At 64.7% G+C, this 115,343-nt stretch carries 92 protein-coding genes (2 of these 92 running past the window's edge); 54 read left to right on the forward strand and 38 right to left on the reverse strand.

What is annotated here, in order from left to right; translation table 11 throughout:
• A protein-coding gene (locus J3454_RS05265) for an SDR family oxidoreductase (RefSeq protein ID WP_349512693.1) crosses the window boundary here: on the forward strand, nucleotides 1-263 show its 3' end. 544 nt of this gene lie to the left of the window's left edge; 263 of the gene's 807 nt are visible here — the last part of the coding sequence; the start codon falls outside the window, past its left edge; its stop codon occupies nucleotides 261-263.
• A gap of 114 nt (nucleotides 264-377) precedes the next feature.
• On the opposite strand, the gene J3454_RS05270 is transcribed toward J3454_RS05265, so the two are convergent.
• Nucleotides 378-677: a 4a-hydroxytetrahydrobiopterin dehydratase gene (locus J3454_RS05270; protein WP_349512694.1), complete on the reverse strand. Its 300-nt coding sequence runs from the start codon at nucleotides 675-677 to the stop codon at nucleotides 378-380.
• A gap of 64 nt (nucleotides 678-741) precedes the next feature.
• Here J3454_RS05270 and ccmA point away from each other — a divergent pair, with 64 nt between their 5' ends.
• The 3 genes from ccmA to J3454_RS05285 are packed head-to-tail and all read left to right on the forward strand — an operon-like array spanning nucleotide 742 to nucleotide 2,656.
• Nucleotides 742-1,347 (forward strand): heme ABC exporter ATP-binding protein CcmA, encoded by a 606-nt coding sequence (ccmA, locus tag J3454_RS05275; protein ID WP_349512695.1) that lies wholly within the window; start codon nucleotides 742-744, stop codon nucleotides 1,345-1,347.
• Entirely contained in the window at nucleotides 1,344-1,994 is a 651-nt protein-coding gene (locus J3454_RS05280) for a heme exporter protein CcmB (protein ID WP_349512696.1), read from the forward strand. Before ccmA ends, J3454_RS05280 begins: the two co-directional genes overlap by 4 nt.
• A complete protein-coding gene (locus J3454_RS05285) occupies nucleotides 1,994-2,656 on the forward strand; it encodes a hypothetical protein (protein ID WP_349512697.1) in 663 nt (220 codons plus the stop codon). Before J3454_RS05280 ends, J3454_RS05285 begins: the two co-directional genes overlap by 1 nt.
• Nucleotides 2,657-2,669: 13 nt before the next feature.
• On the opposite strand, the gene J3454_RS05290 is transcribed toward J3454_RS05285, so the two are convergent.
• Nucleotides 2,670-2,966 carry a hypothetical protein gene (locus J3454_RS05290; protein ID WP_349512698.1) on the reverse strand — a complete coding sequence of 99 codons (297 nt, stop codon included), beginning with the start codon at nucleotides 2,964-2,966 and terminating at the stop codon, nucleotides 2,670-2,672.
• A 170-nt stretch (nucleotides 2,967-3,136) separates the two neighbouring features.
• Nucleotides 3,137-3,964 carry a type I methionyl aminopeptidase gene (gene map, locus J3454_RS05295; RefSeq protein ID WP_349513142.1) on the reverse strand — a complete coding sequence of 276 codons (828 nt, stop codon included), beginning with the start codon at nucleotides 3,962-3,964 and terminating at the stop codon, nucleotides 3,137-3,139.
• A 112-nt stretch (nucleotides 3,965-4,076) separates the two neighbouring features.
• On the opposite strand from map, the gene J3454_RS05300 reads away from it, so the two are divergent.
• The 7 genes from J3454_RS05300 to J3454_RS05330 all read left to right on the forward strand — a co-directional run bounded on the left by J3454_RS05300 (nucleotide 4,077) and on the right by J3454_RS05330 (nucleotide 13,540).
• Nucleotides 4,077-5,462, forward strand: coding sequence for a leucyl aminopeptidase family protein (locus J3454_RS05300; RefSeq protein ID WP_349512699.1), 1,386 nt, complete (start codon nucleotides 4,077-4,079; stop codon nucleotides 5,460-5,462).
• A gap of 112 nt (nucleotides 5,463-5,574) precedes the next feature.
• Nucleotides 5,575-5,937, forward strand: coding sequence for a hypothetical protein (locus J3454_RS05305; RefSeq protein WP_349512700.1), 363 nt, complete (start codon nucleotides 5,575-5,577; stop codon nucleotides 5,935-5,937).
• Nucleotides 5,938-5,940: 3 nt separating this feature from the next.
• The gene (argC, locus tag J3454_RS05310; protein WP_349512701.1) at nucleotides 5,941-6,867 is read left to right on the forward strand and encodes an N-acetyl-gamma-glutamyl-phosphate reductase; all 927 of its coding nucleotides are present in this window, start codon (nucleotides 5,941-5,943) and stop codon (nucleotides 6,865-6,867) included.
• A 231-nt stretch (nucleotides 6,868-7,098) separates the two neighbouring features.
• Complete coding sequence (locus tag J3454_RS05315; RefSeq protein WP_349512702.1) at nucleotides 7,099-7,437, forward strand: P-II family nitrogen regulator; 339 nt, start codon at nucleotides 7,099-7,101, stop codon at nucleotides 7,435-7,437.
• 82 nt (nucleotides 7,438-7,519) lie between these two features.
• A complete protein-coding gene (gene glnA, locus J3454_RS05320; protein ID WP_349512703.1) occupies nucleotides 7,520-8,929 on the forward strand; it encodes a type I glutamate--ammonia ligase in 1,410 nt (469 codons plus the stop codon).
• Between the two features lie 154 nt (nucleotides 8,930-9,083).
• Nucleotides 9,084-10,043, forward strand: coding sequence for a calcium/sodium antiporter (locus J3454_RS05325; RefSeq protein ID WP_349512704.1), 960 nt, complete (start codon nucleotides 9,084-9,086; stop codon nucleotides 10,041-10,043).
• 128 nt (nucleotides 10,044-10,171) lie between these two features.
• Nucleotides 10,172-13,540, forward strand: a complete 3,369-nt coding sequence (locus J3454_RS05330) for an autotransporter domain-containing protein (protein ID WP_349512705.1) — start codon at nucleotides 10,172-10,174, stop codon at nucleotides 13,538-13,540.
• A 75-nt stretch (nucleotides 13,541-13,615) separates the two neighbouring features.
• Here the strand turns inward: J3454_RS05330 and J3454_RS05335 are convergent, their stop codons facing one another.
• Nucleotides 13,616-14,272: a hypothetical protein gene (locus tag J3454_RS05335; protein ID WP_349512706.1), complete on the reverse strand. Its 657-nt coding sequence runs from the start codon at nucleotides 14,270-14,272 to the stop codon at nucleotides 13,616-13,618.
• Nucleotides 14,269-14,475 carry a helix-turn-helix transcriptional regulator gene (locus J3454_RS05340; RefSeq protein WP_349512707.1) on the reverse strand — a complete coding sequence of 69 codons (207 nt, stop codon included), beginning with the start codon at nucleotides 14,473-14,475 and terminating at the stop codon, nucleotides 14,269-14,271. Before J3454_RS05340 ends, J3454_RS05335 begins: the two co-directional genes overlap by 4 nt.
• Nucleotides 14,476-14,713: 238 nt before the next feature.
• Between J3454_RS05340 and J3454_RS05345 the strand changes: the two genes are divergently transcribed.
• Nucleotides 14,714-15,388, forward strand: a complete 675-nt coding sequence (locus tag J3454_RS05345) for a lysozyme (protein ID WP_349512708.1) — start codon at nucleotides 14,714-14,716, stop codon at nucleotides 15,386-15,388.
• A gap of 102 nt (nucleotides 15,389-15,490) precedes the next feature.
• On the opposite strand, the gene J3454_RS05350 is transcribed toward J3454_RS05345, so the two are convergent.
• The 4 genes from J3454_RS05350 to J3454_RS05365 all read right to left on the reverse strand — a co-directional run bounded on the left by J3454_RS05350 (nucleotide 15,491) and on the right by J3454_RS05365 (nucleotide 24,385).
• The gene (locus J3454_RS05350; protein ID WP_349512709.1) at nucleotides 15,491-19,747 is read right to left on the reverse strand and encodes a translocation/assembly module TamB domain-containing protein; all 4,257 of its coding nucleotides are present in this window, start codon (nucleotides 19,745-19,747) and stop codon (nucleotides 15,491-15,493) included.
• Nucleotides 19,747-22,125 (reverse strand): autotransporter assembly complex protein TamA, encoded by a 2,379-nt coding sequence (locus J3454_RS05355; protein ID WP_349512710.1) that lies wholly within the window; start codon nucleotides 22,123-22,125, stop codon nucleotides 19,747-19,749. Before J3454_RS05355 ends, J3454_RS05350 begins: the two co-directional genes overlap by 1 nt.
• The gene (locus J3454_RS05360) at nucleotides 22,094-22,939 is read right to left on the reverse strand and encodes an arginyltransferase (protein WP_349512711.1); all 846 of its coding nucleotides are present in this window, start codon (nucleotides 22,937-22,939) and stop codon (nucleotides 22,094-22,096) included. Before J3454_RS05360 ends, J3454_RS05355 begins: the two co-directional genes overlap by 32 nt.
• 183 nt (nucleotides 22,940-23,122) lie before the next feature.
• Nucleotides 23,123-24,385: a threonine ammonia-lyase gene (locus tag J3454_RS05365; RefSeq protein ID WP_349512712.1), complete on the reverse strand. Its 1,263-nt coding sequence runs from the start codon at nucleotides 24,383-24,385 to the stop codon at nucleotides 23,123-23,125.
• A 109-nt stretch (nucleotides 24,386-24,494) separates the two neighbouring features.
• Here J3454_RS05365 and J3454_RS05370 point away from each other — a divergent pair, with 109 nt between their 5' ends.
• Nucleotides 24,495-25,403, forward strand: a complete 909-nt coding sequence (locus tag J3454_RS05370) for an NAD(P)-dependent oxidoreductase (protein ID WP_349512713.1) — start codon at nucleotides 24,495-24,497, stop codon at nucleotides 25,401-25,403.
• On the forward strand, nucleotides 25,403-27,058 hold the full coding sequence (locus J3454_RS05375) for an amidohydrolase (protein ID WP_502878563.1): 1,656 nt from the start codon (nucleotides 25,403-25,405) through the stop codon (nucleotides 27,056-27,058). Before J3454_RS05370 ends, J3454_RS05375 begins: the two co-directional genes overlap by 1 nt.
• Here J3454_RS05375 and tatC read toward each other — a convergent pair whose 3' ends face one another.
• From tatC to J3454_RS05420, 9 genes are all read right to left on the reverse strand, one after another.
• Nucleotides 27,059-27,868 carry a twin-arginine translocase subunit TatC gene (gene tatC / locus J3454_RS05380; protein WP_349512715.1) on the reverse strand — a complete coding sequence of 270 codons (810 nt, stop codon included), beginning with the start codon at nucleotides 27,866-27,868 and terminating at the stop codon, nucleotides 27,059-27,061.
• Nucleotides 27,855-28,229: a Sec-independent protein translocase protein TatB gene (gene tatB, locus J3454_RS05385; protein WP_349512716.1), complete on the reverse strand. Its 375-nt coding sequence runs from the start codon at nucleotides 28,227-28,229 to the stop codon at nucleotides 27,855-27,857. The genes tatC and tatB overlap by 14 nt, the downstream gene beginning before the upstream one ends.
• A 35-nt stretch (nucleotides 28,230-28,264) precedes the next feature.
• Nucleotides 28,265-28,501 (reverse strand): twin-arginine translocase TatA/TatE family subunit, encoded by a 237-nt coding sequence (tatA, locus tag J3454_RS05390; protein ID WP_349512717.1) that lies wholly within the window; start codon nucleotides 28,499-28,501, stop codon nucleotides 28,265-28,267.
• A 96-nt stretch (nucleotides 28,502-28,597) separates the two neighbouring features.
• Entirely contained in the window at nucleotides 28,598-29,257 is a 660-nt protein-coding gene (gene scpB, locus J3454_RS05395; RefSeq protein WP_349512718.1) for an SMC-Scp complex subunit ScpB, read from the reverse strand.
• Complete coding sequence (locus J3454_RS05400) at nucleotides 29,254-30,057, reverse strand: segregation and condensation protein A (RefSeq protein WP_502878564.1); 804 nt, start codon at nucleotides 30,055-30,057, stop codon at nucleotides 29,254-29,256. The genes scpB and J3454_RS05400 overlap by 4 nt, the downstream gene beginning before the upstream one ends.
• A complete protein-coding gene (gene nagZ, locus J3454_RS05405) occupies nucleotides 30,054-31,076 on the reverse strand; it encodes a beta-N-acetylhexosaminidase (RefSeq protein WP_349512719.1) in 1,023 nt (340 codons plus the stop codon). Before nagZ ends, J3454_RS05400 begins: the two co-directional genes overlap by 4 nt.
• 80 nt (nucleotides 31,077-31,156) lie before the next feature.
• Nucleotides 31,157-31,828: an SPOR domain-containing protein gene (locus tag J3454_RS05410; RefSeq protein WP_349512720.1), complete on the reverse strand. Its 672-nt coding sequence runs from the start codon at nucleotides 31,826-31,828 to the stop codon at nucleotides 31,157-31,159.
• A gap of 30 nt (nucleotides 31,829-31,858) precedes the next feature.
• Nucleotides 31,859-33,607 (reverse strand): arginine--tRNA ligase, encoded by a 1,749-nt coding sequence (gene argS, locus J3454_RS05415; RefSeq protein WP_349512721.1) that lies wholly within the window; start codon nucleotides 33,605-33,607, stop codon nucleotides 31,859-31,861.
• 204 nt (nucleotides 33,608-33,811) lie between these two features.
• The gene (locus tag J3454_RS05420) at nucleotides 33,812-34,462 is read right to left on the reverse strand and encodes a hypothetical protein (RefSeq protein WP_349512722.1); all 651 of its coding nucleotides are present in this window, start codon (nucleotides 34,460-34,462) and stop codon (nucleotides 33,812-33,814) included.
• Nucleotides 34,463-34,552: 90 nt separating this feature from the next.
• Between J3454_RS05420 and ispH the strand changes: the two genes are divergently transcribed.
• Genes ispH through rnhA form a run of 3 tightly spaced genes read left to right on the forward strand, consistent with a single transcriptional unit; the run spans nucleotide 34,553 to nucleotide 37,022 of the window.
• Complete coding sequence (ispH, locus tag J3454_RS05425; RefSeq protein WP_349512723.1) at nucleotides 34,553-35,545, forward strand: 4-hydroxy-3-methylbut-2-enyl diphosphate reductase; 993 nt, start codon at nucleotides 34,553-34,555, stop codon at nucleotides 35,543-35,545.
• A 27-nt stretch (nucleotides 35,546-35,572) separates the two neighbouring features.
• Complete coding sequence (locus J3454_RS05430) at nucleotides 35,573-36,553, forward strand: homoserine kinase (protein WP_349512724.1); 981 nt, start codon at nucleotides 35,573-35,575, stop codon at nucleotides 36,551-36,553.
• Between the two features lie 28 nt (nucleotides 36,554-36,581).
• Entirely contained in the window at nucleotides 36,582-37,022 is a 441-nt protein-coding gene (gene rnhA / locus J3454_RS05435) for a ribonuclease HI (protein WP_349512725.1), read from the forward strand.
• A 73-nt stretch (nucleotides 37,023-37,095) separates the two neighbouring features.
• Here rnhA and J3454_RS05440 read toward each other — a convergent pair whose 3' ends face one another.
• Genes J3454_RS05440 through J3454_RS05450 form a run of 3 tightly spaced genes read right to left on the reverse strand, consistent with a single transcriptional unit; the run spans nucleotide 37,096 to nucleotide 39,431 of the window.
• Nucleotides 37,096-37,272 carry a YegP family protein gene (locus tag J3454_RS05440; RefSeq protein WP_349512726.1) on the reverse strand — a complete coding sequence of 59 codons (177 nt, stop codon included), beginning with the start codon at nucleotides 37,270-37,272 and terminating at the stop codon, nucleotides 37,096-37,098.
• Between the two features lie 60 nt (nucleotides 37,273-37,332).
• Nucleotides 37,333-38,457, reverse strand: a complete 1,125-nt coding sequence (locus J3454_RS05445) for an NAD(P)/FAD-dependent oxidoreductase (RefSeq protein WP_349512727.1) — start codon at nucleotides 38,455-38,457, stop codon at nucleotides 37,333-37,335.
• On the reverse strand, nucleotides 38,454-39,431 hold the full coding sequence (locus J3454_RS05450; protein ID WP_349513144.1) for an alpha/beta fold hydrolase: 978 nt from the start codon (nucleotides 39,429-39,431) through the stop codon (nucleotides 38,454-38,456). Before J3454_RS05450 ends, J3454_RS05445 begins: the two co-directional genes overlap by 4 nt.
• 103 nt (nucleotides 39,432-39,534) lie before the next feature.
• Here J3454_RS05450 and J3454_RS05455 point away from each other — a divergent pair, with 103 nt between their 5' ends.
• The 7 genes from J3454_RS05455 (at nucleotide 39,535) to J3454_RS05485 (ending at nucleotide 47,021) form a co-directional block, all read left to right on the forward strand.
• Nucleotides 39,535-40,026, forward strand: coding sequence for an A24 family peptidase (locus J3454_RS05455; RefSeq protein ID WP_349512728.1), 492 nt, complete (start codon nucleotides 39,535-39,537; stop codon nucleotides 40,024-40,026).
• 89 nt (nucleotides 40,027-40,115) lie between these two features.
• On the forward strand, nucleotides 40,116-41,216 hold the full coding sequence (gene cpaB / locus J3454_RS05460; protein WP_349512729.1) for a Flp pilus assembly protein CpaB: 1,101 nt from the start codon (nucleotides 40,116-40,118) through the stop codon (nucleotides 41,214-41,216).
• Between the two features lie 83 nt (nucleotides 41,217-41,299).
• Entirely contained in the window at nucleotides 41,300-42,886 is a 1,587-nt protein-coding gene (locus J3454_RS05465; RefSeq protein ID WP_349512730.1) for a type II and III secretion system protein family protein, read from the forward strand.
• 43 nt (nucleotides 42,887-42,929) lie between these two features.
• Nucleotides 42,930-43,610: a CpaD family pilus assembly protein gene (locus J3454_RS05470; RefSeq protein WP_349512731.1), complete on the forward strand. Its 681-nt coding sequence runs from the start codon at nucleotides 42,930-42,932 to the stop codon at nucleotides 43,608-43,610.
• 3 nt (nucleotides 43,611-43,613) lie between these two features.
• Nucleotides 43,614-44,894, forward strand: coding sequence for a pilus assembly protein CpaE (locus J3454_RS05475; protein ID WP_349512732.1), 1,281 nt, complete (start codon nucleotides 43,614-43,616; stop codon nucleotides 44,892-44,894).
• 113 nt (nucleotides 44,895-45,007) lie between these two features.
• Nucleotides 45,008-45,979: a type II secretion system F family protein gene (locus J3454_RS05480; protein WP_349512733.1), complete on the forward strand. Its 972-nt coding sequence runs from the start codon at nucleotides 45,008-45,010 to the stop codon at nucleotides 45,977-45,979.
• 16 nt (nucleotides 45,980-45,995) lie between these two features.
• The gene (locus tag J3454_RS05485; protein ID WP_349512734.1) at nucleotides 45,996-47,021 is read left to right on the forward strand and encodes a type II secretion system F family protein; all 1,026 of its coding nucleotides are present in this window, start codon (nucleotides 45,996-45,998) and stop codon (nucleotides 47,019-47,021) included.
• Between the two features lie 54 nt (nucleotides 47,022-47,075).
• Here J3454_RS05485 and J3454_RS05490 read toward each other — a convergent pair whose 3' ends face one another.
• Nucleotides 47,076-47,576, reverse strand: coding sequence for a MarR family winged helix-turn-helix transcriptional regulator (locus J3454_RS05490; RefSeq protein WP_349512735.1), 501 nt, complete (start codon nucleotides 47,574-47,576; stop codon nucleotides 47,076-47,078).
• Nucleotides 47,569-48,441 carry a crotonase/enoyl-CoA hydratase family protein gene (locus J3454_RS05495; RefSeq protein ID WP_349512736.1) on the reverse strand — a complete coding sequence of 291 codons (873 nt, stop codon included), beginning with the start codon at nucleotides 48,439-48,441 and terminating at the stop codon, nucleotides 47,569-47,571. The genes J3454_RS05490 and J3454_RS05495 overlap by 8 nt, the downstream gene beginning before the upstream one ends.
• Nucleotides 48,442-48,807: 366 nt before the next feature.
• Between J3454_RS05495 and J3454_RS05500 the strand changes: the two genes are divergently transcribed.
• On the forward strand, nucleotides 48,808-49,056 hold the full coding sequence (locus J3454_RS05500) for a hypothetical protein (RefSeq protein WP_349512737.1): 249 nt from the start codon (nucleotides 48,808-48,810) through the stop codon (nucleotides 49,054-49,056).
• Nucleotides 49,057-49,207: 151 nt separating this feature from the next.
• Here the strand turns inward: J3454_RS05500 and J3454_RS05505 are convergent, their stop codons facing one another.
• The gene (locus J3454_RS05505; RefSeq protein ID WP_349512738.1) at nucleotides 49,208-49,993 is read right to left on the reverse strand and encodes an SDR family NAD(P)-dependent oxidoreductase; all 786 of its coding nucleotides are present in this window, start codon (nucleotides 49,991-49,993) and stop codon (nucleotides 49,208-49,210) included.
• Between the two features lie 94 nt (nucleotides 49,994-50,087).
• A complete protein-coding gene (locus tag J3454_RS05510) occupies nucleotides 50,088-51,260 on the reverse strand; it encodes an acetyl-CoA C-acetyltransferase (RefSeq protein WP_349512739.1) in 1,173 nt (390 codons plus the stop codon).
• 170 nt (nucleotides 51,261-51,430) lie between these two features.
• Between J3454_RS05510 and J3454_RS05515 the strand changes: the two genes are divergently transcribed.
• Nucleotides 51,431-52,720, forward strand: a complete 1,290-nt coding sequence (locus tag J3454_RS05515; protein WP_349512740.1) for a 2OG-Fe(II) oxygenase family protein — start codon at nucleotides 51,431-51,433, stop codon at nucleotides 52,718-52,720.
• 246 nt (nucleotides 52,721-52,966) lie between these two features.
• Nucleotides 52,967-56,005, forward strand: coding sequence for a TonB-dependent receptor domain-containing protein (locus tag J3454_RS05520; RefSeq protein WP_349512741.1), 3,039 nt, complete (start codon nucleotides 52,967-52,969; stop codon nucleotides 56,003-56,005).
• 93 nt (nucleotides 56,006-56,098) lie between these two features.
• On the opposite strand, the gene clpB is transcribed toward J3454_RS05520, so the two are convergent.
• Nucleotides 56,099-58,675: an ATP-dependent chaperone ClpB gene (gene clpB, locus J3454_RS05525; protein ID WP_349512742.1), complete on the reverse strand. Its 2,577-nt coding sequence runs from the start codon at nucleotides 58,673-58,675 to the stop codon at nucleotides 56,099-56,101.
• A gap of 222 nt (nucleotides 58,676-58,897) precedes the next feature.
• Between clpB and J3454_RS05530 the strand changes: the two genes are divergently transcribed.
• From J3454_RS05530 to J3454_RS05565, 8 genes are all read left to right on the forward strand, one after another.
• A complete protein-coding gene (locus J3454_RS05530; protein WP_349512743.1) occupies nucleotides 58,898-61,108 on the forward strand; it encodes an acylase in 2,211 nt (736 codons plus the stop codon).
• A gap of 45 nt (nucleotides 61,109-61,153) precedes the next feature.
• Nucleotides 61,154-64,021 (forward strand): M16 family metallopeptidase, encoded by a 2,868-nt coding sequence (locus J3454_RS05535; protein ID WP_349512744.1) that lies wholly within the window; start codon nucleotides 61,154-61,156, stop codon nucleotides 64,019-64,021.
• A gap of 112 nt (nucleotides 64,022-64,133) precedes the next feature.
• A complete protein-coding gene (locus J3454_RS05540; RefSeq protein ID WP_349512745.1) occupies nucleotides 64,134-64,436 on the forward strand; it encodes a hypothetical protein in 303 nt (100 codons plus the stop codon).
• A 142-nt stretch (nucleotides 64,437-64,578) separates the two neighbouring features.
• The gene (locus J3454_RS05545) at nucleotides 64,579-64,986 is read left to right on the forward strand and encodes a hypothetical protein (protein WP_349512746.1); all 408 of its coding nucleotides are present in this window, start codon (nucleotides 64,579-64,581) and stop codon (nucleotides 64,984-64,986) included.
• A gap of 3 nt (nucleotides 64,987-64,989) precedes the next feature.
• Nucleotides 64,990-65,424: an META domain-containing protein gene (locus J3454_RS05550; RefSeq protein WP_349512747.1), complete on the forward strand. Its 435-nt coding sequence runs from the start codon at nucleotides 64,990-64,992 to the stop codon at nucleotides 65,422-65,424.
• 129 nt (nucleotides 65,425-65,553) lie between these two features.
• On the forward strand, nucleotides 65,554-65,895 hold the full coding sequence (locus J3454_RS05555) for a DUF4212 domain-containing protein (RefSeq protein WP_349512748.1): 342 nt from the start codon (nucleotides 65,554-65,556) through the stop codon (nucleotides 65,893-65,895).
• Between the two features lie 13 nt (nucleotides 65,896-65,908).
• Nucleotides 65,909-67,687 (forward strand): sodium:solute symporter family protein, encoded by a 1,779-nt coding sequence (locus tag J3454_RS05560; RefSeq protein ID WP_349512749.1) that lies wholly within the window; start codon nucleotides 65,909-65,911, stop codon nucleotides 67,685-67,687.
• 149 nt (nucleotides 67,688-67,836) lie between these two features.
• Entirely contained in the window at nucleotides 67,837-71,208 is a 3,372-nt protein-coding gene (locus tag J3454_RS05565; RefSeq protein WP_349512750.1) for a hybrid sensor histidine kinase/response regulator, read from the forward strand.
• Here the strand turns inward: J3454_RS05565 and J3454_RS05570 are convergent.
• Nucleotides 71,178-71,816, reverse strand: a complete 639-nt coding sequence (locus tag J3454_RS05570; protein WP_349512751.1) for a LuxR family transcriptional regulator — start codon at nucleotides 71,814-71,816, stop codon at nucleotides 71,178-71,180. The two genes, J3454_RS05565 and J3454_RS05570, sit on opposite strands and share 31 nt — an antisense overlap.
• A gap of 18 nt (nucleotides 71,817-71,834) precedes the next feature.
• Complete coding sequence (gene acs / locus J3454_RS05575) at nucleotides 71,835-73,766, reverse strand: acetate--CoA ligase (RefSeq protein ID WP_349512752.1); 1,932 nt, start codon at nucleotides 73,764-73,766, stop codon at nucleotides 71,835-71,837.
• 148 nt (nucleotides 73,767-73,914) lie between these two features.
• On the opposite strand from acs, the gene J3454_RS05580 reads away from it, so the two are divergent.
• Nucleotides 73,915-75,321 carry a DcaP family trimeric outer membrane transporter gene (locus J3454_RS05580; RefSeq protein WP_349512753.1) on the forward strand — a complete coding sequence of 469 codons (1,407 nt, stop codon included), beginning with the start codon at nucleotides 73,915-73,917 and terminating at the stop codon, nucleotides 75,319-75,321.
• 68 nt (nucleotides 75,322-75,389) lie between these two features.
• Here the strand turns inward: J3454_RS05580 and J3454_RS05585 are convergent, their stop codons facing one another.
• Nucleotides 75,390-76,070, reverse strand: a complete 681-nt coding sequence (locus J3454_RS05585; protein ID WP_349512754.1) for an OmpW/AlkL family protein — start codon at nucleotides 76,068-76,070, stop codon at nucleotides 75,390-75,392.
• A 99-nt stretch (nucleotides 76,071-76,169) separates the two neighbouring features.
• Here J3454_RS05585 and J3454_RS05590 point away from each other — a divergent pair, with 99 nt between their 5' ends.
• The 14 genes from J3454_RS05590 (at nucleotide 76,170) to J3454_RS05655 (ending at nucleotide 89,265) form a co-directional block, all read left to right on the forward strand.
• Complete coding sequence (locus tag J3454_RS05590) at nucleotides 76,170-76,973, forward strand: Crp/Fnr family transcriptional regulator (protein WP_349512755.1); 804 nt, start codon at nucleotides 76,170-76,172, stop codon at nucleotides 76,971-76,973.
• A gap of 74 nt (nucleotides 76,974-77,047) precedes the next feature.
• Nucleotides 77,048-78,715: a cytochrome-c oxidase, cbb3-type subunit I gene (gene ccoN / locus J3454_RS05595; protein WP_349512756.1), complete on the forward strand. Its 1,668-nt coding sequence runs from the start codon at nucleotides 77,048-77,050 to the stop codon at nucleotides 78,713-78,715.
• Between the two features lie 24 nt (nucleotides 78,716-78,739).
• Complete coding sequence (gene ccoO, locus J3454_RS05600; protein ID WP_349512757.1) at nucleotides 78,740-79,504, forward strand: cytochrome-c oxidase, cbb3-type subunit II; 765 nt, start codon at nucleotides 78,740-78,742, stop codon at nucleotides 79,502-79,504.
• Nucleotides 79,501-79,665 carry a cbb3-type cytochrome oxidase subunit 3 gene (locus tag J3454_RS05605; protein WP_349512758.1) on the forward strand — a complete coding sequence of 55 codons (165 nt, stop codon included), beginning with the start codon at nucleotides 79,501-79,503 and terminating at the stop codon, nucleotides 79,663-79,665. The genes ccoO and J3454_RS05605 overlap by 4 nt, the downstream gene beginning before the upstream one ends.
• Complete coding sequence (gene ccoP, locus J3454_RS05610; RefSeq protein WP_349512759.1) at nucleotides 79,655-80,584, forward strand: cytochrome-c oxidase, cbb3-type subunit III; 930 nt, start codon at nucleotides 79,655-79,657, stop codon at nucleotides 80,582-80,584. The genes J3454_RS05605 and ccoP overlap by 11 nt, the downstream gene beginning before the upstream one ends.
• Nucleotides 80,577-82,124, forward strand: coding sequence for a cytochrome c oxidase accessory protein CcoG (gene ccoG / locus J3454_RS05615; RefSeq protein WP_349512760.1), 1,548 nt, complete (start codon nucleotides 80,577-80,579; stop codon nucleotides 82,122-82,124). The genes ccoP and ccoG overlap by 8 nt, the downstream gene beginning before the upstream one ends.
• Nucleotides 82,124-82,579, forward strand: a complete 456-nt coding sequence (locus tag J3454_RS05620; protein WP_349512761.1) for a FixH family protein — start codon at nucleotides 82,124-82,126, stop codon at nucleotides 82,577-82,579. Before ccoG ends, J3454_RS05620 begins: the two co-directional genes overlap by 1 nt.
• Nucleotides 82,576-84,714, forward strand: a complete 2,139-nt coding sequence (locus tag J3454_RS05625; RefSeq protein WP_349512762.1) for a heavy metal translocating P-type ATPase — start codon at nucleotides 82,576-82,578, stop codon at nucleotides 84,712-84,714. Before J3454_RS05620 ends, J3454_RS05625 begins: the two co-directional genes overlap by 4 nt.
• A complete protein-coding gene (ccoS, locus tag J3454_RS05630) occupies nucleotides 84,711-84,872 on the forward strand; it encodes a cbb3-type cytochrome oxidase assembly protein CcoS (protein WP_349512763.1) in 162 nt (53 codons plus the stop codon). Before J3454_RS05625 ends, ccoS begins: the two co-directional genes overlap by 4 nt.
• Nucleotides 84,869-85,099, forward strand: a complete 231-nt coding sequence (locus J3454_RS05635; protein WP_349512764.1) for a hypothetical protein — start codon at nucleotides 84,869-84,871, stop codon at nucleotides 85,097-85,099. Before ccoS ends, J3454_RS05635 begins: the two co-directional genes overlap by 4 nt.
• A 101-nt stretch (nucleotides 85,100-85,200) precedes the next feature.
• Nucleotides 85,201-86,511 (forward strand): oxygen-independent coproporphyrinogen III oxidase, encoded by a 1,311-nt coding sequence (gene hemN / locus J3454_RS05640; RefSeq protein ID WP_349512765.1) that lies wholly within the window; start codon nucleotides 85,201-85,203, stop codon nucleotides 86,509-86,511.
• A gap of 123 nt (nucleotides 86,512-86,634) precedes the next feature.
• Entirely contained in the window at nucleotides 86,635-88,002 is a 1,368-nt protein-coding gene (gene gdhA / locus J3454_RS05645; protein WP_349512766.1) for an NADP-specific glutamate dehydrogenase, read from the forward strand.
• A 19-nt stretch (nucleotides 88,003-88,021) separates the two neighbouring features.
• Nucleotides 88,022-88,240 (forward strand): chitobiase/beta-hexosaminidase C-terminal domain-containing protein, encoded by a 219-nt coding sequence (locus J3454_RS05650; protein ID WP_349512767.1) that lies wholly within the window; start codon nucleotides 88,022-88,024, stop codon nucleotides 88,238-88,240.
• Nucleotides 88,240-89,265: a formylglycine-generating enzyme family protein gene (locus J3454_RS05655; RefSeq protein WP_349512768.1), complete on the forward strand. Its 1,026-nt coding sequence runs from the start codon at nucleotides 88,240-88,242 to the stop codon at nucleotides 89,263-89,265. The genes J3454_RS05650 and J3454_RS05655 overlap by 1 nt, the downstream gene beginning before the upstream one ends.
• A gap of 140 nt (nucleotides 89,266-89,405) precedes the next feature.
• Here the strand turns inward: J3454_RS05655 and J3454_RS05660 are convergent, their stop codons facing one another.
• Nucleotides 89,406-90,365, reverse strand: a complete 960-nt coding sequence (locus J3454_RS05660; protein WP_349512769.1) for a tetratricopeptide repeat protein — start codon at nucleotides 90,363-90,365, stop codon at nucleotides 89,406-89,408.
• 106 nt (nucleotides 90,366-90,471) lie between these two features.
• On the opposite strand from J3454_RS05660, the gene J3454_RS05665 reads away from it, so the two are divergent.
• From J3454_RS05665 to J3454_RS05680, 4 genes are read left to right on the forward strand one after another with little or no spacing between them, the layout of a single operon-like run.
• Nucleotides 90,472-92,925: a cyclic nucleotide-binding domain-containing protein gene (locus J3454_RS05665; RefSeq protein ID WP_349512770.1), complete on the forward strand. Its 2,454-nt coding sequence runs from the start codon at nucleotides 90,472-90,474 to the stop codon at nucleotides 92,923-92,925.
• A complete protein-coding gene (locus tag J3454_RS05670) occupies nucleotides 92,925-93,797 on the forward strand; it encodes a hypothetical protein (RefSeq protein ID WP_502878565.1) in 873 nt (290 codons plus the stop codon). Before J3454_RS05665 ends, J3454_RS05670 begins: the two co-directional genes overlap by 1 nt.
• 10 nt (nucleotides 93,798-93,807) lie before the next feature.
• Complete coding sequence (locus J3454_RS05675; protein WP_349512771.1) at nucleotides 93,808-95,604, forward strand: cytochrome c3 family protein; 1,797 nt, start codon at nucleotides 93,808-93,810, stop codon at nucleotides 95,602-95,604.
• A gap of 2 nt (nucleotides 95,605-95,606) precedes the next feature.
• Entirely contained in the window at nucleotides 95,607-96,488 is an 882-nt protein-coding gene (locus J3454_RS05680) for a metallophosphoesterase (RefSeq protein ID WP_349512772.1), read from the forward strand.
• Nucleotides 96,489-96,491: 3 nt separating this feature from the next.
• Here the strand turns inward: J3454_RS05680 and J3454_RS05685 are convergent, their stop codons facing one another.
• The 8 genes from J3454_RS05685 to J3454_RS05720 all read right to left on the reverse strand — a co-directional run.
• Nucleotides 96,492-100,592 carry an LVIVD repeat-containing protein gene (locus J3454_RS05685; protein WP_349512773.1) on the reverse strand — a complete coding sequence of 1,367 codons (4,101 nt, stop codon included), beginning with the start codon at nucleotides 100,590-100,592 and terminating at the stop codon, nucleotides 96,492-96,494.
• Nucleotides 100,592-102,436 carry a hypothetical protein gene (locus J3454_RS05690; RefSeq protein ID WP_502878566.1) on the reverse strand — a complete coding sequence of 615 codons (1,845 nt, stop codon included), beginning with the start codon at nucleotides 102,434-102,436 and terminating at the stop codon, nucleotides 100,592-100,594. Before J3454_RS05690 ends, J3454_RS05685 begins: the two co-directional genes overlap by 1 nt.
• Nucleotides 102,436-104,388 (reverse strand): heme-binding protein, encoded by a 1,953-nt coding sequence (locus tag J3454_RS05695; protein WP_349512774.1) that lies wholly within the window; start codon nucleotides 104,386-104,388, stop codon nucleotides 102,436-102,438. The genes J3454_RS05690 and J3454_RS05695 overlap by 1 nt, the downstream gene beginning before the upstream one ends.
• Before the next feature lie 2 nt (nucleotides 104,389-104,390).
• Complete coding sequence (locus J3454_RS05700; RefSeq protein WP_349512775.1) at nucleotides 104,391-105,776, reverse strand: multiheme c-type cytochrome; 1,386 nt, start codon at nucleotides 105,774-105,776, stop codon at nucleotides 104,391-104,393.
• Nucleotides 105,777-105,990: 214 nt separating this feature from the next.
• Nucleotides 105,991-106,737: a hypothetical protein gene (locus tag J3454_RS05705; protein WP_349512776.1), complete on the reverse strand. Its 747-nt coding sequence runs from the start codon at nucleotides 106,735-106,737 to the stop codon at nucleotides 105,991-105,993.
• A complete protein-coding gene (locus J3454_RS05710; RefSeq protein ID WP_349512777.1) occupies nucleotides 106,724-108,781 on the reverse strand; it encodes a CHASE2 domain-containing protein in 2,058 nt (685 codons plus the stop codon). Before J3454_RS05710 ends, J3454_RS05705 begins: the two co-directional genes overlap by 14 nt.
• Before the next feature lie 20 nt (nucleotides 108,782-108,801).
• Nucleotides 108,802-111,852, reverse strand: a complete 3,051-nt coding sequence (locus J3454_RS05715; protein WP_349512778.1) for a CHAT domain-containing protein — start codon at nucleotides 111,850-111,852, stop codon at nucleotides 108,802-108,804.
• A 1-nt stretch (nucleotide 111,853) separates the two neighbouring features.
• Nucleotides 111,854-115,343: the 3' portion of a beta strand repeat-containing protein gene (locus tag J3454_RS05720; protein ID WP_349512779.1), read on the reverse strand. 2,834 nt of this gene lie beyond the right edge of the window; 3,490 of the gene's 6,324 nt are visible here — the last part of the coding sequence; its start codon lies off the right edge, out of view; its stop codon occupies nucleotides 111,854-111,856.

The following is a 115,343-nucleotide window of genomic DNA, read 5'->3' on the forward strand; positions in this document are numbered from 1 at the left end:
GCCCCTCCTTCATCGAGACGCCGCTGCTGGACGGCACCGGCAACCGCAAATCGAACGAACAGATCCGCGACCGGGTGCGCGCTGCAGGGCTGGAGATCACCCCGGTGGAAGAAGTCGCCAAGGCGGTGTGGGACGCGGTGCACGGCGACAAGCTGGATTATTTCGTGGGCAAGACCTCGAAATCGATGGCCTTCGCCAAGCGCTGGATGCCCGGCAAAGTACGCAAGCAATTGCGGGGCAGCCAAGGGCCGTTGGGGAGGTAGTGAACTCCTCTTTCCGTTCGGGCTGAGTTTGTCGAAGCCCTGCACTTCTTCTTCAGCCAAAGCATTGGAAGAAAAGCAGCCCTTCGACAGACTCAGGGCGAACGGGAGGTAGCCTTACACAATCCCATCGATCGCACGCGCCAGTTTCGCATCGCGGTGCGACAGTCCGCCGCTTGCGCCGGCATCATGCGTGGTCAGCGTCACTTCGACCTTGGCAAAGACGTTGAACCACTCGGGGTGGTGATCCTGCGCCTCCGCCTGCAAGGCGACCCGGCTCATGAAGCCCCAGGCTTCGGAGAAATCGGCAAACTGGAACGTGCGGGTAATCGCCTTACCTTCGCGCGCCAATTCCCACGCCGGGTGATCGGCGAGCAACTGGTCGATTTCTTTCACACCGAGTTCGGGGACGGACATGACGGGTGCTCCTTGATCGTGGTCGCTTGTTTGCGCTGACCCTTTTCCCTAACGCTGCAGCCCAATGCAAGCCTTGTCCCCCGCCCTGTCCGCGCATGATCTGGCCTGCCGCCGGGGCGAGCGGCTGCTGTTCCGGCGGCTGACGTTCGCACTGGAATCGGGCGCGGCCTGCCATGTTACGGGCGCGAACGGCGCGGGAAAGACCACGCTGATCCGGGCGCTCGCGGGCTTCATTACTCCCTACGCGGGCGAAGTGCGGCGTGAGGGCGCTGTCGCCCTGCTCGACGAGCGTACCGGGCTCGATCCCGACCTGCCGCTCCGCAAGGCGCTGGCATTCTGGGTCGGGCTGGATTGTTGCGGTGATCTGCAAGCGATCATGACGCGGCTGCGGCTGGACGCACTGACCGAGGTGCCGGTGCGGTACCTTTCGACCGGCCAGAAAAAGCGCGCCGCCCTCGCCCGGCTGCTGGGGCAAAGGGCGCCGATCTGGCTGCTGGACGAGCCATTGTCCGGCCTCGACACCGCATCACAGGCGCTGGTCAGCACACTGGTGCGCGAACATTGTGCCGGCGGCGGGATCGCACTGATCGCCTCGCACCAGCCGCTCGATGTGTCGGGGATGATGAGTTTCGCGATCGAGGACTTCGCGCCAGCAGGAGAGGACGCATGATCGCCGCCCTGCTCCGCCGCGATCTGGCGCAGTTCTTCCCCTTCACCGGCAGCGGCGCGGCCCTGCCGGTGGTGTTCTTTGTGGCGGTCGCCATGCTGTTCCCCTTCGCAGTTGGGCCGGATGCCAACCTGATGGCCCGGACCGGCGGCGGAGTGGTGTGGATCGCGGCGCTGCTGGCGGCGATCCTGCCGCTGGAAAAGCTGGTGGCGCGCGACATCGAACTGGGCTTTTTCGACCAGTTGAAGCTGCGCGGCATGGCGGAAGAGGCGATGATGGCGGTGCGCCTGATCGCCCACTGGCTAAGCTTCGGCCCGCCGCTGGTGCTCGCCACCTTCCCCGCCGCCGCGCTGCTCAAGATCGAGGGCGAGACGTTCCAGATCCTGCTGCTGGGCCTGCTGGTGGGCACGCCAGGCCTTGCCGCTATCGGCCTGATGATCGCCGCGCTTACCGCCTCCCTGCGGGCAGGTGCCGCGCTTTCGGGCCTGCTGCTGATCCCCCTCGCCCTGCCGATCCTGATTTTTGGTGCAGGTGCGCTCGCCCGTCAGGATCAAGTCAGCCTCGGCTTCGTTGCAGCCATAAGCCTCGCGCTGGTGGCACTCGCTCCGTTTGCCGCCGGGGCCGCGATCCGGGCGGCAAGGGAGAATTAGTGCGCGCACCTGAAAGTCACGTCCGAGCCAACACATTGATGGGCAATATCGCGCTGGGGCTGCTGGGCTTCACGCTGTTTGCCTTCGCGCTGAAGGCGGTCGTGCACCCCGAAGTGCAGGCGCGCTACACGCCGCTGGTGGTGTTCCACGCGGTGAGCATGATCGCTTGGCTGACCCTGCTAGCCACCCAGGCCTTCGCCGCCGCGCGCTTCAAGCTGGCTGCCCACCAGGCGACGGGTCGCGCGTCCATCGCGCTGGTGGGCGCAATGCTGGTGAGCGGCGCGGTGATTGCGTGGCGCATCGGGCAGGAGCTTGGCCGTCCGGAAGTGACAATGGTGAATATCGCCGCTCTCGTGACCTTCATCCCGCTCTATTTCGCCGCCCTGCACTTCGCCCGCCGCCGCGACATCGCCGCGCATCGCCAAGCGATGCTGATCGCAACGCTGGCGTTGATGACCCCCGCCTATGCCCGCGTGGTGCAGGTGCTGGGCCTGCCCGATCCGGTTGCGATTGGGGTGCAGCCGCCGATCACGATTGCGATTGCGGTGGGGTATGATTGGGTGCTGCACGGGCGCGTGACGCGGCCGGTGGTGGTGATGCTGGGCTTTTCGGTGGCGGTTGTGCTGGTGATGGTTGGAGTGTTGGCGGTGTGGTTCCTTTAACCGCCCCGCCCCGTCACCCCGGACTTGATCCGGGGTTTGGCTTCTTCAGGATCGCCGTGGGTTGCTTGAGGAGCGAGGGGGCGAGCTTCCCGGAATGCTCCACAATTCCGTCAATTGTCCAACCGTCGATCTCATGACCCTGCACGAGCGTGAGAGCATGACCGGCGAGGTAGTGAATGCGGTTATTGATGCCCGCCCGCTGATCGTCGTTCCAGTCGGGATCGCGCGCCATGATCGTGTAGCCGTGGATCACGGCCAGCATGAATTCCACTAGGGTTTCGCGGCTCGCATTCTCGATCAGATCGCGCATTGGCACTGGCCCAAGATCAAAAGGAAGCTGGATCCCGGATCAAGTCCTGGATGACGAAAGGTGTGATTCGGCCCGTAGAGCCGCAAGGGCGACTGCTGCCCGCCCGCAGCGGGGGCAGCTTTGCTGCCCGTCTAGCGAGGATCGCGCGCCCGGAGGGGCGTGCGAAAAACCTAAACGTAAGGCGGGCAATCCCGCCCCGTGGGGCTTTTGGTGAATATCTCATTCCCCGTTTCGGTAATCGCAATCGAATGTTCGAACTGCGCGCTCAGCGACTTGTCGCGCGTCACCGCCGTCCAGCCGTCGCCCAGCACCTTGGCCCACGGCTTGCCGAGATTGATCATCGGTTCGATGGTGAAGAACATCCCCGGCTTCAGCTCCGGACCAGTGCCAGCCTTGGCGGCGTGGACCACTTCAGGCGCGTCGTGGAACAGGCGGCCCAAGCCGTGGCCGCAAAACTCGCGCACCACGCCGTAACGGAATTGGTTGGCGTGCGCCTCAATCGCCGCGCCGATATCGCCCAGCCGTGCGCCCGGTTGCGCCGCCTGAATGCCGAGCATCAGGCATTCATAGGTCACTTCGACCAGCTTGCGCGCCTTCAACGGCGGCTCGCCCGCGAAGAACATGCGGCTGGTATCGCCGTGCCAGCCATCGACCAGCGGCGTGACGTCGATGTTGAGGATGTCGCCATCCTTCAACGCCTTGTCGCCCGGAATGCCGTGACAGATCACATGGTTAATCGAGATGCAGGACGAATGCGCATAGCCGCGATAGCCAAGCGTCGCGGGCACCGCGCCAGCATCCAGCATCATCCCGCGGATCGCGTCGTCGAGCGCGCCGGTGGTCACCCCCGGCTTCACCATGTCGGCGCAGGCATCGAGGATTTCGGCCGCCAGCCGCCCCGCCTTTCGCATCGCTTCAAAGCCTTCGGGACCATGCAGCTTGATGGTGCCGTCGCGGTAGACGGTCTCAGCGCCGTCAACGAGTTGGTATTCGTGCATTGACGCCACATAGCGACGATGCGCGCTCATTGCTACTTTTCGCGGGCCATCAGGCGCTCGGGTTACCGAATCTTTGTGGTGACAAGCCTGCCTTGGCGATTATGGAACGCGCATGACCAAGCCCAATGCCCTGATCCAGCCCGACCGCGGCGCTGACGCGATTGCCATCCACCTCGTCAACAAGGACGGCTTTCCCGACTTCGCCAAAACCCTTTCCGCAGGCCAGCGCGCAGCCCTTGCCGCGCAGAAATTCGAAGGTGGCGGCTATCAGGTCGGGATCGTGCCCGATGGAGATGCATGGTTCGCGGTGGGCGGAGTCGCCGATCCCGAAAGCCTGTCGAGTTGGTGTCTTGCCAAGCTGGCGGAAGACCTGCCCGAAGGCAGCTATCGGATCGCCAATGCAGATCCCGGCCCCGCGATGTTCGGGTGGATCACCGGGCAATACCGCTTCAATCGCTACCGCAGCGAGGACAAGGCGCAAGGCCCGCGCATCCTGCTGACCACGCAGGTCGGCCCGATCGACGCCGCCATCGCCGAGGCCGAAGCCGAGTGCTTCTTGCGCGATCTTGTCAACACCCCCGCCGAAGACATGGGGCCAGCCGCACTGGAGGCAGAGTGCGAACGCCTTGCCAAGGCGCATAAGGCCGAACTCACCGTGGTGCGCGGCGATGCGCTGGAACAGGGCTATCCGATGGTGCACGCCGTGGGCCGCGCCGCAGCGCGCCACAATGCGCCGCGCCTGATGCACCTGACATGGGGCGACCCGGCGCACCCCGTCCTCGCCATCGTCGGCAAGGGCGTGTGCTTCGACAGCGGCGGGCTGGACATGAAGCCGTCCTCCGGCATGCGGCTGATGAAGAAGGACATGGGCGGCGCGGCACACGCATTGGCGCTGGCGGGCCTGATCATGGGCGCGCGGCTGAAGGTGCGGCTGCACCTGCTGATCCCGGCCGTCGAGAATGCAATTTCGGGCGCGTCTTTCCGTCCCGGCGATGTACTGTCCAGCCGCAAGGGGCTGACGATCGAGATTCACAACACCGATGCCGAAGGGCGGCTGATCCTGGGCGATGCGCTGACCCGCGCGAGCGAGGAGGAGCCCGATCTGATCGTCGATTTCGCCACGCTTACCGGCGCGGCGCGGGTGGCGCTCGGTCCCGATCTGCCCGCGATGATGGCGCGGTCCAACGACACCGCCGAGGCGTTTCTGGCAGCGGGCAAGGCGCATGACGATGCGCCGTGGCGTCTGCCCCTGCCCGAGGCCTACCGCGAATACCTGTCATCCGACATCGCCGACATGGTGAACGCATCGTCCAATCCCTACGCCGGGGCGAGCGTGGCCGGGCTGTTCCTCGACCGGTTCGTGGGCGAGGAGATCGACTGGGTGCACTTTGATACCTTCGCCTGGAACCCGTCGCCGCGCCCCGGCCGGTCGCGCGGCGGACGCGGGCTGGGCCTGCGCGCGTCGTGGCACGCGATCCGTGCCCGCTATGCAGGGTGATAGGGCGCGTGATGGCGGCCTGCTTGCTCCGCTGGCCACTTGCCGCTAACGGGCCTCCCACGCCGATGCAGGGGACAGCGCGGCACCACAGGCACGGATTGGCGGAACGCAGATGAGCGGCGCGGCGCGCAACAATATCGAATACGCAGTGCCTGAGGGCGTGCTGGGTCTTAAAGGCCCGGTCGAAAAGCCTGCGCCCGGCACGCTGCCGCTGCGCGGTGATCTGGCGCATATCGCGCTCGCCGGAACGCATCTCGCTGCGCATTACGTGATTCCGCATGTGCGCGTGGTAGGGACAGGCGGCGCAGGGCTGCGGCTGACCCCGCATGGCGATAGCGAAGTGTTCGTGCAGCTTGCTCCCGGCAGCCGGTTCGAACTGCTCGATCTGGCGGGCGACTGGGTGTGGGGCAGCCCCGGCCCGGCTGGCCCCGCTGGCTGGTGCCAGGCCGCCGAACTTGCCCCGGCAAGCGACTAGACCGTGGCGACCCGCCTGTTCATCGACGGTGCGGCAGGCACCACCGGCCTCGAAATCCGCGAGCGCTTGGCTGGGCGTAGCGAGTTCGATCTGATCGTGCTCGACGATGCGCAGCGCAAGGACGAAGCCGCCCGCCGCGATGCGCTCCATGCCGCCGACATTGCGATCCTGTGCCTGCCGGACGACGCGGCGAAGGACGCAGTGAAGCTGGCCGAAGGCTCCGGCACCCGCATCATCGACGCGTCATCCGCGCACCGTGTGGCCGAGGGTTGGACCTATGGTTTTCCCGAACTGATCGGGCACGCGGCCATCGCCAATGCCCGTTTCGTGAGCAATCCGGGATGTTACCCCACCGGGTTTCTGGCGCTGGTCGCGCCGCTGGTGCGCGCAGGGTTGTTGCCCGCCGACTGGCCTTATACCGTCAACGCGGTGAGCGGCTATTCGGGCGGCGGCAATGCGCTGATCGCGCGGTTCGAAGCGGAGGGCGCGCCTGCATTCCGCGCCTATGGCTATGACATGGCGCACAAGCACCGGCCCGAGATGAGGGCCTACGCAGGGCTCGAACATGGGGTCATCTTCGCGCCCGCCGTCGTCCCGGCCTATCGTGGAATGATCGTCGAAGTTCCGCTCCATCTCGGCGCGATGACGGGAGACCCGACCGCCGACAGGTTGCGCGATGCGCTCAGCGAATACTATCGCGAATCCGAGGTTGTTTCAGTCTGCACCGACAGCAGCGTTCCAGAAATTCTGCTGGAATCCAGCGCCCCGCCCTCCGATTCGATGACCTTGCAGGTGTTCGGCAATTCGGGCGGTTGGCACGCGCGCCTCGTTGCGGTGCTCGACAACCTCGGCAAGGGGGCATCGGGCGCGGCGATCCAGAACCTCAACATCATGTGCGGGTTGCCGGAAACCACCGGGCTACGCCTGTAGCCCACCACTGTAACGCGGCATCGCTGCTTAAAATTTAGGCAATGCCCGTCCATACGCTGTGCACCATTGCGCAGTGCACCATAATCTTGCTACCCGCTTCGCCAAGGCGAAAGACATGGCTTGTCCGGATTCCTTCCGCGGCAATGAATGTTCAACCCGGTAACGGCTGCGCTTGGCACGATTCTTGTTAGGTTTCTGTCAGGAATCCGGCCAGGTACGGATGGGGACGACGTGAAAAAGATCGAAGCGATCATCAAACCCTTCAAGCTCGACGAGGTGAAGGAGGCACTGCACGAAATTGGCGTGTCCGGTATCACCGTGACCGAAGCCAAGGGATTCGGCCGCCAGAAGGGCCATACCGAACTGTATCGCGGCGCCGAATATGTCGTCGACTTCCTTCCCAAGGTGAAGCTGGAGGTGGTCGTCACCGACGATCAGACCGCCCGCGTGGTCGAGGCGATCGCCGCTGCCGCGCAAACTGGCCGTATCGGCGACGGCAAGATCTTCGTCACCGCGATCGAAAGCGCGCTGCGCATCCGCACCGGCGAAACCAACGACGACGCGATCTGAATTTTCCACCCTCTCCTGCCTGCCCAAAGTTGAGCATCATCGGGCGGGCTGGCCGAAAATCATACCCGGAGGCAATACACAAATGTCGAAAGCAAAAGACGTCCTGAAGCTGATCAAGGACGAGGAAATCGAGTGGGTCGACCTGCGCTTCACCGATCCCAAGGGCAAGTGGCAGCACCTTACCATGGTCGCCAGCGTGATGGGCGAAGATGAGCTGGAAGACGGCCTGATGTTCGACGGATCGTCGATCGCCGGCTGGAAGGTCATCAACGAATCCGACATGATCCTGAAGCCCGATCTCACCGAAACCTGGATCGATCCGTTCAGCGCCTCGCCGATGCTGATCATCAATTGCGACATCGTCGAGCCTTCGACCGGCGACTGGTATTCGCGCGACCCGCGCACAACCGCCAAGCGCGCCGAAGCCTACCTCAAATCGACCGGCCTCGGTGACACCGTCTATGTCGGTCCCGAAGCTGAATTCTTCATGTTCGACGACGTGCGCTTCGAAGACGGCTATGCCGGGTCGGGCTTCGCGATCGATGATATCGAACTGCCGGGCAATACCAGCAAGGAATACGAAGGCGGCAACATGGGCCACCGTCCGCGTGCCAAAGGCGGTTACTTTCCCGTCGCGCCGGTCGACAGCGCAGTGGATATCCGCGGCGAGATGGTCACTACCATGCTCGAAATGGGCCTGCCCTGTGACAAGCACCACCACGAAGTCGCCGCCGCGCAGCATGAGCTTGGCCTGACCTTCGGCACGCTGGTGCAGACCGCCGACCGGATGCAGATCTACAAGTATGTCGTCCACCAGGTCGCCCATGCTTATGGCAAGACGGCAACCTTCATGCCCAAGCCGATCAAGGACGATAACGGGTCGGGAATGCACACCCACATCTCGATCTGGAAAGAAGGCAAGCCGATGTTTGCCGGCAACGAATATGCCGGTCTGTCGGAAATGTGCCTGTATTTCATTGGCGGTGTGATCAAGCATGCCAAGGCATTGAACGCCTTCACCAACCCGACCACCAACAGCTACAAGCGGCTGGTGCCGGGCTTCGAAGCGCCGGTGCTGCTCGCCTATTCGGCGCGCAACCGTTCGGCATCGTGCCGCATTCCTTACGGCGCGGGCGACAAGGCCAAGCGGGTGGAGTTCCGGTTCCCCGATGCGATGGCCAACCCCTATCTGTGCTATTCGGCGCTGCTGATGGCGGGTCTCGACGGGATCGAGAACAAGATCCATCCGGGCGAGGCGATGGACAAGAACCTGTACGATCTTCCCCCGGCCGAACTGGCAGAGGTGCCGACCGTGTGCGGTTCCTTGCGCGAAGCACTCGAATCGCTCACCGCGGATTACGAGTTCCTGATCAAGGGTGACGTCTTCACCAAGGATCAGATCGAAGCCTATGCCGAGCTGAAGTGGGAAGAGGTGATGCGCACCGAAACGACCCCGTGCCCGGTCGAATTCGACATGTATTACAGCATGTGATCATTCGCCGTCCGGCTCTGCCGGAAAAAGGCGATCCGATAAGAAGGGGCCGCTCGGGAAACCGGGCGGCCTTTTTCCTAACCTCGATCCTTCAATTGGGAAGGCCGTGTCGCTAGGCTGGTTGCTACATCGCTGTTGCGGGGAAATGATGACGATGACCGATGCAATCCTGCTGGTGGCCGGAGGGCTGGTACTGCTGGCGCTGGGCGGTGAATTCCTGGTGCGCGGCGCTGTCGGGATGGCGGCGCGGCTGGGCATTTCGCCGCTGCTGGCGGGGCTCACCATAGTCGGTTTCGGCACGTCCATGCCCGAACTCGCCACCAGCGTGCAGGCCGCGCTGGGCGGGTCGCCGGGCATTGCGCTGGGCAATGTGGTCGGGTCGAACATCGCCAACAGCCTGCTGATCCTCGGCGTATCCGCGATCATCATGCCGATCGTGGTCAACCCGGCCTCGTTCAAGCGTGATTCGATCGCCATGGCCGTCGCAACCCTGCTGGCGACCGGCGCGGTGATGCTCGGCATCATCGGGCTGGCGCCGGGGATCGTGCTGGTAGCTGCGCTGGCGGGCTATATCTGGTGGGCCTACAAGTCCGAAAGCGCCGCGCACGATGCCGAAGCGCAGCGCCACGAGGCCGAGGCCGAAGACCGCCCGGTTCCGCCCGATACCGGCCCGTTGGTGCTGGGCGGAATGGTCCTCGCCGGACTGGCGGCGGCGATCTTCGGCGCGGGGCTGCTGGTCGACGGGGCGACCGTGCTGGCGAGCGCGGCCGGGGTTTCGGAAAGCGTGATCGGCCTCACCGTAGTCGCGATCGGCACATCCTTGCCCGAACTGATCGCCTGCGTCATCGCGGTAATCCGCAAGCATGGCGACGTGGCGCTGGGCAACGTGGTCGGGTCGAACATCTACAATCTGTGCGGCATTTTGGGCCTGACCGCTGTGATCCAGCCGATCGAAGTGCCAGCCGAAATCGCCCGCTTCGATATCTGGGTGCTCCTGGGCATCACCGCCTTGCTGATCGTGCAACTGCGCAGCGGTTGGCGGTTATCGCGCATCGAAGGGGCGTTGCTGGTGGCGCTTTACGCCGGCTATACAATGTTACTCGCGCTGCGCTGAGGCATTCAGGTAACGGTCAAGCACCACTCCCGGCCAATCGTCTTTTTTGGAATTGTAACGCGCGAATAACCCGTTAGTCTTCAACTCCTGACCGGAATGCGACCGGCATACACATCATAGGGGTGCACATGAAGATTTCGAACACTCGTCGCCGCGGCCTTCTGGCCGGTTCGGCCACTTTGGCCTTGGCGATCGCCGCCACCGCCGCGCCGGCACTGGCCGTCGTTCCCAACGAAACGACCGATTCGGAAGCGATCGTCGATAATGACGATGTGTTTCGCGGCGTCGGCCAGTTCTTCCGCGCTGACGGGTTCGTTTGCACCGGCACGCTTATCAACCCGCGCACCGTGTTGTTTGCTGCCCACTGCGTGAACGACCGCCCGGACACCGATTACAACACCGATAACGTGCCGGCCGTGTTCTCGTTCGACGTCGATGCGTTCCCGGGTATCCTGAACTGGTTCCAGAACAACTTCGCCAGCAACCCTCAACTGGCGACGTTCAACATCAACCGTATTTTCACCGATCCCCGTTCGCTGCAGAACCCGGCAGCGGGGGGCTTCATCGAAGCCGATATTGCGCTCGCCAGCCTTGATACGCCTGCAGCCGGCATCCCGACCTGGGCGCTGCTGTTCAGCACCCTGCCCGCCCCTGAAGCGATCGATCCGGTCACCGGCACTGGTTATCACGTCAACATCGTCGGCTACGGCTCCACAGGCAATGCTTTTGATGGTGGCATCGACGGCGTCGATTTCCGCCGCCGCGCGGTCGAGAACATGCTCGGCGGGTTCGCTTCGCTCGACGATCGCAACGTGGTGATATTTGGTGGCAGCGCGGGCTTGCTGCCGCAGAACCTCTACCAGATCGATTTCGACTCGCAGGATGGCCAGACCGGGTTCGACTTCAACCTTTTCCGTGACAGGGCACTGCCGAACGAAGGCACCACCGATGGCGGCGATTCGGGCGGTCCGCTGATCCTCGATGCGGCCAATAACGCCTTAACCGACGAAGACCTGGTGATCGGCGTATTGTCGGGCGGTTCGCGGTTCTTTGGCCCGCAGCCGTTCAGCTCGCTCGGTACCAACAGCTTTTACCAGCCGCTGTCGTTGTTCTGGCAGTACATCGTTGAAACCAATCCCTATCGCTATGTCGGTGCCAAGGCCGGCAACGGCAACTGGGAAGATGCCGATCACTGGGTGACGCTGCTTGACCCGATGTACCGGGTGATCAATGCCGACGGCCAGATCGTCAACGGCCTGCCGACCACGCCCGAACTCGGCCTCAACGGCACCGAAGGCGATTTTGGCGCGGTCTGCTTCGAAATCGGAGCTCCGGGTGATGGCTGCACCGATCTGGCAACAGGCATCTTCGAAGACACCTCACCGACCCCGACCCCGACAGCTTCGGGCGCACTCGGCGCGGCAGTATCGAACAACCGCGGTCAGGTGTCCCTTGACCTTGCAGGCGGCGAAACCGCGGCCATGCCGGCGGCCGTCGATCTTGCATCGCTGACGGCGGAGGAAATCGCCGCAATCGCGCTCGAATCTTCGGAAGAGCAGGCCCAGGCCGATGGTCCCGCCGCGTTGCCCGCTGCAACGCTGGCCAACGGCCTTCCGGGTGCGAGCGACTTTGTGCCCAACAATATCGATCCGATCGTCAGCGCCGATCCGGAACTGGATATCCTCCCGCGTTATTTCGACGTGACCCTCAGCCAGACCGGCACCACCACGCTGAGCAGCGAAGTCACCATCGACAAGCTGACGATCCGCGGCAATGCCGGACTTACGGTGGCCGAAGCGGGCGACCTGACCTCGCTGATCGACATCAACCAGTTCGGCGGCACCACCACGGTCAACGGCAACCTGACCTCGGTCGGTGACTTCACTCTGTTCGCCGGCATGCTCGGCGGCACCGGTACCGTCACCGCACCGTTCCTGACCAGCGTCACGGGCGTCTTCTCGCCTGCAACCATGGGAACCATCGGCACGCTGACGATCGACGGTAACCTTGTGATGTCGTCGGGCACGACCTTCCTTGCCGATATTGATGGCACCGGCGGGTCCGATCGCATCGCGGTGACCGGCCTGGCCAGTGTCGGCGGCGTAGTCGGTCTCGGGTCCGGGATCAGCCAGCAGGTCAATGGTCAGGGCGTCCAATACACCATTCTCACCGCCGATGGCGGCGTGAGCGGCACCTTCACCGACACCAACATCTCGGCGATCCTCAGCCAGACCTTCATCTATGAAGAAAACGCCGTGCTGATGGAAATCGAGGCCGCAAGCTATGGCTCGGTAATCGACGGGACGGACCCTCGCCAGACGGCCTATGCCCAGCTGTTCGATCAGAACCGTCCGAATGCTGCCCTGTCGGATCTCTACGCGCTCGACTTCGCCGACGCCGACACGATCCGCGACACGTTCGTCAGGCTTGCTCCGGCGAGTGAACAGGCCGTGCGGTCGCTCTCGGCGCAGACCATCAACTCGCTGCAGAACTTCAATAACAGCCGCCTGCGGCAGTCGGACCGCAGCAATGCGGGTGGCAAGATTGCCGTGGTCGGTGCGCCGCTGAATGCGATGCAAGCGGGCCTTTCGCCCTTTGGTCAGCCGGTAGCGGCCAATGGCATGGCGCTGCAGAGCGGCATGGAAAACACCGAGATGACTGAAGCGAACCTGCCGGAAGACGTCGCAATTTTCGTGGCTGGCGGTCTGGTGGCGGGCGAATTCGATTCGCTACCCGGCTTCGCTGAGAAAACCAACGTCACCGGTGTCTATGTATCGGCGGGCATGGAATTCTACCCTGGCGACAACACCATGGTCGGCATTTCGGGCTACTTCAATTCGGTTGAAGCCAAGGCGCCGGTGGGCCAGCAGGTCAAGAGCGATACCTACGCTGCCTCCGTCTATCTGCGCCACCAGCTTGCAAATGGCCCGGTGATCGACGGTCAGTTCAGCATGGGGAGCATGGGCTTCGACACCACCCGTCAAATCTTGTTCGTGGGCAACGGGCAGGAGCTGGAATCCTCGTCTGACGACCTGCTGGTTTCCGGCGCGCTGGGCGTGTCATGGGATCTGGAAACCGGGATCGGGACCTTCTCGCCCGGTGTCGAAGGCCGCTACGCCACCGTCGATCTGTCGACCATTCGCGAGGATGGCGGCACGCTCGGTCTCGCGATCGAACGCCAGACCTTCAAGAGCACTCAGGCCCGCGCCGGGGTGGATTTCGCACGTGACAGTTCGGCAATCCGCATCAATGCGACCGCACAATATGTTCACGAATTCGAGGACGGCCCGCAGCTGCTCGCCGCCAATTTCGCGCAAGGCATCGGCCCCAACGCGAACTTCGTGATCGATCAGGCGGACAGCGACTGGGTCGAAGTGGGTGTATGGGCCCATGCCGGTCAGGGTCCGATCGAGCTGGGCGTGGGCTTCGACACCACGATCGGCCGCGACACGGCGGATGCGCAGGTGTTCAGCGCCTCGGCGACCTATCGCTTCTGATCGGTCTTCATCGCAAACGACAAGGGGGCGCCTGCGGCTTGCAGGCGCCCCCTTTGTCTTGTCGGACAGGCACGTTCAACGGACGGTCAGCATCCCGCGCCGTCCAACGGCGATGAAGCTCGCCAACAGCACCAGCACATAAAAGGCCGTCAGCAGATCGAGCGGCTGCGGCGCGGTGGCAAACCCGAGATGTGCCAGCACCGCCCACATGCCCACCACCAGCATCACCAGACCAAAAGTGATTGCCCCAGCCTCCAGATTGACCGCCAACATCAGCTCGTCGCAAAAGCGATAGGTCAGATAGGACAACGCAGTGCCGAGCAGCAGCCCGCCCGCGCCCACGATCAGCGCCGCCCCTTGCGGCACCGGTCCATCGGGTGCCGCCAGCGCCAGCGTCACCAATGCCGTGCCCCACAGCGCCATGGCCCCGCTCGAGGTGACGAGCATCCTCTGCTGCTCGCGCAGTTCGTCGGCATCCTCGACATTCAGGAATTGCGCGCCCAGCCGGGGATTGGTCGTCCCGACCAGCATCCCGCTGGCAATCACGCAGTACAACACGCCCACCGCCGCAGCGATCATGGCCGAGGTGTCCAGCCCGCCGACCATGTCACTATCGATGAAGCGCATCATGGCAAAAACGGCGGCGAAGCCGGCCACCGCGCCGACCGAGGCGGGGATCACCACCTTGCGCAGCCAGGAAAACTCGCGGGGGGATTGCTCTTCGGTTGTCATGCTTCGGGCTCCCAGTGATCGATGAACAGTTCAGGCACGGCCACGCCGAACAATCGCGCCATGCGCAGCGCCAGCGGCAGCGAGGGATCATACTTGTCGGTTTCCACCGCATTGATGGTCTGCCGCGAAACGCCAAGTCGCCGGGCAAGTTCGCCCTGACTCCAACCGTGACTTTCGCGGAAATGTTTCAGGCGGTTTTCCAAAGGGATGGCTCTGCTGTTCGGACTTCGGTTCAGTGATTTATTTGGCCTGCCCAGCCTCGGCGCCAGATGAGCGGCGATCCCAGGCTGACAAGAGCTCTTTACTGTAAAGGACTCTTGTCAGTCAAGACCTCTTTACAGCCGCCTGACGCGAACCCACTTTCCCGTTTTCCTACTCGGCCCCATTATGCCTAATCCATGCGCCTCGTTTTTCTCCCGCGTTCCGTTCGAGGTGTCTGCCATGCCGTATCAATCCACCGCTTCCCTGCTCGCCTTCATCAACCGCCTGCTGACCAAGCCGCCGCGCCAGTCTGCCGTCGATACAGCCGCCGAACACGGCGAAGGGGACAGCCGCATGGAAGCGGCCCCCGCAGCGCCCGATTTTCCTGTTCTGGACAGTGTCTCATGTGTCTCCTACTCGCCCGCTCCGCGCGCCATTAGCGCTGCCGGGATCGCCTTGATAAAGCGGTTCGAGGGCTGCGCGCGGCTCCGGCCCGATGGGCTGGTGGAGGCCTATCCCGATCCCGGTACCGGGGCCGAGCCATGGACCATCGGCTGGGGCGCGACCGGGCGCGATCACGTTCACGGCGGACGGATCGGACCCGGCACGGTGTGGACGCAAGGGGCCTGCGATGCGCGGCTGACGGATGATCTGGTGCGCTATGCCGCCGATGTCGTCCGCGCGCTGGGCGATGCGCCGACCACTCAGCCGCAATTCGATGCGCTGGTAAGCTTCCACTACAACACCGGTGCGATTGCCCGCGCGACTCTGACGGCCAAACACCGCGCCGGAGATACAGAAGGTGCCGCGCGCGAATTCGCCCGCTGGAACCGCGCCGGGGGCCGGGTGCTCAAAGGCCTGGTACGCCGCCGGGCGGCGGAAGCAGTGATGTATGTTGAGCAACCGTCAGATTAGGCGACGGTACGGCGGCGCAAGCCGCCGCAAGGCCGCACGGCCGCCCGCAGCGCCCCAGGCGCGAGGATTTCGCACACCGGAGGGCGTGGGGAAGAAGACAACTCAGTAATCCCGCGATACTTCGACAAGGATGCTGTCGCGCCCGATGGTCGAGACTGTGCCCAGCAGCGCCAACCAGCTGGTGATGCGGTATTCTAGCTGGGTCGCGCTGTAGCCCTGCCCGTCGGTCACCAGCTCGACGTAGATGCGGCGGGTGATGTTCTTGCCCAAGGCGATCCCCGTCCCGCGTCCGATCAGCGGGTCCGCGCCGACGATCCGCAGCTGGTCCAGCCCGATCGAACGGCGCAGTTCGCCGATGGGGTCCAGCCCGCCTCCGCCGCCGCGGAGGGATGCCAGCGCCGCCGCCAATTGCAGCGCATCGGTTGCCGAAAGCGAAGTGACCGATCCGCCGAACAGCAGCTGGGCGAGGATCTCCTCCTCGGGCAGGTTCGGGTCGGACGAGAACGCAATCGAAGGAGACTGCGCGTTGCCGGTGATGGCGATATCGACATTGATGCCGCTGCGCGCGGTTTCGGCCAGGATATCGAGCCGCGGGTCGACCGGCTCGTTCTCATCGAATTGAATGCGCCCGCGGGTGAGTTCGAAACGGGTGCCGGCGAAGGTGTAATCGCCGCGCACCAGCCGCGCGGTGCCGCCGATGCGGGGATCGTCGACAGTGCCGCGCAGGGCGATGTCGATGCCCCATTCGCTTTCCAGCCCCATCCCCTCCACCACAACGCGGCTGGGGGCGGAGGCATTGACGAGGTAACGCCATGCGGCATCGCGGCCCGACACCTGCTCGCGCGCGGTGCCGTTCTCGCCGTTGATCTCGCGGGTGGCGATCTGCGGCAGGGCGAGGTCCTCGGCGGCAACGCCGAGTGCCCAGCGCGCGCGGTCGATCTTCACGCGGCCGGCGATGGTGCCGCCGAGACCATTGGACACGATCCGCAGAGGGCCGGTGATGGTCGCCTGCAGGCCGTTGGCATTGAGCAGTCGCGCATTCGTGACCGCAGCACGCAGATCGATGCCGGGACCGCGGGCGGCGCTCATCCCGGAAAGGTCGATGGTGCCGCTGCCGATCACGGTGCCGCCTCCCGATGTCGCACCGGCGAAGCGGGCCAGCTCCAGCCGCGACCCGGCAAAGCGGCCGCGCGCATTGACGTTGGTGATACGGGTGCCGGTGAGCCCGCTGGAGACCGTGAGATCATCGGTCGCCAGCGTCCCGTTGATGCGCGGGTCGGCCAGCGTGCCGGTGGCGCGCGCAGCGACCGTGATCGGCCCAGTGAGGTCGAACGCTTCGACCGCAGCCAGCCGCCACAAGCTCTCGGCCGCGCCTTCGTACATCAGTCTGCCTTGCAGGCGCCCGTTCAGCAGCCGGTCGGCGAGAGCATCCCCCGGTGGAAGATCAGTGATGCGCAGCGCGATGTCGCCAATGCGCTCGCCGCTCTCCAGCAGGCGCCCGGCCGCGGTCAACCGCTCGGCATTGAGATCGATCACGCCCAGCACGCCGACGGGCTTGGAGGACAGCACCAGCCCGGCGCGGCTGAAGTCATCGATACGGACGCGCGCCCGGCCCGTGGGCGCGGAGTTGCCGACCTGACTGTAGTCGATGATGCCTGATAGCTGGCCGCCCAGACCCAGATCGGCACCCGCGATGTCGAGCAGGCGCAGCGGCATCTGGGCAAGCTTGACCTCGAGCGCCGTCTCCTCGCCGCCGAACTCGCCTTCGAGAATAGCATAGCCGTCGCCAAAGCCGATCTGCGTCTGCGCCAGCCGCCAGCCGCCGCCATCCTGAGCGGTGAGCACGGCGCGGCGCGGCATGGTGATCTGCGATCCACCATACTGCCCGCGCGCCACCGCCGCGATCCGTTCGGGCGCGATGGTGGCATCGAAGTTGAGTGCGAACCGGTCCGCCCGCCGCCCGGCGATTGCTCCGGTGACATTGCCGCGCCCGCCTGTGATCTGCGCTTCGGCGGTTAAGCTGGCGAGGTACAGGCCGCCATACGCGAGGCCCGCCCCGCTGATGTCGGCATTGACCACGGGTTCACCGCCGCCGAAGCGACCCGTCGCGTCGATATCGGCGCGGGCGATCGCGATCCTCGTCTCCCCCCCGAAGGCCGCGTTGCGCGCCGCAAGATCGACATCGAAGGCGACCGCCTCACCGGCTGCCGGGCGGAACACCACCGTCCCGTCGAGCCCCCCGCCAGCGAGCGCGAGGTTGCCGGAGAGGCCCGCCTCGCCCAACACCAGCCCGCCGGTGACATTGGTGCGATAGATCTCCAGTTCTCGAACCGCGATGCGGGTCGGCCCGGTCTCCGACAGAATGATGCCGAGCGTGCCTTCAAACGGGCCGAGTAACGAACCCCCCGCCACATCGATCGCGAAGCCCTCATCGCTCGGGGCAAGCGCGATTCGGACATCCTCCAGCCCGGCAGCCGGATAGGGACTGGCCAGCACCAGCACCGCGCGGGGACCGTCGTCTGTAATCTCGGCATCGATGGTGAACGGGCCGAACCGCTCCTGCTGCCCGCTGCCTGTCAGCGTGGTGCTCGCGCCGCCGCTGCCGGGTGCAACCTTGCTATCGAGCCGGGCGGTGAGCCGGGGACTGTCGATTGCGACGTCGCGCAGCACCAGCGGCTCGCTCGCCCCCACGCTCAGCGCGCCGTCGAATCGGACCTGCTCTCCGGCCAGTTCGACGATGGTATCGTTGCTGACTTCGGACAGCACACCGGCAAGATTGGCGCGCAGGCTCCACGGGATCGACGGGCCGAACTTGGCGAGGATCTTGGCGTTGGCGGTCACCTCGCCCGCGCCATCGACCGTCAGCCCGCGCGCCGCCACCGGCCCGGCGAGTGCGTAAGCGCCCGCAGGGATGTCGCCGCGCAGCGCCAGCGTCGCTTCCAGTCCGGGAAACAGGATGCGCGCCGCATCGGCGGTGAGCCGCTGACGTTCGAAATCGTACACCAGCTCGCCGGTCACCCGCCCGTTCACAAGACGCGGGTCGGCCTGAGTAATGCCGGTCGTGATCCGCTCGGCAGTGAGCGACAGGGGCACCGCCAAGTCCGTGCCGTCGAACCGGGCCAATCCTTCCTGCACTAGTTCGCGCGCCTCGACTCCGCTGGCCGCCAGCCGCCCGACCGCAATGCGGTGGTCGATCGCAAGATCGCGGAAACTGCCCGCAAGATCGGCAGCGAGGCGTGCATTCTCCAGCCGCACGTCCTCGCCCAGCAGGACCGGATCGCGCAATGCCAGGCTGGTGCGTGCGCCTTCGACGACATTGCCTGCGAGATCGACCACCCCCGCCGCCCGCAGATCGAGCGCGCGGGTGACAATCGCCGTGCGACCCTCGATCACGCTGTCATCAAGCGTGAAGCTGGCTGCCAGCGACACACGCTCGCCCAGCGCGCGGGCGATCAGATCGTCGCCGGACAGCGGCGGGCGCACCTGACCGAGCACGCCGTATTTGCCGGCATCATTGCTGATCTGGAACGCCGCGACCGGGGGCGGCGCTTCGCCCACGTCCTCGCCGTTCGGCAGGCGCCGCGCCACCGCCGTTCCGCGCCACCGCTGCCATGTTCCGTCCCCGGCGATGCGTGCGGTGTACCCGTCCTCGAACCCGGCCAGTCCGGCCAGAACCCCGTCGGCAGGAGCGCGGTAATCGGCTGCGAGATCGAAGGTGTCGCCATCCGGCTCTGCATCCAGCAGCAGCGCGATGCGGTCGCGCGCGCCCAACTGCGCCGTGGCATCGACCAGCACGCGCCCTTCGCGGATATCGACCTTGGCGAGCGCATTGACCCGCTCTGCCTCATCGGTCGCCACACCGGGCGCGAGCACCAAATCCTCGATCGCCAACCGGTCGACCCGTATATCGAAATCGGGCAGCAGCGGCGCATCGGGATCGCCGGGGAGCAATTCGGGTAAGCGCATCAAGCGCCCGCGCCGCGCGGTCACCTCGCGGATGTCGAGCCCGCTCCACAGCCAGCTGAGCGGTCGCCAATCGAGTTCGACTTCGGGGATGGTGAGGAACACGCCTTCCGGGTCGCTCACCCGCACATCGCGCAGCAATGCCGTGCGGTAAATGTCGCCCTCGATCCGTCCGACGCTGAAACGCAGGCCAGACGCCGGAGCCACGTTCGCGATCTGATCGGCAACGAAACGTTTGCCGATGGGTGTGCTGAGGAACCCCGCCACCAGGAGGATCGGGGCGGCGAGCAAGGCCAGCGCCCAGCCGAGCCGCTTGGCCCAGCGACGCTTGCGCCGTTCGGGCGCGCTTTCAGCGGCGGCTTCAGGCTCGGGCGGGATCACGTCAGGCTCACTCATCAGAACGCCTGACCCAGACTGACATAGACGACCACCGGGCTATCGAACGGGCCGGGATTGAGCGGGGTCGCCACGTCGACACGGATCGGGCCGAAGCCCGTCTTGTAGCGGATGCCGATCCCGGCACCGTAGCGAATCTCGTCGAAATCGGGCGTCGATCCGCGGTTGACCGATCCCGCGTCGATGAACGGCACCACCTCCACCGCGCCATCGAACAGCGGTGTTTCGATCCGCGCTTCGAGCGAGAATTCCACCAGCGATGCGCCGCCGGTCGGGTTGCCGGCAATGTCGCGCGGGCCGACGCCCTGAAAGCCGTAGCCGCGCACCGACCCCCCGCCGCCGGAATAGAGCCGCCGCGAGGGCGCGATGTCGTCTGCCTCCGCGCCCTGAATGGTCGCCACCCGCACGCGTCCGGCCAGCACGGTCGAGCCGACTGACTGGTAGTAGGCCGCATCCGCTTGCGAACGCAGATAGAAGGTTTCCGTCCCCTGCGAGCGCGACACCTCCGGCGCGACAAACAACGTGGCGCGGTAGCCGTTGCTCGGATCGAGCAGGTCGTCGCTCTCGTCGATGGTCACGCTGCCGAACACGCCGCCGATCAAGAATGCGCGACGTGCCTGCGAAAGCCCCGGTGCGGTGCGCAACAGGCGGTTGCGTTCGTCGGTATAGAGCAACTCTCCGCCGACCTGCCAGCTGATCGGCTTCTGGAACAGGAGGTTCGAGACCTTCTCGAAGGTGGCGCGCAGGCCGAAGCCGCGCGAATCCACCGCCAGCGTGGTGATGTCGCTGGCGTAAAGATCGGCGGTCAGCACCTGATCGCGGGCGCGGAAATTGTTGCGGCGCACGCCAATGCTGGCCAACATCTCACGCGTGCCGAGAATACCGCGCAGCCGCAGCGCGCCTTCGGGCGGGAACAGATTGCGATGTTCCCAGCGTCCCTCGACCTTGAAACCGTCTTCGGTGCCGTAACCGATCGCACCGGCAATCGTGCGCACCGGCGCGCGTTCCAGATCGACGTCGAGAACGACCTCGCCCGGTTCGCCATCCGTCGGCGGCTCGACTTCGCGCGGCGTGACCGCAACGCTGGAGACCAGCCCGGTCGCCAGAACCGCGCGGCGCAGATCGGTCTCGAGGCTTTGCTGGTAGACATCGCCAGGTTCGAAGCGGGCGATGCGGGCCAGATGGCGGCTGGACAGGAATTGGGGATCACTGCTGACAACGCCGCCGAATTCATATTTGCCGCCCGGCTCGACCGGCAGCGACAGATCGCCTTCGTCGCGGGCGTGGTCGATCAGCAGTTCCGGCTCTTCGACCTCTGCGAACGGATAGCCGGTCTCGCCCAGCGCGACGCGTAGCTCGATCTCGGAATCGAGAATGCGATCGGCATAGAGTGGATCGCCCGGCTCGATCCCGAAGGCGGCGCGCAGGCGCTCGGCATCGGGCTGCGGCAGGCGCGACAGCGCGCCGAGATCGATCCGCCCGAAACTGTAGCGCGGGCCCGGCAAAAGATCGAACCGCACGTTCGGGTCGCTGGCGGCATCGCTCCTGCCGTCATCCCCACCTCCGCCGGACCGCCGACCACCGGAAAGCTGACGGATGACCTCACCGGAATAATAGCCGTAAGTCCGTAACATTTCCGCCAGCAGATCCTCGTCCGCGCGGGCGCGGGCGGCGATCTGTGCTCTGGTATCTTCGTCGTCATCAAGCTGACGCAAGGTCGAAAGCTCGCGGAACCGGGTTATGAATTCGCGCTGTTCCGGGAAGGCGCCCGGGTCTGCGGGCAGGCCCAGAACCATCCTATCGCCGATCCGCACATCGTCGAGTTCAGGAACGTCTCCCAGTACGGGGGCGGCGATGCTCGCCAGCGCTTCCACCTCGGGATCGGGCGGCAGCGGCTCGGGCACCTCGATCGCGAAATCGGCAAAGGCGCCGTCCAGTGCGGGCTGGAGTTCGGGCGAGGGCGGCGGGAGGAATTCCGCCTCGACCTCGGCGAAGTTCGCATCGATTTCGGCTGTTTCCGGCAGGATTTCTGGTGCTTCACTGGCAAGCGGGGCCGGATCGGCCACGCCCTGCACCGCCCAGTCTGCGGGATTCTCAAGCGCGACAGGGGGGATCAGCTGATCGAGCGAATTGGGAACCGGCGTGGTTTCCTGTGGCGGTGGCGCGACAGGCTCCGGCTGGTTTGCCGGCTCATCCCCGGGCAGCGGATTGCCTTGCTGGCCGGCCGGATCGGGACGCACTTCCGCCGCGCCGGCCTGCGCCGATGCAGGCTGCGCCGCAAGCGCTGCGGCTGCGTGACCGAAGACGGCCGCAATGAACAGACCGTGTTTCAGAAAATCGCGCGGCTCAGCTACCCGGAAACTTGACGGGCTGACCATCCTTGCCTCGGGCGCCATCCAGCGACGCGTCCTGCGGCTGACGCGGCGCTGTCGCCGCGGTAATCAGCCGGTGCTGTTCATCGGGGTCCATCCGCTGCCAGCCTTCACGCGTCAACCGCTCCAGCGGGCGATAGCGAACCTTATATTGCATGCGCGGACTGCCTTCGACCCAATACCCGAGATAGACATAGGACAATGCCTCCGCCGCAGCCCGGCGAATATGATCGAGGATAATAAAATTGCCCAGTCCGGCACGATGTTCGAGATCGGGTTCGTAGAACGAATAGATCATCGACAATCCATCACCCTGCCGGTCTGTCAGGCAGGCGCCCACCAGTTTTCCAGGCCGACCGTCAACGCCGGGCTCGCGATATTCCGTAACGACGCTGTTGACCGGTGTGTGTTCGATCATGTCGGCATAGTCGAGTTCGTCCATTGCCGCCATGCCGCCATCGGGATGGCGCTGGCCGAGATAGCGCGCCAGTAGCGCGAATTGTTCATCCGTCGCCCACGGCCGGCATTCCGACACGATCAGATCACTGTTGCGCTTGATATCGCGTTTCTGGCTGGGCGAAGGACGGAAATCGCCCGCCACCACCCGGACCGACACGCAGGCCTGACAATCGAGGCACGAGGGGCGATAGGCAACCGTTTGGCTGCGCCGGAACCCGATCCGACCCAGCGCCTCGTTGAGCTGATCGGAATGCGGGCCCTTGAGTTCGGTAAACACCTTCCGCTCGCTCCGCCCCGGCAAATAGGGACAGGGGGCCGGGCTGGTCACGAAAAACCTTGGAAAGCGGATTGGTGCCGTCACGGGTGGGGCTCAGTCCTTTGGGCGGGAATCATCAAAACGTCATGTGTTTCGAGGTTATGCCTGCTGGTGCCGCGCCTTTAAAGTCCCTTAACCATGAATCGGTGCGAATAATGCCGTCGGATGCACATACCGTCGCACCATCAGCCCACGGATTGGCGCATATCGGGCGGCGTGTGGCACCGATCAGCCTAGCTCGACCATCTGCACCACATAGCCCTTGGCCCGCAGCCCTTCGACCAGCCGATCGACCTGATCGGCATCGCGCGCCTCGCATTCGATGTCGGTAATCAAACCCTTGGCCGGGAGCGTGGTGAAAATCCGCTGGTGATAAATCTCGATGATGTTGACGTTGTGCTCGTCGAACAGGCGCATCACCTTGAACAGCGCGCCGGGGCGATCCTGCAACGTGACCCTGAGGCGGGCCAGTCGCCCCTGCCGGGCCAGATCGCGCAGCAGCACATTGGCAAGCAGCCGGGTGTCGATATTGCCCCCGCACAGCACCAGCCCGATGGTCTTCCCCGCGAACCGCGCCGAATTGCTCAGCACCGCCGCCAGCCCGGCCGCACCTGCGCCTTCGACCACGGTCTTTTCGATCTGCAACAGCAGCGCCACAGCCTTTTCCAGCGCGGGTTCGTCCACCAGCAGGATATCGTCGACCCGCTCGGCGATCACCTGCGCGGTGAAATCGCCCGGCTGTTTCACCGCAATGCCTTCCGCCAGCGTATCCCCGCCGCAATCGTGGCTTTCGCCTTTGATCCGGTCGAACATGCTGGGGAACAATCCGGCCTGCACCCCGACCACTTCGATATCCGGATTAAGCGCCTTGGCCACTGTCGCCATGCCGGAAATCAGCCCGCCGCCGCCGATCGGGGTCACGATGCAATCGAGATCGGGCTTCACCTCAAGCATTTCCAGCGCCACCGTGCCCGCCCCCGCCGCGACATCGGGATCGTCGAACGGGTGAACGAAGGTCAGGCCGAGTTCCGCCTCCAATTGGCGTGCATGGGCATAGGCCTCGTCGAAGGTTTCGCCTTCCAGCACCACCTTTCCGCCGACGCTTTCAGTCTGCATCACCTTCACCGTGGGCGTGGTGCGCGGCATGACGATGGTGACAGGTACGCCCAGCCGGGTGCCGTGATAGGACAGGCCCTGGGAATGGTTCCCTGCCGAAGCCGCGATCACGCCGCGGGCGCGCTGTTCATCATCCAGCAGCAGCAACGCGTTGAGCGCGCCGCGTTCCTTGTAGGCGGCGGTAAACTGCAGGTTCTCGAACTTCAGCCAGATATCCGCCCCGGTGATCTCCGACAGCGTGATCGAGCGCATCATCGGTGTTTCGACCACCGCACCCGCAATCCGCGCGGCGGCGGCGCGCACGTCATCGATGGTCAGGTCGGCCGGACAAGCGGCGGCACCCTTGGGGCTGAGCGAGAGGGGCTGTGTGGACATGATGCGGCGGCGATTAGAGGGTTGTTGACGCTAGGGCAATCGCTGGCGCGCTGATTTCGCGAGCGCACACAATTGGCAAGCGCGCAGGAAGGCGATAGGCACCGCTGCCATGAGCAAGCAGCCACATACCGCCTTTATCGGCCTTGGCGTGATGGGTGGGCCGATGGCGGGCCACCTTGCGCGCGCGGGCTATCCTGTCACCGCCCATAATCGCTCGCCGCAGCGCGCCGGGAAATGGCGTGAGGCATGGGCAGCAGACGGGCTGATGGTCCGGTTCGCAGCAACCCCAGCAGAGTCGGCGCAAGGGGCGGACATCGTGTTCACCTGCGTCGGGAATGACGATGATCTTGCGCAGGTTGTGCTCGGCGAAAGCGGTGTGCTGGGCGGGATGGCAGCGGGCGCGCTGCTGGTCGATCACACCACCACTTCTGCCGACATGGCGCGGCGGCTGGCGCAGGAATGCGCGGCGAAGGGCATCGGTTTCGTCGATGCGCCGGTCAGCGGGGGCGAGGCTGGCGCGGTGAACGGCAAGCTGGCGATCATGTGCGGCGGCAGCGCGCAAGACCTTGCACGCGCCGAGCCGGTTATGAACTGCTACGCCAAGGCGATCGTCCATGTCGGCCCAGCAGGCGCGGGGCAGACCGCCAAGATGGCCAACCAGATGTGTATCGCGGGCGTGCTGGCCGGCCTGTCCGAAGCCGTGCGGCTGGCCGAAGCGGCCGGGCTCGATCTCACCAAGACCTGCGAGGCGATTTCAGGCGGCGCTGCGCAAAGCTGGCAGATGGATAATCGCTGGCCGACGATGACGGCGGGCGAGTTCGATTTCGGCTTCGCTATCGACTGGATGCGCAAGGATCTGGGCTATGCGCTGAACGAAGCGCGCCGTCTGGGCCTTGCCGCGCCGGTGACAGCGCTGGTCGATCAATTCTATGCCGATGTTCAGGCGGCGGGCGGCGGGCGCAAGGATACCAGCGCACTGATCTCCCGCCTGCCCCGCCGTGTTCCCAACGAAGGATGATGATGCTCCGTTTCACGTTTCGGGCGCTCGCCGCCACCTCGCTGCTTGCCCTCACTGCGCCTGCGCTGGCCGATACGCTGATCGACAATGTCGATGGCGTGACAATCGATGCCGAGGGCGACGTGCTGCGCTTCACCGGCATCGTCTTCGATGATGACGGCAAGGTCACGCAGGTGCTGGAGCGCGGGGACAAGCGCCCGCAGGTCGATTACCGTCTCGATGGCGGAGGCCGGGTGATGATCCCCGGCATGATCGACGCACACGTGCATGTGATGGATATCGGCTTTGCCGCGCTGACGCTCGACCTGTCGGGCACCACCTCGCTTGAGGATGCGTTGGCGACAATCAAGGCGTTTGCCGACGAAAACCCCGGCCGTCCGTGGATTCTGGGGCGTGGGTGGAATCAGGAAAAGTGGGGCTTGGGCCGCTTCCCCACAGCCGCGGAACTCGATGCCGTGGTGTCGGATCGGCCGGTATGGCTCGAACGGGCGGACAACCATGCCAACTGGGGTAACACGCTGGCGATCACCACCGCAGGCGTGACGGCGACGACGCCCGATCCGGCGGGCGGCGTCATCATCCGCGATGCCAACGGCAAGCCTTCCGGCGTATTCGTCGACAATGCCATCGGCCTCGTCGGCAAGGTCGTGCCTGCGCCGCGCCCCGAAGACCGCGATCTCGCCTTCGCCCGCGCGCAGGATGTGCTGCTGGCCAACGGCGTGACCGCAGTCGCGGACATGGGCACCGAGATGGCCGACTGGACGACCTTCCGCCGCGCCGGGGACAGCGGGAGGCTGCGGGTGCGGATCATGGCCTATGCGGACAGTTTCGAAACGCTGGAACTCATCGCCGGGGCGGAGCCCACCAACTGGCTTTACGACGACAAGCTGCGCATGGGCGGGATCAAGATATACCTCGACGGCGCGCTGGGATCGCGTGGGGCCAGCCTGAAGGCACCCTATGCCGACGAGGCGGGCGCAAAGGGGCTCGCGTTCCTTACCCCTGCACAACTGCGCAACCTGATGAGCCGCGCGGCGATGGACAATTTTCAGACCGCCGTTCACGCCATCGGCGATGCTGCCAATGCCGATGTGCTCAGCGCGATCGAGGAGCTTTCCGAAAGCTATGCCGGTGACCGGCGCTGGCGGATCGAGCACGCGCAGATCATCGATCCGGCGGATATTCCGCGCCTCGGCCAGCATGGCATGATCGCTTCGGTCCAGCCGCTGCACCAGACATCCGATCGCACCATGGCCGAAGCGCGGCTGGGGCCGGATCGGCTGAACGGTGCCTATCCGTGGCGCAGCGTTGTAGCTGCGGGCGGGCGGCTCGCCTTCGGTTCGGACGCGCCGGTGGAGCCTGCCGATCCCTTCGCCGGATTCGCCGCCGCGATCAGCCGCACCGATGCGAATGGGGAACCTTTCGGCGGGTGGTTCCCGCAAGAGACCGTCAGCCGGGAACAGGCGCTGGCGGGGTTCACCTCAGACGCGGCCTTTGCCGGGTTTGCCGAAGGGCGCTTCGGCCGATTGATCCCCGGCGAGCGTGCGGACTTCCTGCTGGTCGATCGCGATCCGCTGCTGTCCTCGCCTGACGATATTCGCCGGACGAAGGTGATCGGAGTATGGATCGGCGGAGTGCAGGTGCGCGGCGAGTAATTACTCCGCCGCCGCGCGTTCAGCCTTTTCCTCGATCTCGCGCGCGGCGCGGTCTGCCTCGACCTTGCGTTCCTGCAAGCGCATCAGCACCAGCGAGATTTCAAACAGCAGCAGCAGCGGCAGCGCAAGGATGACCTGCGAGCCCGGATCGGGCGGCGTGACGATCGCGGCGAGCGCGAAAATCCCGACGATCACATACCGCCGGGCACCCGCCATCTGCGCGCGGCTGATGATCCCGGCGCGGTGCAGCAGCAGCAGCAGCACCGGCAGCAGGAAGGTCAGACCGAAGGCCAGAATGAACTGCATCACCAGGCTAAGATATTCGCCAGCGCTGGGCAGTGCCTGCACCTGCAATCCTCCGGCTTCTCCGCCAAAGCCGAGGAACCATGTGAACGCCGTCGGCATGACCACGAAATAGGCCAGCGCGGCCCCGGCACCGAACAGCACCGGAGTCGCCAGCAGGAATGGCAGAAATGCCTTCTTCTCGCGCGCGTACAGCCCCGGCGCAACGAACGCCCATAACTGGTTGGCGATCACTGGGAAGCTGACCATGAATCCGGCAAACAGCGCAACCTTCAACTCGACGAAGAACACTTCCGGCAGCTTGGTGAAGATCAATTGCCCCTCGCCATCAGGGAACGCCTGTTTCAACGGCCAGATCAACAGGCCAAGGATGTCGTCCGCAAAATAGAGGCACACGCCGAACCCGACCGCCAGCGCGAGCAGCGCGCGGATGACGCGGCTGCGCAGTTCGATCAGATGGTCGAGCAGCGGGGCGCGGCTCTCGTCGAGATCGTCAACCTTGAACATTGTCGCTGCCCTTGGGCGATGCTTCGCCGGTTTCGGGTGCTGTGCCGGACGATGTGGCTTCCGGCAGCGTCTCGATCGGCGGCGGCCCGTTCATCACCGGCGCGCCCGCTTCGGCTCCGGTCAGGGCAGCGGAGCGACGCATGATTTCCTCGTTCTGCGCCTTCCACTTCTTTTCCATGTCCTCAAGCTCGGCTTCGCGCACCATCGTGTCGATCCCGCTGCGGAAATGGCCCGAAATGCGCCGCATCTTCCCGATCCAGCGCCCGGCCACGCGCATGGCGAGCGGAAGATCCTTCGGCCCGATCACAACGACCGCGACGATGATGATGACCAGCAGTTCTGCAGCGCCGATGTCGAACATGGGGGTGCGGCCGTGCCGCCTCCTTCAGACCTGGATCAGGCGCTGGTGGTGTCGTTCTTTTCGGCAGGCGCGGGCGTTTCGGCCGGGGCGGGCGTTGCCGCCGGCGGCTCGATCCGGGCCTTGGGCGCGGGCTCGTCGGCCTCGGTCATGCCCTTCTTGAAGCTGGAAATGCCCTTGCCGAAATCGCCCATCATGTCTGCGATCCGGCCACGGCCAAACAGAACGAGGACAACGAGCGCGATGATGAGAAGCTGCGGCCAACCGATACCCATGGCAAATCTCTCTTACTTGTGTGCCCTGCCGATATAGGAGTTCGGTAGCGCAGATGCCACCCGCCTTTCAGTGTACGAAGCGAAAGAACGATGCGGTCATGCGCCCTCCTCGTCCTGGTGGGCATCTTCCTCTTGATTATCAGGCTCATCCGGATCGAATCGCATGGCCGTTTCCAGCGCCTCGTCGATCGGATCGAGCAGCCCCGCAGCGCGCAATTCGTCGATGCCGGGCAGATCGCGGCGCGATTCGAGCCCGAAATGGCCGAGGAATTCTGGTGTGGTAGCATAAATCACTGGCCGTCCCGGCACCTCGCGGCGGCCCGCCAGCTTTATCCACCCCGCCTCCATCAGCACGTCGAGCGTGCCCGCGCTGGTCTGCACCCCGCGGATCGATTCGATCTCCGCGCGGCTGACCGGTTCATGATAGGCGATGATTGCGAGAACTTCGGTGGCAGCGCGGCTTAACCGGCGCACCTGTTCCCTTTCCCGGCGAAGCAGATGCGCCAGATCGGGCGCGGTCTCGAAATGCCAGCGCTTGCCGCGCTCGGCCAGATGGAAGCCGCGCGCAGCATAGTGCGCCTGCAGCGCGGTGAGCGCAGCGCGCACCTCGCCCGCTGCGATCCCGCCCAGATGGGCCGCGAGCGCCTCCACCGTCATCGGTTCGTCTGCAGCAAACAGCGTCGCCTCGACCGCACGTTCGAGGGTGCCCGGTTCGCCCTTCGTCTGGCTCAAGGCGCCGGTCTCAGCCCCCATCATTGTGCCGCACCTTCCTTCAACCGGCGGATGCGAAGGGGAGCGAACGCGCCATCCTGATCGAGTTCTGCCCGCCCCCGCCGCGCCAACTCCAGCGCCGCGACAAAACTGGATGCCAGCGCCGAACGCTTGAGTGCGGGGGATGCATGGGGCGGCAGGAAGTCGCGGATTTCCATCCACTCCAGCGTCACGCCAAGCATTGCCGAGACCCGCTCCAGCGCGCTGTCGAGCGTCATCACCGGGCGGTTCGCAACGTGGTAAATGCGCGGCGCGGTGCGTGCCTTCACCTGACCATAGGCCTGAATCAGCGCGAACATGTCGCTGCGCCACACGGTCTTGCGGTCGGTGCGCAGGCCCTCAGGCGCGCCGCGCAGAAACACGTCGCGCCCGATTCGGTCACGCCCCATCAGCCGCGCCGCGGCCTCGCGCATCGCGCCAAGGCGCTGCAGCCGCAATTGCAGGCGCAGCGCCAGTTCTTCAGGCGAAGGGTCTTCCTGTTCTTCCTTGGGCAGCAGCAGCGCGGACTTGAGATAGGCCAGCCAGGCCGCCATCACGAGGTAATCGGCAGCCAGTTCCAGCCGCATCTCGCCTGCGCGCTCGATATAGGTAAGATACTGATCGACCAACGCAAGGATGGAAATCTGGCGCAGATCGACCTTCTGCCGCCGCGCGAGGTCGAGCAAAAGATCGAGCGGGCCTTCCCAGCCATCGAGTTCGAGATAGAGCGCGCTCGTATCCGGCTTGGCCGGATCGGCGGGCGGGAACATGAAGGGCGGGTCGGCCCCCTCCCAACCCGCACTCATGCGGCGGTTCCGGTCAGCGCCAGCAGCGCATCGCGCGTCGCCAGGAGTTCGGCCTGTTCGGGCGTCATGCCGGGGGCAAGACGCGTGCCCGCCAGCGCCCGGTCGAGCCGCGCGGCGGTGGCCTCGGACATGGTCGGCAGCACGTTGCAGATGCCCTGCATGTCGGCCATTTTCCCCCAGCAATTGAGGACGATGTCGCAGCCTGCAGCGTGCGCGCGCGCGGCGCGTTCGGGAATGGTGCCGCCCAGCGCCTTCATGTCGATATCGTCGGTCAGCAGCAGGCCGTCGAAACCGATAGCGCCGCGGATGATATCGGCGATGACGGTTGGCGACAGGGTGGCGGGGTTTTCCGCATCCCACGCGGTGAACACCAGATGCCCGGTCATTCCGATCAGCGCATGTTTGAGCGAGCGGAACGGGGCCAGATCCGCCTCCAGCTCCGCCGCATTGGCAGAGACGGTGGGGAGCGCCTTGTGCGTATCGACATCGGTGCGACCATGGCCGGGCATATGCTTGATACAACCGGCAACGCCGCCCGCCGCCAGCCCTTCCAGCACCGCCCGCCCCAGCGCGGCCACCTGCATCGGATCGGCCCCGAACGCCCGGTCGCCGATCACGTCGTGGGCACCGGGAATGCGCAGATCGAGCGGGGGATGGTAATCGACCGTGATCCCCATCGCCGATAGTTCCAGCGCCATGGCCGTGGCATTGGCCCGCGCCGCGGCAATCGCGCTGGCAGGAGCAATGGCATAAAGCCGCGCGAATGCCTCACCCGAAGGATAGTCCGCCCAGTGCGGTGGACGCAGGCGGGCGACGCGCCCCCCTTCCTGATCGATCGACACCAGCAGCCGCTCGCGTCCGTGGATGGAACGCAGATCGTCGGTCAGTGCGCGCAGTTGCAACGGATCTTCGCAATTGCGACCGAACAGGATGTAGCCCGCCGGGTCGGCCTCGCGAAAGAAGGCGCGTTCATCCGCAGTCAGTTGCGTGCCGCTCAAGCCGAAGATCGTCGGGGTCATGATCGCAGCCTTGCAGGCAAGCCGCAGTCAGGCAAGCGGCGTAACCATTCGCAACGGGGAAAAACCGGCCTCTCGCGCGCTTACTTGACCTGGCAATCGAGCCCGTCGGATTTCAGCGCCGAACACAGCGCCTGCGCGGCGGCACGATCGGCGGCAATCGCCTGCAGACGGTAGACGGTGCCGATATCTACCTTGCCCTCGACCACGCGGTGCTTCACCCCGGACAGCGTAGCAGTACGCCGCGAAAGGTCGCTCCAGCCCTGTTCGGCTCGCGCTCGCGACGAATAGGCGGCAAGCTGCACGCCAACGCCGGACAGGTCCGCAGCGGCAGCTTGCACGGGACTGGCAGAGGGAGCAGGCTTGGGCGCGGGGGGCGGCGCTTCGGGTGCGGCCACCACCGCTTCGCGCTGACCGCCCTCGCCCACCACGGGCGCGACATTGCCGGTGCCCGCGAATTCCTTGCCGCCCGGATTTTCGGGCCGTTCCTTGATCGGGCCTTCCGGTGCGGCGATCACGCTGCCATCAGCCACGGCATCGCTGCCTGCCGCGCGGTTGGAAACGTACCACACCGTTCCGACCACCACCGCCAGCAGCACGATCAGCAGCGCGGCAAAGCCGAGAATCTGACCGGCATCCAGCCCGCCCGCGGCCTCGTCATCCTCGTCGGATTCGAGCCATGGGAGGTTGTCGGTATCGGCCAGATCAAGCTCGCCGTCGCCCACGTCCAGTTCCTCGTATTCGGCATCGATCATGGCCCAGCCCCGCGCCCTTCCGGCAATTCATCACATGGATTCTACCGCCTCGACGCCGAGCACGCCGAGACCATTGCGGATCACTTGCCCGATTGCCTGCCCGAGGAAAAGCCTCGCTCCCGTCAAGCTGGCATCCTGTTCCACGATGAACCGCTTTTCCACGCGGTCATTACCGAGATTCCAGAAGGAGTGCAGATCGGACGCCAGATCATAGAGGAAAAAGGCGACTCGGTGGGGTTCGCGGGCGCGTGCCGCCGCCTCGATTTCGCGCGGGAACTGCGCGGCGCGGCGAATCAGCGCGATTTCTTCCGCGCCCAGTTGGTCGAGCGGCGCCGCATCGGGCGCAAACCCGGCCTCGGCGGCTTTGCGCAGGGTCGAACGAATCCGGGCGTGGGCGTATTGCACATAGAAGACGGGGTTGTCCTTCGACGCTTCGACCACCTTGACGAAGTCGAACTCCATCTGCGCTTCGGGCTTGCGGGTCAGCATGGTGAACCGCACCACGTTCTTGCCCACTTCGTCGATCATGTCGGCAATCGTGATGAAATTGCCCGAGCGTTTGGACATCTTGGCCGGTTCGCCACCGCGCATCAGCTGCACCATCTGCACCAGCTTGACGTCGAACGGGATCGGGCGGCCCTCGCCTTCGGACAGCGCGGCGACGGCGGCCTTGATCCGCTTGACCGTGCCCGCGTGATCCGCACCCCAGATATCGATCAGCTCGTCCGCACTTTCCGCCTTCTGCATATGATAGGCGAGATCCGCGCCGAAATAGGTCCACGCGCCGGAGGATTTCCGGATCGGGCGATCCTGATCGTCACCGAATTTCGTCGAGCGGAACAGCGGGAGTTCGATCGGCTCCCAGTCTTCGGGCGGTGCCTTGCCCTTGGGCGCTTCGAGCACGCCGTCATAAACCAGATCATGCGCGCGCAGCCAGGCCTCGGCGGTTTCGGGCTTGCCCGCCGCCTGCAGCTCGGCCTCGGACGCGAAGACATCGTGGTGAATGCCCAACATCGCGAGATCGGATTTGATGAGCTCCATCATCCGCGCGACTGCTTCTTTACGGAACATGGGCAGCCATTCTGCCTCGGGCGCTGCTTGGTACTTGTCGCTGTAGGTTTCAGCCAATGCGCTTCCGACCGGCTTCAGATAATCGCCCGGATAAAGGCCTTCGGGGATAGCGCCGATGTCCTCGCCCAGCGCTTCGCGGTAACGCAGGTGCACCGAGCGCGCGAGTGTATCGACCTGACCCCCTGCATCGTTGATGTAATACTCTCGCGTCACCCTATGCCCGGCCCATTCGAGCAGAGTGCCCAACGCATCACCGACCACTGCGCCGCGGCAATGGCCCATGTGCATCGGCCCGGTCGGGTTGGCCGAGACATATTCGATATTCACCCGCCGCCCCGCACCCATCTGCGACCGGCCATAATCCGCGCCCATCGCGGCGATGGCCTGCAACTCCGTCAGCCATGCATCGGGCGCGAGGCGCAGATTGATGAATCCGGGTCCAGCGATGTCGGCACTGGTGATCGCCGGAAAAGCGGCAAGCTTTGCTGTGATCGCCTCTGCCAGTGCGCGCGGGTTCATGCCCGCGCCCTTGGCCAGCACCATCGCCGCGTTGGTGGAAAGGTCGCCGTGAGCGGCATCGCGCGGCGGTTCCAGCGTGACATTGGCGAAGGTCGTGCCAGCGGGCAGAACGCCATCGGCAACCAGATCGGCCAGAACGGTTTCGATCAGCGCCGCATAGGCGGCATAGAGGGTCTTGGTTTCGGTCATCGGGTTCTCGTGCGGAAGGCGCGGAATATCGCGGATGCAAAGATAGGAAGCGCAGGTCCGGGTCAAGCCCGGGACAGCGAAGATAGGAAGCCAGTCAATCGACGCCGCAGGCGTCGCAAGTGCGACCGCGCGCCCGCAGGTGCTCCGACGCGAAGCGGCGGAAACGCGCCGAGGACGCGGGCGCGGAGGCGCCCGCGAAAAGCATCAACGCCTGACGTTGTACGCCAGCTGATCCTCGCTCAATTGAAAGCCGACCAGCATTTCGAAGCGGGTGCGTGCAATCGCGGCCTTCACTTCGGGATCGGCGAGCGGATCGAGCGCCGCATCAACCTCCCCCGCGCGACGTCGTCGGGTGATCTTGTCGCGGATATCCTCGGGCAGCGCGGCATCAGCGCGGTTGACGAACGAACCCGCCTTGGCAGTCGCCACGGCACGCTCCTGCCCGTCGGCGAAAGTCAGCGTGACCTCGCCCACCCGCTTGCTGACCACTGCGTTGCCGCCGCGCAGCACCGTAACGAAATAGGGCAAGGTCACCGTGCGGCTGCCGCGCAGATCGGTGCGGCGGGCATGGACCTCGAATATCGCCTCGCTGTAGATCTGTTCGCCGGTTTCGTTGCAGGTGGCCCGAAGATTGGTCATCGCCGCGCTGACATCGAGACTGGCGACGCTACGATCGCTACCTGAACGGAAGGTGGTGACGTCGCCGGTGTAATCGGGGATGCCGACAGCCGGGCAAGTGGTCAGCACCGATGCGATGCCGACCCCCTGATCGACAACCAGCTCACCTTCCCTTGAGCAGCCGGCCAGCGCTGCCACGGCAGCAAGGACAGGAAGGGCACGGGTGCGAAACATCATTGAAGGGCTGTCCTCGAAAACCGGATCCATCTGCGCCAATGCGCACGCACGCCCTAGCGAGACGCGGCGCAAAGCGCTAGAGGGTGAGACATGAACGCGCCCTTTCCCGCATCCACCGCTGCAGCTGGTGATGATTCCGTCAATGAGCGGCCTCCCCTCAACCTGCTGATCGCCGCGCCGCGCGGCTTCTGCGCCGGGGTCGATCGAGCCATCGAGATCGTCGAAAAGGCGCTCGAGCGCTATGGTTCGCCGGTTTACGTCCGGCATGAGATCGTCCACAACAAATACGTGGTCGAAGGATTGAAGGCCAAGGGCGCGATCTTCGTCGAGGAACTGGACGAAGTGCCTGACGATGCACCAGTGGTGTTCAGCGCGCATGGCGTCCCCAAGGCCGTCCCGGCCGAGGCCAAGCGCCGCAAGCTTTTATATGTCGACGCCACCTGCCCGCTGGTTTCCAAGGTTCACCGTCAGGCCGAACGCCAGATCGAAAAGGGCCGCCACATCATCTTCATCGGCCATGAAGGCCACCCTGAAGTGATCGGCACCATGGGTCAGGTCGCGCCGGGCCAGATGACGCTGGTCGAGACCATCGAGGATGTCGACAAGCTGCCGTTCGACGCGGACGAGGAACTCGCCTATCTGACGCAGACCACCCTGTCGGTGGACGACACCCGCGAAGTGATTCACGCGCTCGAATGGCGTTATCCCAACATCTCCGGGCCGCGGGCGGAGGACATCTGCTACGCCACGTCGAACCGGCAGGCGGCGGTCAAGGAACTGGCGCAGGATTGCGATCTGGTGCTGGTGATCGGCTCACCCAATTCGTCCAACGCCCTGCGGCTGGTCGAGGTCGCCGAACGGCTGGGCACACCGTCCAAGCTGATCCAGCGCGCGGACGAGATCGATTTCGCGTGGCTCGAAGGGGTCGAGACGCTGGGCCTGACAGCAGGCGCATCGGCTCCGGAAATCCTCGTGCGCGAGGTGGTTGCGGCGCTTGCCTCGTATCGCCCGATTCACGAGAAAACCATCACTGCCGCGGAAGAAAAGATGGTGTTCAAGCTGCCGCGGTTGCTGACCGAGTAGTCACGGGCGCACGGGGGCTATAGCGGCGTGGCGGTGTACACCCATCTGGGGGCGGAGGATCTTGCCCGGTTGATCGCGCATTATGACGTGGGCGAGTTGGTGTCGGCCAAGGGCATTGCCGAAGGCGTGTCCAATTCCAACTGGCTGGTCGAAACGACCGGCGCGGATGGCAGCAAGGGGTCTGGGGGCGCGCGGTTTATCCTGACGCTGTACGAACGGCGGATCGACACTGCCGATCTGCCCTATTTCCTCGATCTGCTCGATCATCTTGCGAGCAAGGACTGTCCGGTGCCGCGCACGATGCACGACCGGGACGGCGCGTCCTACCGGATGGTCGAGGGCAAGGCAGCGGCCCTGATCGAATTTCTCCCCGGCGTATCCCCCACCCGCCCAACCCCCACTCAGGCGCATGCTGTAGGCGAGGTATTGGCACGGCTGCATCTGGCGGCGCTCGATTTCCCCCGCACCCGCGCCAACGCGATGGATTTCGCTGCGAGCGCCGCGATACTCGATGCGTGCGGGGCAGACCGGCTGGCGACCATCGACGCTGCCCTGCCCGCCATGCTGGGCGCTGCCCGCGCTGCCGCCGCGCTCGATCTATCGGCTCTGCCGCAATCGCAGACCCACACCGATCTGTTCCCCGATAATGTGCTGATGCTGGGCGATCAGGTCACTGGCCTGATCGATTTCTATTTCGCCTGCACCGGGCCGATGGCGCTCGATCTGGCGGTCACGCACGCAGCATGGTGCTTCGACGGGGCGAACGCCTATTTGCCGCAGCTCGGCACCGCGCTGATCGCAGGTTATGAGAGCGTCAGGCCGCTCGAACCGGAGGAGCGGGTGTTGCTGCCTGAGTTAGCGAAGGGCGTGTGCCTGCGGTTCGTCGCCAGCCGCGCGGAAGACTGGCTGGACACGCCCGACGATGCGCTGGTGACCCGCAAGGACCCGATGCAATTCGTGGAGCGTTGGGGGTTTTACGACCGGATCGGTGCCGGGCTGCTTGCCTGATGCACCGCTTCATCCCTAGGGCAAGGCCATGAAACAGGTCGAAATCTACACCGACGGCGCCTGCAAGGGCAATCCCGGACCGGGCGGCTGGGGCGCCATCCTGCGCATGGGCAGTCACGAAAAGGAACTTTCAGGGGGCGAGGCCGATACCACCAACAACCGCATGGAACTGATGGCGGCGATCAAGGGGCTGAGCGCGCTGATCGAACCGTGCAAGGTCGATCTGTATTCCGACAGCAAATATGTGCTCGACGGGATGAGCAAGTGGATTCACGGCTGGCAGCGCAATGGCTGGGTTAACGCCAGTAAGAAGCCGGTGCGCAACGCCGATCTGTGGCACGACCTGATCGAGGCTGCACGCCCGCATCACGTCAGCTGGCATTGGGTGCGGGGCCATAATGGCCATCCCGAAAACGAACGCGCCGACGCACTCGCAAGTGCGGCGGCGGATCGGATTGTGCAGGGTTAATTGAGCAAGTACATGCAGGGCGGAGATTTTCTGATCCCCGCCCCGACACGAAATTTCCTACAAGCGCAAGATTCTAACTATTGTCTTCCGTCGGCGCGCCGGGGCCGTTCGTCTTGATCGAATCGATCGCGTTCTGCGCGCTCGACTTGCTCGAATAGCCCTGCGTCGAGAACATCACTTCGGAATTGTACTTGAACCGAACGCGGAACTCGCCGGCGTTATCCTTGTAGATTTCGAACTTGTGGGCCATCGGCTTTCCCTCCTCAGCGTTAACTTGAGTTAGGAACGTGCCAGATCGAGCCGCGCTTGGCTAGGCCGTTTGGATTGATTTTGCGCGCTGAAACCGCCCGGGCGCATAGGCCGCCGGATCGATCCCGTCGGTCATCGCATCCGGTCCCTGCCCCAGCGCAAGCTGCGCGCCCAACCGGGCAGCGGCGGGCGCGGTCTGGATGCCGAAACCACCCTGCCCCGCGAACCAGAAGAAGCCGCTGTCTGCCGGATCAGGGCCATAGACCGGAAGCCGATCGGGCGCGAAGCTGCGCAAGCCGGCCCAGCGCCGTTCGACCGCTTCGATCCGCCAATCGGTCGCCTGCTCGAAGCGATCGATCGCAATCGCCACATCCAGTTCACCCGGCGCGACATCGGCCGCATCCGAGGGAATCTCGTCGTGCGGGCTCAGCCACAGGCGCCCGGCATCGGGCTTGAAATAGAAGTTGCCGCTGACGTCGAGCACCAGCGGCAGATCGGCCGGTGCCTCGGGTGCGACCCGCAATTGCACCACGGTGCGGCGCAGGGGCTGAATGCCGAGCGGCGCGACCCCGGCGAGACCGGCGATCCGGTCCGCCCACGCCCCCGCAGCATTGACGATCCGCGCCGCCCGGAATGCGGCCCCGCCCCCGGTGGCGATGCGCCAGCCGCCCGGTTCGCGCTGCAAATGGGCAACTTGTGCGCGGCATACCACCTCTACCCCGGCCCGGCGGGCGGCGGCGAGATAGTGCTGGTGCAACCCGGCCACGTCGATATCCGCGCAGGCGGGTTCGTAAATAGCGTCGCACCACGCCGTGCGCATCTCTGGCACGTGGCGCACCAGCGCCTCACGCCCGATCCGCTCGATCGTCACCCCGGTCCCGGCAAAGGTGGCCACGAAATCATCCACCGCCCCGCGATCCTCGGCCCGCCCGACATACAGCGCGCCGCGGGTCGTCAGAAAACCATGCTCGCGCAGGTAAGGGCCCGAAGCGAGCGTCAGCGGCACCACGCCGGGACCGCCGTAACATTCCTCCCAGAACGCGGCCGAACGCCCGGTGGCGTGATAACCGGGCGCGTCCTCGGCCTCGAGCAGCAGCACCCGGGCATGGGGGCCAAGCTCGGCAGCGATGCTCGCTCCGGCCATTCCGGCGCCGATGATGGCGAAATCCCAGACTTCACCGCTCATGTTGCCGGAGCCACCCGGTCGAGGAAGTCCGCAATCGCCGCCATCGCACGGTCGCGCACCGGATCGATCTCACGCAGGATTTCGTGGTGCGCTTCCGGACCGAAGGCGACCAGTTCGCCCTGTGGCAGGCGGCTGGCTGCACGCACGGCGGCGGGGTGGCTCACCAACTTGTCGGCGCTCGTCGACAGGATCAGCACCGGCACCGCGACACCCTCCAGCGCGCCCGCCTGCTCCAGACCGCGCGCCGAGGCATAGGCGCGTTCCACCCAGCGCCAGCTGGCGGGGCCCATCACCAGCTCCGGACGGTGATCGCGCCACCATTGTTCGTCGGCATAACGGTCTGCGTCATGCGTGAGGAGATGGGCGCGCGCGGCAGGCATTTCGCCCGGCTTCTCGCTCCACTTCCACGCCTGCCGCGCCGGATCGCCAACGGCGTTCATCGCCCTTGCCACGCCATGCAGCAACGGCAACGGCAATGGCGGGCCATTGACCCCGATCATCGGCGCGCTGAGCACCACCGCAGCCGGATCGACCCGCCGTTCGACGAGCGCGCGCATCACCAGATGCCCGCCCATCGAATGCCCGGCGAGGACATGCGGGCCGGGCGTTTCGGCGACCCAGCGTTCCCACAAGTGCGCAAGATCATCAATCCAGACGGCGAAATCCTCGACATGGCCGGTCACCGCATCCTTGCCCAGCCGCCCCGATCCCGCCTGCCCGCGCCAATCGGCGGCAGTTACCTGCCACCCGGCACGGTGCCATTGCTCCAGCGTTTCGAGGTATTTTTCATAGGCGTCACCGCGCCCGGGCAGAAACAGGATCGAGCCGCGCGCAGGATCGCCCACGCCAGTTCCTGTTCCGGGCCAGTCGATCCGGCGCAGCACATGCCCGTCGGCCGCCTGCCAGATGCTTTCGCGCGCCGCCGGCGGAATGGCCCTGCGATCGATCGCTGCGGAATCGCGATTGTCGTAAATCTGGAGCCTCCGAGCTTGGTTACTTTTTGGTAAGCAAACGCCTGTAGCACTGCACCCATGAAGACCCGCAACGCAGATTGCGCGGGGCAGCTTCGGGGGCACGATGATGACAAGCACCATTCACTACGGTCTGCTGATTGCCTTGGCAATCGCGCTGGTCGTGGCCGCGTTCACCGATATCAGGCATCGCCGGATCGATAACTGGCTGAACGGTGCGATTGCGCTGGGTGCGCCGCTGTTCTGGTGGTCGAGCGGATTGACGCTGTGGCCCGAAGTGGCGCTGCAACTGGGCGTTGCGGTGGCTGCATTCGCGCTGCTGGCGGGCCTGTTCGCGCTGAAGATGATGGGCGGCGGCGATGTGAAGCTGCTCACTGCGCTGGCCCTGTGGGTTCGCCCGGACATTTTCCTGAACCTGTTGATCGTCATGGCATTGGCGGGCGGCGTGCTGACCATCGTGATGGGCGTCTGGCACATCATGCGCAAACAACGCGACCGGTTGGCGATTCCCTATGGTGTGGCCATCGCCTTTGGCGGCCTGTGGGTGCTTTATTTCAACCTTTTTCCCGCGGCCGCGACAGCCGCCGCCGCGCAGTGAACCTGATTTTAACCAGTCAGGTCTTACACATCGAAACCATACCTGCCCGCTAACCAACCTAGGGCGATTACGAGGGGGCTATTTCAGCCATGGATAGGAAGAAACTGGTTCTGCTGATCGGCGCTCTGATCATTGCGATCGGAACTGCCTTCGCTGCACGGAGCATGTTCGCAGGAGGCGCCGCCCCGGTGGCCGAAGCTGCGCCGCAGCCCACAGGCCCCCGGGTTCTGGTGGCCAAGCGCGCCCTCACTTCGGGCACGATCATCACCGCCGATGCTCTGGGCTTTCAGCCCTGGCCGGAAGAGTTGGTCAAGGATGCCTACTTCATTGACGGTGAAGCCAGCATGGACGAGCTGCTCGGCACGGTTGTCCGCTTCCCGATCACTGCCGGTGAACCGGTGACGCAAGGCTCGCTGGTCGCGCCTGGCGATCGCGGCTTCCTTGCAGCGGCGCTCGGGGCAGGCATGCGCGCTGTCACGGTGCCAGTGTCGGCAATGACCGGCGTGGCAGGCTTTGTTTTCCCGGGTGACCGGGTCGATCTGGTGCTGACCCAGACAGTCGATGGCGAAGGCCAGTCGCTGCGGGCGGCCGAGACCGTGATCCGCAACCTGCGAGTGCTCGCCACCGACCAGACGACCGAGACCACCACCGACGAAAACGGCAAGACCGTGGTGACTGCATTCCGCACCGTCACGCTCGAAGTGACGCCGAAGATCGCGGAGAAGGTCGCTGTTGCCCAGACCATCGGTACGCTTAGCCTCGCGCTGCGCTCGCTGGCAGACAATGATGCCGAACTCGAACGGGCGGTTGCATCGGGCGATATCAGGATCCCGGAAAACGCCACCCCCGAGCAGGAAGAAAAGCTGCTCAAGGCCGCCATGGCGCGTCCGAACGACAAGGGTGCGACCTTCGTGACCGGCGGCGACGTCTCGCGCTTCCAGCGCACCACCATGCCTTCGCAGGACGGTGGTCGTCAGAACAGCGCCCCGGCAGGACCCGGCGTGCCGGCGAGCGTCAATAACCAGCCTGTCTACAAGGGGCCGAGCGTGCGGGTGACCCGCGGCAAGGCAACCGACGAAGTGCCGGTGAAAGCGCAAACTGCCGCCAATGGCATGGTGCGCGGCCAGGCCGATGCCATCAGCCGCGCTGGCAAGACCGTGCCGGCAGCCAGCTCCACTCTCGTATTCTGAAAGGGATAGAGATGGCCACGTTCAAACCGTTCCGACCGCTTTCGACCAACGCGGACACTGGCAAACCCTGGGGGAGCCGTAACATGACACTGAAATTCAAGGCAAGGCTGCTGCTGGCCGCGATGGTTACAGCACCGCTCGCCGGTCTGCCGGTTGCCACCGCAACCGCCCAGCAGGTCGTCAAGCCGACGCAGGAAATCGTCCTGTCGATCGGACGCGGCGAACTGGTGACGGTACCCGGCACCATGGCCGATGTGTTCGTCGCCAACGAAGACGTCGCTGACGTGCAGGTCAAGTCGCAGCGCCAGCTGTATGTCTTCGGGCGGGCCGGCGGCGAGACCACGATCTACGCCAGCAACGAACGCGGCGACGTGATCTTCTCGGCCAACATCCGTGTCGGCTCGAACATCGGCAGTGTCGATCAGATGCTGGCTCTGGCCATGCCCGATGCCAAGATCAGCGTATCCACCATGGGCACCAACACCGTGCTGTTGACCGGCACCGTAGGCGCACCTGAAGATGCAGCCGAAGCCGAGCGTCTGGTGCAGGCCTTTACCGGCGAGACCACCAATGTGATCAGCCGCCTGCGGACGGCAACGCCGTTGCAGGTCAACCTGAAGGTCACGATCGCCGAAGTCAGCCGTTCGCTGCTGCGCGCAATCGGCGGCAATCTCAACTCCATAGACGGCACGGGCGGGTTCCGCTTCGGTGTGGGCAGCGGTCGCGCGATCGGCGGACCGAACGGTGGCCCCGATGGGCCGCTGGCGGTCGGCAACGGCGTCGCGAACACGGCCTTTGTGCTGCCCGACGGGACTGAACTCCCGGGATACGCGGTGGACTCGAACGGAGGCACCACGCTCTCGGGACTTGGCCGACTGTTCGGCATCAACATGCTGGGCGCGCTCGATCTGTCGGAGCGTCTGGGGCTGGTAAACACCCTGACCGAGCCCAACCTGACCGCGCTTTCAGGCGAGACGGCAACGTTCCTCGCCGGCGGCGAATTCCCGGTGCCTCTGGCTCAGGGTCTGGGTCAGGTCACGGTACAATTCAAGCAGTTCGGCGTTAGCTTGGCCTATACCCCGACGGTGCTTGCCAATGGCCGCATCTCAATGCGGGTCCGCCCCGAAGTCTCCGAGCTGTCGACACAAGGATCGATCGAGCTGAACGGCTTCCAGGTGCCCTCGCTGACCACCCGCCGGACCGAAACGACGGTGGAACTCGGTTCGGGCCAGAGCTTCATGATCGCCGGCCTGATGAGCTCGAACTCGCAGAATGTGCTCGATAAGGCTCCGGGGCTCGGTGACGTTCCGATCCTCGGCAACCTGTTCCGCAGCCGCGAATTCCAGAAGGGCGAAACCGAGCTGGTGATCGTTGTCACCCCCTATCTGGTCAAGCCGGTCGACGCAAAGGACATCAAGCTGCCGACCGACGGCTATCGTTCGGCAAACGAGCTGGAACAGCTGCTCGGCTTCCAGGGCACTGCGGGCCAGTCGGGCGAACAGCGTCCCGGCCCCGTTTCGGCGCAACCCGATGCCCCGCAGCCGCGGGTCAGCGATGCCGATCCCGCCGCGATTGTCCCGAACGCGCCGGAAAAGCCGCGCCGGGCCGACAAGAAGAACCGCAAGGACGAACGCGAGGCCGCTGCCGCGACCCCGGGTTTCAGCCTCTAACGTGAGAAAGGTGAGTATGATGCCTGTTGCACGACCGAAGACAATGTCGGGACGTCCGGGGCCTTTGCGCCGCGCCCCCGCCCTCGCGCCCACCTTCGCCCTTGCGCTCGCGCTTGGCCTGGGACTGGCCGGCTGCGGCGGTATGCCGACCAATACCAGCCTTTACAGCACCAAGCAGCCGGTGGTCGAGCGCACCAATTTCACGTTCGACGTGAACACCAATGCTTCGGGCCTGCCGATCTCCGAACAGCAGCGTCTCAACGGCTGGTTCGAAACCATGGATCTTCGCTATGGTGATCGTGTCGCAATCGAGAATCCGGGCCAGAACCCGGCAGTAACGAACGCTATTCGCGATCTTGCCGCACGCTATGGCCTGATGATCAACGATGTCGCCCCGGCCACGGCCGGTATGATCCAGCCGGGTCAGGCGCGGATCGTGATCACGCGATCGACGGCCTCTGTTCCGGGCTGTCCGGACTGGTCGGCAACCTCGGACATGAATTACACCAATGGCACCAGCTCCAATTTCGGTTGCGCCACCAACAGCAACTATGCCGCGATGATCGCCGATCCGCAGGATCTGCTCGAAGGCAAGAAGGGCAAGGGCGAAACCGTTATTGCCACATCGAACAAGGCCATCGCGAGCTTCCGCGACGCGGAACCGACCGGCGTTGGCGGCCTGGAAGATGCAACTGCCGGCGGCACTGGTGGAGGAGGTAACTAAGTCATGAATGCTCCCTGGAAATCGGGCTTGCCCGGAAATCGTGATCCATTTGCGGCCTATATCTGCGACGATAGTTCCCTCGACGTTCTGCGTCCGGTGGTGGTCGAACTGGGCTGGCAGCCGGAAAAGTGCAACAAGGGCGGACTGCGCAACGCTGTCCAGTCGCTGTCCGTCAGCGCCAGCCCGGCGATCCTGTTCGTCGACCTGTCGGAAAGCGGCGATCCGCTCAATGACATCAACGCGCTCGCCGAAGTGTGCGAGCCCGGCACGGTGGTGATCGCCGTCGGCCAGGTCAACGACGTGCGGCTGTACCGCGATCTGCTGGCGAGCGGCATTCATGACTACCTGCTCAAACCGCTTTCGGCGCAGCAGGTGCATGATGCAGTGAACCAGGCGCTGGCGGTGTTCATGTCGCCCAAGGGCGGCGATGCCGATGCCGCACGGCGTCACATTTCCACCGCTGTCGTGGGCACCCGCGGCGGGGTCGGTGCATCGACGCTGGCGACCTCGCTGGCGTGGCTGTTCAGCGATCAGCACAAGTCGCCGACGGCGCTGCTCGATCTCGACGTGCATTTCGGCACCGGCGCGCTGGCGCTCGATCTCGAACCGGGCCGCGGCCTGACCGACGCGATCGAGAATCCCAGCCGGATCGACCCGCTGTTCATCGAACGCGCGATGGTGCGTGCGAACGACAACCTGTCGATCCTGTCGGCCGAGGCACCGATCAGCCAGCCGCTGATGACCGATGGTTCGGCCTTCGTGCAGCTGGAAGACGAATTCCGTCAGGCTTTCGAGATGACGGTGATCGACATGCCGCGCAACATGCTGATCAACTTTCCACAGTTGATGGCGGATGTGAACCTGGTGCTGCTGACCTGCGAGCTTACCCTCGCTTCGGCGCGCGACACCATTCGCATCCTGTCGTGGCTCAAGACCAACGCCGCGCACGCGCATCCGATGATCGTCGCCAACAAGGTTCAGCCGAGCCTTGCCGAGATCAGCAAGGCCGATTTCGAGGCGTCGATCGAACGCAAGGTCGATTTCGTAGTGCCTTACGACATCAAGGCAGCCACGAACGCGGCCAAGCTGGGCCAGGTGTTCGTCGATGCCAACCGCTCGAGCAAGGCTGCGGCGGCGATCCGCCAGATTGCGGAGCGCATCGTCGGGGCCGACGTCGAGGACCTTGCCGCCGGCGGCGAAGAGAAGAAATCGCTGCTCGGCGGGTTCGACTTCAAGGCACTGCTCGCCAAGAAGACTAAGGCAGAGCCCGAGGCAGCCGACTGACATCGCACCGCGCGGGAGGGGGGCGCAGCCGATGCTGCCCGTCGCCTCTCCCGCACGGACCGCAAACGTGAACGATCGCCGCATCCGCGCGGCACAAGGCAGGAAGCAACGGCATGGATTTTCTCCAAACCCTGCTCATCACTTTGGTGATCTTCAGCGTGCTGGTGGTCGGCTATTTGCTGGTGACTGGCTCGAGCATCGCAAAAGCGCAGAAGCGTCGGATGCAATCGCTCCGCTACCGCCATTCGGAAAGCCTCGACGCCAAGGTCGATGCGCAGTTGAAGCGTGCCATCGCCGCTCGCAAGCCGAAGCGGTTCAAGGCGGCCGGATCCGGCTCACGTATCGAAGCACTGAACATCCGCCTCAGCCGCACCGGCAAGAGTTGGTCGGTTTCGCAATATTTCTACGTGTCGATCGGGATCGCGGTGGCGGTTGCGGTGATCGCCTTCATCCAGAGCGGCGCAGCGCTGCTTTCCCTGGGAGTCGGCGCGGCAGTGGGTGCGGGTCTGCCGCATCTCGTGGTCAACTTCTTCATCGGCAAGCGCACCAATGCGTTTGTCGGCAAGTTCCCCGACGCGCTTGAACTGCTGGTGCGCGGCCTGCGTTCGGGCCTGCCTGTAACCGAGACGCTGGGCGTGGTCGCACAGGAAGTTCCGGGCCCCGTCGGGCTCGAGTTCCGCGGGATCGTCGACCGCATCAAGGTCGGCAAGTCGATGGAAGACTCGTTGCAGGATACCGGCGACCGCCTGGGCATCCCCGAATTCAACTTCTTTACCATCACTCTGGCGATCCAGCGCGAAACGGGCGGCAACCTTGCCGAAACCCTTTCGAACCTCGCAGACGTGCTGCGCAAGCGTGCGCAGATGAAGCTCAAGATCAAGGCGATGAGCTCGGAATCCAAGGCATCGGCATACATCGTCGGTTCGCTTCCGTTCATCGTGTTCGCGATGATCACGTTCCTGAACCCCGAATATGTCGCCCCCTTCTTTACCGACGATCGTCTGATCGTTGCTGGCCTGGGTGGCCTCACTTGGATGAGCATCGGGGTCTTCATCATGGCCAAGATGGTCAGTTTCGAAATCTGATCCGGGGGAATTAGCGATGCTTGACCAACCTAACGGCCCCATGGTGCTCGGTTTCGACGTGATTATGGTCGGAACCGTGCTGGCCGGCCTTGCCGCCTTCGCCATGGTGCTTGCGATCTATGCCGCGGTCACCATCCGTGACCCGATGGCCAAGCGCGTGAAGGTGCTCGAAGCCCGGCGTGAGCAGCTCAAGGCCGGGATCGTCACTTCGACCGCCAAGAAGCGCACCCGCCTGACCCGGCGCAGCAACACCACCGACAAGGTCAAGGAAAACCTCAGCAGGTTCAATGTTCTGCAGGACAGCCAGCTCAAGGCTATTCATCAGAAGCTGGCGCACGCGGGTTACCGCAACAAGGAACTGGCCTACGTCATTATCGGTGCGCGTGCCATCGTGCCTTTGCTGCTGGGCGGCATTGCGGCCTTCCTGATCTACGGCATCGAGTTCTGGCCGGATTGGGGCCCGATGACCCGGCTCGCCGCCTTTGCGGGCACCGTGTTCGTCACCTACAAGGGGCCGGAAATCTACCTCAGCAACAAGGCGTCGAAGCGCACCAAGGAGATCCAGAAGGGCCTGCCCGACGCGCTCGATCTGCTGGTGATCTGCGCCGAGGCCGGCCTCACCGTCGATGCTGCCTTCAACCGCGTCGCCAAGGAACTGGGCCGCGCCTACCCCGAATTGGGCGACGAATTCGCGCTCACCGCAATCGAGCTGTCGTTCCTCAATGAACGCAGGTTGGCGTTCAACAACCTGGCATACCGCGTCAACCTCGATGCGGTGAAGGGCGTGGTCACGACCATGGTTCAGACCGAGCGTTACGGAACCCCCTTGGCGAGCGCATTGCGCGTGCTGTCGGCAGAGTTCCGCAACGAACGCATGATGCGCGCCGAAGAGAAGGCCGCGCGCCTGCCCGCAATCATGACCATTCCGCTGATCCTGTTCATCCTTCCGGTGCTGTTCGTCGTTATTCTCGGCCCGGCAGCCTGTTCGATCAAGGATGCACTGATGGGCGACGGCGGCTTCGGCGGCGCGGGTGCCGGATAGCGCGCACGGCGGCGGGCCAAACCGGTCCGCCGCCCACGCTCGCGCCGGGTCGGCCTAGTCCCCACCCTCCGCCAATCGGCGCGCCCGCTCCCGCAGGCCCGCCAGCACCCGGCGCACCGCATCGACCTCGTGCGGATCGAGCCCGGCCAGCAGATCACGCTCGGTCGCCAGCGCCAGCGGCATGACCTCGGCGTGGATCGACCGGCCCTCCTGCGTCAGCGCCAGCAGGTGCGAGCGCCCGTCAACCGGATTGGCCACCCGCGCCACCAGTCCGCGCTGCTCCAGCACCTTGACCGCGCGGTTGACCGCGACCTTGTCCATCAGCGTCGCTGCCGTCAGCGCCCGCTGGGTCATCGCGGTACCGCCCGCCTCCGCGGTATCGCCCAGCATCGCCATCACGCGCCATTCCGGGATCTTGAGCGCGAACCGCCGCCGATACCGCTCGGCGATCAGGTCGCTCACCGCGTTGGAGGCGACCGATAGCTGATAGGGCAGGAACCCGGCGAGCCGCCCTTCCCCCTGCCCCGTGCCGGGCGCTACGTCGTCGTCACTCATAGATGCGGTCTTCCCACCAGGGATAGAAATCGGGCATGTCGGCGCTGACCTTGCCGGGATACATCGGCTTGCGTTTGTCGAGGAAGCTGGCGATGCCTTCCTGCGCATCGGCCCCGCGCGACAGGCTATAGATCGCGCGGCTATCGATCTTGTGGGCTTCCATCGGGTGGTCCGCGCTCATCAGCCGCCACATCATCGCCCGCGTCATCGCGACCGAAATGGCCGAGGTGTTGTCGGCAATCTCCCGCGCGAGGCTCTTCGCGGCGTGGAGCAGATCGTCCGGCGCATGGATCGATCGCACCAGCCCGCCCGCCTTTGCTTCATCGGCATCGAAGATGCGGCCGGTATAGCACCACTCCAATGCCTGACTGATGCCGACGATGCGCGGCAGGAACCAGCTCGATGCGGCTTCGGGCACGATCCCGCGCCGCGCAAACACGAAGCCGTAACGCGCGGTGCTGCTGGCAAGGCGGATGTCCATCGCCAGCTGCATCGTCGCCCCCACGCCCACCGCCACGCCGTTGCAGGCGGAAATCAGCGGTTTCGTGCTTTCGAACAACCGCAGGGTCAGCAAGCCGCCGCCATCGCGCACCTTGGGATCGGACAGGTCCTTCACCTCGGTCGGATCGGAGAACACGTGCCCCCCGCCCTCGGGCGTCAGATCGGCCCCCGCACAGAAGGCGCGCTCACCTGCACCTGTAAAGATCACCGCGCGCACCGCGTCATCGGCGTCGATATCGTCCATAGCCGCGATGATCTCCGCCCCCATCGTGCGGGTATAGGCGTTCATCTTCTCGGGCCGGTTCAAGGTGATGGTGGCGATGCCATCGGCTTTTTCGACGATGATCTGGGTGTAATCGGTCATGCGGCTCTCTCTCGATCCGGGCGTCCACGCCCTTGTTGGAGACATATGTGACACTGTCCAGAACAGGAAAACAAGCCTTGGAAGCGTGCGCGATAATGCAAAGGGTTCCGGTAAGCGAGGCGCACAGTTGCAGCATAATCCGCCGAGCATAGTCGGTGCGGGCGACCGTAGGAAAGCGGCGCCGTCGGCTTGCTGCGCACAGCAATCCGAAGGCGATACCGGCTCCGAACGGTGCACAGTCATAGGCGCCAAACAATAATCCAGATTATTACCCGCGTCGCACTGGAACCGTAAAGATCAATTCTCGTTGAAGTGGTGCAAAGAACCAAAAAATATTCTTGATGCCGAAATAATATTGAGGACCGAATGAATAAATTGAAAAGTATCGTTTTTGCCAGTTCGGCAATTTTGCTTGCGTCAGGGTGCATGACTGCAAACCCACGAATAATTTCGGCTGACGACCGGGGTATTACCTATAGAGTAAAGTCGGACAATCAGAGCGCGGCCCGCGATAATGCAGATGATTATTGCCAGAAGTGGAACCGCAATGCAGAATTGCGCAGTGTAACCGGAGCAGGAAACGATCGCTCCATTCTCACCTTCGCCTGCATCTGATGCTCATGAAAAATTAGCGTCGGTTGGCCTGTCGCTACCAATAGCCGCGACAGGCGAGCCAATCCGGCAGATGCCGAGCGTTCGCATAAAAAAGCCGCCCTCGCGCCATCTGGCGCGGGGGCGGCTCTCTGATTGAGCGGCGATCGGTGCCCTAGCGCGGCGCCATCCGGATGCCGCCGTCCAGACGCACATCCTCGCCGTTGAAATAGCCGGTCTCGATCATGCACATGGCAAGTTTGGCGTATTCGTCCGGCACGCCGAGGCGCTTGGGGAACGGCACCGATGCAGCCAGCGCATCGCGAACGTTCTGGGGGGCAGCGGCGAGCAGCGGGGTGTCGAAAATGCCCGGCAGGATGGTGTTCACCCGGATGCCTTCGTTCATCAGGTCGCGCGCGATGGGCAGGGTCATGCCGATCACGCCCGCCTTCGAGGCCGAATAAGCCGCCTGCCCGATCTGGCCGTCCTCGCCCGCCACCGAAGCGGTGTTGACGATTGCGCCGCGCTCGCCGTTCTCGTCGAGCGGGTCTAGGCTCAGCATGCCGGCCGCCGACTTGGCGATGCAGCGGAAGGTGCCGATCAGGTTGACCTGAATGACGAAGTCGAAGGCAGACACGGGGAAGTGCTTGATCGAACCGTCTTCCTTCGACCGGCTGGCGGTCTTGATCGCGTTGCCGATCCCGGCGCAGTTCACCAGGATACGCTCCTGCCCGTGGGCTTCGCGCGCCTTGGCGAAACCGGCGTCCACGTCTTCATCGCTGGTCACGTTGACCTTGCAGAAGATGCCGCCGATTTCGGCAGCCATCGCCTTGCCCTTTTCCTCGTTCATATCGAAGATTGCGACCTTCGCGCCCTTGGCAGCCAGCGCGCGTGCGGTAGCCGCGCCGAGGCCGGATGCGCCCCCGGTGACGACGGCGGGGGTATTGGCTGAAACTTCCATTGAAAACTTCCCTTTCAAATGTGAGCCCCCGCGCAGGCGGGGGCCTCGTTCGGATTGGACTGAGGTCCCCGCCGTCGCGGGGACTCACGGAATGCTAAAGCGCCTCGATAATCGTCACGTTGGCGACACCGCCGCCTTCGCACATCGTCTGCAGACCGTACTTCTTGCCGTGGCGCTTCAACGCATGAACCAGCGTCGCCATCAGCTTGGTGCCCGATGCGCCGAGCGGGTGGCCAAGCGCAATCGCGCCGCCGTGCACGTTGAGCTTGTCCGGATCGGCGCCGGTGTGCTTGAGCCATGCCAACGGAACGCTCGCAAACGCCTCGTTCACTTCATACAGGTCGATATCGCCGATGGTCAGCCCGGCGCGCTGCAGCGCCTTGTCGGTGGCGAACAGCGGTTCTTCCAGCATGATGACCGGATCGCCCGCGGTCACGGTCAGGTTGTGGATGCGTGCCAGCGGGGTGAGGCCATACCGCTTCAGCGCCGCTTCGGACACCACCAGCACGGCGGAAGACCCGTCGCAGATCTGGCTCGCCGAAGCTGCGGTCAGCGCGCCATCGGGATTGATCAGCTTGACCCCGGCAATGCTTTCCAGCGTCGCATCGAAGCGGATGCCCTCATCGACCGTGTGCATTGCGGTGCCTTCGGGCGTCTCGATCTCGACCGGCACGATCTCGGCCTCGAACGCACCGGCCTTGGTGGCGGCAATCGCCTTTTCATGGCTGGACAATGCAAAGCGGTCGAGATCGTCCTTGGTGAAGCCGTGCTTCTGGACGATCATCTCGGCGCCCATGAATTGGCTGAACTGGATGCCGGGATACTGCGCCTGAAGCTCGGGCGACATGTAGTGGCCGAGCCCTTCCTTCATGTGCAGCGTCGCGTTGGCACCCATAGGCACGCGGCTCATGCTTTCGACACCGCTGGCGATCACCGCGTCCATCGTGCCGCTCATCACGGCCTGGGCCGCAAACTGGATCGCCTGCTGGGAAGAACCGCACTGCCGGTCGATCGTCACTGCCGGGGTTGATTGCGGCAGCAGCTTCGATGCGAGCACGCCCATGCGCCCGACCTGCATCGCCTGCTCGCCCGCCTGCGTGACGCAGCCGGTCACCACGTCCTCGATTGCGGCAGGATCGATCCCGCTGCGTTCAACCAGTGCATCGAGCGACTTTGCCAGCAGGTCGACGGGATGCACCCCTGCCAGACGCCCGCCGCGTCGCCCTCCGGCGGTGCGGACGGCTTCTACGATATAGGCAGTGCTCATTGCTCTCTCCTTGCAATCTTTTCAGGCGCCATCGGCGGATCAGTTTCGTATCGCCACTCGCCTTTGACCACCCGCCTATTCAACGCGGCGGAGCAAATCAAGCAGGCAAAAGCGACGGCGCGCCTACAGCGCCCTTGCCCCTGCTGACGCGCAGCGATAGCGCCGGTGCGATGAGCGACGGCGTCTCCCCCGATCAGGCACACCGCGCACTGGCGAGCGGCGATCCGGCCGCGCTCGGCATGTTCGACCGCCTGCTGGCGCGCGACCCGGGCAATGCGCGGTTGTGGCTGGGCAAGGCGCAGGCGCTCGAACTCAATGGCGACGGGCGCGGCGCGCGGATCGTCGCGCAGCAGCTTGCCGAACAGGCGCCAGGCTTCACCGCCGCGCTGACCTATTTGGCCGGATTGCGGCTGGCGGCGGGCGAGCGCGATTTCGCGGCCCCGTTCCGCACGGCAGCCGCGCGGGCGCCGCACGACCCCAACATTCCCGCCGCCCATGTCGAGGCGCTGGCCGCCGCCGATCTGTGGGCCGATGCCGCCGCGACTGCCGCCGAAGCGCGGGGCCGCTTCCCGGACGAGGCGCATTTCACTTTGCTCGAAGCGATCCACGCCGGTGCAGCGGGCGAATGGGCGCGGGCCGATGCGCTATTTGCCGAGCTTGACGATGACCACCCCCAGCGGCCGCTGCACGAGGCCCGGCACCGGCTGCGCGGCCGTGATCCGGCGGCGTCAGAACGACTGCTCGCACAGGTGTTGGCGAGCGAACCGCACGATATCGCCGCATGGGCGCTGCGCGGGATCGCATGGCGGCTGGCAGGCGATCCGCGTGCCGGGTGGCTGCACGAACAGGCGGGGCTGGTCACGCTGCTCCCGCTGGCCGCGCGCGCCGGACTGCTTGAAGAAGCCGCAGCGCAATTGCGCAATCTGCACGCGTCCGCCCGCCTCCCGCTCGGCCAGTCCCTGCGCGGCGGCACCCAGACCCGAGGCATCCTGTTCCAGCGCGAAGACCCGGTGCTGGCCGATCTTCATGCCGCCATTCGTGAGACGCTGGAGACCTACCGCGCCCAGCTTGCCCCGCGAGACGACGCTCACCCGCTGCTGTCCCACCGCGATGCGCAGTGGCAGCTGGCGGGCTCATGGTCGGTGCGGCTGACCGGCGGAGGCGATCATCACAAGGCGCATATCCACCCGCAGGGCATCATCTCCTCCGCGCTTTATCTGGTGGTACCAGATCAGGCGCAGGACGAAAGCGAGCGCGAAGGCTGGCTCGAAATCGGGCGCCCGCCGCCCGATCTGCGGCTCGATCTGGAGCCGTTGCGGGTGATCCGCCCGTGCGCAGGCCACCTCGCGCTTTTCCCCTCGACGCTGTATCACGGCACGACGCCGTTTGCGGCCACCGGGGGGCAAGCAGACGAACGGCTTACCGTCGCGTTCGATATCGTCGCCCAGTTGCCGCCTTGAAACTGGCGCCTGTCCGAAACCCGCCCCGACGCAAGATTGTTGCATATTCGCCACGACCGCCGAAGGAAGTGTCCTTGAAATGTCACGATCGTCGCCTTGCAGTTGCGCCTGATGGATGAATGTAGTGTAAGCCAAGCCATTGTCAGCCCGTGCCGACAAGTGGGACATTCGCCTACAAATAAGGGGTTTACTATGAAGACGTTTTTTGGCTCCGGCCGCCGTACCGGACTGTTTACCAGCGTTGGCATGGTCGCGATCGCGATCGCCTCGCCTGCCATGGCACAGGATGCCGATGAAGAAGATGCGGTCGTAACGACGGCTGAAGCCCGCGAAGAATCGCCCAGTATTACGGTCACCGGATCGCGTATTCGCCTTCCCAATCTCGAATCGACCGAGCCGACCACGACGATTGATGCCGAATACATCAACCAGCGTAACTTCATTAATGTTGCCGACGCGCTAAACGATCTGCCGCAGATCCGCGGCTCGGTGACCCCGCAGGGCGGTCAGGCCGCGTTCGGCCAGGGCGTGAACTTCGTCAATAATTTCGGCCTCGGCAGCAACAGGACCCTGACACTCGTCAATGGTCGTCGCCTTGTGTCGTCGAACACCCCGTCGCTGTTCGGTCCGGGCGCTCCGGGTCTGCAGGTCGACCTTAACGTCATACCGACCGCGCTGATCAAGCAAATCGATATCGCCTCGACCGCCGGTGCGCCGGTTTACGGTTCGGACGCGATCGCGGGCACGATCAACATCATCCTCGATGACCAGTACGAAGGCCTGAACCTCAACGCGACTTCCACCATCACCGAAGACGGAGACGGCTTCCAGTACCGCCTCGAAGGCGTGTACGGCACCAGCTTCGCCGACGGTCGCGGTCACCTGCAGGTCTCGTCGTTCTACACCCAGACCGACGGTCTGCTGCAGCGCAGCCGCCAGTTCTTCCTCGACGAAGTCGAAACGCAGAACAACACGGTGCTGAGCAATCGCGTCAACCCGAACCTGCCACTCAACACCGGCCCCGATGATGGCGTGCCCGATCAGGTGCTGTTCTCGCCTTCGCGTCTGTTCGTTCTGTCGAACAATGGCGTGATTTTCGGCGGTCCGCTGGGCGTAACCAGTTCGGGCGCCGCGCTCAACGGCCTCAGCGGCACGGGCGCCTTCCAATTCGACGCCGGCGGCAACCTTATCCCCTTCGATCCCGGTGTGCGCCCGCTCAACGTGGATGGTACCGCCGCTGTGGGTCTGCGCGGTTTCGGCGGCGACGGCTTCCAGTTCTCCGACTTCGGCCAGATTACCTCGGACCTGCGTCGCTTCGGTGCCAATGTCTTCGGTAACTACGATGTCACGGACCACATCAACGTGTTCGTGGAAGCGCAGTATTACGATGCCCGCGCTGACGAACTCGTGCAGCAGCCGACCTTCAACACCCCGCTGTTCGGTGGTGCCAGCAGCGCGCTGTCGTTCGATGTCACCAACCCGTTCCTGAACGATCAGGCTCGCGGTGTCCTGCAAGCTGCCGGGGTAGAACGCTTCACGGTGTCGCGCGCCAATGTCGGTTTCGCTGACCTGACCGGCTTTGCCGAAACCGAACTCCTGCGCGGCGTGATCGGCGCCCGCGGGGATTTCGAGATCGCTGGCCGCAACTGGAATTGGGAAACGTCGCTTAACTACGGCCAGACCGAGATCAACGACTTCCGGCAGGACATCAATGTCCAGAACTTTGTCAACGCAACCAACGTGACGACGAATGCTGATGGCCAGATCGTCTGTAATGCGACCCCTGCTACTCCGTCGCAGTCCGGCTTCTTGCCGGTGGCCGATTCGCAGTGCGTCCCGTTCAACTTCTTCGGCCTGCAGGCGAGCCCGGAAGCGATCAATTACGTCATTGCCGAAAATCGGTCGAGCTCGGTGCTTGAACAGACCGTGTTCAACGCCAACGTCGGCGGCACCATCTTCGAGCTGTTCGGCAATGAAGTCGGCGTCAATATCGGTTACGAAAACCGCAAGGAAAGCGGCCGATTCAATCCGTCAGAATTCGAACAGCAGGGTCGTGGCCGCGGCGCTGCGGTGACCCCGATCGCGGGTTCGTTCACCCTTAACGAGGTGTTCGGCGAAGTCTTCGTGCCGATCATCACCCCGGAAAATGACTCGTTCATCGAATCGGCAGTCGTCTACGGCCGCGGTCGTTATGTTGACAACACCATCAATGGTGGGTTCTTCTCGTGGGCCGCAGGCGGCAGCATCGCTCCGGTTCGGGACATCGAATTCCGCGGTAACTTCACTCGTTCGTTCCGTGCTCCTGCGCTGACCGAGCTGTTCCTCCCGCAAGCCAACGCCTTCGGCTTCATCCCCGATCTGTGCTTCGGTCCGAACCGCACCGGCGGCCCGAACCCCGAAGCACGCGATCGCAACTGCGGCGCGTTCCTGTCGGCCTTCCCGGACATCCCACGCCCGCAGACTGCGGCGCAGGCTTCGGTGCCGATCCTCGTCGGCGGCAATCCGAACCTTGACAACGAGCAGGCGGACAGCTGGAGCGTCGGAGGCATTCTGCGTCCGTGGTTCCTGCCGAACTTCTCGCTCACCGTCGATTACATCGACATTTCGATCTCCAATCCGATTGCTCAGCTGTCCAGCGCTCAGATCAACTCGGCTTGCTTCGATAACGACAACTTCAACGCGGCCGATCCGGCCAACGGCAACTCTTTCTGCTCGCTCATTCAGCGTGATGCGATCGGTGAAGTTGTCTCCAACCCGACCAATCCGGGCGTTCTCACCGGCTTCGTCAACGGTAACGCCATTGATTACGAGGGCATTCAGGCGGCAGCGCTCTATGCTACTCCGCTCGATGGTCTCGGCATCCCGGGCACGCTGCAACTGCGCGGCGACCTGTCGGTGGTACTGTACCGTCAGACCGACATCACCGGGGTTGCCCCGGCGCGATCCGACGCAGAGCTGGGCGATCCGACGTGGGCCGGTCAGTTCGTCGCTAACTATATCGGCGAAAACTGGGGCTTCGGTTCGGTTGTCAACTACACTGGCGAACAGCTGTTCTCGCGGTTCAACCGCACCCCGGACCAGCGCCAGTTCGACAAGCTCGATGACTTCGTTACGGTTGACTTTAACGTGTACTTCGAGACCGATGACGAAATGCGTTTCAACTTCGTGGTTTCCAACGCATTCAACCGTCAGTGTCAGCGCACCTTCGGCTTCTGTATCCCGGGCACAGGGATCAACGATGCCTTCGGTCGTACCTTCTCGGTCGCCGTAAATAAGCGCTGGTAAGTCTCCGGCTCACCACAAAAGAAAGGCCCCGGGAAACCGGGGCCTTTTTTGTTGTGGCCGACACGAAAGAGGCCGGATGGAAGCAGTCGGACATCAGGTGGCCGTCATGGTCAGCGCGCCGTCGCCTTCGTCGATATGCAGGGTCGCACCGTCGGGCAGCTTGCCCTCAAGCAGCATCTCGGCAAGCGGATCCTGCAGGTAACGCTGCACCGCGCGCTTCAGTGGCCGCGCCCCGTAGACCGGATCGTAACCCACCCGCCCCAGCCAGCGCAGCGCGGCGTCGGTCAGGTCGATGGTGATCTTGCGGTCGGCGAGCAGTTTCTGAACGCGCTTCACCTGGATTGCGACGATCGGGGCCATGTGTTCCTGCGCCAGCCGGTGAAACAGGATGATCTCGTCCAGCCGGTTGAGGAACTCGGGCCGGAAATGCCCGCGCACCACGTCCATCACGTCCTTTTCGACCGTGGCCGGCTCGGCGCCATCGGGAAGATTGGCGAGGTACTGGCTGCCGAGGTTGGAGGTCAGGATAATCAGCGTGTTGCTGAAGTCCACCACCCGGCCCTGCCCATCGGTCAGGCGCCCATCGTCGAGCACCTGCAGCAGCACGTTGAAGACGTCGCTGTGCGCCTTCTCGACCTCGTCGAACAAGACCACCTGATAGGGGCGGCGGCGCACGGCTTCGGTCAGCACCCCGCCCTCTTCGTAGCCGACATAGCCCGGAGGCGCGCCGATCAGGCGGGCGACCGCGTGCTTCTCCATGAATTCGCTCATGTCGATCCGCACCATCGCGCTGTCATCGTCGAACAGGAATCCGGCCAGCGCCTTGGTCAGTTCGGTCTTCCCGACGCCGGTGGGGCCGAGGAACAGGAAGCTGCCGAGCGGACGGTTCGGATCCTGCAAACCGGCGCGCGCGCGGCGCACCGCCTTCGAGACCGCAGTAATGGCCTGCGTTTGACCGATCACGCGCTTGCCGATGATGTTTTCCATGTCGAGCAGCTTCTCGCGCTCGCCTTCCATCATCTTGTCGACCGGTACGCCCGTCCAGCGGCTGACCACACCGGCGATGTCCTCCTCGGTCACTTCCTCGCGCAGCAGGGCGTTTTCGGACAGCGCCTGCGCATCGACCAGCTTCTGTTCGAGTTCGGGGATGCGCCCGTAGGACAGCTCGCCCGCCTTTGCGAGGTCGCCGCTACGCTGCGCCTGTTCAAGCTCCAGCCGCGCCGCATCGAGCTGTTCCTTGATCTTGCCTTCGGCCTCGATCTTGTCGCGCTCGTTCTGCCAGCGGGTGGTGAGTTCGCTCGACTGCTGTTCGAGGTTCGCCAATTCCTCGCGCAGGGCGACGAGGCGGTCCTTGGAGTTCTGGTCGGTCTCCTTCTGGAGCGCGGATTCCTCGATCTTCAGCTGGATGATCCGCCGGTCGAGCGCCTCGATCTCCTCGGGCTTGCTCTCCACCTCCATGCGGATGCGGCTGGCGGCCTCGTCCATCAGGTCGATCGCCTTGTCGGGCAGGAAGCGGTTCGAGATGTAGCGGTCGCTGAGCTTCGCCGCGGCGACAATCGCGCCGTCGGTGATCCGCACGCCGTGGTGCAGCTCGTACTTGTCCTTGATCCCGCGCAGGATGCTGATCGTGTCCTCGACCGTCGGCTCGTCGATATAGACCGACTGGAAGCGCCGCTGGAGCGCGGGGTCCTTCTCGACATATTTCTGATACTCGTCGAGCGTGGTCGCGCCGATGCAATGCAGTTCGCCGCGTGACAGCGCGGGCTTCAGGAGGTTGGAGGCATCCATCGAGCCTTCGCTGGCCCCCGCGCCGATCAGGGTGTGCATCTCGTCGATGAACAGGATGATCTGGCCGTCGGCGTTCTTCACCTCGTCGAGCACGCTTTTCAGCCGCTCCTCGAACTCGCCGCGATATTTCGCGCCGGCAATCAGCGAACCCATGTCGAGGCTCATCAGCGTGCGGCCCTTGAGGCTGTCGGGCACGTCGCCATTGGCGATGCGGAGCGCAAGGCCCTCCGCGATCGCGGTCTTGCCGGTGCCGGGTTCGCCGATCAGGGCGGGGTTGTTCTTGGTGCGGCGGGCAAGGATCTGGATCGTGCGGCGGATTTCCTCGTCACGGCCGATCACCGGATCAAGCTTCCCGTCGCGCGCTGCCTGAGTCAGATCGCGCGCGAATTTCTCCATCGCGTCGTAGGTGTTTTCGGCGCTGGCGCTGTCGGCGCGCTTGCCGCCGCGCAGCTGCTCGATCGCGGCGTTGAGCGACTGCGGGGTGATGCTGGCGGCCTTCAGCGCCTCGCCCGCCGCGCCCTGCGACAATGCGAGCGCAACCAGCAGGCGTTCGACCGTGACGTAGGAATCGCCCGCCTTGTCGGCGATCTGTTCTGCCTGGTCCAGCACGCGCACCGCGTCATTATCGAGCCCGGGGGTTGCCTGCGCGCCACTGCCGGTGACAGCCGGGACCTTGGCGAGGCCCGCATCGACCGAGGCCACCGCCAACGCCGGCGTGCCGCCCGCGCGCTGGATCAGCCCTGCGGCCATGCCCTCGCTATCTTCGAGCAACGCCTTCAGCAGGTGCAGCGGCGTGATCCGCTGATGGTTCATGCGGATCGCCACGGTCTGCGAGCTTTGCAGAAAGCCCTTGGCGCGGTCGGTGAACTTTTCGAGATTCATCTGGTCAAACCCCTCACTTGAACGTCTGCACCGAAGTAGTGTTGCAATTTAGCAACACAAGACCCGGTCGCGAATTTTATCCCTGATCCCTCTTTCGATAATTGGGATGCCCTGATGCGAAGGCAAGGGGTATTGTGCAACTAATACACCTGCCACGGCTCCCTTGACCTCCCGGCGCCGTCAAGCGATGGAACCGTCAAGCGATTTGGGAGAGAAATCGGCATGAAGTGGGTCAAGGGCGGCGCCATCGCGCTGGTGGCGGTTGTGGTGCTGGCATTTACCGTGCTCGCAACGTGGGAGCCGTTCTTCGCCAGCGCGGCCAATCCCCCTGCGGACCGGGTCTACAAGGCCGAGATCATCCGCGACGATTTCGGCGTGCCGCATATCTACGGCGCGACCGATGCCGACACCGCCTATGGTGTCGCGATTGCCCATGCCGAGGACGATTTCTTCACCCTGCAGGATGTCGTCGCGATGAGCCGCGGGCGCTATGGGGCGATTGCGGGCGAGGACGGGGCGAAGGTCGATTATGTCTACCACCTGATCGACGCGCGCGGCACGGCGGAGCGGGAATATCCCAAGCTGCCAGCCGATACCCGTGCGCTGTTCGAAGCCTATGCCGCGGGCCTCAACCAATACGCAGAGGCGCACCCGGAAGAACTGAAGCTTGCCAACCTGTTCCCGGTCAACGGGATGGACGTGGCCGCCGGGTTTGCGCTGCGCCAGCCGTTCTTCTTCGGGCTGGATTCGGTGATCGGACCGCTGGTGGCAGGCGAAGACCTGCGCCGCGAACACGGCCCCGACATCCCCGGCTTCCCGCGTACGCCGCTGCCCGGCGCTGAGCCTGCAGCGGAAGCCGCCGCCCAGCCCAAGCAGGCGCGCGCACTGGTGCTGCCGCTGGGCGAGGATGCCGAACACATGGGCTCCAACGCCTTTGCCGTCAGCCCGGAAAAATCGGGTGGGCCAACGACGCTCATCTCGAATTCGCACCAGCCGCTCCGCGGCGGCGTGGCGTGGTACGAACTGGTCGTGGAAAGCGGCGAAGGCTGGCATTTTGCGGGGGCGAATTTCCCTGGTTCGCCCTTCCCCTTTCTCGGGCACAACGAACATCTGGGCTGGACCAACACGGTCAACACCCCCGACATGATCGATATCTACCAGCTGGAACTCGACGACAGCGGAATGCGCTACAGGCTCGACGGCGAATGGCGCTATCTGGAGAGCGAGATGGTGACGCTGCCGGTCAAGGTTGGCCCTGTGGTGCTGCCGATCCGGCGCGAGGTGCTGCGGAGCGTTCACGGCCCCGTGATCCGCAACGACAAGGGCGCGTTTGCGGTGCGGTACGGCGGGATCGGCCAGCTCCAGCAGCTCGATGCCTATTACCGCATCAACAAGGCGACCAGTTTCGATCAATGGGAAGCACAGATCGAGCGGATGGCGATCCCTTCGACCAATTTCATCTATGCCGACAAGGCCGGCACCATCGCCTATGTCTACAACGCCGCGATCCCTGACCGGCCGGAGGATGTGCAGGCCAACTGGCGCTCCGTCCTGCCCGGCGACCGTTCGGAGCTGATCTGGGACGGCGCAGTCGATTACGCGGAACTGCCCAAGCTGGTGAACCCGGCGAGCGGGTGGATCTACAATTCAAACAACGAGCCCTTCACCGCCGCTGGGGCGGGCAGCGATCTGTCGCCCGATGATTTCTCGCCGGTGCTGGGGATCGAGCGCAAGCAGACCAACCGGTCATGGCGCGCCTACAAGTTGCTGAGCGAGGCGAGCCTGCTCGACCGCGCGACGCTGGAGGCGATCAAATATGACACCGGCTACGAACGCGAAGGTTATGTCGCGCGGCTGTTTGACGGATTGGAGGCATTGCAAGCCGACGGCAAACTTGCCGAAGCGCGCGATCTGCTGCTGACCTGGGATTTCACCGCCGACAATGTGGGCAAGGCCGATGCGATTGCGCTGCTGGTGATCCGCGATTTCATGTCCGCCGATTACAGCAACAAGCCCTTCCCTGACGTGGCAGAAAAGCTGCAAGCTGCCGCCGATCATCTCACCACCCATTTCGGCCGGCTCGACCCGCCGATGGCCGATCTGCTGCGTCTTCGGCAGGGCGATCTCGACCTGCCGCTTGATGGCGGTTCGGACACCTTGCGTGCCTCGACCACGTGGGATGTCGATGATGACGGGCGATTGAGCCTCAAGCACGGCGACAGCTTCATCATGTGGGTCGAATGGATGCCGGGCGAGCCGGTGAGTTCGCGTTCGATCCAGCCGTTCGGGTCCGCCACCACCCGGCCCGAAAGCCCGCATTACAACGACCAGATGCAGCTATTCGTCGAACACAAGCTGAAGCCGGTCTACTTCTGGCGTGATGATGTGATGGCGAATGCCAGCAACCGCACCGCCGTCACCAACGCGCGCTGACTGGCGCTTTTCTTCTCGCCTGATCTTTCATCGGAGCCTTCGTCCATGATCCATCGTTTCGCCGCAGCCAGCCTTTCGGCGCTTGCCCTTGCGCTTTGCGGGCCTGCCGCTCCGGCATGGGCCGATAACCATGCGGCGACCTCTGCGGTGCCGCAGGCGACCGCCGATCTGCCGACGCTGGTTTCGCAGGTGCAGATTCCGTACGAGAAGTTCGAGCTGGAAAACGGCCTCACCGTCCTGGTGCACGAAGATCGCAAAAGCCCGGTCGTCGGCGTCACGGTCTATTATCGCATCGGCAGCAAGAGCGAACCGCGCGGTCGCACCGGCTTTGCCCACCTGTTCGAACACCTGATGTTCGGCGGATCGGAGAACGTCGAGAATTTCGACATTCCGCTCGAGGCAGCCGGATCGACCAGCACCAATGGTTCGACCTGGTATGACCGCACCAACTATGTCGAAACCGTGCCAACCGGCGCGCTCGACCTTGCGCTGTTCATGGAAAGCGACCGCATGGGCTATCTGCTCGGCGCGGTCACGCAGGACAAGCTCGACAAGCAGCGGGGCGTTGTCCAGAACGAAAAGCGGCAGGGCGATAATGCCCCCTATGGTCTGGTGCAGTACCAGCTCGCCGAAGGCCTGCTGCCGGCCGGTCACCCCTATCGCCATTCCACCATCGGTTCGATGGCGGATCTTGATGCAGCCAGCCTGACCGACGTGCGCCAGTGGTTCACCGACAACTACGGCCCCAACAACGTGGTGCTGGTGCTGGCGGGCGACATCGACGCCAAGACCGCCCGCCCGATGGTAGAGCGCTGGTTCGGCGCGATCCCGCGCGGGCCGGAAGTGGTGCGCACCGTGGCGCAGCCGGTAACGCTTGCGGCTGAAAAGCGTGACACCATCACAGACCAGGTGCCTGTAATCCGGATCATGAAGAACTGGACGGGGCCGGCCATCACCGATCCCGACGCCGTGCCGCTCGCCGCGGGTCTCACCGTGCTCGGCGGGCTCGCCTCATCGCGGCTCGACAACGCGCTGGTGCGCGGCGACGAGCTGGCCGTCTCGGTCAGCGCCTCCGCCCAGCAGCATGAACAGCTCAGCTACCTGCAGGCGCAGATGGATGTGAAGCCGGGCGTTGATCCGGCTGTCGCCGAAGCGAAGTTCAACGCGATCATCGCCGAGTTCGTCGCCCGCGGTCCAACGCCGGACGAGCTGACCCGCGCCGCGACCCAGATCGTCTCAGGCCAGATTGGCGCGCTCGAAGAGGTCGGCGGCTTTGGTGGCAAGGGCGCGACGCTGGCCGAAGGGCTGCTCTACACCGGCGATGCGGCGCATTACAAAAAGGAACTGGACAAGGTCGCGCGCCTCACGCCGGCGCAGGTTCAGGCAGCCATGCAGCGCTGGCTGGGGCGCCCCGCCTACACCCTCACCATCCAGCCGGGCGAACGCACCCTTGATGGCGCCGCGATGGGTGGTTGGGGCGATGAGGCCACCGGAGAGGCGATCACGCCCGATCCCAAAACCCCCATTCCCGTCACCCGCACCGCTCCCCCGCGCCAGGCCCCTGACGTTGCACCTGTGGGCGCGCTGACCTTCCCTGCGGTGGAGACTGCGCGCCTTTCGAACGGTATCGAGGTTTCGCTGGCGCGGCGCACCTCGATCCCCAAGGTCAGCATGGCGATCACTTTCGACGCGGGCAGTGCCGCCGATGGCCCGGCTCGGGCGGGCACCCAATCGCTGATGATGGGCTTGCTCGACGAGGGCACCCTCACGCTGACCGCCGAACAGATCGCGATCGCGCAAGAGCGCCTGGGCGCATCGATCGGGACCGGCACCGGCACCGATACGAGCAGCGTGCAGATGACCGCGCTGACCGCCAACCTTATCCCCTCGTTCGCGCTGGTGGCGGACATCGTGCGCAACCCGGCCTTCAAGCCCGAGGATGTCGCGCGCGCCAAGAGCCAGCAGCTGGCCGGCATCGCGCAGGAGCGCGCCAATCCCTTCGGGCTCGCCCAGCGGGCCATCGGTCCGATCCTCTATGGCCCGGACCATCCCTACGGCAACGTCGGCGCGCGCGGTCTGCCCGAAGTCGTTTCGTCGCTGGACGCCGCAGCCTTGCGGGCCGAGCATGGGCGCTGGCTCCGCCCCGACAATGCCCGCATCACCGTGGTCGGCGATATCCTGATGCCTGAACTGGTCGCATCCCTCGAAAAGACATTTGGCGACTGGCAAGCGCCTGCCGGGGCGAAGCCGCAAAAGAACGTGGATGCAGCCGTGCCCGCGGCCCGTCCGCGGGTGGTGGTGATCGACCGCCCGAACAGCCCGCAAAGCGTGCTACTGCTCGGCCGCGTGTTGCCGGTGCGCGGGACGCAAGGCGGGCTCGAGGCGCTCGATCTTGCCAACGAGGTGATCGGCGACGGCTTCCTGTCGCGCCTCAACATGGACCTGCGCGAAGAGAAGGGCTGGACCTATGGCATCCGCAGCGGGTTAACCGGAGGTGTCGGCCCGCGCGCGTTTACCGTCTTCTCCCCCGTCCAATCCGATCGTACGGCGGATTCGATCAAGGCGATCCTGGAAAACCTGTCGGCCTTCCCGGCCAGCAAGGGGATCGACCAGACGGAGCTGCAGCGGGTGACGGAAGGCAACGTGCGCGGTCTGCCCAACCGATTCCAGACCAACGGACAGGTGCTCTCCGCCATCCTCGGCAATCAGCTGCTTGGTCGTCCGGGCGACTACCAGACCAGGCTGCCCGATATCTACCGGGGGATCGATGCCGCCCGGATCGACGCGGCGGCACGCGAATATCTCGGCAGCGACAATCTCGTGATCGTGGTGGTGGGTGACCGCATGCAGATCGACGAGCAGATTGCCACGCTTGGAATGCCGGTCGAATATCTCGAAGCCGACAAGCTGTGATTGCAGCGCACTTCGGCCCAAATCTGGTTGAAGCGCGCTGACACTCGTGTAAATAGTGCATCCAGAAGTGCCGGGTCGCCCGAGGTCCGCACACCATCCAAGGAGTTGGACTATGTCTGTTGCAGGTACCTACAAGGCCGTCGTGAAAAGCCCGATGGGCGATCAGAACGGCACGTTCACCGTCGTTCCGGCCGAAGGCGACAGCTTCACCGGTTCGCTGGTCGGCAGCCTCGGATCGATGGATGTGGTCGACGGCAAGATCGACGGCAACACCCTGACCTGGAAAATGAACATGACCGTGCCGATGCCGATGACGCTCGATTGCGAAGCGACTGTCGACGGCGACCAGCTGACCGGCAGCGTCAATGCCGGCGCGTTCGGCGCGATGCCGCTGACCGGCCAGCGCGAAGGCTGATCGCATTTGCCTCCAAGGGCAGCAAAAGGCCGCCGGAGTTCGCGCTCCGGCGGCCTTTTTGCATGGCTGCGCGGCGGTAGTTGCCAGCAGCCTCCCGGACGGGTTATCTTCATGTTACGTCTGAACAAGGGAGGGACGCAAAATGAAGTTTCACGCTATTTTCGCAGGAGCCACCGCGCTGGCGCTGACCGCCTGCAGCGGCAACACCGCCAACAGCAATATCGCTGCCGAAGAGGCCGCCGACGAGGCTGCCAGAGCCCCGGCAGCAGTCGAAACACCGGTTGCGGCCGTCTTTCCCGAAGCGGTCGGCGCGTTCGGTGACGGTTTCCCCAATGCAGGCGATCCGTGCCGCAACCTCGGTGAAACCGCCGCGACCTCGAACTATCTCGACGACAGCCTGATTCTGGTCGGCTGCCCCGACACCGCCTCGGCCGAAGCGCTGAACGGCAAGATCGTCAGCACGGTCGAAGGGATCGTCATGGTCTCGGTGCGGACCGGCGACACACCGGTCGCGCCGACCACGGGCGAAGCCCCCACGCCGGACGAATAAGTGTTGCACAGCAGGAACCTGATCGCAGGCGGCGCGCTGATGATGCTCGCCGCCTGCGCCACCACCTCGGCCCCGCACCCGCTGACGGGGAGCGAGTGGCAGCTTGCCGCCATCGACACCTCCGGCAGCACCACCACGCTGACGCCGGCGCTGCAGGCACGGCACACGCTGACCTTCGGCGATGAGGGCGCGCTGACGCTGCAACTCGATTGCAATCGCGGCCGCGCCTCGTGGACGGCGGGCAGGCCGCGCGATGGAGCAGGCGCGATCGATATCGGCCCGATCGCCAGCACGCGCGCATTGTGCCCCGAACCCAGCTTCGGCAACCAGATGGCAACCGCCTTGTCCGAAGCCCAGACCTATGTCCTGACGATGGACCGGCGCGAGCTGGTGATCGAAACCGGCACATTGCGCTTCACCTTTGCCGCCGCCGAATAGGCACGCGGCGCGCGGATGCCGCGTAAGACTAAAGTCGCTCTCGCGCAGTCTCCCCCACTGACATAGCCTTGCAGGCAGGATCGGGCGCACCCTCGCGCACCGGTCATGCCCATCAGAGGGGGAGGACACATGAGCCACGACACGCCGCAAGGTCATGCTTCGGAGCATGATGGGCCAGACGCCCTGCCCGACATCGATGAAACCACCGCCGACGGCGAAACCAACCTGCGCGAGGATGCCTATTGGCATGAGAACCTGCGCCTGCTGGGCGTGCTGATGGCGATCTGGTTCGCCTGTTCGTTCGGGGCGGGGATCCTGTTTCGCGAATGGCTCGATCAGTTCATGCTCGGCGGTTACCCGCTCGGCTTCTGGTTCGCCCAGCAGGGTTCGATCTACGTCTTCATCGCGCTGATCTTCTTCTACGTCGTGCGGATGAAGCAGATCGAACACAAATATGATCTCGACGATTGAGGGGGGACGGACAATGGACACTCAAACTCTGATCTACCTCTTCGTTGGGGTAAGCTTCGCGGTCTATATCGGCATCGCCATCTGGAGCCGTGCGGGATCGACCAAGGAATTCTATGTCGCGGGCGGCGGGGTTAACCCGGTGGTCAACGGCATGGCCACCGCTGCCGACTGGATGAGCGCGGCCAGTTTCATCTCGATGGCCGGGATCATCGCCTTTGTCGGCTATGATGCGTCGGTCTATCTGATGGGCTGGACCGGCGGTTATGTGCTGCTGGCGCTGCTGCTGGCGCCGTATCTGCGCAAATTCGGCCAGTTCACCGTGCCCGATTTCATCGGCACGCGGTATTACAGCAAGGCCGCCCGCGTGGTGGCGGTGATCTGCCTGATCTTCATCAGCTTCACCTATATCGCCGGGCAGATGCGCGGGGTCGGGATCGTGTTTTCGCGCTTCCTCGATGTCGACATCACCATGGGCGTGATCATCGGCATGGGCATCGTGTTCGTCTACTCGGTGCTCGGCGGGATGAAGGGCATCACCTATACCCAGGTGGCGCAGTTCTGCGTGCTGATCTTCGCCTATATGGTGCCCGCATTCTTCCTCAGCTTCATGATTACCGGCAACCCGATCCCGCAACTGGGTCTCGGGTCGACGGTGAACGATGGGTCTGGGCTGTATGTGCTCGAAAAGCTCAATCTGGTGCTCGGCGACCTTGGGTTCGGGGCCTATACCGATGGGCAGAAAAGCATGATCGATGTGTTCTGCATCACGCTGGCGCTGATGGTCGGCACGGCAGGCCTTCCGCATGTGATCGTGCGGTTCTTCACCGTTCCCAAGGCGTCCGACGCGCGCAAATCGGCGGGCTGGGCGCTGGTCTTCATCGCGCTGCTCTACACCACGGCCCCGGCGGTCGCGGCGTTTGCGCGGCTCAACTTCATCGATAACGTCAACGAGCAATCCTACAGCGAAGCCCCCGGCTGGTTCACCAACTGGGAAAGCAATGATCTGATTGCGTTCAAGGACAAGAACGGCGACGGCAAGATGCAATACCGCATGGGCAACGCCTTTGACGGGAAGCCCGAATTCACCGGAACCGCTGGCGCTTCGGGTGAACGCGCCGTCAGCAACACGCCGGTCGAAGGCAATGCCAACGAAGTCTATGTCGATCAGGACATCATGGTGCTGGCCAACCCGGAAATCGGCAATCTGCCCGGCTGGGTGGTGGCATTGGTGGCCGCAGGCGGGCTGGCAGCGGCGCTGTCCACCGCGGCAGGGCTGCTGCTGGTGATCTCCGCATCGGTCAGCCACGATCTGCTGAAGCAGACCTTCCGTCCAAACATCTCGGAAAAAGGTGAGCTGCGCGCGGCACGCATTGCGGCCACGGCGGCGATCATCATCGCGGGCTATCTCGGCATCTACCCGCCGGGCTGGGTCGCGCAGGTGGTGGCCTTCGCCTTCGGGCTGGCGGCAGCGACGCTGTTCCCGGCGATCTTCATGGGCATCTTTTCCAAGCGGATGAACAAGGAAGGCGCGATTGCCGGGATGCTGTCGGGTCTGGTGTTCACCTTCGGATACATCTTCTACTTCAAGCTGATCGCCGCGCCTGAAGCCAACGTTGCCGCCAACTGGCTGTTCGGGGTTTCGCCCGAAGGGATCGGGGTGATCGGAATGCTGATCAACTTCGGGGTCGCGATTGCTGTGTCGATGGTGACGGCAGGCCCGCCGCTGGAAGTGCGCAAGCTGGTGGATTCGATCCGCGTGCCGCGCGGTGCGGGCGAAGCCCACGTGCACTGATCGGCTGAACCACTCGCCCACCCCGCTCCTTCGGATCGCAAGCGGGAAAGGGGCGGCATCCGGCGACGGGTGCCGCCCTTTCGCGTTCGCGCAAGCTTGCGGATTTGCATGAATAGAGTAGCTTTTCGCGCGAGAGAGAGGGCCGGATCATGATGCTGGGAGCCGCGATTGCTGCGGCCATTGTGTACCTGGGCGGGTTGTTCTGGCTGGCCGCATGGCGCGACCGGACGCAAAGCCCTGCGTTGCAGCGCCATGCGGGTACCGTCTACGGCCTCAGCCTCGCGGTGTACTGCACCAGCTGGACGTTCTTCGGCGGGGTCGGCACGGCGGCGACGGCGGGCTGGGATTACCTGCCGATCTATCTCGGGCCGATCCTGATGTTCACGCTCGGGTTCGGGCTGGTGCGCAAGATTCTCGCGCAGGCGCAGGCGCAACATTCGACCTCGATCGCGGATTTCCTGTCGGCGCGATACGGCAAAAGCGCCAGTATCGCGGCGCTGGTGACGGTGATCGCCACCCTCGGCACGCTGCCCTACATGGCGTTGCAGCTGGAATCGGTCGGCAGCGCCTTGCTGACGCTCGACCCCACCTTGCGCGTGCAGGTCGCGGCGGATGAACTGGTGCTGCTGGTGGCCGCGCTGATGGGCCTGTTCGCAATTTTGTTCGGCTCGCGCCGGGCTGATCGGGCAGGCGACAATACCGGTCTGGTGCTGACGATTGCGGTGGAGGCAATGGTCAAGCTGGCCGCGTTGCTGGCGGTCGCCGGACTGGCGCTGTGGCTGCTGCTGAGCGGGGCGGAAGCGCCTGCCGCATCGCCTGCCCCCGCCCTGTTCGCCGCAGACCAGTTGGATGCGCGCTTTGCCGTCCTCACCCTGATCGCCGCCGCTGCCGCGCTGTGCCTGCCGCGCCAGTTCCACATGAGCTTTATCGAAGCCCCCGGCGACCGCGCCACCCCGGCGATGCAATGGGTGTTCCCGGCCTATCTGACGCTGACGGCGCTGGTGATCGTGCCGGTGGTGCTGGCGGGGCTGGCGGTGCTGCCGGCGGGCACCGATCCCGATACCATCGTGCTCGCGCTGCCGCTGGCGACCGATAATACGGCGCTGGCGGTGCTGGTGTTCCTTGGCGGCTTTTCGGCCTCTGCCGGGATGATCGTTGTGGCCAGCGTGGCGCTGTCGATCATGATCACCAATGACCTGATCGCCCCGCTGCTGCTGCGCCGCGCGCTGGCGGGGCGCGGCGACAGGGGCAAGATCGCGGCGCGGCTGCTGCTGATCCGGCGGCTGGTGATCGCGGGCCTGCTGCTGGCGGCCTATGCGTTCTATCGCGGCTTTGCCGGGATCACCGATCTGGCGGGCCTTGGCACTCTGGCCTTCGCGGCGGCGGCGCAATTCGCGCCGGGGCTGGTGCTGGGGATGGTCAGCCAGCACGGCAACCGCGCAGGGATGCTGTCGGGGCTTTTGGTGGGCTTTGCGTTGTGGCTGGCGCTACTGATCTGGCCCGCGGCAAGCGGCACTGCGCCGCTGCTGAGCATTCATCCCGATCCGCTGGTATCGGGCGTGGTGTTGAGCCTTGGCATCAACGTGCTGCTGTATTGGTTCGGCTCCGCCCTCGCCCGTCCTTCACTGCTCGATCAGGCGCAGGCGGCGGCCTTCGTCGGCACACCGATGCCTGGCGATTTGCCGCGCCGCGCCACAGCCAAGCGGGTGGGCGATGTGCGGGCGTTGCTGACGCAGTTCGTCGGGCGGGAACGCGCCGATGCAGCGCTTGTCGCCGTGCCGCTGCGCAATGGCGATCCTGCGGAAGCCAAGGTGCTGGAACTGGCCGAGCGGGTGATTGCAGGCGTCATCGGCACATCGTCGGCGCGGATGCTGGTGGGATCATGGGCGGGCGGCGACCCGATCCCCTTGCCCGAAGTGGTCGCGATGTTCGACGAGACCCACCGCCGCCTGACCTTCAGCGGCGACCTGCTCCAGACCGCGATCGAAAGCATCGATCAGGGCGTGGCGCTGGTGGACGGCGACATGCGGCTGGTGGCGTGGAACAGCCGCTATCAGCAGATTTTCGACTTGCCCAATGCGCTGGTCAGCGTGGGCACGCCGATTGCCGATCTGATCCGCTTCAATCTGGAACGCAGCCACTTGCCCGAAGCCGAGATTGCCGAACAGGTCGCCCGGCGGCTCGATCATATGCGCGCCGGGCGCGAACACCGGATCGAGCGCGAACAGCATGACGGCCGGGTGCTGCGGATCGTCGGTGCGCCCACGCCCGGCGGCGGCTATACCACCTCCTATACCGATATCACCGCAGACCGCCGCGCCGAACAGGCGCTGGAGGAAAAGGTCGCGACACGCACCCGGCAATTGAGCGCCGCCAACGAGGCATTGGCGCAGGCGACCCGGTCGAAAACCCGGTTTCTGGCCGCAGCCAGCCATGACCTGATCCAGCCGCTCAACGCCGCACGCCTGTTCGCCTCGGCCTTGGGAGAGGAAGTCGCGGGGCGGCCTGCGCTGGAGCGTTTGGTGGCCGATCTGGATGGCTCGATTACCTCGGCAGACCGGCTGATCCGCGCGCTGCTCGACATCTCCAAGCTGGATAGCGGCGGGGTGATCGCCAATGCCGAGCCGGTCGCGCTGGATCAGGTGTTCGAGGATGTGGCGCGCGAATTCGCATTGCAGGCGCAGGCCAAGGGATTGCGGCTGCGCCGGGTGCGGACAACCGCATGGGTAATGGCCGATCGCGCATTGCTGACCAGCGTCTTGCGCAATCTCGTCAGCAATGCGGTGCGCTATACCGCAAGGGGCGGCGTTCTGATCGGGGTGCGACGGCGGGGCGATGACGCGCAGATCTGCATTCACGATAGCGGGCGCGGAATTGCGCCCGGCGATATCGAGCGCATCTTCAGCGAATTCGAGCGCGGCGTTTCGACCGACCGCGAAGGGCTGGGCCTGGGGCTTGCAATCGTCCGGCGGGCAGCGCGGCTGCTGGGGATCGACATCGAGACAGCATCGCAGGTCGGGCGCGGCAGCCGCTTTGCCTTTGCCATGCCGGTGCTGCGGCGCGAGGCGCTGCCGGTTCGGGCGGCGGCACCCCGGCGAACACCGGGGCGGCTGCCTGCAGCAAGCGCGCTGGTGGTCGATAATGATTCCTCGGCGCTGGCGGCGACGGCAGCTCTGCTGGGGAAATGGGGGCTGACCGTCACCTGCGCGGCGAACGGCGTGGACGCGGCAACGGCGATGCGCCGGGCGCCGGACATTGCGATCATGGACTACCGGCTCGACGGGGCAGAGCGCGGCGATGCCACCTATGCGACGCTCTGCGAGGCATGGGGCACGCGCCCGCCGGCGATCCTGCTGACGGCCGAGGCTTCCGACGAGACCGAAGCGGCTGCGGCCCGCATGGGCGCAACCCGGCTGCTAAAGCCATCGCCCCCTGCCGCCTTGCGCGCGTTGATAACCACCTGTCTGACGCAGAGTCGTACGGCGGGCGGTCAGGCCATGGCGGAACCGGTCGCGGGCTGATCGACGTCGAGCTTGGCGGCCAGAAGCACCGCCTGCGTGCGGCTGTTGACCCCCAGCTTGCGCAGGATCGCGGTGATGTGCGCCTTCACCGTCGCTTCGCTGATGGTGAGTTCATAGGCGATCTGCTTGTTCAGCAACCCCTGCCGGATCGCCGCCAGAATGCGCCGTTGGGCCGGGGTGAGGCTGGCGATGCGCGCCAGATCGTCGTCGTCCTGCGGCTCGCCATCGGGGAACGAGCCGTCGCCGTCGCGCACCGCGCCGAGCGCTTCACGCATCGCATCGAGGCTGGATGATTTGGGGATGAACCCCGCCGCGCCCAGCTGCGCCGCTGCCGCAGAAACGCGGGCCTCCTCGCTGGCGGAAACGATCACGACAGGCAGCGCCGGGTAATCCTGCCGCAAGTCCATCAGCACGCTGAGACCGGAGGAGTCCGCCATGTGCAGATCGAGCAGCAGGGCTTCTGCCGCACCCGCAGCCAGCGCCGCGCGCGCCTCGGCAGCGGAGCTGGCCTCGATGATATTCGCACCGGGCCAGACCTTGCCCACCGCGTGCGCCAGCGCGCTGCGGAACAGCGGGTGATCGTCGGCGATGATAATGCGCCCCGGCACGGCGTCAGCGGTACCTGTTCATCGATTTTGGCGCCCTTCGACCAGCCGTTCGACCAGCGAAGGATCGGCCAGCGTCGAGGTATCGCCCAGCGCGCCGAATTCGTTCTCGGCGATCTTGCGCAGGATGCGGCGCATGATCTTGCCAGAGCGGGTCTTGGGCAAGCCATCGGTGAAGTGGATGATATCAGGCGTCGCGATCGGGCCGATTTCCTTGCGCACCCACTGGCGCAATTCGGCCAGCAGGGCATCGTCGCCCTCCTCGCCCGCGTTGAGCGTGACGTAGCAATAGATGCCCTGCCCCTTGATATCATGGGGGTATCCGACCACCGCGGCTTCTGCCACCTTGGGGTGAAGCACCAGCGCGCTTTCCACCTCGGCGGTGCCCATCCGGTGGCCCGAGACGTTGATGACATCGTCCACGCGGCCCGTGATCCAGTAATATCCGTCCTCGTCGCGCTTGCACCCGTCGCCGGTGAAGTACTTGCCCGCATAGGTGCTGAAATAGGTCTGCACGAAGCGGTCATGGTCGCCGTAGACGGTGCGCGCCTGACCCGGCCAGCTGTGGGTGATGCACAGGTTGCCCTCCGCCGCGCCGTTCATCACGCCGCCTTCATTGTCGACCAGTTGCGGCTGGATGCCGAAAAACGGCAGGCCCGCGCTGCCCGGCTTCATGTCATGCGCACCCGGCAGCGTAGTTATCATCGTCCCGCCGGTTTCGGTCTGCCACCAGGTGTCGATGATCGGGCAGCGGCCTTCGCCGACCACATTGAAATACCAGCGCCAGGCCTCGGGATTGATCGGCTCGCCGACGCTGCCGAGCAGGCGCAGCGAATCCCGGCTGCGGCTGGTGACGTAATCGTCCCCCTCGCGCATCAGCGCGCGGATTGCGGTGGGCGCGGTGTAGAGGATGTTCACCTGATGCTTGTCGACCACATCCCAGAACCGCCCGTGATCGGGGAAGCTCGGAACGCCTTCGAAGATGACTTCGGTCGCCCCGTTGATCAGCGGCCCGTAGACGATGTAGCTGTGCCCGGTGACCCAGCCGATATCGGCAGTGCACCAGAACACCTCGCCCGGCTGGTAATCGAAGATGTAGTGAAATGTGCTCGCCGTCCACACGCCGTAACCGCCGGCGGTGTGGAGCACGCCCTTGGGCTTGCCGGTGGAGCCCGAGGTATAGAGGATGAACAGCGGGTCTTCCGCCGCCATTTCCTCGCAGGGGCATGCCGTATCGCTGGCGAGATCATCCAGCCAGTGATCGCGCCCGTCGGTCATCGCCACCGCGCCGCCGGTGTGGCGGACGACCAGCATCCCGTCGATCGGGGTGTCGTGATCGGGCTCGGCCAGTGCGGCATCGACATTGGCTTTGAGCGGCACGCGCTTGCCGCCGCGCAGGCCCTCGTCGGCGGTGATGACAAAGCGGCTGCCGCAATCCTCGATCCGTCCGGCCAGCGCCTCGGGAGAAAAGCCGCCGAACACCACCGAATGCACCGCGCCCAGCCGCGCGCAGGCGAGCATGGCGGTGACGCCTTCGACGATCATCGGCATGTAGATTGTCACCCGGTCACCCTTCCTGACGCCGAGCGATTTCAACGCATTGGCCATCCGCACCACCTCGCAGTGGAGTTCGCCATAGGTCAGTTTCCGGGTTTCGCTGGCGGGATCGTCGGGTTCGAAAATCAGCGCGGTGGTATCGGCAAGTTCAGGCAGGTGCCGGTCGACCGCGTTGTGGCACAGGTTGAGCGTGCCATCCTCGAACCACGTGATCCCGACCGGATCATAGGCCCATTCCCCGCCCTTGGTCGGCGCGCGCATCCAATCGATCCGCTGCGCCTGTTCCAGCCAGAACGCGTCGGGTGCCTCGACCGAACGGCGATACATCTCGGCATATTGATCGGGCGTGCAGTGGGTAGGGGTGCGGGGTTGGGGCCGCTCGACAGCGTGGATCATCTCGACTCTCCCTTATCTCTTGGCCGCCTTTTACATCAGGCTACACGCCGCGCGCCCTCAGACAAAGGTCTTACGACCATCCGCTAACTGTGCGCCTCGCACCGATCCGCCCATCCTTGCTGACGATAATAAAGGATGGGAGGGTTCCATGGTTCACCTTGATGCGCGCCGCGGCTTGCGTTTCGCGCTGCTTGGCGCGAGCATGCTGACGGCGACGCCGGTGCTGGCGCAGGATCAAAGCGTCGATCAGCGGCTCGACCGGTTGGAGGCGCTGGTCGAAGGGCTGATTTCGCGGCTCGATGCGGAAACCGGTGATCACGCCGCACAGGACAATGCCATGCGCACCCAGCAGGATGCCATGCGCGAACAAAGCGCCGCGCTGCTTGCCGCCACCCGCGATCTTCAAGACCGGCAGGCTGAACTCGCAGAGCAGGTCGCCGCGCCCAAATTGCAGGAAGACAAGGGCTTTCGCGTCGGCAAGACCACGGTAGCCTATGCCGGATACGTCAAGGTGGATGCCATCGCGCAACGCACCAGCGGCGGGCAATTGCAAAGCGGCAGCCTGCTGCGCGACTTCCTGATACCCGGTCTGATTCCGGTCGGCGGCGAGGCATCGGGATACGACACGGATTTCAGTGCGAGGCAGACGCGGTTCATCCTGAAAACCGCGACCGATGTGGGGGCCGAACACAAGCTCAATTCGCATATCGAGCTGGATTTCATGGTCACCGAAGGCGGGGACGAGCGGGTCAGCAATTCCTATGTCCCGCGGATGCGGCAAGCGTTCATCACCTATGACAATTGGCTGTTCGGGCAGGCGTGGTCGACCTTCCAGAATGTCGGCGCGTTGCCCGACAGCCTCGATTTCATCGGCCCGACGCCGGGCACTGTGTTCGCGCGCCAGCCGATGGTGCGGTGGAGCAAGAACGGCTGGCAGATCGCCGCCGAACAGTCCGAAACCGTGGTGACGTCCCTCACCGGCGGGCGGGTGATTACCGGTGACGATACCATCCCCGATCTCGTCGTGCGGTACGATCACAAGCGCGACTGGGGCACGCTGACGGCCGCCGCGATCGGGCGCAAGCTGACGATGTCGGACGACGATTTCGGCCAAGCTGACGATGCGCTCGGCTACGGCCTCAGCCTGTCGGGCAAGGTCAAGGTGGGGGCGCGCGACGACATCCGCTTCATGGCGACTGCGGGCGACGGGCTGGGGCGTTATATCGGGGTCAATATCGTCAATGATGCGGCCGTGGATGCGGCCGGCAATCTCGATCCGATCTTCACCTATTCGGGCTTTGCCGCCTACCAGCACTGGTGGGGTCCGCGCCTGCGCTCGGTCGTTTCGGGCGCTTATTTCAAGGCTGACAACCCGGTATTACTGACCACCAATCAGGTGACCGACGAAAGCTGGAACGCGCTGGCGAACCTGATCTGGACCCCGGTCGATCCGCTCGATATCGGGATCGAGCTGATGTATGCGAACCGCGCGCTGGAGGATGGCCGGTCGGGCGATCTCAGGCGGTTGATGCTGTCCACCCGCTACAATTTCTAACCCCGATCACACGAACCAATTTGGCAACGTTTTACTTGAATCATTGCCAAATTGGTATCGGTAGAGGATCAGAAACGGTAGGCCACGCCCGCGCTGATGACCCACGGATCGAGCTTGTGCTCGGTCTCGATCGCCAGCGTATTGCCGGCAAACCAGCGTGCGGTGGTATCGATGAAATAGCGCTTGGCATCGAAGGTCAGGCCCAGGCCCTTATCGCCCAGCGGCACGTCGAACCCCGCCTGTAGTGCAAAGCCGAATTCGTCCGACAGGTCGGTATCGGTGACGCCCAGCGGGATCGTGGCCGCCCCCGGCTGGTCGCTGAGCCAGATGAAATAGGCGACGCCGCCGCCGACATAGGGCTTCACCCCGCCCAGATCGAAGTGATACTTGGCGGTGACTGTCGCAGGCAACAGCAACGCGTCCGAGACCAGTTCTGCACCCACAGGCAGACCGGCAGTGGCATCGACATCGTGCTGGGTCGTGCCCGCAATCGTCTCGATCGAGACATTGTCGGTGAGGAAATATTCCACCGCGACGGTCGGCACATAATTGTCGCTCGCCTTGGTTTGCGTATTCGCCGGAAGGCCGACGATATCGACATTGACCGCAGTGATCTTCCCGTCCGGCAGAACCGCAGTACCAAGCACCTTGAACTGGATGTCGCCTGCACGGTCGGTATCGTTCTGGGCCATCGCCGGAGCCGCGGCCAGCGCCAGAGCTGCACCGCCAAGCATCAGAAAAGTCTTCATTGTGATTGCGTCCTTCAACGGCAGCAGTGGCCGCCTTGCGCGGCCCAGGATTGTTGCTGCCTGTGATCGCCCGTTAGCCCCGGATGTGGCGCGGGCTCATTGATCCCGATCAAAGACCATTGGATCGCGTTCGTTCATTGCCGCACCATCATGGCGACAATCAGCACCAATTTCGGGCATGGCAGCATGGAAGCTTTCCGTGACGCATTGCCCATCGGATCCGGCGCGGCAGCGACCGCCGATCGGCTGTGCGAAATCGGCTATTGCCTGCAGCTTGCCAAGGGTGAGCAGCTCGCGCCCGATCCGCGCGAGGACCGGCTGGTCTATATCGCCGCAGGCGCCGCCAAGCTGGTGGCCCAGCCGGTCACCGGCTCACCTGTCAATCAGGTTCTGGCGTTCCATTTCGCCGAAGACATGATTTCCGTGCTGCGCCAGTGCGCCAGCAATTCGTGGGGCGATTTCCGCCTGGTGGCGCTGACCGATTGCGATATCGCGGTGTTCCCGGCGGAACGCTTCCTCGACATCGCCCAAGGCGATCCGGCCGTCTTGCGTTCGGTGCTCGCGCGCAGCCTGCAGGCGCTCCACCGCAGCCGCACCCGGATGATGCAGATGGGGCACAAATCCGCGCAGCAGCGGATTGCCGATTTTCTGGTCTCGATGGCCGAGCGGCTGGCCGATTGCACAGCGGGACGTTGCGCCTTCGCCCTGCCAATGAGCCGCCGCGATATAGGCGACAGCCTCGGCCTCACCATCGAAACGGTCAGCCGCCAGCTCACGGAACTACGCGAAGCCGGTCTGGTCGAAACCGAAGGCCGGTCAAAGGTCTGCCTTTCCGATGTCTCCGCGCTCGCAAGGGTTGCCGGACGGCAGGCTCAGCAGACAGGCAATGCTCCCGATAATTAATCAAATTTGATCTGGATCAACCACACAGATTGCAGAGGCGCGGTAAAGCGGGCCGACGGAAGGAATACATCAACATGGAAGCAGTCGTTCGGCGGCTGGGGGTCTGGGCGTTCGTCCTGCTTTCAGCCATAATCGCTATTGCGCTGACCCCGGACAGCGGGTTCGCAATTCACATGGGCATCGTCGCGCTGGTTGCGGTGATCCTGACCATCGCCACGCTGGGCAGCTATGATCCGCTGGCGCACGCGCAGAGCATCTTCAAGATGCCTCCCGGCCCGTCGCGTTATGATGACGACGTGATCCGCTGGGGCGTGATCGCCACCATGTTCTGGGGCCTGGCAGGCCTGCTGGCGGGCGTGTTCATCGCGGCGCAGCTCGCCTTCCCCGCTCTCAACCTTGAACCCTATCTCAATTTCGGCAGAGTGCGCCCGCTGCACACCTCGGCGGTGATTTTCGCCTTCGGCGGCAACGCGCTGATCGCGACGAGTTTCTACGTCGTGCAGCGCACCTGCCGCACCACGCTGGCCTTTCCGCAGCTGGCCCGGTTCGTGTTCTGGGGGTATCAGCTGTTCATCGTGCTGGCGGCCACCGGCTACCTGCTCGGCATCACCCAGTCGAAGGAATATGCCGAGCCGGAATGGTATGTCGATCTGTGGCTGACCATCGTCTGGCTGGCCTATCTCGCGGTGTTCGTCGGCACGCTGCTGCGCCGTCATGAACCGCATATCTATGTCGCCAACTGGTTCTATCTCGCCTTCATCGTGACCATCGCGATGCTGCACGTGGTCAACAATCTGGCGATCCCGGTCAGCTTCCTCGGATCGAAAAGCTACAGCGCCTTTGCAGGCGTGCAGGATGCGCTGACCCAGTGGTGGTACGGCCACAACGCGGTCGGGTTCTTCCTCACCGCAGGCTTCCTGGCGATGATGTATTACTTCGTGCCCAAGCAGGCCGGGCGGCCGGTCTATTCCTACCGCCTGTCGATCATCCACTTCTGGTCGCTGATCTTCCTGTATATCTGGGCCGGTCCGCACCACCTGCACTACACCGCGCTGCCCGATTGGGCGCAGACGCTGGGTATGGTGTTTTCGATCATGCTGTGGATGCCCAGCTGGGGCGGGATGATCAACGGTCTGATGACGCTGAACGGCGCATGGGACAAGGTTCGCACCGATCCGATCATCCGCATGATGGTGCTGGCGCTCGCCTTCTACGGGATGAGCACCTTCGAAGGCCCGATGCTGTCGATCAAGGCGGTGAACAGCCTGTCGCACTATACCGACTGGACTATCGGCCACGTCCATTCCGGCGCGCTGGGATGGAACGGGATGATCACCTTCGCCTGCGTCTACTTCCTCGTGCCGCGCCTGTGGCAGAAGCAGCGGCTGTATAGCCTGCGGATGATCAACTGGCACTTCTGGCTCGCGACGCTGGGGATCGTTTTCTACGCCTCCAGCATGTGGGTCGCCGGGATCACGCAGGGCCTGATGTGGCGCGAATACGGATCTGACGGCTACCTGGTGAACAGCTTTGTCGACACCGTCTCGGCGCTGCACCTGATGTATGTCGCGCGGGCCGTGGGCGGGCTGATGTACCTCGCTGGGGCTGTCATCATGGCCTACAACATCTGGATGACCATCGCGGGCAAGCTGCGCGATGAGGCTCCGATGGGCGACACCGCGCATGACGAGGCCGCCGACCGCCCGATCATCCCCGAACCGCAGGCTCAGCCGGCCGAATAAGGCAGGCGAGAAGGAACGCGAACAATGACCGACAAAAATCGCAAAGACGTGTTTGAAGGCCACAAGAAGCTGGAGAAGAACGTCACCCTGCTGGCCGCGGCGACTTTCGTCACGGTGGCAATCGGCGGGGTGGTGGAAATCGCCCCCCTGTTCTGGATCGACAACACCATCGAAAAGGTGGAGGGGATGCGCCCCTACACCCCGCTCGAACAGGCGGGCCGGGACATCTACATCCGCGAAGGCTGCTATACCTGCCACAGCCAGATGATCCGTCCGTTCCGGGACGAGGTCGAACGCTATGGCCACTACAGCCTCGCTGCGGAATCAATGTACGATCACCCGTTCCAGTGGGGGTCCAAGCGCACCGGGCCGGACCTGGCGCGCGTGGGCGGGCGCTATTCGGACGAATGGCACGTCCAGCACTTGAAGGCACCGCGCAGCGTCGTGCCGGAAAGCATCATGCCCAATTACAGCTTCCTTGCCGAAACGCGGCTGGATGTGCCCGATCCGTCCGCCAACCTTGCCGCGCTGCGGCGCGTGGGCGTGCCCTACAGCGATACCGACATCGAACAGGCATCCGCCGACCTCATGGCACAGGCCGATCCCAACCGCGAGGCGGGCGACCTCGCAGAGCGATACCCGAAGGCGCAAATCCGCGATTATGACGGCGATCCGACCCGCGTGACCGAGATGGATGCGCTGGTGGCCTATCTCCAGATGCTCGGCACGCTGGTCGACGTGAACAGCGCCGCCGCGCAGGAAGCTCTGGCCGAGGAGAAGGGACGGTGAGCCTGTACGAAATCCTGCGCCACTTCGCCGATAGCTACGGGCTGGCGATGATCTTCGCGCTCTATCTGACGCTGTGCCTGTGGCACTTCCGCCCCGGCGCGAAGAGTCACGTGGAAACGGCCAAGCACTCGATTTTCAAGGATGACGAACATGGTCAATAAGCGCATCGACCAACCCACCGGCACCGAAACCGTCGGCCATGAATGGGACGGCATCGAGGAGCTCAACACCCCGCTGCCGCGCTGGTGGCTGTATACCTTCTACGCCACGATCATTTGGGCGGCGGTGTATGTCGTGCTCTATCCGGCCTGGCCGCTGATCGACAAGGCGACCGCAGGCACGCTCGGCTGGTCGAGCCGCGGGGATCTCGCCAAGGAGATGAGCGCTGCCGACCTCGCCCGTCAGGGCGTGTTCGAGCAGATCGCGGCGACCGATATCGAGAAACTCGTCGCCTCGCCCGAACTCATGGGGCAGGCGATTTCGGGCGGCGCGGCAGCGTTCAAGGTCAATTGCGTCCAGTGCCATGGCGCAGGCGCGGCAGGCTCTGCGGGCTATCCCAACCTCAATGACGACGACTGGATCTGGGGCGGCACACTGACCGAAATCCAGTATTCGATCACCCACGGCATCCGCTGGGAAGGTGCCGACGAGACCCGGATCAACTACATGCCCGCCTTCGATGGCCTGTTCGACGCTGGCCAAGTCGATGCGCTGGCCGGCCATGTCCTCTCGTTGTCGGGCAAGGGCAAATCCAGTGCAGCGGGTGCAACCCTGTTCGCGGAAAACTGCGCCGCGTGCCACGGCCCTGCGGGCGGCGGGATGCCGGACATGGGTGCGCCTGCGCTCAACGATGCGATCTGGCTGTTCGGCGGAACCGAGGCAGAGGTGAAGAAGCAGATCCTCGCTCCACGTCACGGCGTGATGCCCGCGTGGAAGGACCGGCTCGATCCGGTGACGATCAAGATGCTCAGCGCTTACGTGCATTCGCGCGGCGGCGGCCAGCAGGCAGCCCCGGCGCAGGACGAGGTCGCAGCCGAAACCGACATTGCCCAAGGACCAAAGGCCGAAACCGATGGCTGATAACACGGAACTCGAGCGCCGCGTGTCTGGCGCGGGCAAGCCCCGCGACTGGGCCAGTGCGCTCGGGTCCTCCGCGCCGGAAGCCGATGCTGCCGATGCAGGCCACGGCTTTCTGGGCAGCGACCTCTACGAAAAGGGCAAGACCGTCCACAACAAGCGGATCGACGGCCCGTTCCGGCGGTTCAAGTGGCTGCTGATGCTAGTCACGCTGGCGATTTACTACATCACCCCGTGGATCCGCTGGGATCGCGGGCCGTACGCGCCCGATCAGGCGGTGCTGATCGACCTCGCGCATCGCCGCTTCTACATGTTCGATATCGAGATCTGGCCGCACGAATTCTACTTCGTCGCCGGGATGCTCATCATGGCCGGGCTCGGCCTGTTTCTGGTCACCAGCGCGGTGGGCCGGGCTTGGTGCGGCTATGCCTGCCCGCAAACGGTGTGGACCGATCTGTTCCAGCACGTCGACCGCTTCATCGACGGGGATCGCAATGCCCGCATCCGGCTGGACAAGGCACCCTGGGGCCCGGCCAAGATCGCGCGGCGCAGCGGCAAATGGGCTATTTACCTCGTCATCAGCCTGCTCACCGGCGGGGCGTGGATCCTGTATTTCGCCGACGCGCCGACGCTCACGCGCGAGTTCTTCACAGGGGAGGCGGCGCTGGTCGCCTATGCGACCGTGGGCATCCTCACCTTCACCACGTTCTGGCTTGGCGGGTTCATGCGCGAACAGGTGTGCATCTACATGTGCCCATGGCCGCGCATCCAGACCGCGATGCTCGACGAAAAATCGCTGATCGTCACCTACAAAGACTGGCGCGGCGAACAGCGCGGCAGCCTGAAGAAAGCGGCCAAGGAACCCGATCAATACGGCGACTGCATCGATTGCCTGCAATGCGTCGCAGTGTGCCCGACCGGGATCGACATCCGCGAAGGCCAGCAGATCGGCTGCATCACCTGCGGGCTATGCATCGACGCCTGCGACAAGGTGATGGCGGAGGTCGGCCGCCCGCGCGGGCTGATCGATTACGCGACGCTCGAACAATGCGAGGCGGAAGCCGCAGGCGCGCCGCCGACGCCGGCGTGGAAGGCCCTGCTGCGCCCGCGCACATTCATCTATTTCGGCGTTTGGGGCGCCATTGGGGCGGCGATGCTGTTCGCGCTCGGCACCCGCACGCACACCGATCTCACCGTCTCGCCCGATCGCAACCCGCCTTTCATGCTGCTCAAGGACGGCTCCGTGCGCAACGCCTACACCTTGCGCCTGCGCAACATGGAGGCCCGCCCGCGCGACATGGAAGTGGCGCTGACCGGCCTGCCCGATGGCGCGGTGATGTGGACAGAGGCGGTCAGTCTCGAAAATGCCGCTCCCGTGCAGGTCATCGCCGTTCCCGCCAACGAAACGAAGGTGGTGCGTGCCTATGTCATGCTGCCGCCGGGCGAGCGGGCAGATGTCTTCAGCTTCCGCCTGACCTCGCTCGACGAGCAGCGCGAACAGGATATCGCTGCAACCACCTTTGCCATGCCGGGGAACGAATGATGGCCACCAAGCGCAAGGAATTCACCGGGAAGCACATGGCGATGGTGTTCGTCGCCGGCTTCGGCATCGTGATCGCCGTCAATCTTGTGATGGCCAGCTTTGCCGTCAGCGGCTTTCACGGGGTCGTGGTGGCGAATTCCTATGTCGCCAGCCAGAAGTTCAACGGCTGGCTGGACAAGGCGGAGGAGTCCCGCGCCTTGGGCTGGGAAGTGCGGCCCGAACGCCGCACCGACGGACGGGTGGTGCTGTCCACTGCGGGTGTCCCGACGGGTGCGACCGTCACTGCAGACCTGCGCCGCCCGATCGGCGCGAAAGACTTTGCCAGCCTCACCTTCGCCCACGACGGCGAAGGCCGGTGGCTCTCGAACGAGGCTGTCGCGCATGGGCGCTGGACGATGCGGCTGGCGATTGCCGCTGCAGGCCAGGATTGGGCCGGGGAAAGCGAACTCAAGTGAACGCCCCTGCCTCTATCTTCAACGGCGACGAAGCCGAGCTTGTCTCGACGCGGTTCACGGTGCCGGGGATGCGGTGTGCAGGCTGTATCGGCAAGATCGAACGCGAATTGCCCAAGACCCCCGGCATCATCGCCGCACGCGCCAATTTCTCCGCCAAGCGGGTGGCGATCCGGCACGATCCGGCGATCGATGAAGACCGCTTGACCCAAGCCCTGCGCGATCTCGGGTTCGAGGCACAGCGGCTAGCCGACAACCCGCTCGGGGTCGAAACCGAGGAACGCAAAAGCCTGATGCGCGCATTGGGCGTGGCGGGCTTCGGGATGATGAACGTGATGTTGCTGTCGGTCAGCATCTGGTCGGGCGCGGATGGGCCGACCCGCGATCTGTTCCACTGGCTTTCCGCGCTGATCGCCATGCCGGTGATCGCCTATTCGGGCCGCCCGTTCTTCGCGAGCGCATGGATGGCGCTGAGCCACCGGCGCACCAACATGGACGTGCCGATCTCGATCGGCGTGATCCTTGCCACCGCGCTGAGCCTCTACGAGACGATCACCGGCGGCGGCCACGCCTATTTCGAAAGCGCGGTGATGCTGTTGTTCTTCCTGCTCGCCGGGCGCGCGCTGGATGCCGAGATGCGCACCCGCACGCGCGCAGGCATCGGCGCGCTGCTGGGGCGGATGGGTAAAAGCGCCAGCGTGATCAGTCCGGACGGCAGCACCCGCCGCGTGGCCGCCGCAGACCTGGAACCAGGGATGCTGGTGCTGGTCGCCGCCGGAGAAGCGATGGCTGCCGATGGCGAAGTGACCGAAGGCACCAGCGCCATCGACAATGCGATGCTGACCGGCGAAAGCGCGCCTGAACCGGTGGGGCCGGGGGCGGTGGTGCATGCCGGTGCGATCAACCTCAGCGCCCCCCTGCGCATCCGCCTGACCCGCGTGGCCGAGGATACCGCGCTCGCCGAAATCGCCCGGCTGATGGACGAAGCCGGGCAATCGCGCAGCCACTATGTCCGAATCGCCGACCGCGCCAGCCGCCTCTATGCGCCGGTGGTGCATAGCCTTGCCTTGCTGGCCTTCGTCGGCTGGATGATCGCGGGCGCGGGCTGGCACCAGTCGCTCACCATCGCAATTGCGGTGCTGATCATCACCTGCCCCTGCGCAATGGGGCTCGCCGTCCCCGCTGCGCAGGTGGTGGCTTCGGGCGCGTTGCTCAAGCGAGGTTTGCTGGTGAAGGACGGGAGCGCGCTGGAACGCCTCGCCGAATGCGACATCGCGCTGCTCGACAAGACCGGCACGCTGACGCTGGGGGAGCCGCGCGCGGATATCGCCGCGCTGGATGCAGAGACCCGCACAGTGGCGCTGGGGCTGGCGCAGGCGAGCCGACATCCGCTCAGCCGGGGTCTCGCCGCCGCGTTGCTGCGTGAGGGCGTGGAGCCTGCCGTCATCGACAATGTGCGCGAAACCAGCGGCACCGGCCTCACCGGTCAGTGGCACGGACAGGAGGTCGCGCTCGAACGGCCCGAGGACACAGCCCAGTCCCTCGCCGCGTGCCTGCGGATCGGCGAGAGCACCCAGACCATCACCTTCGCCGACCCGTTGCGCGGTGATGCCGCTGCGACCATCGCCGCATTGCAGGCCGAAGGGGTGGGCGCCAGCATCCTTTCGGGCGACCGTGCCGCACCGGTCGAAGCGGTGGCCCGCGCACTGGGGCTGGAGGCAACCGCCGAAGCCAGCCCGCAGGCGAAGCTCGCAGCGCTCGAAGCGCTGAAAGCCCAAGGCCGCCGCCCGTTGATGGTGGGTGACGGGTTGAACGATGGTCCGGCGCTCGCCGCCGCGCACGCCTCGATCGCGCCCGGCACCGCGTCCGACGCCAGCCAACAGGCCGCCGACGCGGTGTTCATCGGCGAAAAGCTGATGCCGGTCGCGCTCGCCATCCGGGTCGCGCGGCGGACGATGCGGATCGTGCGCGAGAATTTCGGCTTCTCCATCGCCTACAACATGCTGGCCGTGCCGCTGGCACTGTTCGGGCTGGTCACGCCGCTGATTGCCGCGATTGCGATGTCGGTCAGTTCGCTGGTGGTGGTCGCCAATTCGCTGCGGCTGGCCCGAAGCGCCAAGACGAGCGCCAGAGAATGACCGGGCTTGTGTTCCTCATCCCCATTGCGCTGGGCATGGGGCTGCTGGGCCTCGGCGCCTTCCTGTGGTCGATGCGCGACGGGCAGTATGACGACATGGACGGCGCCGCCGCGCGCATCCTGATCGAAGAAGACGAGCCGCTGGAGGACGATGCATGAGCGCCGCCCTGCCTTTCGCTTTCGCAGCGCTGTTGCCGGTGTTGATCGGCCCGCTTCCCGCCGAAAGCCGGGCGATCACCGCCGCATTGTGCAACGGCGGAACCATCACGATCCCGCTCGGCGACGGCGACACGCCCGCAGATAAGGGCGACTGCCACCCCAAAGCCTGCCACGCCGGCAACTGCCGCGACAAAGACCGTCCCGAACGCACCAAGCGCGGCATTTGATCTCGCGCAAAGACGCCTTGTAGCAGGGTTCGCTAACGCGAACCTCGGACCACCCGCCCCGGGTCGGGTGGTCTGCCGCGACCAAGGAGCGCCAGACAAAAATGTGGACCTATCACCCCGAATTGCTCGCCACGCCGGTGCCGCGTTACACCAGCTATCCCACCGCCGCCGATTTCGGTCCCTTGCCGGAAGGCGCAATCGAACGCGCCATTGCCGGGGCGGACGGGGACGTGTCGCTCTATCTCCACATCCCGTTTTGCGAGAAGATCTGTTACTATTGCGGGTGCAACACCGGTGCATCGGGCAAGGTTGCGCGGGTGGAAAGCTATCTCGCCGCGCTGCATCAGGAAATCGCCACGGTCGCCAGCCTGCTGCCGCCATCCGCACGGGTGCGGCGGATCGCCTTTGGCGGAGGCAGCCCGAACGCGATCAGCACCGCTGAATGCATGGCGCTCGTCGATGCGCTGCACGCGCATTTTCCGCTGTTCGCGCCCCAATGGTCGATCGAACTCGACCCGCGCAGTCTGACGGCAGATTGGGGGCCAATCCTGCACGATGTCGGCATCACCCGCGCCAGCATGGGGGTGCAGACCTTCGCCAATCACTGCCAGAAGGCGATCGGACGCGAACAATCGCTGACCATGATCTGCCGCAGTGTCGATCTGTTGCGGCACGCGGGCGTCACCTCGCTCAACTTCGATCTGATGTACGGTTTGCCGCATCAGACCGAAGGCGATCTTGAAGACAGCCTCGAATACACGCGCAAGCTGGGGGCAGACCGGGTCGCCGTGTTCGGTTACGCCCACGTGCCCCATCTGGTGCCGCGCCAGACGATGATCCCTGAACACGCCCTGCCCGGCCCCGTCGCGCGCTTCCTGATGGCGAGCCAGGCGCATCAATTCCTGACCGCCAACGGATATGACGCGATCGGGTTCGATCACTTTGCCCTGCCGCACGATCCGATGGCGCGCGCCACGCGCGATGGCAGCTTGCGGCGCAATTTTCAGGGCTTCACCGATGATCCTTCCGAGGTGCTGATTGGCATGGGGTTGAGCGCGATCAGCGGCTTTCCCGGCCTGCTGGCCCAGAACGACAAGCATAATGGCCGCTATCGCACATTGTCGGGCGAAGGGCGGCTATCGGCCAACCATGGCATCGTGCGCTCGCCGCAGGACCGGCTGCGCGGCGATGTGATCGAGGCGCTGCTGTGCCGCGGCGAGGCGGAGCTATCCCTGTGCCTGCTGGCCGAGACAAGGGACAGGATTGCGCCGTTCATCGCAGCCGGTCTGGCCAATCTGGATGGCAACACCCTGCGCATTGCACCGGGCGGTCTCCCGTATGCGCGCGTGGTCGCATCGCTGTTCGACAGCTACCGGCAGGTCACCCAGCGGAAGTTCAGTTCGGCCATCTGATGCCCCTGCCCCCTGCCCTCCGCCGCATGCTCCTTGCATGATCGGCGCTTTGCGGGGATAGTTCGCTCCATAAGAAGCGTGGAGTCACGTTCGGGCGCATCGATCAATTTGGGGGGAATAATCATGGCCGTTACCGATCACGTCGACCTTAACCAGTTCATGGAAGGGGTGAAAAAGCGCAACCCGTACCAGCCGGAATTCGTCCAGGCGGTCCAGGAAGTGGCGCAGGACATCTTCGAATTCATGGAGGACAAGGTCCGCTACCACGAGGCGCAGATCCTGCGCCGCATCGCCGAACCTGACCGCATCGTCTCGTTCCGCGTGTGCTGGGAAGACGACAATCACAACATCCGCGTCCAGCGCGGCTGGCGGGTGCAGAACAACAACGCGATCGGCCCCTACAAGGGCGGCATCCGCTTTCACCCCAGCGTGAACGAAAGCGTGCTGAAGTTCCTCGCCTTCGAACAGACCTTCAAGAACTCGCTCACCGGTCTGCCGATGGGCGGGGGCAAGGGCGGCGCGAACTTCAACCCCAAGGGCAAGTCCGACGCCGAAGTGATGCGTTTCTGCCAGAGCTTCATGACCGAACTGTACCGCCACATCGGCCCCGAAACCGACGTGCCGGCGGGCGACATCGGCGTGGGCGGGCGCGAGATCGGCTACATGTTCGGCCAGTACAAGCGCATTACCGGCCGCTGGGAAGGCGTGCTGACCGGCAAGGCGCTCGAATATGGCGGATCAAAAATGCGGCCCGAGGCGACCGGATACGGCGCCGTATATTTCCTGCGCAACATGCTCAAGCACCGGGGCGAAGACATCGATGGGAAGACCGCGGTGATTTCGGGCTCGGGCAATGTCGCGACCCATGCGGCGGAAAAGATCGTGCAAATGGGCGGTAAGGTGCTGACCCTGTCGGATTCCGACGGCTTCATCCACGATCCAGACGGCATCGATCAGGACAAGATCGATTGGGTCAAGGATCTCAAGAATGTGCGGCGCGGACGGATCAGCGAATATTGCGACCACTTTACCAGCGCAACCTATCACGGCGATGGCGCGCGGCCGTGGAACGTGGCCGCCGATCTCGCACTGCCCTGCGCGACCCAGAACGAACTGGGCGAGGATGACGCCAAGGCGCTGGTCGCCAATGGCTGCAAGGCGGTTTCGGAAGGCGCCAACATGCCGACCACGCTGGCAGGGGTGAAGGTGTTTCACGACGCCAAGATTCTCTACGCACCGGGCAAGGCAGCCAACGCGGGCGGGGTTGCGGTGTCGGGCCTGGAGATGAGCCAGAACTCCGAACGCATCAGCTGGAATCACGAGCGGCTGGGAGAGATGCTGACCGAACTGATGGAAGGCATCCACGAAAAATGCGTCGAATACGGCGACGAAGGCGCGAAGAACGGCGGCTATGTCGACTACGTCAAGGGCGCGAACATCGCGGGCTTCAAGAAAGTCGCCGACGCGATGCTGGCCTTCGGGGTGGTGTGACGGGTAAAGACTGACAGCGATGCCCCTGCGCCCGGCGCTGAGGCTGGAAAACGGCCGCATGGCTCTTGCTGGCGCGACCCCCGGCGCAAGCATCGCCTATAGTCTCGACGGAACCATGCCGGAGCGCGATCGAATTTACACCGGCCCTTTCGCACCGCCTCCGGGAGCCGTCGTCTCTGCCCGCGCCATCCGCTACGGCCATGCGCCGAGCGAGGCCATCTCCCAGCCTGCGCCGTGATGCAGCGGGGGATTTCGGCCACATCCCTGCCCAGCCTTGCGCTGTGTGCCTGCGCGCTGCTGGCAGCGTGCGATGACGGGCAGGCTCCGGCGACAGGCGCACAGGCGGCCCGCGAATGCCCCGCGATCGGCTCCGATCCGGTGCGCATCGAAGCGGGTGCGTTCGTGATGGGCTCTGATCTCGTCTACCTCGAGGAAGGCCCCCCGCGTCAAACCCGCGTGGGCGGCTTCTGGATCGACCCGCATGAAGTCACCAATGCCCAGTTCGCCGCATTCGTCGCCGCGACCGGTTATGTGACCACGGCTGAAAAACCGGTCGACCCCGCTCTGTTCGGCGTGCCGCGCGATCGGATCCCGCCCGAACTGCTCGCGCCGGGATCGGCGGTGTTCGTCGCGCCCGATCGCCCTTCGACCCGTTACACCGACTGGTGGCGTTATGTTCCCGGTGCCAACTGGAAGCGCCCCGAAGGGCCGGGCGGGCCTGAGGCGGAACCGGAAAAGCCGGTCGTCCACCTGTCCCATGCCGACATGACCGCCTATGCCCGCTGGCGCGGAGGACGCCTTCCGACCGAGGCCGAGTGGGAATATGCCGCCAGCGCGGGCCAGCCCGCCAGCGCCGCCCAGCCCGGAGCGGACGCGGCCAATAGCTGGCAGGGCGTGTTCCCTGTCACCAACGAGCAAGGCGACGGCTTCTACGGGATCGCCCCGGTCGGCTGTTATCGGCCCAATGCCAACGGCCTTTACGACATGACCGGCAATGTCTGGGAAGTGACGGCCGATTTCTACCGCCCGGGCCACGATCCCGCTGACAGCGACACCCCGCGCGGGCCGAGCGAGGCCGATGCCTACGACCCGCTCAACCCCGGCCTCGTTACCCGCGTGATGAAGGGCGGATCATACCTGTGCGCCCCCAATTACTGCCAGCGCTACCGCCCGCAGTCGCGTCAGGGGCGCGATCCGGGCCTCGGCACCAGCAATGTCGGCTTTCGGCTGGTCTATGACCGGATGGTTTCACAACGCGATTGAAGCCACGGTTTCTCCGATGGAGAATTGGCATTCCCCCTTGAAGACATGCCAGCTCCGGCGCCCCGCGTCTTGTCCTGTCGCAGGAAGTTATGCGGGGAACTCTCCGCCCCAACAGGCTTCGTTCCGCCGCACGCCCACTGTCAGCTGACCCCCAACGCCTGCGCCTGCTGCCGCAGTTCGGCAGCCTCAGCCGGATTGGCCTTCACCGCCGCTTCCAGCGCGGCCTTGGCCTTGGCCGGTTCGCCCAGCGTAATGCGGCTGCGCATCAGCATGACCCAACCGTCGAGGTTGTCGGGCTGCCCCTGAAGCCGCGTTTCAAGCTGGGCGACCATACCTTCGGCCATCTCACGCTGCTGGCTGGGAGTCATCGCGCCCGCTGCCGCCACTTCCGCCGCGCTCGGTCCGCGCACCTCGGCTGCCGCCGAGCCGGCCGTGCTGGCTGCGCCGGAAGCCAGAATGGCGGGCGTGCGATTGTCCTGAACTTTCGCAATTCGCGGCGCGACGTCGATCTCGTTCATCGCGCCGACCTGTTCGATTGTGCGCACCAGATCGGCTTCCCACGGCGCACCGGCCGGCGTGTCGGCCAGCAGCGCAAGCCATGCCGCGATCGCACCTTCGTGATCCTTGTCGATGTCTTTCTTTACCGCCAGGAAATAGCGCGCGCGCGGATCAGTCGCGTCGAGCGCGAGCGCTTTTTCGAACGCCTCCAATGCTTCGGGAGGGAGCGGGTCGCGCGCGCTGCCCATCACCAACGCCTCGCCCAGCGCCGACCACAGCACGGCGGTATCGGGCGTGATCGCCAACGCCCGGCGATAGGCTTCGGCAGCCTCGGCGAAGTCGCCGCCCTGAAAATAGGCGAAGGCCAGATCGCTCCACGGCGCGGCCTCCCCGCTCGAGGCTTCCGCCGCCGCCTGCAATTGCGCAATGGTGAGCTGGCTATCGGCCGCCGCCGTGGCATCAGCCCCGCCGCCCGAACCTTCGTAGATGTTGTACCCGATCGAACCCGCTGCCAGCAGCAATGCGCCGCCCAGCAGAATCCAGCCTGCCCGCCGACCACTCTCGCCCGCGCCCTGTGTCGCCTGCCTGTTGTCTGTTTCCATGGCCGCACGGCTAGCACCGCCGATGCTGACGGGCAATTCGCTCTGGCATCGGAAGCACATTTGGCTATGGTGCCGACTTGGATCTATCCGCAGGGGGGGAGGATAGTTGACCGACATCTATGCAGTTGCAATCGTCGGTTCGGGGCCGGCGGGCCTCAGCGCAGCCGCGCGTGCGGCGGCTTTGGGTATGAGCCATGTGCTGCTCGAAAAGACCGATCACCTGTCGGACACGATCTACAAGTATCAGAAGGGCAAGCATGTCATGGCGACGCCCAGCAATCTGGTGCTGCGTTCGGACGTGGATTTCGAAGCGGGCAAGCGCGAGACGATCCTGGGCATCTGGGACGAACAGATCGCCGGCCACAAGGTCAACGTGAAATACCACGCCGAAGTCGCGAAGATCGAAGGCGCGAAGGGCGCGTTCAGCATTCATCTGAGGAATGGCGAGGTGGTGGAAGCCGCCGCCGTGGTGCTGGCCATCGGGACGCAGGGCAATCCCAACAAGCTGCGTTGCCCCGGTGCCGATGCGCCGATGATCCAGTACCAGCTCGACGACCCCGGCGAGTATTACGATGAACACATCACCGTGATCGGATCGGGCGATGCCGGGATCGAAAACGCGCTCGGGCTGGGCGCAGATCCGGCGCAGCGCAATGTCGTTACCATTCTCAACCGCTCAGCCGATTTCGCCCGCGCCAAAGCCGCCAATGTCGCGCTTCTGGAAGAAGCGGAGCGCGAAGGCCGCCTGATCGTGCGGCGCGAAACGACGCCTGCCGAGGTGCGCGAGAACGAACTGCTGCTCGACACCCGCGACGGGCAGGAGGCGATCCGCTGCGACCGGATCATCGCCCGCACCGGATCGCAGCCCCCGCGCGGCTTTGTCGAAGCGATGGGCGTCGAATTTTCCAGCACCGAGCCGGGGGCCTTCCCCAAGCTTTCGCCGGTGTTCGAAACCACCACACCCGGCATCCACGTGATCGGCGCGCTGGCGGGCTATCCGCTGATCAAGCACTGCATGAACCAAGGCCATGACGTGATCGAGTTCCTCAACGGGAACCACGATCTCAAGCCTGCGGACGAGCCGATTCTAGCCGACAAGTTTGGCCAGCTACCGGGCAATCGCAGCGTAGACGATTGGCTCGGCGTGTTCGGCGGCAATATCACCATCCTCGCCGATCTTTCGCCGCTGCAATTGCGCGAACTGATGCTGGATTCGACCTGCCATGCCTATGAACCGGGCGATGTGATCTTCCGCCGCAACGATCCCGGATCGTCGATGTTCGCGATTGCCGAAGGGTCGGTCGCGGTCGAGGTGAACCCGGCTGATCCCTCGATCACGGTGGGCATCGAACAGGGATCGATCTTCGGCGAAGTGGGCCTCATTTCGGGCCGCCGCCGGGGCGCGACCGTGCGCGCGGCGGAACCGGTGATCGCGCTCGAATTGTCGCGCACGGCGGCGCTCAAATTGCTGGCGACCTCTCCGGGCGCGGCGCGGGCGGTGAACGCGATATCGGTCGAGCGGCAGTTGCTCCAGATGTTCGGATCGGGCCTGACCAAGGAAGACGTCGCCCCGCTGGTCGCCAGCGCCGAGGTGATGCAGGCCCGCGCAGGGCAGGTGATCGTCAAGGAAGGCGCGGACGACAAGGACGTGTTCATCGTCCGGCGCGGCTCGATGATCGTCGAAAAGCAGATCGGCGAACGCCCGGTGTTCCTGTCCTACCTGCCGGCAGGCTCCTATTTCGGCGAGATGGCGGTGATCGACGGCTCGGCGCGCACCGCCACGGTCAAGGCCGCGATCAAATCCGAAGTCATCCGCCTGCCCGGCGAAGGCTTCCTCGATCTGCTTGCCCGCAACCCGGCGCTGCGCGAACGGGCCCTGACGGACATGGCCGGACGGCGCGATATCAACGCCTTCATCGAAAGCCGCAAGGACAGCTTCTCGGGCGCGGTCGATCTCTATTCCGAAACCGCACAGTTCCTGGTCGACAACGGCATCGGCGAAGCGACCGACGTGCTGCTGATCGACGAGAAACTGTGCATCGGCTGCGACAATTGCGAAAAGGCCTGCGCCGATAGTCACGATGGTCTTTCGCGATTGGACCGTGAGGCGGGACGCACCTACGCGCACCTCCATGTGCCGACGTCATGCCGCCACTGCGAGCATCCGCATTGCATGGCCGACTGCCCGCCCAACGCGATCAAGCGCGGGCCCGACGGCGAGGTCTTCATAGACGAGACCTGCATCGGATGCGGCAATTGCCAGCGCAACTGCCCTTACGGCGTGATCCGCATGGACGCCAAACCGCCCAAGAAGCCCAACCTGCTGCAATGGATGCTGTTCGGCAGCGGCCCCGGCCCTGGCGAAGCGCCCTATAGCTGGCGCAAGAAGGAAGCCGAGAAGGAGGCTGCCCCCAAGGCCAAGCTGGCGATCAAGTGCGACATGTGTTCGGGCATCGATGGCGGCCCGGCCTGCGTGCGCGCCTGCCCGACGGGCGCCGCAATCCGCGTGGCGCCGGACAAGTTCCTGACCTTCACCAAACTGACCGAGGACGTCGAATAGTGGCGACCAAGGCTTCTGGCACAGTGAACAACCGGTTCAGGCAAGACGAAAAACGGCGCGATTCCGATCATGTCAGCTTCCTCAAGCACCGCCGGTTCCGCTGGCTGTGGATCGCGCTCGCACTGAGCGGCATCAGCATCGCAGGCTATGTCCTGATCGATCAGCAGCCGCGGCCCAATGGCGGCACGTGGTACGGCTATACACTCGGCACCATCGGACTGGGTCTCATCGTCTGGCTTTCGCTGCTGGGAGTGCGCAAGCGCCGGATCAACCCCGGCGCGTGGAGCCTCAAGGCGTGGACCAGCGCCCATGTCTATCTCGGCCTGTCGCTCATCGTGATCGGTACGCTGCACACGGGTTTCCAGATCGGCTGGAACGTCCACACGCTGGCCTATGTGCTCATGCTGCTGGTGATCGCGACCGGCATTTACGGCGTGATCGTCTATGCCACGTTGCCCGCCAGCCTTTCCGCCAACCGCAAGGAAATGACGCGCGCACAAATGCTGGAGGCGCTGACGGCAATCGACCGCCAGTTGGAAAGCGCCGCGCAGCCGCTGGGGCGCGCAGACGCAGACCTGGTAATCGCCGCACTGGAACAGGACACGTTTCACGGCGGTGCGTGGGGGCGGCTCACCGGACGCTACACGCGCTGCGCCACCGCGCGGTCGCTGAAGGGCATGACCGGTTCGTCCGAAGCTGTGGCCCGCGTGACTGCATTGCTGGAAAAGCGCCGCGACCAGCTTGCCCAGATCCGCGGGGCGCTGCGCATCCGGGCGCTGCTGGAAATCTGGCTGTTCATCCATATCCCGCTCACCATCGCCCTGATCGCAGCGCTGACCGCGCACGTGATCAGCGTGTTCTTCTACTGGTGAGGCGGGCGACGTGGCATTCCTGATCCGCACCATCGATTTTACCGCTGCCGGACGCGAGATCATCCGTGACCGGGTGGTAGAACAGGCGGCGCTGACCATCGGCCGCGCAGGCGAAAACGACATCCACCTCGCCGATCTGGCGGTCGAACAGCGCCATGTGCGGATCGATCGCAAGCCCGATGGCACGTTGTCGGTGGAGGCGCTCGGCACGCTCGGCTTCGGGCTGGACGGGCGCATCGTCACCGAAGGCACCATCGATCCTGGCACCGGCGGCGAGATCGCGCTGGGAGCAGCGCGGCTGGCGGTGGCACGCGAGGGTGACGATACCATCGCGATCACGATCCGCCAGATCGCGGCCGATGAAGGCAAGGGCGATGCCTTGCGCGGCTTCGCCCTTGCCAGTGCGCTGCCGAGCAAGCGGACGATGAGCTGGATTTTTGCAGGCGCGATCATGTTGGCGCTGCTGATGGTGCCGGTGGCGAGCCATCTGCTGCGCGATCCGGTCAAGAACGATCCCGAAACAATCGTTCCGGGACAGGTCGTGATGGATGCCGCATGGTCGGCGGGCGCATTGTCGCTGAAACATCACGAGCTGGAAGATAATTGTGAAAGCTGCCACGTTGCCGCGTTCGAAAGCGTGCAGGATGAAACCTGCCTCACCTGCCACGAGGACCTGGGCGATCATGCCACGCCTGCCCGGCTGGCTGGAGGGATGGCCCCGCTTTCAGCCGGCGATGCGCTGCAATGGCGGATTGGCGAGGCGCTGGGCAAGGAAGGGCCGCTGGGCTGCGTGTCCTGCCATTCCGAGCACGAAGGCCCGGTGCGGCAGAAGCCGGCGAGCGAGGCATTCTGTTCCGATTGCCACGATGCGCTGGACACGCGGCTGACCGACACAGCGCTCGCCAACGCGCATGATTTCGGGAAGGAGCACCCGCAGTTCCGCCCCGCCTACTACGCCAGTTTCGGTGCGGCCAAGCCGGTGCGCGCCTCGCCGGAGGCCAAGCCGGTCGAGCGTTCGGGCCTCAAATTCCCGCATGATGTCCACATGGACACGCGTGGCGGCGCGGCGCGCATGGCGCTCAGCTTGCCCGACTACGGTCAGCCGCTCGAATGCAAGGACTGCCACTCGCTCACTGCCGACAAGATCGCGTTCAAGGAGGTGACAATGGAGGATTCCTGCGAAGGCTGTCACAGCCTTGTGTCGGGCCGCACGGCCAGCGGCGGATTCAGCAATCTGCGCCACGGCGACGTGAAGGATCTGGCCGAAGACCTCGCGCGCATCAATCCGGCGCCGCGCCCCGCGCTCGCCTCGGGCCGCGCACGTCCCGGCCAGTTCGCGCCCGGCGGAGGAGCCTATGCGGCGAATTTCGGGCGGCCAATGCGGGCCTACATCGGATTGTCGAACGCGCTGTCGCCCGGCGGCATCTGCACCGAATGCCACCTGCCGACCACCAGGCAGGGGCGGCCCGATCTGATGCCAGTCAACCTGCCCGATCGCTTCCTGACCAGTGGCTTCTTCACCCACGAGGCGCACAAGAAGGAAGAATGCACCGATTGCCACGCGGCCGATACGTCGAAGGCGGCGACAGACCTTTTGATCCCCGACCTCAAGAGCTGCCGAGACTGCCACCTTGGCGCGACAGCGGTGAAGACGAAGAAAATCGTGCCGTCCGACTGCGCCATGTGTCACGCCTATCACGTGCCGTCGGGCCAGTGGTCGCCAAAGGGCAAGGCGCCCCACTACAGCCCCGCGCCTGCCCCCGACAAAACAACAATTGCCGCATTGTTCGGTCAGGCGAAACCCTGAGGATGGACCGGGTCGCACCATCCAGCGCCGTGCTGATCGCGCAGATGACCGACATCCATGTCGGCTTTGCGCCGCACGAGCGCCCCGAGGAACTGAACCTCACCCGCTTTCGCGCCGCGCTTGAACGCCTGCTGACCGGCCCGAACGTCCCCGACATGCTGGTGCTGTCGGGCGACATCACCGATCACGGCGACACGGAAAGCTTCGCCAAAACCGCTGAACTGCTGAAAGACTGCCCCTTCCCGATCATCCCGATGGTGGGCAATCATGACAGCCGCGAAGGACTGCTGGGCGCTTTCCCGCACATCGCGCCTGCCGAGGGCGGCTTCCTGCATTTCGTGATCGAGGCGCGGCTGGGCCTGCGCGTCATCTGCCTCGACACGCTGGAAGACGGTCGCCACGGCGGTGCGTTTTGTGAAGCGCGGGCGGAATGGCTGGCGGCGCGGCTCGCCGAGGCGCCCGAACAGCCTACGCTGATCTTCATGCACCACCCGCCAGTGGTGGCCGGGATCGACTGGATGGACCCTGCCCCGGATGAGCCGTGGATTGTCCGCTTGCGAGCGGTTCTGACCGGGCAGTCACAAGTGCAGGCGATCCATTGCGGCCATCTCCACCGCCAGATCACCACGCGGTTCGCCTGCCTTCCGCTGGGCGTCACCCCCTCGGTCGCGCCGCTGGTGGCGATGGATCTGACCCCGATCGACAAGGACGTGCCCGACGACCGCGAGCTGATCACCACCGAACCGCCGACCTATGCGCTGCACCGCTGGGACGGCACGCGGCTGGTTTCACATTACGAGCGGGTGGGCGATTGGCAGATCCTGGCGCGTTTCCACGCCGGGATGCAACCGATGATCGAAGGCATGTTCGCCGAGCGGGATTAGCTCTTACTTCCGCGCCGCCCGCAGCACGCCTTGCGGGGCGACCCCGACCCAGCGCGTCATGTCGACCTCGTCGCTGACCTTCCACGGCACGCCGCTGCGGGTCATGAACAGCCGCTCCATCTCGGGCCGATTGAAGGGCCGCGAGCCGAGCCTGCCGAACACAGCCATCTGCCCGCCGGTTTCATCCACCGCGCGATCGCGATCAAGGCCCTTGCTGATCGCGATGGCGGGGCTCGGCGTCCTGGCCCAGGCGATCATCTCGGGCACCGGCGCGGGGCTGAAGCCGTAGAAATTGCGCTGACTTTCGGGGCTGGTGAGTTGCAGCACCTTCATCCCGTTCTTCCCATCCGCGACATAGCCGATCAGCGAGGCATTGGTGGTGCCCACCATCACGTCCTCGGCATCATTCAGTGTGCCGCCCAGCGTCACCTTCTGGAAGATACGCGGTGATTTCGGGTTCTTGACGTCGAGGATCACCAGCCCTTCGGCCTTGGCCGCGACATAGGCATAGGTGCGCGCGACATAGATGCGGCGCGCATTGGCCAGCGGCACGGTGGCTTCCGGCACGGCCAAAGGCGCGCGCAGGTCGGTGACATCGAACAGCTTCACCCCGTCCGCGTCGGACACCCATAGGTAACGGAACTGGATCGCGCTCGCCCGCGCGTCTCTCAGTTCGCGCACAGCCGCGATTTTGGGCGTATCGGGATCGGCAAGATCGACCACCACCAGGCCTTTGGCTGCGGTGATATAGGCGACCTCGCCCGCCAGATGCACGTGCCGCGCACCGTCGAGCACCCCGTCCGGGTTCCACGCCTCGGATCCGTCGGCAAAGGTCTTGCGGCGCAGCTTGTTGCTGCGGAATTCGCCGTCCGCCAGCGTGTTGACGTTGACGAGGATCAGCCCCTCGACGGCATCGGTGACGACCGCATAATTGTAGATCGGCAGGAACGCCTGCTCCTGATTCATCTCGCGCATCGCTTTGGTGTTGCGGGTCGGCGCAATCGGCTGATTGGTCGCAATCGCCATGCAGGTCGCGTTGGTCGTGCCGACATTGGTGTCGTGGCCCAGCGGCGAGAATGGCCCCTTCAGGATGCGTTCCGATGTGCCCTTGTTGGCGATCGAAGCAACGTCATAAGCGGTGAACCCGCCCTTGCCTTCGGCGACGAACATGTATTCGCCGCGCAGTTGCAGACATCCCACGCGGCCCGGCGTGCCTTCATGCACATTGACGAATTCCTCGAACGGATGAGTCTCGCCGCTCAGCTTGTCGTCGAAGGTCTTGCCGCGCACCCAGTTTTTCAGCTCGCGGTCGTTCTGATCGACGTGGAGGTTCCAGTAATCGGGATAGGCATAGCGGTGGAGATAGGATCCGAGTACCGCCTGCGGTTCGTCATATTCGGTGACGCGGGTGGCCTGAAAGCCGCCCTCCAGCCCCGTCCACGCATGCAGCCCGACGAAATTGACGTAGTTCGTGCCGAGCAGCAGCAGCTGCGCCATGATCGCGTTGTTATCGTCATTGGCCGACAGGTGGCAATCGGAACAGGTTTTGGTCTCGGTCTTGCGCACCGTATGCGGGAAATGCGGCGCGAAGGCCTGGCTGGAGAAGCCGATGGCGCTGATCGGCGGCTGCTGCACATAGATGCGTTCGCGGTTGATGTTGGTCGAGGACAGCACCAGCGCCGAGGACGACCGCACCGGCGCGGTCTGGTTGCCCTTGGTGGTCTGGTGCTTGCCCAATTGGAACATCTCGTCGCGCGCGACCTGCGGGTTGTAGGTGGCGAAGTTACGCGTTTCCCCGCCTTCGTAACGGTGGCTCTTGGTCTTCCAGTTCGCTTCGATCGGCAGGTGGCAACCGCCGCAGCTGGTGGTCCACGACAGGTGGCAGGTGAAGCACGCCATTTCCGGCTCGCGGTGGGCGCGGTCATCGGAGGCGATGCCGGTGCCGAATTCGAAATTGCCGGTCTCCGCCCCGTAACGGCTGACCAGCTTGGCCCGCGCCGCCTTGGCGTTGAAGACGGGAGTTTCGGGATCGACCGAATCCTTGACCAGACTGACCTCCCATTCAAGGGTGGGATCGACGATCGAACGCTGGATCAGCTTGCGCCGCCCATCATAGCCTTCGGTCCATTCGAACCGGCGCTGGCCATCGGGATTGCGCAGCAAGGCCATGTTATGCCCTTCCGGCGGAGCGGCAGGCCCGCTGGTCTTGAGCGTCGGATAGGCATCCGGCGTGCCGTGACAATCCTTGCACCCGATCTCGATCGCGTTGGCGACTTCGCCATAGATCAACCCGTTGCCGTGGCTGTCCTGCTCGTAATGGCAATCGGCGCATTGCATCCCGACTTCGGCGTGGATGCTCATCATGTGCACCGCCTTGCCCGGATTGGTGCCGGGTTCGACGAACTTGCCTTCGCCTTCTTTGCGCCATTTTTCCGGATCGTCGGGGTCGACGATTGCTCCTTCCGCATCGAGCAGGTTGCCTTCGCGGTCGCGCTTGAACACCGCGCGGAAGTTCCAGCCGTGGCCGTGGTAATCGGCGAACTGCGTGTCCTTCAGCGTGGGGTTCAAGTCATAGACGTTGCGCAGGAAATCGAGATCGCCCCACTTGCCGCGCACAGCCGCGGCTTCGGGATTGCGGTCGTTGATCGCGCGCACTTCCTCGGCGGTGGGGTATTTCTGTTCCTTGGGCCACATTGCGGGCGCATCGGATTCGTAATCCCACATGGTGTAGCCGAGGTAGGAATTGAGAAAGATGTTGGGCTGGTGCATGTGGCAGTTCATGCACTGCGCAGTCGGAATGGCGCGGGTGAAGACGTGCTGGAGCGGGTGGCCCTTTTCCTTCACCTTGCCATCAATGGTGAGTGCACCATCATCCTTGTGATCGGCGTGACCATCGTCCTTGTGACCCGGCTGCTTTACCGCACCGTGCTTAGTCTCCTCATAACCCGCAGCGTGTTCCAGCTTGCCTGCGATGGTCGGATCGCTGGTGATCGTCTGCCCGTCGCGCCCGTATTGCGCATAGATCAGCGAATGGCGCGGTTCGCGGTCATTGGCATAGACCACGTGGCAACTCGCGCAGCCCGAATGGCGATAATCGCCCGGCTGATCGTTGGTGCCCATGAACCACGTGAAGGGATCGTTGAGCCGGGTCTTGTGAATGTTGAGCGCCGGGATCGCCACCCGCAGACCCGTGCCGGGGCCGCGATTGGATTGCTTCAGATCGGGCCGACCCGGCTCCTCCAGCCGCTGGATCTGGCCAGTCGGGTTGGGGATGGCGATTTCGGGAAACTGCGAATTGATCGTGCGCCCGCCGCGTTCGAACACGCGGAATACGTCGCCCGGCGGGATCACATGCCAGGTCGGCAGCGGATACATTTCGGCAATGACCCCGCGCGCCACCTGCTCGGGCGACAGCTTGCCCCCCGGCCCTGCACCGGGCGAGGTGATCTTCGCCGGCTCGCCTTTGCGCGTGTAAGCCTCGCCCAGCAGGTAGTTCTTGAACGGCAGGATCCCGTTATTGTAGCTCGCCCCGCCCCACAGCATCGCGCCGGTCGCCATGATGGAGCGTTCCGCCGCCTCGATCGCGCCCATATGGCACGCCCCGCAGGCATCGCGCGCTACGCGGTAGTCCGAAGGGTTCACGAACTTGACGAACTCGGGCGCTTCCTTGTTGAGCAGCGCATAGGACCGCTTGGGATTGGCCGAGGACGGAAAATGCCAGCTGTCGGGGTATTTCGGCAGCACATGCGCCCGGTCGCGCGCGGCGACGTAATCGGGGCTGTCGTGCGGCAATTCCGAATTGCCGCGCACGCTCGCATTGCCGCCGTGGCAATCGGTGCAGCCAAGCCGCACCGCAGGCGTCAGGTGCATGGTCGGCGCATCAGTCTTCACATGGCAGGTGTTGCAGCCTTCGGACTTGGCGTTCATCTCCGCCACCGATTGCCGCTGCGGCGCGGGCGGAGCGAAGACCGCAGAGTAATCGCGCTTGACCGGCTTTTCCTTGTCCGCCGCCATCGGCTCGCCTGCGAACAGGACAATGCCGAGCACCAGCGCCGACAGCAGCAGCGCAAGGTGACGGGCGAAAAGGCGGCCGGATTTCAGCATCAGTAGGTCAGCACCACGTTGGCTAGGATGGAGTGGAATTTCTGCTCCCCGCCCAGATTGTCGAACAGGTTCTGGAAGCCGTCACCGGCCACCAGCGTTGCAGCGGACAGGCGGACAACGATGTTCTGGGTCGCCTTGGGCCGCCAGATCGCCGCCGCCGAGAGATCGAACCCGATTTCGCGCGGGATTGAGCCTTCGTTGCGCAGCACCTGCAAGGTCGCGGTATTCTCGAACCACAGGTGGTTGGCGTTGGCGGACAAGCGAAACTCCGGCGTCAGGTCGAAATCCGCGCCGACCCCCGCCAGCAGCAGGCCGGGGTTGTTGAAATTGCTCTGCCCCTGCTCCTTCGAACTCCGCAGCGAATTGAGGATGCCGTTGCGCCCGTTGACCGCAATTGCACGCCCGCCGCCTGCAAAGGGGATAGTCTGGCGAATCCAGTAGGAGGTGTCGGCACCTGCAAAGATCGGGTTTTCGAAAATCGCGTCGAACCCGCCTTCGGTGTCGTCATAGGGATCGCTGTCCCCGCTGGCATAGGCACCGGACAGGCGGAAGCGCATCCAGTCGCGATCATAGCTCGCCTCGACCGCCGCGAACTGCGCGTTGATATCTGCCGGACGATCGGTGAAGAAGCTGTTCCGGTCCTCCCCCAGCGCCCAGTAGAAACTGCCCGTCAGGTTCACCCGGCCGATGCGGCCATCCATGTTGTAGCCGAGATAGACGACATCATACTCGCGGCCCCGCAGCGTCCCCAGCAGCGCCGGACGCACCGGGAAGCCGTTGGTGTCGATCTGGATGTCGTCAGCCTCGCGGTTCATGTTGTAGACCACGGTGAACTGGCTGGTCAGCGCCGGGATCAGGAAATCCTGCCGGTACGCATTGGCGACGAACACGAAGTCGTCGCGCGGACTGCGCAGAATGGCGTTGAGGCCCGAATTGGTGTCCTTCTCCAGCCGCCAGAACGCGCCGAGATTGAACTGGAAACGGTTATTGTCGCGCGATCCGAACAGGCGCACGCCCAACTGCTGATCGTTGAACAGGAACCCGCGGAAATCCGACTGGAACGGCTGGATGCCCGCCCGGATCGAGATGAAATCGAATCGGTCATTGTCGAACTGGCTGAAGTGGTAATCGACGAAAGCTTCCTGCACGCCGAGAAACTGATCGAGCCGGTGGCTTTCGCGCGAAGGTTCCACAAACAGCACGCGGCGTTCGGGCACGTCGACGTAATTGACGTTGTAGGCCAGCGTGACACGGTATTCGACCGTCGGCGGCTTGAAAGTGGTCGATCCTTTCAGCAGCGCGAAACCGGCAATGAACGTCTGGCTAAGCACCTGACTGAAATCATTGCCGAACACGTCGAGCCGGTCAGGGTCTTCGGTGGTCTGCACCCCGACGGGAATCGGGAAGGTGCGCGGTTCGTACACGCTGTCGCTGATCAGGTTGGCGACGAAGAACCAGTCATCGCCCGTGATCGGCAGCCATGGCACCTTGTCCGGATTGATCGGCCGGTCGCCCTTGTAGGTGTTCTGGTTATAGGGATCGAGCAGGCTCTCCTTCACCAGCCCCAGACTTTCGATCAGCCGCCAGCGATCGGGGATCGGCAGTTGGTCGGTAGGGAAGGCTTCGGGCGGCGGCGAACGGATTGCGCCTTCGTTGTCCTGCTCGATCCGCTCCGGCAACGGGGCGGTGTAGCCGGGGCGCTCACGCCCCTCGATGATATCGGGATCGACCGGCGGGATGTCCTGCTCCCAATCGGCAGGCGGTTGAGGCGGAGGCGGCGCATCGTCGCTCGGCGGTGCTGCCTGCACCATCAGCGCGGCGGGAATGGCCAGCCACATCCCCATTACAGCCCCTCACACACGTTCTGGGCCGCGCTGTCGAGGAACGGGGCGAAGGGGCAATTGACGTAGCGCAGGCGAACCTGGCGGCTGCCGACCTGCACCACGATGCGGTCAGCCCGGATTTCGCGCGGGGCATTGCCGAACCCGCCGACGCGCTGTCCTGCGTTGTGCAGGCCGAGAAAGCTGATCATGTCGTCCTGATCGATCCCGTCGCCCGAAACGCCGATGCCGCCGACCAGTTGGTTCCCGCGATAGACCGGGACCGAGCCGGGGAATATCTGGATCCCATTGGCGATCCGCGAATTCCCGCCGTCGATTGGCGGCAATCCGGTGCAATTGCGCGGCGTGTCGGTGGCGCTTGCTCCGGTTACAAAGCCGAGATGCTGCGCGAGATTGCCGAGCACCAGCGCGCTCTGAAGGCCCGTCGAGAACGGATTGAACTGCGCGATTGGACGCGACAGCGGGCCGTGCGGCTGGCCGACCTCGCCATCGGGGAAATAGGGGCGCGACAGGTTCCCGCCCGACCGATCGGCAAAGGCAAACCCGCCTGTCAGCGCATTGGAATCGCCCAGAAAAGCACGCGTGCGGGCGACGAATTCCGGCACCTCCCCCGGCGCGCTGAGCAATTCGTTCGCGGCAAACGCACCCGAGAAGAAATTCGCGGTGCGCGCCTTCTGCAAGCTGACATCGATCCCGAAAATCGGCGCATCGGGTGATCGGACGATGCCCAGCACCCGCCCGCGGGTATCGACGAGGCTGATCGACACCTGTGCGCGGCTATCGAGCGGCTGGCGAATCTGCGCGCGCGCGCGGCTCATGACGGTGAAGGCTTCTTCGAGGATCGCCTGCGCCTCGGCAGCGGTGATCGGCGCGGCGATATCGCCCGCATCGGTTCCGGCCCTCACAGGAAAGCGGTTCGCCCCCGCGCCGTTGGACAGCACGAAGGCATCGCGGATCGAAAACTCCGCTGCGGTCGAAGGCCGGATGCCCGAAGCCTCGCTGCCATAGGCACTGCCCGCCAGCAGGCCCGCGCCGCTGTAATAGCCCGTCACCGGCACCAAAGCACCCGCCGTTCCGACAAAGCTCGCCCCTGCGACTGCGCCGATCTGCGGATATTCGATATCGGTATAGCGCAGGCTCGTGCCGTCCGCGGTGATACGGTCGGCCCGGATGCTGACCGGCGCTTCAAAGCCGACGGTGCCCGCCAACGCAATCGCCTCGTCAAGGTCGTTGTCGCGGTCGAGCACATTGGGATCGAGCCCGTAAACCCCGTCGGCGATCACCCCCACGCCGCCGATCACGACGCCGTTGCGATAGAGCGGGAAGCCGCCCGGATCGGCAGAGAGCCCGAGCGGCGAACGCTTCGGTCCGATCAGCCCTTCGTCTGCGCGGGCCGCAAGGTCGCTGCACGGCAATTGGCTGAACTGCACCCCGAACAAGGGGCCACTTTCGAGGCCAACGGTGGTCGGCGCAGGCGGGAAATGCTCCTGCACGATCATGCTGGCGGTGCGGGAGGAGAAGGCATTGCCCCCGCTTGACAGGTAAGCGCCGGTGATAGCCTTGGCGATGGCCGCGCCCGCGCTGGGAATGGTCAATCCCTGCACGTCGATATCATCGCCATTGGGCGCGCCCGGGATGATCGCGGTGGCCGCAGCGCCTGGCATGGCGAACACGGCGAGGACATTGCCGACCCGGTCTGTCACGGCGATGGTCGCAGCCGCGCCGCGGGCGTTGGCCTCGGCGGCGGCTTGCGCGATCACGGCGCCGACATCGGCGGCACTCAGGCTTTCGGCCGGCGGGATCGCATAGACCTGTCCTGTGGGAGGCGGCGGCGGCGGCGGCGGCGGACCGCCACCGGTCGCGCCGCCATTGCTGGGCGGACTATCCCCGCCCCCGCAGGATGCGAGCAGTAGCGCGCCCGCCGCAATCAAGCCGGTTTTCGCCCCCCTGCGCATGGCTATTGCAATCTACCGATGGCGCCTGCCGCCGATTTGAGCGCGGCGCGAAAATCTGCCGGGCGATAGGCATTGGGCTCGTCCACCGCCTTGTACGCGCGGGCGAGGTCGCTGCGAATGCCTGCCGCTGCGCCTGCGGTGACACGGCCTTCCTTGACGAGGGCGTTCAGCAGCGTGTCGATCCCCATCACCGCCTGCACCGATCCGGCATAGTCGGTGAAGCGCGGCGCAGTCGCCTCGCCCGCGATGATCGCGATAACACGGAAGGCATCGGCGCTGGCATAGGCGCGGCCCGACAAGGCATCGGACAAGGCACCGGCCCGCGCCGACAATGCCTGAGCAGCCGCCCGCGCCTCGCCCGGCCCGGCACCCATCGCCTTGTGGAAATCGCGGCTCGCCGCCCGGAATGCTGCCGCCTCGCCGGGCACCAGCGCGCCCGCCGTTGCCGAGAGCATGATGATATTCTCGTCATTGAAGGGCGGGTTGCCGAACGGGATCGGACGCGCCGGATTGGTCTCGAAAGTCAGCTTGCGCTCCGGGCCATCGGTGATGGTCCGGTGGCACGAATGGCAGTCATAGAAATAGAACTGCGGGAAGGCGCCTTCCATCGCGAACTTCGGCTGGGCGAACAGTCCGGTGGCGCGGCGCACTGCTTCGGCCTGACCGACCGCCCAGAACCGCAGCGAATTGGGCGCGCCTTTGCGCGCTGCGTAATCGGAATCGAGATTGTGGTGCTGCTGCAGCGCGCTGAACAGGTCGAGTTCGAACGAGACACGCGGATGGCCTGCCGCCATCATCGCATGGGTCACGAACTGGCCGGGCTTGGATGATCCGTAATGGCAATCAAGGCAGACGTTCGCACGCGCCTTGGGATTGTCGAGCGGGATCAGCCCTGCCGCAACGTTGGAGGCATGGGTGGCGGGAACCGCGTAGTGCTCCGCCAGCCAGCTGCCCCCGGACGCGCCGTGGCAGCTTTCGCAGCCGACCCCGTCTGTCAGCGTGAACTTCGCCCCGCGCTGCGCGACCGGCGCGTAGGTCGAATGGCAGCCCAGACACGCGGGTGCCTGCCTGGCATCACCAAGACCAAGGCTTGCTGCAATCTGCTGTCCGCGCCGACCGCCCAGCACGGCATAGGCACGACTATGCGCGCCGCTGGGCGACGAGGGTTCCTGCCACGTCGCGATTTCATCCTGCCGCACCACCGCGCCATTGCCTTCTGCACGGCCATGACAGGTCGATCCGGCGCAGCTGGCGACGCCTTCGAACGTGGGGTTACCGATCGCGCCCGAGGCGGGGTAAAGCGCGGCAAGCCCGGCGATCGCCAGCAGGCGAACGACCTGCGGCTTGCGGAGAAAGCCGAGGATCCGTTTCGCTACTACTCCCGTCATCTCATCCCCCCCGAGATGCCCTGGCACCAATACTTGCTATACCGGTGTGGAGTAGCAATCGATCCCTGAACGCGCTTGTAGAGCCGCGTCAGGAACCCCCTTATTGCCGACTCCCCGTCGGGCCGCCCGGCCCCTTGTCACAAGCTTGGCAGTGCGATGCAACAGGCAATCCGCGCTTTTATGCTCGCCGAGCGATGCACGTCGGGCAGTCGCCTCAGCTGGCAGCTTCGGCGCTCGCCTCCATGGTGCTCGCCAGCGCCTCCAGCTGCACCGAACATCCCTTTGCAATCAAGGCTTCGGCAAGCAAGTCCGGCGCTTCGTAATCATCGGCAAGCAGCACGAAATTCACCTCGGCGCTGGTGGTGCCGTCCGGGGCGGTGATCATGTAATGACCGCCCTCTGTGACCGGGACCCGCGCCGGATCGAGCGCGGCGACGGTGACGGTGTCGTCAAAGGTGACTTCGGCCTGCACATCGCTCTCGCCGTGGCCGGTGATGCGGTAGGTGGCGGTCCCTTCGGTGCCCGGACGCCACAGGCGCACGGTGGCAAGATCATACAAGCAGAACGTACCCGATCGGGTGATATCGACGTACCACAGGCTGGGGTTGCTTACGACGTCGTCCTCGGGCGCCCGCACAGCCCCGGTGCGCACGCGCGTCGCTGCGCGCTTGCGGGTGAGCGAGGCAAACCGGTTCGAGGCGACCTGCGGGCGATCGCCCACGCGGAAGGTGCCTGCGCCCTTGATGACACGGGTTCCATCAGAGGTCAGCACGGTGACAACGTCGCCCGCCTTCAGCGTGATGCTCGCCTCGTCATCCAGCTTCGTGCCGACCGGATAGCTGTTCGACGAAGGGCCGGTGGACTTGACCACGACCCCGGCCACTGCCGCTGCAGGCAAAGCCAGTGCCGCGCCGCCCAGTGCCATCGCCGCCATCGTCCGTTTCATTCTAACCGAGAACATAAGTTCCTCCCTCGTCCATTTCCCGCATCCGCTTTACCAGATTACGTAACGCTGAATCATCCGGATGACGATCCGCGACATCCTCTACCAGCCGGATCGCTGCCGCGCGGTCGCTGGCAGCGAGCACACAGGCCCTTGCCAGAGTTTCGCGGTCAGTACCCGGAAATTCCGGAATGGGCTCGAACAGGTCGACGGGCCGTGCTCGGCCTCGCAATTGCACCCGGCCCATCGGGCGCCACCAATCGAGCGTCGATGCCTCGGCGAATTCACTGCTCGCCATGACACTCGATTCGAGCGCCTTGTTGGCCGCCTCCAGCCGCGCGGCGGTGTTCATCGAATCCCCCAGTGCAGTGTACTGGATCCGGGTCGCTCCGCCGAAATTGCCGATCACCGCCTCTCCGTAATGCAGGCCGACGCGGGTCTTGCCGATCGGCGGCAAGCTTGCATCCATCGCCGCCACCTCGCGCCGGAAGTGCTCGCCCGCCTGCCAGATCGCATACCCCGCCTTGGCGGCGCGCGTGCCATCATCGGGCCGGGCAATCGGCGCACCCCAGAACGCGACCACCGCATCGCCGACGAACTTGTCGATCACCCCGCCATGGTCGAGCACCACCTGACTGAGCAGATCGAGATAGCGGTTAAGCAGCTTTGCCACCATTTCCGGCTGGATCGCATGGCTCATCTTGGTGAAGCCTTCCAGATCGCTGAACAGCACAAAGATTTCCCGCTTTTCGCCCCCCAGCGACAGCAACTCGGGCTTGTCGATGATCGCCTGCGCAATGTCGCGCGGAATATACTTGCCGAGCGCGCCCGCGGCGAAATTGCGCTGTACCGCGCCCGAAGCGCGGGCCGCGGCGGTGACTGCGGTAAAAGCGATGATCCAGCCCACCAGCCAACCGACCGCAGGCAGGCCATAGGTATCGACGTTGCGAAATTGCAGCAGCGCCGGGATGCCGATGAAGGAGAGGATCAGCAGGATCAGGAACGGTGCGAGCCGCCGTGCAGGCCATTCGAGCAGTGCTGTCAGCGCGGCGCTCAGCACCACCAGCACGGCCATCATCCACAGCACCCAGTTCGGTATCGGGGCAAGGTGACGATTATCGAGCATCTGCGCAATAATCTCGGCATGGACGGCGATCCCCGGCGGAACCTCTCCGGTGATTGAGGTGAAGGTCGTCTCGACCCGGTCATAATCGACGATATCGCCGCCGATCAGAATATATTTGCCAGCGATCTGATCCGCCAGGAACGGCAGCACTTCGGGGTCGGCATCCGCGAACAGATCGATCTGAAGCGCGGCGAACAGCGGCGCATCCACGAATTTTGCGCGACGATAATCGATCGAGCCTTCGTATCCGGCAAAACCGGTCGCAGGCTCGCCCGCATCCGCCAGCATTGCCCGGCCCAGCAGCGGTGGCAGGTCAGGAACGATCTCGGGCCATACCCGCGTCGCCCCGAAGGTATTGTCGAGCCGGATGCTGGCGGGCCGTGTCCGCGTGTCGGTGAACTCGCTCTGAAACTGTTCAAGATATTGCTGCTGCTCGTAGACAATATCGTCCTTGTTGGTGGCAAGATTGGCATAGGCGAGCGCGACCGGCGTGCGCATCGTCCGCAAGGTTTCGATCAGCTGCTCGTCCTCGTCCTGAGGCTGGTCGAACAGGATGTCGATTCCGATCGCCTTTGCGCCCATGCCATCGAGATTGCGCAGCGTCCGGGCCAGCACGCCGCGATCGAGCGGCGAACGTTTGCGAGCCTTGATGAGGGTCTGGTCGGTGTAGACCACCAGCACGACGCGGTTGTCCTGTTCGACCAGATCGGCAGCGTAGTAGGCGCGAAGGTCATACAGCGCGCGTTCGGCTTCGCTGGTCAGCGGCGTGGGCTCTGCCCCATCGGGCAGCACCCAGCTGAAGCGGGCAATGAAGACGGCGGCGATCAGCACCACGACGGTCGCGGTCAATTGCACCCCGCCCGCTTCGCGCACGTTGCGCCAGCCGCGCCGCAACCAGCCGGTTAGCGATCTGCCGGACTGCGGCGGCGGCTTCATTCGGGTGCTGTCCTGCCGGTTCAGCGGGCGAGCCTCGCGGCCCCGTCGCCCACCACGGCGAAAGCCGACCAGTAGAACGGATGCGAGGTATCCGCATCATCCATCAGCGCCAGTTGCGAGGACCGCAGCGCCTCGGCGGTTTCGCGCCCGTCTTCGGCGAACAGGCCGGAAATCAATCGACCGGTGGCGTCGAAATCATCTGGAACCGGCCAATGGCTCGCCAAGATAGTGCGCCCACCCGCGCCCACGAAGGCGCGCACCAAGCCATCGAGTGCGAAGTCGCCGCCGCTCGTCACACCCGCCTCCCGGGTCGCACCTATGGTGGCGCTGCCCGCCGTATCGCAGGCCGAAAGGATCACCAGATCGGCATCGATCCTGAGGCCGAAAATCTCCGCGAAGCTCAGCAGACCGTCCGACCCCTCGCCTTCGCCGAAGCTCGTCAGCAGCGCGGGGCGCGGCGGGCATTCGGGTTGCGGCGCGGTAACGAGGCCGTGGGTGGCGAAATGCAACACGCGGTATTCGCTCAGGTCATCGAGATTGCGGATTGCGCTGTCCGTGAAATCGTCCCGCGTCAGCACACGGGAGGCGCCGCCCAATCGGGCGGCGGCATCACGCAGTTCGTCGGCCTTGATCGGATTGGCCCAAAGCCTGGGCGACCACTGGCAGTTGTCGCCTCCGGCCAGTGCGGAGCGTGTTCTTGCGGTTCCGGCGGCACCGGGTTCCAGCGGCGCATTCTCGCCCAGACCGAGATAGGGGCGTGTGCCGTTCGAAGGCCGCGCCGCACGCACATCACGGAAGGCGGAAGCGCCGACGGAGGTGCTGATCTGGGTCTTCCGGCCCAGCCAGGCCGTGCCGCGGAAATCATATTCGTCCGCATTGCTTCCGGCGAGCCGCGCCTTGTAGACCGCGACGCTCTCATCGTCGGTCACCAGCAGGTTGATCGGCAGTTTCAACAGCGCGCCATCAGGTTCGAACACGATATGCCGCAGCTGGGGCAGCCGATCGGCGACCGGAGCGAACAGGCGCACGTAAAGCTCGCGCGCGCCGGCGATGTCGAAGGGGTAGGTCAGCACCTGCCCGCCCTCGGCGATGGCAATGCTCTCGCGGATCCTGCCGACCAGCTTTTCCAGCTCGTCCGGCGTCGCATCGGCGCGCCAGGCCTGCGCGCCTGCCTTGGTCGCATAGATCACGAAAGCGCTGTCTTGCAGCGTGACGAGCTTCACATACGCCTCGTCCGCACCGAGCACCGCCTGCAGATCGCCCAGCGCAAGCGTACCCTCCGTCACCGCCCGGTAGCGCGGATAGGCAGCGAGTTTCTGGAGCACTTCGGCCTGCTGCAACTGCAATTGTTGCAGGCGCTCCTCACGCTCGGCAATGGCGGAGGTCTGATCGCCGCTGATTTCCTGGGCAGAGCGCAGTTCGACCAGCGAAAGCCGTAGCTGCTCAATCGCTCGGGCAAGATTGGTGGTCGTGCGGAACAGCTGCGCCGCTTCGTCCGTGCCGCCCGAAAGCTCGCGCGCCAGCACGGCCTGGGTCTGGGCCAAGCCGGGGCGCTGAAGCAATTGGCTACCCGCGAACAGTTCGGCGGCAGCCGCACCGTCAGCGGTGTCACCAGTAAACAGCAGCGCGAAATAGGGGGCCAGCAGACCGCGCAGCGACGGAAGCGGGCGTCCCTCGGCATCCGCGACAATCTCGCGGTACAAGGCAAGGGCATCATCGCGGCGGTCGGCGCGGGCATAGAACCCGGCCAGCAAGCCGCGCGCGCTGTCATAGGCGGGCGAATTCGGATAGGTCGCGTCGAGCAGGGTAATCGCCTGTCGATGCAATTCCTCGGCCTCGCCCGGACGGCCGCGGCGTTCGGCGCCTTCGGCCAGTTCGCCCAGCACCTGCGCTCTCAGCCACACGATCGAGACAACCCGCCCTTCGCGCACGCTGGCCATCGTCGCCTCGGCCTGCTGAAGCAGCGTTGTCGCAGCCTCTGACCGGCCGAGCAGCCGCAGTGCGGTTGCCTTGAGATAGGCACGCTGTCCGTCCAGCAATTGCGCCCGCTCCAGCGGGGTCAGGCTCAATGAATAGGCACCGCCAATGCGGTTGTTCTCGCTGGCAAGCTGGCCGGCCAAGGCGGGGCCGATCCGCAGCTTGCGCATCTCGCCATCGTCTCCGAAGTCCGACAGCAGCGGAGCATCGAGCAGCCGCAGCGCAGCTTCGGGCTTGCGCTGGTTGAGCGCATCCATCGCTTCGTAATTGCGCAGCAGACGGGCGAGCACGGGACTGGCGGCACTGTCGGCGCGGCTCGCGGCGTACAGGCGCCGGGCCTCGGCGTAATTGCCGAGATTGGATTGCTGCAACCCCTGGTTCAGCCGCGCCTCGACGGCGCCGGGACCAGCCAGCGCCGCCGAAGACACCGCGAAAAACTCTGCCGCTTCTGCGAAATTGCCGGCATTGCTGCGGCGATAGGCCTCGACCAGCGCCTGATCTGCGGCAATCGCCTCTGCCTGCTGGCGCGCGAAAGCAAGATCGTCGGTCGCGCTGGTCAGCGGAATTTCGACGGTGCCGGGCATCACCATGTCGTTCGCCAGTGATGCCAGCCCCAGTTCGAGCGCCTTGGCATAGGCGGAAAGTCCGCTCGCCGCGTAGGTGCGCTGCCCGCTGCGCGCGAGGAGCAGCTCGGTGCGGATTATGCTCTGGTTCCGGGCGCAGACCAGCCGCTCGGTGCCGGTCAGGCCGGGAGTATCGACAGTGCCATTATCGGCCTTGCAGGTCGCTTCGGCTCCGGCGAACCGTGATGCGGGCGCGTCTCCTGCGCTGCCGCGGATTACCCACAGCGTGCCCACCGGCGCGGCAGCATCGCGGCAGATGACGGAATAGCGCCGGTCGAACAGGCCCGCCCCCGGCTCCGGCGCGAGGATTTGCGCCTCGCACAAGCCGTTGGACCCGATCGGGAAGGTATCGCGCAGGCTGAGGCTGGCCTGCTGCGCCGCGCCGGGAACCGCCGGCAGAGCGGCCATTCCCAATCCGAGACACAAAGTGCCCAATGCTGCAGCCGCGCGGGCGATAAAGCGATCGGTCATGCTACTTCTCCTCCGCAGACGCATTTCCGGGCGGGGAGTAAAGCGCCGCGTCACTGCCGCTCGTCACCGGATCGTCAAGCAGCGGCTCTTCGGAAATCAACGGCGCTTCGGGCCGTTCGGGGAAATCCATCCCAAACTTGTCGTTCTGTTCGGCCACGCTTTCTCCGGTCGGCTCACCCCAAGTGACAGGATCGAGGATGACCGTCGGATTGTTTAGCGGCGGCAGATCGGGATTGCTCGGCCGCGGTGTTTCCGGCTCAGTTGGCGGTGGTGGCGGCAGCGGACATTCGCCGGTGTTGATGATGCAGTCGTTGAATGCGCTCAGTTCAAGATAGGCGGTGAGGCCTTGTCCGGTGCGATTGAAGTTCACTTCGCTGAAGAAGTCGTTGCCGGTCACGAAGCTGCCATCGTCGCGCTGGCGGCGACCATAGGCGAATACGTCGAGCGGCTCACCCTGACTGCTGCTGGCAGCAATCGACAGACCGCCGCCACCCACCAGGATTCCGCCCTGCCCGGTGGACCCGCCGGTGTTGCGGACGAGGAGGCTTTCACCCACGAAAATCGATACCTCGCCTGCGCGCAGATAGCCGAGTGGGTCATCGCTGCCCTCAACAGCAACCGCCAGCAATTCGTCGCGTCCGGCGAAGGCCCGGTCGGACTGCAACTGCGCGATAGTGTCGGCATCGGCGACCCAGAGATCGTCCGCACTGAGCGTCAGTATCCCGCCGGGCAAGCCATCGGTATCGGTGATCCGTATCCCTCCGGGCGTGACCACTTCGATCCGCTCGCCCGCGCCGATGACGAATTCGTCCTCGCTTGCCGCGTTGAGATAGGAAACCGTTCCCTCAACCCGGACGATGCCCGGGCCCTCGGCCACGGGGAAGATGCTGAAACGAGAAAACCCATCGTTGAGCGAACCGGAAATGGTGAAGTCACGAACGAGAACATCGGGCTGATTTGGATCTTCGGTGATGACCGACGAACCGACAAAAGCGAAATTATCGGCATTGATCCGTCCTATTTCGGCCGCGGTCAGCGTGAAGCCGATCTCATCGACATCGCCTCCGATGATCGCGGTGTGATTGAGATCCAGCGAATTGAACAATACGGAGCGTGCCCCGATCCTTGCGCCATCTTCGATGTCGATTTCGCGTGCGGTAAGGGTGATCTCGTCCCCGCCGAGGCCGATCGCCGCGTCGTCATCGCCAAGTATCGAGATCATGCCTCGGGCGAACAAATCGATAGTGGTGGTTGTGGCGCTGTCGGTGGCGCTGCCAATGATGTTGCCCTGAGCGGTGCGAACCTGAATATCGCCCAGCGCGAAAGCATCGAGGTTGCCGGTGACATTGATGTCCCCGCCTTCCGCGACCAACAGCGACGGCGGCGCACTGGAAGAAAGCGTGTCCCCGCGCGCCGAAGCGGACAGGTTGGCCGTGTTCAGGCTTCCCCCGCCGATTTCCACCACAAAGCGTCCGGCAGTGTTTGCTGCTTCCCCAGAGTTGCCGCCGAATGCATCGGCAGTCAGAATGATCTCGTCGGCGAAAACTTGCGCCGAGCTGCCGGCTGCAATGATTAGCGATGACGTGCCTGCTTGCGCAGTGCCGCCAGCCGATGTTTCGGCATCGCTGACCAGTTCGATCAGCCCGGCATTCAGAACGGCATCGCCCTGCAGTGTGATTGCGGCCAGACCGCCATTCCCGCCGCCACCTGATGGAGTGTCGCAAAAGGGATCGGAAATATTGCAGATCGGAGAGATCGCTGTCGCCAGACCTTGTGCTTCGACCCGAACCTCATCCGCAGTTAGCGTACCGCCTACAAGCTGCAACTCCGCCGTGCCACTAAGCCCCATGCCCAACTGGTCGCCTTGACCGCCGCTGGCCTGCGAACGCAGACGCAGGATACCCGGACCAGAATTTACCGCCACCACGGTAACCTGCGATGTGCTTAATGACACTCTAACCGTGCCGCTATCGGCATTGCCGCCCTGCCCGCCGCTCCCAGAGAGGGTATTATTGCCACCGACTGCAACGGCCGAGAACTCGTTGCTGCCCAGCAATTCGACCGTTGAATTCATAAAGTTGACCGAGACGGACGAAGCTTGGGCATTTCCGCCACGCCCACCTTGGCCGTCAGCCCCACCGCCAGCGGCCAGCGTGCTGACGAGGATATTGCCCCCACTGAGATCGCTGTTTGTGAGTGCGAAGCGGACAAAGCCACCGTTGACATCCCCTCCTTCGGTGATGCCCTCGCCGCCACGCAGATTGGCGCCCAAGATCAGGCCGCTTTCGCCCGCGCCATTGGCGCTGAAATCGATGGTCGCATCGGTGGCATCGAAAGCGGACTGCAAGCCTTCGCCGCCGAAAACATCGCCTCCGATGTTGCCGCTGCCGCCGGTCGAGCTATCGACCCACAGCAGATTGCCCACGATATTCATTGTGCCGCCGATCACTTCGATCTCGCTGCGCCCGGTCGTCGCAAAGCCGCCATTGCCGCTGCCCGATCCGTTGCCGCCAAAGCCACCCGCCTGCCCCTCGGCGATTTCGCCGGTCAATGACCCGCCGTCAAACACGCGGATCGTACGCGACCCGCCGAACCCTCCACCGCCGTCAATGTTGCGTGTGGTATCGAGGCTCGATCCGCCCTGCCCGTAGACCGAGAAATTGGTCCGGCCCATGATGATCGTGCCGCCTTCGATATCGATCTCACCGCTACCGGCCGAACCCTCGCCGCCCCGGCCGCCTTCGACATTCGATCCGCCGCCGATGCCGTAGGCTAGCAGACGGTTCGCGCCATTGCTGTTCGGATCGTTGACCGGGTCTTGCGGCAGGGTGATCGAACCGCCCAGCGCCGCGCGCAGCAGAATGGAACCGCCAACCCCTCTGCCGCCCTCGCCGCTGCCTCCGTTGGCATCCCCGCCGAGGCCGAGTGCGGCCACGATCCCGCCGCCATTGAGGCTGTCTTCGAAGTCATCGCCGAAATTGCGCTCGACGATGATCTGGCTGCCGGAACCGGAGCTTCGCAGTTCGGCCGTGCCGCCGATACCGTCGCGGCCCGCTTGCGGCGCCGGCTGTCCTTCACTTAAGCGCACTGCGCCGCTTGCCGTGACCTGCAAGGTGCCGAACCGGATCGTGCTGCCGGCCTGTGCCTCGACGAAGGCAAGCCCGCCTGTACCGGTTCCGCCGGCGGCTCCTGCACCGCCGTCTCCGCCAAAGCCGTTGGCAACTATCGAGGCATTGCCATCGAAGGTTCCGCTGCCGAGAGTGCCTTCGGTCACTCCGATATAGGCGGTGCCGCCGGTACCGTCGCCGCCATCGCCGCTTTGCGAGAATCCACCAAACCCATCGGCGTTGATGAACACGTCGTCGGTGAAAGTCGCAGTGATGCCGTCCAAGGCGATAAACGCCTCACCCCCACGGCCAATACCGCCCGGTCCGGATTCGGCGAAACCGCCAAAGCCCTGCGCACTGACATCGAGCGAGCCCAGCGCAAGG

The organism is Erythrobacter sp. NFXS35 (assembly GCF_040148725.1).
Classification (GTDB): domain Bacteria; phylum Pseudomonadota; class Alphaproteobacteria; order Sphingomonadales; family Sphingomonadaceae; genus Erythrobacter.

Excerpts from the sequence above, each read along its gene's own strand:
- J3454_RS05270 (WP_349512694.1), bottom strand. The coding sequence starts at position 677 with ATGTCCGTCCCCGAACTCGGTGTGAAAGAAATCGACCAGTTGCTCGCC.
- ccmA (WP_349512695.1), top strand. The coding sequence starts at position 742 with ATGCAAGCCTTGTCCCCCGCCCTGTCCGCGCATGATCTGGCCTGCCGC.
- J3454_RS05280 (WP_349512696.1), top strand. The coding sequence starts at position 1,344 with ATGATCGCCGCCCTGCTCCGCCGCGATCTGGCGCAGTTCTTCCCCTTC.
- J3454_RS05290 (WP_349512698.1), bottom strand. The coding sequence starts at position 2,966 with ATGCGCGATCTGATCGAGAATGCGAGCCGCGAAACCCTAGTGGAATTC.
- map (WP_349513142.1), bottom strand. The coding sequence starts at position 3,964 with ATGCACGAATACCAACTCGTTGACGGCGCTGAGACCGTCTACCGCGAC.
- J3454_RS05300 (WP_349512699.1), top strand. The coding sequence starts at position 4,077 with ATGACCAAGCCCAATGCCCTGATCCAGCCCGACCGCGGCGCTGACGCG.
- J3454_RS05305 (WP_349512700.1), top strand. The coding sequence starts at position 5,575 with ATGAGCGGCGCGGCGCGCAACAATATCGAATACGCAGTGCCTGAGGGC.
- glnA (WP_349512703.1), top strand. The coding sequence starts at position 7,520 with ATGTCGAAAGCAAAAGACGTCCTGAAGCTGATCAAGGACGAGGAAATC.
- J3454_RS05325 (WP_349512704.1), top strand. The coding sequence starts at position 9,084 with ATGACCGATGCAATCCTGCTGGTGGCCGGAGGGCTGGTACTGCTGGCG.
- J3454_RS05330 (WP_349512705.1), top strand. The coding sequence starts at position 10,172 with ATGAAGATTTCGAACACTCGTCGCCGCGGCCTTCTGGCCGGTTCGGCC.
- J3454_RS05335 (WP_349512706.1), bottom strand. The coding sequence starts at position 14,272 with ATGACAACCGAAGAGCAATCCCCCCGCGAGTTTTCCTGGCTGCGCAAG.
- J3454_RS05345 (WP_349512708.1), top strand. The coding sequence starts at position 14,714 with ATGCCGTATCAATCCACCGCTTCCCTGCTCGCCTTCATCAACCGCCTG.
- J3454_RS05350 (WP_349512709.1), bottom strand. The coding sequence starts at position 19,747 with ATGAGTGAGCCTGACGTGATCCCGCCCGAGCCTGAAGCCGCCGCTGAA.
- J3454_RS05355 (WP_349512710.1), bottom strand. The coding sequence starts at position 22,125 with ATGGTCAGCCCGTCAAGTTTCCGGGTAGCTGAGCCGCGCGATTTTCTG.
- J3454_RS05365 (WP_349512712.1), bottom strand. The coding sequence starts at position 24,385 with ATGTCCACACAGCCCCTCTCGCTCAGCCCCAAGGGTGCCGCCGCTTGT.
- J3454_RS05370 (WP_349512713.1), top strand. The coding sequence starts at position 24,495 with ATGAGCAAGCAGCCACATACCGCCTTTATCGGCCTTGGCGTGATGGGT.
- J3454_RS05375 (WP_502878563.1), top strand. The coding sequence starts at position 25,403 with ATGATGCTCCGTTTCACGTTTCGGGCGCTCGCCGCCACCTCGCTGCTT.
- tatC (WP_349512715.1), bottom strand. The coding sequence starts at position 27,868 with ATGTTCAAGGTTGACGATCTCGACGAGAGCCGCGCCCCGCTGCTCGAC.
- tatB (WP_349512716.1), bottom strand. The coding sequence starts at position 28,229 with ATGTTCGACATCGGCGCTGCAGAACTGCTGGTCATCATCATCGTCGCG.
- tatA (WP_349512717.1), bottom strand. The coding sequence starts at position 28,501 with ATGGGTATCGGTTGGCCGCAGCTTCTCATCATCGCGCTCGTTGTCCTC.
- scpB (WP_349512718.1), bottom strand. The coding sequence starts at position 29,257 with ATGATGGGGGCTGAGACCGGCGCCTTGAGCCAGACGAAGGGCGAACCG.
- J3454_RS05400 (WP_502878564.1), bottom strand. The coding sequence starts at position 30,057 with ATGAGTGCGGGTTGGGAGGGGGCCGACCCGCCCTTCATGTTCCCGCCC.
- nagZ (WP_349512719.1), bottom strand. The coding sequence starts at position 31,076 with ATGACCCCGACGATCTTCGGCTTGAGCGGCACGCAACTGACTGCGGAT.
- J3454_RS05410 (WP_349512720.1), bottom strand. The coding sequence starts at position 31,828 with ATGATCGATGCCGAATACGAGGAACTGGACGTGGGCGACGGCGAGCTT.
- argS (WP_349512721.1), bottom strand. The coding sequence starts at position 33,607 with ATGACCGAAACCAAGACCCTCTATGCCGCCTATGCGGCGCTGATCGAA.
- J3454_RS05420 (WP_349512722.1), bottom strand. The coding sequence starts at position 34,462 with ATGATGTTTCGCACCCGTGCCCTTCCTGTCCTTGCTGCCGTGGCAGCG.
- ispH (WP_349512723.1), top strand. The coding sequence starts at position 34,553 with ATGAACGCGCCCTTTCCCGCATCCACCGCTGCAGCTGGTGATGATTCC.
- rnhA (WP_349512725.1), top strand. The coding sequence starts at position 36,582 with ATGAAACAGGTCGAAATCTACACCGACGGCGCCTGCAAGGGCAATCCC.
- J3454_RS05440 (WP_349512726.1), bottom strand. The coding sequence starts at position 37,272 with ATGGCCCACAAGTTCGAAATCTACAAGGATAACGCCGGCGAGTTCCGC.
- J3454_RS05445 (WP_349512727.1), bottom strand. The coding sequence starts at position 38,457 with ATGAGCGGTGAAGTCTGGGATTTCGCCATCATCGGCGCCGGAATGGCC.
- J3454_RS05455 (WP_349512728.1), top strand. The coding sequence starts at position 39,535 with ATGATGACAAGCACCATTCACTACGGTCTGCTGATTGCCTTGGCAATC.
- cpaB (WP_349512729.1), top strand. The coding sequence starts at position 40,116 with ATGGATAGGAAGAAACTGGTTCTGCTGATCGGCGCTCTGATCATTGCG.
- J3454_RS05465 (WP_349512730.1), top strand. The coding sequence starts at position 41,300 with ATGACACTGAAATTCAAGGCAAGGCTGCTGCTGGCCGCGATGGTTACA.
- J3454_RS05470 (WP_349512731.1), top strand. The coding sequence starts at position 42,930 with ATGTCGGGACGTCCGGGGCCTTTGCGCCGCGCCCCCGCCCTCGCGCCC.
- J3454_RS05475 (WP_349512732.1), top strand. The coding sequence starts at position 43,614 with ATGAATGCTCCCTGGAAATCGGGCTTGCCCGGAAATCGTGATCCATTT.
- J3454_RS05480 (WP_349512733.1), top strand. The coding sequence starts at position 45,008 with ATGGATTTTCTCCAAACCCTGCTCATCACTTTGGTGATCTTCAGCGTG.
- J3454_RS05485 (WP_349512734.1), top strand. The coding sequence starts at position 45,996 with ATGCTTGACCAACCTAACGGCCCCATGGTGCTCGGTTTCGACGTGATT.
- J3454_RS05490 (WP_349512735.1), bottom strand. The coding sequence starts at position 47,576 with ATGAGTGACGACGACGTAGCGCCCGGCACGGGGCAGGGGGAAGGGCGG.
- J3454_RS05495 (WP_349512736.1), bottom strand. The coding sequence starts at position 48,441 with ATGACCGATTACACCCAGATCATCGTCGAAAAAGCCGATGGCATCGCC.
- J3454_RS05500 (WP_349512737.1), top strand. The coding sequence starts at position 48,808 with ATGAATAAATTGAAAAGTATCGTTTTTGCCAGTTCGGCAATTTTGCTT.
- J3454_RS05505 (WP_349512738.1), bottom strand. The coding sequence starts at position 49,993 with ATGGAAGTTTCAGCCAATACCCCCGCCGTCGTCACCGGGGGCGCATCC.
- J3454_RS05510 (WP_349512739.1), bottom strand. The coding sequence starts at position 51,260 with ATGAGCACTGCCTATATCGTAGAAGCCGTCCGCACCGCCGGAGGGCGA.
- J3454_RS05515 (WP_349512740.1), top strand. The coding sequence starts at position 51,431 with ATGAGCGACGGCGTCTCCCCCGATCAGGCACACCGCGCACTGGCGAGC.
- J3454_RS05520 (WP_349512741.1), top strand. The coding sequence starts at position 52,967 with ATGGTCGCGATCGCGATCGCCTCGCCTGCCATGGCACAGGATGCCGAT.
- clpB (WP_349512742.1), bottom strand. The coding sequence starts at position 58,675 with ATGAATCTCGAAAAGTTCACCGACCGCGCCAAGGGCTTTCTGCAAAGC.
- J3454_RS05530 (WP_349512743.1), top strand. The coding sequence starts at position 58,898 with ATGAAGTGGGTCAAGGGCGGCGCCATCGCGCTGGTGGCGGTTGTGGTG.
- J3454_RS05535 (WP_349512744.1), top strand. The coding sequence starts at position 61,154 with ATGATCCATCGTTTCGCCGCAGCCAGCCTTTCGGCGCTTGCCCTTGCG.
- J3454_RS05540 (WP_349512745.1), top strand. The coding sequence starts at position 64,134 with ATGTCTGTTGCAGGTACCTACAAGGCCGTCGTGAAAAGCCCGATGGGC.
- J3454_RS05545 (WP_349512746.1), top strand. The coding sequence starts at position 64,579 with ATGAAGTTTCACGCTATTTTCGCAGGAGCCACCGCGCTGGCGCTGACC.
- J3454_RS05555 (WP_349512748.1), top strand. The coding sequence starts at position 65,554 with ATGAGCCACGACACGCCGCAAGGTCATGCTTCGGAGCATGATGGGCCA.
- J3454_RS05560 (WP_349512749.1), top strand. The coding sequence starts at position 65,909 with ATGGACACTCAAACTCTGATCTACCTCTTCGTTGGGGTAAGCTTCGCG.
- J3454_RS05565 (WP_349512750.1), top strand. The coding sequence starts at position 67,837 with ATGATGCTGGGAGCCGCGATTGCTGCGGCCATTGTGTACCTGGGCGGG.
- acs (WP_349512752.1), bottom strand. The coding sequence starts at position 73,766 with ATGATCCACGCTGTCGAGCGGCCCCAACCCCGCACCCCTACCCACTGC.
- J3454_RS05580 (WP_349512753.1), top strand. The coding sequence starts at position 73,915 with ATGGTTCACCTTGATGCGCGCCGCGGCTTGCGTTTCGCGCTGCTTGGC.
- J3454_RS05585 (WP_349512754.1), bottom strand. The coding sequence starts at position 76,070 with ATGAAGACTTTTCTGATGCTTGGCGGTGCAGCTCTGGCGCTGGCCGCG.
- ccoN (WP_349512756.1), top strand. The coding sequence starts at position 77,048 with ATGGAAGCAGTCGTTCGGCGGCTGGGGGTCTGGGCGTTCGTCCTGCTT.
- ccoO (WP_349512757.1), top strand. The coding sequence starts at position 78,740 with ATGACCGACAAAAATCGCAAAGACGTGTTTGAAGGCCACAAGAAGCTG.
- ccoP (WP_349512759.1), top strand. The coding sequence starts at position 79,655 with ATGGTCAATAAGCGCATCGACCAACCCACCGGCACCGAAACCGTCGGC.
- ccoG (WP_349512760.1), top strand. The coding sequence starts at position 80,577 with ATGGCTGATAACACGGAACTCGAGCGCCGCGTGTCTGGCGCGGGCAAG.
- J3454_RS05620 (WP_349512761.1), top strand. The coding sequence starts at position 82,124 with ATGGCCACCAAGCGCAAGGAATTCACCGGGAAGCACATGGCGATGGTG.
- ccoS (WP_349512763.1), top strand. The coding sequence starts at position 84,711 with ATGACCGGGCTTGTGTTCCTCATCCCCATTGCGCTGGGCATGGGGCTG.
- J3454_RS05635 (WP_349512764.1), top strand. The coding sequence starts at position 84,869 with ATGAGCGCCGCCCTGCCTTTCGCTTTCGCAGCGCTGTTGCCGGTGTTG.
- hemN (WP_349512765.1), top strand. The coding sequence starts at position 85,201 with ATGTGGACCTATCACCCCGAATTGCTCGCCACGCCGGTGCCGCGTTAC.
- gdhA (WP_349512766.1), top strand. The coding sequence starts at position 86,635 with ATGGCCGTTACCGATCACGTCGACCTTAACCAGTTCATGGAAGGGGTG.
- J3454_RS05650 (WP_349512767.1), top strand. The coding sequence starts at position 88,022 with ATGCCCCTGCGCCCGGCGCTGAGGCTGGAAAACGGCCGCATGGCTCTT.
- J3454_RS05655 (WP_349512768.1), top strand. The coding sequence starts at position 88,240 with ATGCAGCGGGGGATTTCGGCCACATCCCTGCCCAGCCTTGCGCTGTGT.
- J3454_RS05660 (WP_349512769.1), bottom strand. The coding sequence starts at position 90,365 with ATGGAAACAGACAACAGGCAGGCGACACAGGGCGCGGGCGAGAGTGGT.
- J3454_RS05680 (WP_349512772.1), top strand. The coding sequence starts at position 95,607 with ATGGACCGGGTCGCACCATCCAGCGCCGTGCTGATCGCGCAGATGACC.
- J3454_RS05685 (WP_349512773.1), bottom strand. The coding sequence starts at position 100,592 with ATGCTGAAATCCGGCCGCCTTTTCGCCCGTCACCTTGCGCTGCTGCTG.
- J3454_RS05690 (WP_502878566.1), bottom strand. The coding sequence starts at position 102,436 with ATGGGGATGTGGCTGGCCATTCCCGCCGCGCTGATGGTGCAGGCAGCA.
- J3454_RS05695 (WP_349512774.1), bottom strand. The coding sequence starts at position 104,388 with ATGCGCAGGGGGGCGAAAACCGGCTTGATTGCGGCGGGCGCGCTACTG.
- J3454_RS05700 (WP_349512775.1), bottom strand. The coding sequence starts at position 105,776 with ATGACGGGAGTAGTAGCGAAACGGATCCTCGGCTTTCTCCGCAAGCCG.
- J3454_RS05705 (WP_349512776.1), bottom strand. The coding sequence starts at position 106,737 with ATGTTCTCGGTTAGAATGAAACGGACGATGGCGGCGATGGCACTGGGC.
- J3454_RS05710 (WP_349512777.1), bottom strand. The coding sequence starts at position 108,781 with ATGAAGCCGCCGCCGCAGTCCGGCAGATCGCTAACCGGCTGGTTGCGG.
- J3454_RS05715 (WP_349512778.1), bottom strand. The coding sequence starts at position 111,852 with ATGACCGATCGCTTTATCGCCCGCGCGGCTGCAGCATTGGGCACTTTG.